Raw genomic sequence first — 115,343 nt, forward strand, 5'->3', positions numbered from 1 at the left:
GCGTTTCTTCTCAGCTCCTTCTGAGTCTTTCATAAATAAGTCGAATTTGTGTCAACTTATTTCAGGACGGGACATAAATAGAAAATTAAAAGTCCGTCGTTAGGCGGACTTTTTCTATTTTTAGCTTGTTAAATTGCTATCGATGACCAAAAGAATTAAAATAAAAAAGCCGAAAATCCCTAAGATTCCTAAAATCAAACTGGCGCATAAGAAAATACAGAATGACGTACCGGGAACACTTACCTATACTGGGAGCAAAGAGCAAAAGCACGTTACAGTTGATCTTATTGATTATTCACCATCCATTCATAAGAATGTAACGGTTGACGATGTCTCACAGGCATTTAATAAAAAACATCCTGAAGAAATATCCTGGATCAATATCAATGGATTAAGTGATATTGATCAAATTGAGCGCTTAGGAGAGCATTATAAATTGCACCCGTTGATTTTAGAAGATATCGTTGATACCAGTCAACGTCCTAAAATTGATGAATATCCAGATTATCTTTTTGTCGTTTTCAAAATGCTCTATTACAATGATGAAGGTGTGTTTATGAACGAACATATAAGTCTTGTTTTGGGTGAAAATTACCTGATCACTTTTCAGGAAGCCGATGGTGATGTTTTTGATTCGTTGCGTCAACGTATTGCCAATGCAAAAGGCCGCGTGCGCAATGCAGGAGCAGACTATTTAATGTTTGCGATAATGGATGCTGTGGTTGACCACTATTTTACGCTTATTGAAACTATGAGCGACCGTATAGAAGCACTTGAAGATATTTTATTTTCAAATACAGCAGAGCAGGATATTACACAAGATATTCAAGAATTGAAACGGGAAGTGCTAAGATTGCGTAAAGCTGTTTTTCCATTTAGGGAAGTGGTGAACCGCCTGGAGAAAATCGATAGTCAATTGATTGACGAACGTACCATAACCTACATTCGAGATTTATATGATCACGTTACCCAAGTGACCGACAGTATCGATATTTATCGAGAAATGACGTGGGGACTTATGGACATGTACATGACCACCATAAGTAATAAAATGAACGAAGTTATGAAGGTGCTTACGATTATGGCGAGTATATTTATTCCGCTAACGTTTATGGCCGGTATTTACGGGATGAATTTTGACCATATACCGGAGCTACATTTAAGGTATGGTTATTACTATTTATGGGCAGCAATGATCGCTGTGTTCTTAGGACTGCTCTATTATTTTAAGCGAAAAAAGTGGTTGTAATTTATGTTGCCTTTAGTTAAAATAAGCCAATGATATTAGGAAAAAGTATTAGAATATATTTAAAAGAAGGAAGTGTAACTGGAATTAAGTTCGCAGAACTTGTTAATCATACAATTCAATCACTTTCTTGTCCTAGAACTAAAATATCGGATTTAAACAAACATTTTTCGGTTGCAATTAATACGCAAGGTGTTTATTTCTTAATTGGTTACGAACAGGACACTATGAAACCAATGGTATATATTGGAGAAGCTGAAAATGTCTGGGATAGATTGAAAAATCATGATTTGAAAAAAGATTTTTGGAATGAAGTTATAGTTTTTACAAGTAAAGACGATAACTTAACTAAATCTCATATAAAATATCTTGAAAGTCGAATTGTAGAAATTGCTAAACAGACAGAAAGGTATAAACTTAAAAATGGAAACAGTCCTAACTTAAACCGACTACCTTTGCCAGACAGAGATGCAATGGAAGAATTTTTGGCCAATATCAAATTGTTAACAGGTACTTTAGGCCATAAATTTTTAGAAAATCCGATTTCTATTAAGAATATTCCGGAAACAACTGAAATAGTTAATGATACAGAAGAAAAAATATCCAATAAAAAAGACGAAATAGAATTAAGTTTAAATGTAAGCGGAATTATAGCTCACGCTATTCAAACAAATGAAGGTCTGGTTGTTTTGGAAAATTCAGAAGTCGCTGATAATCCTACAAAAAATTATGGATATGGTGCTTTAAGAGAATCCTTGATTGATGAGGGTTTTATTGCTAGAACCTCAAAGGGAAAATTATTTTTTTCTAAAAAGCATCTATTTTCAAGCCCTTCTGCAGCTGCAGCTGTAATACTTGGATATTCTGTTAATGGTCGTAACGTTTGGAAAAATGAAAACGGAAAATCTATTAAAGAAATTGAACAAAGTGAAGTAAAATAACTAAAGATAGATTTGTTTATATGCAATTTTGACTTTAAGTCAAATGAATATAAACTCTTGAGCATAGGAGTTTAATATTTTAACTGTAATAGTTTGAAGTAGCTTTTGACTAAATTTATTTCAAAATCCTTTGCTTAGAACATCGCTTGCTGAAAAAGTAGAGGTAAAATGCTATAAATATAACGATCAAAGGCATTATTAGACCTTGTACAGTGCCGTAGACTTCTAGCGCATTGGTCGCAAAAAAGGAATATCCCATCTGAATAAGCACACCAACTAATGAGATCAAGAATAAGGATACGGCGAGGCTTTTCCGAAGCAAAAGAAACACACTCCCTAGAAGTCCGGTTAATGTTGCAATAGCAAAAATACCCGTGAGCCATTGAGGGGTGCTTTCAATAAGCGCAACTTGCTCTGGTGGCAATTCTGAAAGCGCATCGCCACTTACGAAGGTTTGTCCTAAGAATGCAAAAACGCCCATTAAATTCCATAAAAGGCCTAGCGTTGTAATAATCCAATACGTGCGGTTCGGTTTAACTGTGGTCATAATTGGTTATTTTTAAAGAAGAATATCGAATTGCAAAAATTCTAGATTCTAATAAAAATAATCAAATTTTTTAAGTTTTATAAAGATTAATATCAGGCCGTTGACTCATTGGCCTAAATTAAATTTCTCATGTCTGTAACCTTGCCTAAGGCCTATTTTCAGTTTTTAAAAGAACTCAAAGCAAACAACCATAAAGATTGGATGGATGCTCATAAAGCCGAGTATAAACGTTTAGAAAAAGAGTTTAAACACTTTTGTGAAGACACCAAAAATCAATTAAACGGTTTTGATGATATTGAGCGTGTTAAAGTGTTTAGAATCAATAGAGACATACGTTTTAGTAAAAATAAAATGCCGTATAAAACAAATCGTGGAGCTATTTTTTCACGATCAGGAGTGCATCGGCGAGGGAGTTTTTACTTCCAGATGGCACCCGGCGCCAGTTTTGCAGGAGGCGGATTTTTCAAACCCGAACCGGCAGATCTGTTGCGCATTAGAAAAGAAATTGAACTGGATGCCGATCCCATTCGTAACATTTTAAAACAACCCGATTTCAAAAGGGTTTATGGGGGCTTCAATACCGAAAGTCAGGTGAAGACCGCTCCTAAAGGTTTTAGCAAAGAAGATCCCAATATAGACCTTATTCGGAATAAGAATTTCTATGTAACGCATCAGTATACCGATGCTGAAGTACTGGCTGAAGATTTTCAGGAGCAACTATTAGCACACTTCAAGCTTTTAATGCCTTTTTTTGATCATATGAGCGAAATTTTAACCACAGATTTGAACGGTGAGTCTATAATCTAATTTTCAGTAGTTTAGCGCGATTCTAAAGATTCTTCAAAACTTTGTTAATTAAATTGAGTTTTTCGGCTTTAAAAAACCTCTGCGAAATACTATATTAGCAGACATCCCTTTCTTTTATGGCAGAACAAACAAAATACACCGAGGACAATATTAGATCCCTTGACTGGAAGGAGCATATACGTATGCGTCCTGGAATGTACATTGGTAAACTGGGAGACGGCTCGAGTGCAGACGATGGTATTTATATTCTTTTAAAAGAGGTGCTTGACAACTCCATCGATGAGTTTGTGATGGGCGCCGGTAAAACCATTGAAGTCAGCATTCAGGGAACCCGAGTGATCGTACGTGATTACGGTCGTGGTATACCATTGGGTAAAGTGGTTGATGTGGTTTCTAAAATGAATACCGGTGGTAAGTATGATTCCCGAGCGTTTAAAAAATCAGTTGGACTCAACGGTGTAGGTACCAAAGCGGTAAATGCGCTTTCAGAATACTTTAGAGTTGAATCTACGCGAGATAACAAATCGGCTTCGGCTGAGTTTGAACGCGGGACTCTAAAAGATGAAGAGTTTCTCGACGAAACTTCGCGACGCAAGGGTACCAAAATTACGTTTGTTCCTGATGATACCATTTTCAAAAACTACAAGTTCAGAAATGAGTATGTCTCGCGAATGCTTAAAAACTACGTCTATCTCAATCCGGGATTGACCATTGTTTTTAATGGTGAAAAATTCTATTCTGAAAACGGACTGAAAGATTTGCTGGGTGATCGTATTGCCGAAAATGACATTCTGTATCCTATAATTCATTTGCGGGGAGATGATATTGAAGTTGCGCTTACCCACAGTCGCACGCAGTATTCTGAAGAGTATCATTCATTTGTTAATGGTCAGAACACGACGCAAGGAGGGACGCATCAGGCCGCTTTTAGAGAAGCCGTTGTGCGTACGATCAGAGAGTTTTACAATAAAAATTATGATGCTTCAGATATACGTAAATCTATCGTTTCTGCAATAAGCATCAAGGTAATGGAGCCGGTTTTTGAGTCGCAGACCAAAACAAAACTCGGTTCTACAGATATGGGCGGGGAATTACCTACGGTGCGAACCTATGTAAATGATTTCCTCAAAACAAAGCTTGATAATTATTTACATAAGAATCCTGAGACTGCAGAAAAGCTTCAGCGTAAAATTTTGCAGGCAGAGCGGGAGCGTACCGAGTTAAGCGGAATTAGAAAACTGGCTAAGGAGCGCGCAAAAAAAGCGAGTTTACATAATAAAAAGCTCAGAGATTGTCGAGTGCATCTTACTGACAGTAAGAAGGAACGTAATCTAGAGAGCACCCTTTTTATAACCGAGGGGGATTCTGCTTCGGGCTCGATCACAAAATCGCGGGATGTAAATACACAAGCTGTTTTTAGTTTACGTGGTAAACCGCTTAATTCTTACAATATGAGTAAGAAGATCGTATATGAGAATGAAGAATTCAACCTCTTGCAATCTGCTTTGAATATTGAAGAGTCGATGGAAGATTTGCGATATAACAATATTGTGATCGCAACAGATGCCGATGTCGACGGGATGCACATTCGCTTATTACTTATAACGTTCTTTCTTCAATTTTTCCCGGAGCTTATCAAGGAGGGGCATTTGTTCATTCTCGAGACGCCACTTTTTAGAGTGCGTAATAAAAAGAAAACTATTTATTGTTACAGCGAGCAGGAGCGAAGAGATGCGATTGAAGAATTGAGTGGTAAACCTGAAATTACTCGATTTAAAGGTCTTGGTGAAATTTCTCCGGATGAGTTTAAACACTTTATTGGAGAAAATATTCGTTTGGCGCCAATTATGTTAGATGAAGCGATGTCTATTGAAGAAATTTTACAATTCTATATGGGTAAAAACACTCCAGACCGTCAAAAGTTTATCATCAACAACCTTAAAGTTGAATTAGATCCTGTTTTAGAAAATTAAAATTAGAAAACTCCCTATTTATCTTTTGAGATAAAGCACTATGAGCGAAAACTACGAAGATCCAAATTTAGACCAACCAGAAGACGAGAATTCCGGCGAAACCATCACCCGTGTAACGGGGATGTTTAAAGATTGGTTTCTTGATTATGCATCCTATGTTATTTTAGAGCGTGCGGTACCTGCAATCGAAGATGGTTTCAAACCTGTACAACGCCGAATCATGCACTCGATGAAAGATCTTGATGATGGGCGTTATAATAAAGTAGCCAATATCGTGGGACATACGATGCAGTACCATCCGCACGGTGATGCAAGTATTGCAGATGCGATGGTACAAATGGGCCAAAAAGACCTTTTGATCGATACACAAGGAAACTGGGGAAATACGCTTACCGGTGATAGTGCTGCTGCTTCGCGATATATCGAAGCGAGACTTTCAAAATTTGCATTGGAAGTTTTGTTTAGTCCGAAAATTACAGATTGGCAAGCTTCTTACGACGGTCGTAGAAAAGAACCTATAAATCTTCCGGTGAAATTTCCGCTGTTGCTGGCTCAAGGTGCTGAAGGTATCGCGGTAGGTTTGAGCACAAAAGTGCTTCCGCATAATTTTGTTGAATTGATCGATGCTTCAGTTAAACATTTAGAAGGAAAGAAATTTAAAATTTTACCTGATTTTCCTTCCGCAGGAGAGGCCGATTTTAGTGATTATAAAGATGGTAAACGTGGTGGTCGTATACGTGTTAGAGCTAAAATAAGTCAGCTCGACAAGAACACTTTGGTAATTACCGAAATACCTTTTACCACCACAACTACATCGCTGATTGATAATATATTAAAAGCAAATGATAAAGGAAAGCTTAAAATAAAACGTATTGAGGATAACACCTCTTCTCAGGTGGAAATCTTGGTGCATTTACCGGCTGGTCTTTCTCCCGACAAAACCATTGGAGCGCTTTATGCTTTTACCAATTGCGAGGTTTCGATTTCACCACTAGGATGTGTTATTGAGGACAACAAACCTCTGTTTGTTGGGGTTAGTGAAATGCTTAGGATCTCTACAGATCGTACTAAAGATTTATTGCGTCAGGAATTAGAAATTCAACTTGAAGAGCTTGAAAATCAATGGCATTATGCATCGCTCGAGCGCATCTTTATCGAGAACAGGATCTATCGTGATATCGAAGAAGAAACGACCTGGGATGGCGTGCTTCACGCCATAAATGAAGGGCTTAAGCCACACATCGGTCATTTAAAACGTCCCGTTGTTGAAGAAGATTTGGTTCGCCTTACTGAAATTAGGATTAAACGTATTTCAAAGTTTGATATCGATAAGGCACAACAACGCATTGAAGCTTTAGAAGATCAAATCGCAGAGGTAAAGCATCATCTGGAGCACCTCACCGATTATGCAATCGCCTATTTCAAAAGACTTAAAAAGGAATTTGGTGCCGGCCGCGAACGTAAAACCGAAATAAAACTTTTTGATGATATCGAAGCTTCTAAGGTGGTGATTCGTAACACGAAGCTGTATGTAAATCGCAAAGAAGGTTTTGTAGGTACGTCTCTTAAAAAAGATGAGTACGTGACAGACTGTGCTGATATTGATGATATTATCGTATTTACCAAAGAAGGTGTTATGATGGTGACTAAAGTAGACACCAAGACCTTTGTAGGTAAAGACATTATACACGTAGCCGTATTTAAAAAGAAAGACAAGCGTACAATTTATAATATGCTGTATCGGGACGGTAAAGGCGGTGCCACTTATGTTAAACGCTTTAATGTAACGAGTGTAACGCGTGACCGTGAATACGATATGACCAAAGGTAAAAAAGGCTCTCAAGTATTGTATTTCTCAGCAAATCCTAACGGCGAGGCCGAAGTTGTATCGGTTTATTTAAGAGCTGTGGGGAATATCAAAAAACTCAAATTTGATCTTGATTTTTCTGACATTCTAATTAAAGGAAGAAATGCTAACGGAAATCTTGCTACGAAGCATTCGGTACGCACGATAGAATTAAAAGAAAAGGGAGTTTCAACACTAAAGCCGCGCAAAATATGGTTCGATGATACCGTTCAGCGCCTTAATGTTGACGGAAGAGGAGAGTTGTTGGGAGAATTTAAAGGAGAAGATCGTTTATTGATCATTACTCAAGACGGTGTTGTAAAAACCATAACACCAGAACTCACCACAAGGTTTGATACCAAGATGATCGTGCTTGAAAAATGGATCCCCAACAAACCCATCTCTGCAATTTATTGGGACGGAAACCGGGAGCGCTATTATGTAAAACGCTTTTTGATCGAGAACCCTGAAAAGGAAGAGGTTTTTGTTTCAGATCATGCAGATACTCAATTAGAGATCGTGTCTACAGACTATAGGCCGGTAGTCGAAATGGTATTTTACAAAGAGCGAAACAAAGATCAAAAACCTAATGAAAGTGTTGATATAGAGGAATTTATAGCAATTAAAGGAATCAATGCTTTAGGTAATCAATTTTATACTGAAAAATTAAAACAAATCAATCTTCTTGATCCTTTGCCTTATGAAGAGGAACCAGAAGAAGAGCCAGAACAAGAAGTGATCGAGTCAGATAGCGAATCAGAAGATACGCCTGAAGAGGAAGATGATGCAAAAGGGGATGGCACTCAAGGATCACTTTTTTAAGGTATGGGTTTAATTCAAGAATTTAAAAACTTTGCCGTCAAGGGCAATATGGTAGACATCGCTATAGGTGTTATTATTGGGGCTGCTTTTCAAAATGTCATTGATGTTATCGTGAAAAAAGTCATGATGCCGCCATTATCACTTTTGACTGACGGTGTGCAGATGGCAAATAAAAAAATCATTCTAAAAAATGCGTATACAGCACAAGATGGTACCGAAGTAGCGGAAATAGCTATTGGGTATGGTGAATTAATAGAAGTTCTTATTGACTTTTTTATTATCGCTATTGTTGTTTTTATAGTGGTCAAACTCATGAACAGTTTGAAGAAGCAGAGTGAAGATGAAAAAAATCCTGCTGTTGAAACCCCAAAGAATATAGCGCTATTGGCTAAAATGAATGAATTACTTGAAGAACAAAACAACTTGTTAAAATCTAATAACCTTAATAAAAAGTAAGTTTTTACTTACTTTAATTCTTTTTAATATTTTTTTAAGCTTTTTATCGATTAAATCGCGATATTGAATACTTTGCGTAATTTAAATTCACTATTTTTAATACTCTTTATTGTAGTGACGACGAAGTAAATGGCTAAAAAAGTACCTTCTAAAGATTATTTGATTTCCCTATTGTGGTTTTTGATACCAGCTTTGGTGTGTATTTATGTGTATCATAATTTTAAATCAACACTTCCGCAGCGCCTTTCAGATCAAGTTCAGCTTACCGGGAGTCTTGCTACTCAGGATTTTAAACGCACCGTGCGAAGCAATGTTCAAGGTATTCAAAATCTTGCCGAACGTATTGAAGAAACCAATGGAGAGTATTATGAATTTTGGATTCAAGATGCTAAACGTTTACTTAAGCAAAATGAGTCTCTCGACTTTGTAGAACTTATAAATCCTAAAGGGATTGTTGAAGATATTTTCCCGAGAAGACCTAATGTACCAGCTATTGGTCTCGATATTTCAAAATTAGCGTATCGTTATGAAGACTGGCAAAGCAAATCTAGTCAAGGTGTTACCAATATCACACAATGGGTACAATTGTCTCAAGGTGGAAATTCTTTTTTGGTAGATGTTCCCGTATATATTGATGACGAATTTAAAGGCACGGTAACCGGTGGAATGAACTTCAACGATGAATTTGATCGATTAAGTTACTACTTGAAAGATTTTGCAATTCAAATAAAGGACGAGGAAGGAACTCGTTTTTACAATTACAACAATTACGATCAAGCGCAAACAGACCCTTTTTACGTCTTTGAAACCGCTATGATTATGGATTCTGATATGAATGAATCCTGGAATTTTCAGCTAACCTTTGCTAATCCAGATTTTTTGGCAGAAAATATGCGTCTTGCCGATTATGCGCTTGGAGTAGGTTTGATTCTTTCACTAGCGATCGGTTTACTTTCATTTTTTAACAGAAATGCTCAAAATGCAGCCAGTCGTACGTTGCGTATGAATAAAAAACTGAAGGAACTCAACCTGAGTTTAGAAGAACAAACGCTTAAAGCCAATCAAGCATCTATCGCAAAAACCGAATTCCTATCAAATATGAGTCATGAGATCAGGACTCCGCTTAATGCGATTGTGGGAATCAGCGATTTAATAGGCTCCGGAAATAATAAATTTGAAGAAGAGCATTACCTATCTTTGTTGAAACAATCTTCAAAAACCTTATTGAATCTTATCAATGACATTTTACGTTTAGATAAGATGGAATCCGGCTTTTCTGAAGTAGCACATATTGAATTTTGCCCCCTGAATATTATTGAAAACCTACGCCAATTTAATTTGCAACCAGTCAAGAGCAAAGATCTTGATTTAGAAGTTGTGGTTGACACCAAAACAAAGAGTTATGTGTTAGGCGACCGGGCCAAATTTGAACAAATACTCAATAATATTGTAAGCAACGCGATCAAGTTTACCCAAAAAGGAAAGATCGCGATACATTATTCAGAACGTCAAGAGAACAATAAAGTCGCTGTAGAAATTCGTGTAACTGATACCGGTATCGGTATTCCAGAGGATAAAATAAATGACATTTTTGATCGTTTTATTCAGCTGGATACCGGAATGCGTAAAAAGCATAGTGGTGGAGGAATAGGCTTGTCGATCGTAAAACATTTGGTAGAATTATTAGGGGGAACGATTTCGGTAAAAAGTAAAGTAGGTGAAGGGTCTGAGTTTAAAATAAACTTGGATTTTGATCTGCTTAGCAAAAAGAAAATTGATCAAGATCAATTAACAGCAGTTGATATTCCTGAGTTAAATATTCTCGCTGTTGATGATAACAAACTTAATGTTATTGTGTTATCGCAATTGCTCAAGAAAATTGGCCTAGAGACTGATATAGCTTACAACGGGGAAGAGGCTGTGGACAAGGCTCATCAGAAAAAGTATGATCTTATCTTTATGGATGTTCATATGCCGGATATTGATGGTTATGAAGCGACGCGACGAATTAAACAGTTGTACAAGGATACTATTATATTAGGCCTTTCTGCAGACTCTACAATTAGCGCTGTAGATTCCGGTTTAAAGTGTGGGATGAGTGATTATCTGACCAAACCAATAGATAAGAACAAGCTCACTACGGTTCTCAATGATCATTTTGGTTCTAAGACCAAAGATGTTATTTAATGGGTAAATCGATCAAAACTTGAGTTCCGGCAGGATACTCTTGCTCATCATACAAATCGATAAAGCGAAGCGCATAGGTGTTTCTTAAATTTTTAGAGAAATTTTGTAACCGCCTTAATGTTAGGTTTATTCCTATTGATTTCTTTTGCGTATTTACCTTTTCACTGGCGACTTCCATAGTTTTCTTTCTGCCAATACCATTATCTGTAATAGTGATGGTAACAAATTCATCATTTTTCAAAGCAACGTCTAAGGTCAAGAGTTTTTCACCCTCTTTGGGTTGTAAGCCGTGCCATAGCGCATTTTCTATAAAAGGCTGTAAAATCAAAGAGGGTATTTTTATCGCTTTCAAATCAACACGTTCGTCTATATGTACAGCATACTGGATCTCGTTGCAAAATCGAATATTCTCAATATTTACATAAAGCTGCATCGTGTCTAGCTCTTCCTGAAGCGTAATTTCCTTTTCTAACGAACTCGTAAGGATAGAGCGTATCAGTTTTGCAAACTGATTTAAATAGCGCATAGCGTCTTCTACATTGCTATTTTGAAGATAGATCCGTATAGACAAGAGCGCATTAAATATAAAATGAGGATTCATCTGTGAGCGCATCAGCTTCTGCTCGGCATTGAGGCGTTGCTTTGCGTTTTTTAAGCGCATCTGACGGTATAAGATAAAAAGAATGATAAGTAAGAGAAGCGATAGTAATAGAATGAAAATATTATTCTTTTTGCTCTGAGAAAGCTCTATCTGAGCGATTTGATTGTTTCGCTTCAGTAATTCTATGGTATTCTTCTTTTGCTCCGAATCGTATTTATAAATCAGGTTGGTTACATATTTCTGGTTGGCCTGATTTAAGTATTCTTCCTGAACTTCTTGAGAAGAGCGCTGGTAAGCCAATGCTTCCTGGTAGTTGCCTTGTTGTTCTTTAAGTTGCGACAGGTGCATATAAGCCATACTTAAAAATTGCTTATGATCATTTTCGTCAGCTATATCTTTGCCTTTCATCAGGTATTCTTCCCCAAGTTGATGATTTCCTAATTCGCTATAAGCCCATCCTAGATTTATGTAGGTAAGCGCGATATAAAATTTATCACCTATCTTTTCAGCTTTGGGAAGCACTTCATTTATGAGTGACAAAGCCTTAGAAGATTTCCCCTGTTTTAAATAAACCTGACCTATACTATTGTTGCAAATAACCCTACCTAAATCATTGTTAATCTTATTGTTGTACTCTAATGACTTTTTGTAATTCTCCAGTGCTTTGTCATATTGTTTTCGCTCTTCGTAAGTGATTCCTAAATTCCCATAATTTATCGCCAGCCCTAGATCGCTGGTTAAATTGGCTTCACTATTGATCGCCATTTTAAAGAATTTTTCAGCGTCATCATAATCTCGAAGTAACAAATAAATGTTGCCTATACTGTTTTGAGAAATTGCTATTCCTTTTAAAAGCGCTCTTGATTTTTTAGACTGACTTTCAGCCAGAGCAAGTGCAGCATTGTGTTTGTCTAAAGCCGAACTTACCGCATCAATGCGACGGTAAACGACTCCGGTCATATTTAAAACCGAAACTTTAAGTTCTACATCATTGAGTTCGTTTGCTAGTTTTAGCGCTTTATCGTGATGCTCTAGAGCTTCCTCATAATACGAATGATCTCTTAGATAAATTCCTAATAAATTTTCGCCAAAGGCATTTCCGTAGGTATAACCGGCATTCTTTGACTTTTCAATAAAAGAGGCTATTGCCAATGAATCCCGTTTAAAAGCAGACGTATATTTTTGAAGGGAATCAAAGGAAGCATGTCGCTGTTCTATACTTGTGTTTATAGCATTTTCAATACTGTCCTGTCCTGAAACGGAGGCGCTGTAAACGATAAATAAGCATAAAAAAACGCGGAGCTGTAAAGACACTTTAAATAATTTGTTTGAGAGGATGTGGTAAATTAAAATACAACATAGACAAGGATTCTAAGTCATTTTACAAAATCTATAAATTATCTAAATATAATTATTTTACTGCAGTTGCGAAGAAACAACATCAGGGGAAAATCACCTAAAATTCATCTGGAGAACGTGGGGCGTCTGCAATTTTTGTCACCGTCCCTTTTTGTTTTTTAGAGTCACCCACCAAAGCGTACTCAAACGTATAAGTGTTGTCTTGTGTGGTGAGTATTTTAAAATGAATCGCTTTACGATCCATCATACTTTGTGGATTAATTTTATTTGCGATGTATTCACAATCATTGATCCAGCGTATCGCAGAAGAGTCAGCTTTACCTTGATAATAATCGATTTCAAGGGTGTCATTACGCGTAAAGGTTGTCTTAACCATCTCACCCTCAAGATAGGTTTCAAACTCAAAAGTTCCATTTTTAAAATCGGTACACTTACGTTCCGGATTATAACATGAGTTTAAAAATAGCAGGAGGAGAAGTGCGATTAGCGAATACCGCATGGGAGTTCATATTTTGATTATATAACTCCAAATTTATAGAAGAAATATCAATCAGAATCTATTAGGGATTAAAACTTTTAAAAGTGCCGTCATTATAAAAAATGACAATACGTTCTATTTCTTTTTTATCTGAATTTATTGCAAGAGGCTCTTGCATGCTCTCTCTAGAAGAATCCAAATTTTCTTGTGCCGGTGTTGAAGACGTATCAAAATCTGCCGCCAACTGACTCGATGCAGGTTTATAATTAGGGGTAGGCCTGGCTTTTTTAGGAAAGCTTCCTTTGCCATTAAGTAACCAATACAATTCCACCTCAGGAAAAGCTTCGATAATTTTCATTACAAATTCAAGACTTGGTTTATTTCTGCCAGAGATAATATGAGAGATCGAAGAACGTCCTACATCTATAGCGTCAGCAAAAGAAGTAGCATTTAAGTCATACTCATCCATAACTTTCTGCAGCCTTTTGGCAAATAATTCGCTGTTTACCATTGTAACATTACATTTGAAATTCAACCTTTACAAATGTAACATAATTCTTCAAATAACTTGTTTTACATTTGTAAACAGTGTGCATGAGGCTTAATGTTCCTATACAAGTAACCACACATAATAATCTGTAAATAAAATAATTAAACCTTAATAGCTGTTTGATTGGAAACTTTCCAGAACCACCTGTTTAACCTGCTAACACATGTTTACATAAGTAATTATTGAACCTTATTTAGCTTGTATACAATTGTAAATTACGGAATGTTTACATTTGTAACTTAATATTATTTGATGAATTATACTTCGTTACTCGAATGGCATACTGCGCATAAAGAACAAGCGCTTTATGGACGATACCTTACTATAAATAAACTAGAACCTATATTAGATTGTTTACCGGATCTTTTTGTTAAAGAAAGACTTGGTTATTCGGTACAAAACAGACCTATTTATAAAGTTACTTTTGGCACCGGTGCGATTAAAATATTAGGCTGGTCACAAATGCACGGGAATGAGAGCACTACTACTAAAGCCTTATTCGATCTTTTTAAATGGTTTGAAGCCATTAAAGACACTGAAACAGGTGAAGAATTATTGAGTACGTACAGTTTTACGTTTATTCCAATGTTAAACCCTGATGGAGCTGAAGCCTATACACGCGTTAATGCCAATCAAGTTGATTTAAATAGGGATGCACAAGAACTTACGCAGCCAGAGAGCCTGATTTTGAAACAGGTTTATACCTCTCTCGATCCTGATTATTGTCTTAATCTACATGGACAGCGTACCATCTTTGGTGTAGGCGAACCTGCTCAAAGTGCTGTTGCTTCTTTCTTATCACCATCTCAGGATGCTTTGCGCACAGTTACACAGTCTAGAAAAGAGGGAATGGCTATTATTGCTGAGCTCAATGAGATGTTGCAGGAATTTATTCCGGGACAAGTAGGACGTTATGACGATGGATTTAATATAAATTGTGTAGGCGACACGCTCCAGCAGCTCAATATTCCCACAATTCTTTTTGAAGCGGGACATTTTCCAAATGATTATGCCCGTGAAAAGACTCGAGGCTTTATGTTTTTATCATTAATACGCGTTTTTGAGTCTATTTTATTGCTTAAATCTGAAGAAAATGTGTCTTCAAATCCATATTTCGCTATTCCGGAGAACAAAAAATGCTTTTTTGACTGTATAATTCGTAATATTAATTTACCGGAATACGGAGTAACTGATATGGCGATTCAGTATCAGGAAACTTTAAGAGACGGAATTTTATATTTTGTACCTAAGATAGCGCAAATCGCTGATTTAGATAGCTTTGTTGGACATAGCGAAATTGATTTTGCTCAAGAAAAAATAGAATTCCCTGAAAATTTCACATTAGATGTTGGTCAAAATCTTGAGAATCTTCAAGTAAATAGTAATTTACCTACAACGTTTTCGGTAAAAAGCAACAATTTATTATGAATTATTCAGTGATTTTGTATTATTTTTGATTTATATATAATTTAATCACTTAATAATGGCAAAATTCAAATTAGACGAGGTTGATCATCAAATCCTAGATATGCTGATTGAAAATACCCGAACTCCTTTTACCGATATAGCAAAGAAATTGCTTATTTCTGCAGGTACGGTTCACGTACGTGTTAAGAAAATGGAAGAAGCTGGTATTATTGTGGGGTCGTCATTAACTTTGGACTACGCAAAACTTGGCTATTCTTTTATAGCTTATGTAGGTATATATATAAATAAGACAAGTCAAACCACATTTGTCTTGGAGCGTATTAACCAAATTCCTTATGTTACGGTTGCACATGTTACTACCGGAAAATTCAATATTTTCTGCAAAGTGCGTGCTAAGAATACAGAACACGCTAAAAATATTATTTTTATGTTAGATGATATTGAAGGGGTGTACCGTACTGAAACAATGATTTCTCTTGATGAGAGCATTAACGATAAGAAACGTTTAATGCATAGCATTTTTCAAGACCTGTAAAGTAAACCAAAGAATATTTCTATAAATATACCCTTTGGCTTTGTTGACAAAGGGTTTTTTTTATTCAAAAACCAGACTATTTATGTCCAGACAACCAAAATTAGAACGCTTTAATAACCTGGTAAAATCAAAATATCAGGTATATAATAGCTTGTTTATGACTTTACCTTTTCAAGGTATTACAGATACTGGGGTTTTGCTGCCCTTGTTTGATCGTATTTGTACGCGAGGTTATGACAAGCATTATAACCCAGAAAAAATCGTCAATTATTTCTTTGATAAGTATCAAAGAGACGTTTCTGAAGAAGAACGTTATGACTTACTATTTCGATTTATTCAATATATAGAACGTCAGGTAGTGCTTTTTGATGCTATTGAAGATGCAGCCTATCGTACCGTTAATAATATGGACGGTCGTGGAACGCTGAGAAACATCAAAGAAGAAGCAGAAGCACAATCTAAAACCGGCGAATTAAAAGAATATCTACAAGATTTTAAGATCAGACCGGTTTTAACCGCACACCCAACGCAGTTTTATCCCGGTGCTGTATTAGGTATCATTAATGATCTAAGCGCTGCGATAAATGAAAACAACGTTGAGATGATTAAGAAATTATTATCTCAATTAGGTAAGACACCATTCTTTAAGAAAGAGAAGCCAACACCTTATGATGAGGCGGTGAGCTTAATATGGTACTTAGAAAATGTATTTTATAAAGCCTCTAGCCACATTTATAATTATTTACGTCAAAACGTATTCAAAGGAGAATTCTTTGATAATGAAGTTATTGATTTAGGATTCTGGCCGGGAGGTGACCGTGACGGTAACCCGTTTGTTACTACTGAAATTACGCTGAAGGTTGCTTCTCGTTTGCGTAATACTATTATTAAAAATTACTACCGTGACATTCGCAGTTTAAGACGTCGCATCACCTTCGTAGGTACTGAAGAAGCTCTTGCAGATCTTGAAAAACGACTTTATGATAGCATCTTTTTACCGGGAGATGAAGTTACCGTATCTCTTGAAGAGTTAGAAACTACTTTATTGCGCATACGTAAAATAGTGGTGGAGCGTCATGAAAGTTTATTCTTAGAAGAGATCGATGATATCTTAAATAAGGTAAAAATGTTTGGATACCACTTTGCAGTATTAGACATCCGTCAGGATAGTCGTGTGCATATGCACGTGATGGACGAAATCGTAAAGCAGTGTGCTAAAGATAATTTAGGGATATTCCCTGAAAACTACCTAGAGCTTTCTGAAGAGGAGCAAATCAAGATCCTTCAGGATGTGCGTGGAAAAGTTGATCCTGCAACCCTTGAGGATGATATTGCACGCAAAACGCTAGAGAGTATTTATGCAATGCAAGAAATTCAAAAGCAAAACGGAGAGCGTAGCTGTAATCGTTACATCATAAGTAACAACCAGACCGGACTCAATGTAATGCAAGCATTCTCTATGATTCACCTGACTGGTTGGGAAGATCCAACGGTTGATATTGTTCCTTTATTTGAAACAGTTCCGGATTTGAAGATCGCTAAAGAAGTGATGCGTGGGCTATACACAAATCCAGCTTATGCAGCGCATTTGAAAAAGCGTAATATGAAGCAAACCATTATGCTAGGCTTTAGTGATGGTACTAAAGATGGTGGTTATTTAATGGCTAACTGGAGTATTTTTAAAGCGAAAGAAGAGCTTACTCAGGTTTCTAGAGAATTCGGAATTAAAGTGATTTTCTTTGATGGTAGAGGTGGACCACCGGCACGTGGTGGTGGTAAAACGCATCAATTCTACGCTTCTTTAGGAGAGACTATTGAGGATGAAGAAATTCAGGTAACCGTTCAAGGACAAACCATTAGTTCTAATTTTGGTACGCCAGATTCTTGTCAATACAACTTAGAGCAATTGTTGAGTTCTGGTATTTTCAACGGAGTCTTCTCTCAAAAAACAAAAGCTTTCCCTGATGAAGATCGTAAAACCATGGAAGAGCTTGCTGAAATAAGCTATCAGGCGTATTCAGACTTTAAAGCACATCCTAAATTCTTAGGTTATTTAGAGCGCATGAGTACGTTGAAGTTTTATGCTAAAACCAATATTGGTAGTCGCCCAAGTAAACGTGGCGGAAGCGATAAACTTAACTTTTCAGACTTACGAGCTATTCCATTTGTAGGTTCTTGGTCGCAATTGAAGCAAAATGTTCCCGGATTTTTCGGCGTTGGTACAGCGATAGAAAAATTAGAAGAGCGTGGCGAGTTTGATCGTGTTCAATCTTTATACAACAACAGCATGTTCTTTAGAACTTTGCTTGAAAATAGTATGATGAGTTTGACCAAATCTTTCTTTGCCCTTACAGCGTATATGAAAGATGATCCTGAATTTGGTGCATTTTGGGAGCTTATTTATGAAGAATATGAGCGTAGTAAACGCGTATTACTTAAGGTTACCGGTTACAGCGAACTTATGGAAGATGAGCAAGCAGGTAAAGCTTCAATTCAAGAACGAGAGCGTATTGTATTGCCATTGTTAACTATTCAGCAGTTTGCGCTTAAGAAAATTCAGGAAATGCAGCGCGAAGAAAATCCTGATGAGAAAAAGTTAGAAATGTTTGAAAAAATGGTAACACGTTCGTTATTCGGAAATATCAACGCTAGCCGTAACTCAGCATAATGGCGACGGTAAAAGATCTTGATCACAGCGAGTTTAACGCGTTCTACAGAAATTATGTAGAACTCGTTAAACCTGATCAGGAGTTGCTTGAAGCTTTAAAAGACGGAAAGGAGAAAAGTCTCACTTTTTATTCTGAAATTCCTGAGGATAAATGGCGCTTTGCGTATCAATCAGGAAAATGGACCATACTTGAAGTTTTGCAACATGTGATCGACACAGAGCGTATATTTTGCTATCGAGCACTTCGTATTGGGAGAGGTGATAAGACACCGCTTCCGGGATTTGAGCAGGATGATTATATAACGCCTTCTCGTGCAAATGAGAAAAATATGCATACGATGCTGGAAGAATATAGTTTAGTACGCGATTGTACCATCAATCTTTTTCAATCTTTTAATGAAGAAGCGCTTTTGAATAAAGGTACGTCTAGTGATGCTAGCTTAACAGCAAGAGCTTCGGGTTTTATTATTTGTGGTCATGAGATTCACCATGCGAATATCATCCAATCCAACTATTTGATTTAATTGAATAGGCATTTTTAAAATTCAAAAAAAAGGCTGCAACCTACTTGGTGCAGCCTTTTTTATTAACTTAACCCTGATTATGAATTTTAAAAGCAGAAAAGATCCGTTGTTTTTGAGTGCTTTGCTCGTGCTGATTTTCCTTTTTATCCTGATAGGTGTTTTTTCAGATTCAGGGAAGGAAACAGGCTGGTATTGGTATGTCTTAGGCATAACACCTACATCGATACTTTTTTTGTGGTTCTTTTTTGGTACTTCATATTCTTTAACTTCTTCATTTCTTAACTATAAGTCAGGTCCGCTGAAAGGATCCATTCCGTTAGAAAACATTCGTGAAATCATCAAAAATAAAACCCTTTGGGTGGGGTTAAAACCTGCTACTGCTCGCAAAGGTTTGATCATTAAATACAACGCTTATGACGAGATTTATATCAGTCCGCAGGATAATGAGGAATTCATCAAATCAATTTTATCTTATAAAGCAGATATAAAAATCATTTAATTCATGTGTTCAAAATTTTTCACTCTCATTGCTGCATTACTTTTTGTAATTACAGCTTGTAAAAACACGCCAAAATCCACTACACCAGATCAAACTGAAGAATCCTCTGAAAGCCCGACTGCTATGGAAGCGTATTTGTTGACGTATTTCAAAGATGATACGCATAGTTTGCATATGGCGTTAAGTACAGACGGTTATTCATTTACAGATATTAATGAGGGGAAACCCATTGTTGCAGGGGATAGTATTGCCAGTCAAAAAGGTATTCGCGATCCGCATATTTCTCGAGGACCCGATGGTGCATTTTATGTGGTAATGACTGATTTGCATTTGTTTGCCAAAAATTTAGGGTATCGCGAAACAACCTGGGAGCGCCCCATTGAAGAATACGACTGGGGAAATAATAAAGGTTTTGTGATGATGAAATCCTATGATTTGATTCATTGGGAACACACGAACTTCTTATTTGATGAGCATTTTGAAGGTTTTGATGAAATTGGTTGTGCCTGGGCACCGCAGAGTATCTATGATCCTGAAGAAGGAAAAATGATGGTGTATTATACCATGCGTATGGGACACGGACTTACCAAATTATACTATTCGTACGCCAATGAAAATTTTACTACGTTGACAGAACCGCAGCCACTTTTTGAGTATCCTGACGATTCGATTCAGATTCTGGATGCAGATATAACCAAACTGCCTGATGGAAAATACTGTATGATGTATGTTGCTCAGGAGAATCCTATTGGTGTAAAAATGGCTTTTTCAGATTCGATCAATTCAGGTTATGTTTATAATCCGGAATGGGTTGATATGGAACCTGGCTCCTGTGAAGCACCTAATGTGTGGCAGCGTATCGATTCTGATGATTATGTGTTGATGTATGATATTTACAGTATCAATCCGCATAATTTTGGTTTTGTAGAAACATCAGACTTTGAAAATTTTAAAGACCTGGGGCATTTTAATGAAGGAAAAATGAAAACCACCAATTTTACTTCGCCCAAACATGGAGCGGTTATTCAGCTAACAAGAGCTGAATCGCAAAAGCTTGCACAGCATTGGGAGTATACCTTAAACTTTGAGTAATGACCAACGTAATAAAAGGTCTTTGTATTTTGCTTTTCGCCTTGCAATCCTGTAAACAACATTCTGAAGAAAATCTTCTCACTTCCTATGCGGCAAAGACCACAGAAGGTTCAATTAATGCGGTAATCGAAATTCCTTCCGGAACGCGACAAAAATGGGAAATCAATAAAAAGACCGGGGTGTTAGAATGGGAGCAGGTGGCGGGTAAAGGCAGAATTGTTGATTACTTAGGATATCCTGGTAATTACGGCTTTATTCCTAAAACCTTATTGTCTAAAGATCAAGGAGGTGATGGAGATCCTCTTGATGTTTTAGTGCTAGGAGATCCGGTATCCCGAGGAAGTGTTGTTCCTTGCAAGTTGATCGGGGTTCTACATTTGCAAGATAGGGGAGAACAGGATGATAAATTGATCGCCGTCGCAAAAAATACGAGCTTTTACGCGATTAATACTATTGAAGATTTGAATGAGAACTACCCAGGCGTTACTACTATTATTGAAACCTGGTTTACCAATTATAAAGGTAAGGGACTGATGAAATCTTCAGGATATGGAGATACAGCGGCTGCTACTCAGATATTGAATGAAGCTATTCTAGGATTTGAAAATCAGTAATAAACCAATATTAAACCCTTAACGGCGCCAATAAAAAAGCCGCTTTATGATTTTATAAAGCGGCTTTTTGTTTAAGTCTATTTATTTTGAACCGGGCCGGCATTAAAATAATTCATCCAATTATCCTGCACTTTAAGCACTTGCTCAATGACATCACGTACGCAGCCTTTTCCACCTTTCTTATGGGAAACATATTTGGCCACTTCCTTGATTTCTTTAACCGCATCCTGTGGACAGCAAGGAAGACCAACTTCCTTCATCACGGGATAATCAGGGATGTCGTCCCCCATATAAAGCACATTTTCAGCTTTGATGTTATTCTCAGAGATGTATTTGTTGAATTGTTCCATTTTAGCGTGAGCGCCAAGGTGAATATCTGTAACGCCCAATGCTTTAAGTCGGTTGCGTACGCCTTCATTGGTGCCGCCGCTTATAATGCAAATGTTGTAACCATTGTCTAAAGCGCACTTGATGGCATAACCGTCTTTTACGTTCATAGTCCTGAACATTTCGCCGTCGGTGGTTATCATTAAAGAACCGTCGGTCATCACGCCGTCTACATCAAAAATGAAGGTGGTTATATCTCTTAGGTATTCTTTATAGCTTTTATCGCTCATAATGCTTTTGTATTGCTTTGGTTAAAGTAGTATATAAATCTTTTTGCTCGGTTGTTTGTAGCGCTGCCAATTGTTTTTCAATAGTTTTAGAGTCGTTTCGCTTTGCAGGACCGGTTTGGCTATTTTCTGGTCCTTTTTCAAAGGCTTTCTCAATCGTTTCTTCAAGCAGAGGCTTCAAGAGTTGGAATGAAATCCGGTGCTGCTCACAGAGCGTTTCGGATTCTGTCAGGATGTGATTTGTAAAATTATTACTGAAGACTGCAGCAAGATGGTATGCAGCGCGCTCTTTAGAATTCATTCTGAAATGTTCTGCCTGAAGCGCATGAGTCAGTTTAGAAAGCAGCTGTAAATCCTCCTCAATTTTAACTTCAATTAAAAAGGGTATCTTTTTGTAATTCAGCTCTTTGTTTTTAGAGAATGTCTGTAAAGGATAAAACACGCCAATGCGCTCACGGGGTTCTAAAACTTCTAAGCTGGTACTTCCGGAAGTGTGTACAATAAGTGCATTCGTCTCCGGAATTTCAGCTGCAACTTGAGCGATGCTGTCATCACTTACTGCAATGAGTATGATGTCACTTTGCCCTAACGCGCTGAGTTGCATAGTAGTGTTTGCAAAAGACTGAAAGGCTACAAGCTTTTCTCGTGATCTCCCTGCAACAAACTGCATATGAATCATTTGTGCCTTGCTAAAAGCTTTAGCGAGATGAAAAGCGACATTTCCTGTACCTATTATCGAAACTGTGATCACGCTTCAAAAGTAAACAAAATAGATAAAAAGCCTTGCGATTAGGAGGCGTTAAAGCTTTATTAATGCTCATTTGTTTCGTACCTTCGCGCCATCAAAAAATTGCAACTTTATCATGCAAAAACGTATTGCAGATTTTCTGTTTTCTACCCGATTAATGGCCGTTTTATTTATTGTTTATGCTGTAGCGATGGCAACTGGGACCATCCTTGACGCCGGCCAAGAAACTTCACCCACCCCGTATACTCGTGAACTTGTTTATGAAGTCTGGTGGTTTGAGCTTATTCATATTTTGTTCATTATTAACTTTATTGGTAACATCTGGACGTTTAGACTATGGCGTAAAGAAAAATGGTCTACACTCGTTTTTCACGCAGCTTTTATCCTGATCATTTTCGGTGCTGCCTGGACGCGCTATGTAGGTTTTGAAGGGGTGATGCCTATACGAGAAGGCGAGACTCAAAACACTTTTCTTACCGAGAAAACCTATTTAAATGTTTTTATTGATGGCGAGCGCGATGGTGCACCTATGCGTCGTAAACTAGAACCCAAACGTCTTAACCTGTCTACGCGATTAGATAATAGCTTTACTTGGGAAACCGATTTTGACGGAAAGCCAGTAAGCATTTCCTTTTCAAAATTTATTGACGGGGCAGAAGAAGGACTGATCGAGAGCACAGATGGTAAAGCTCAATTAAAGATCGTAGAAGCCGGTGATGGGCAACGTCACGAGCATTATCTTGAAGATGGTACTGTAGCAAGTATTCACAATATGCTTTTTGCGCTTAACAAACCTACCGAAGGCGCAATCAACATAGGTTATGACGGAGAGAACTACACCATCAACACACCTTTTGAAGGAAGTACGCGCGTGATGGCAACACAAACCGATTATGAAGTTGCAAAAGACAGTGTTCAAGAGCTTAAACTGCGTGCTTTGTATCAGTTAGGCGGAATGCAATTCGTTATTCCTGATCCGGTGATCAAAGGTAAAAATGGAATCGTTGAAGCTTTCCCTAAGCAAAAGGGACAGCAAGATGCGCTTTTTGTGACCATAACCACCGCTGAAGGTCAGGAAACGGTAGGACTTTTAGGAGGAAAAGGGTTTAATAACGAAATGGTTTCTACAGATGTTGGTGACCTTAAATTCCATATGGCTTATGGTAGTCTGGCCGAAGAATTACCTTTTTCAATTAAACTGAAAGACTTTATTGCAGAGCGCTATCCGGGTACTACAAACGCTTATTCTTCTTACGAAAGTAAAGTGACGGTGATAGATGGCCCGCAGCAGTCGTTTGAATATGATATTTATATGAATCACGTTTTGGATCATCAAGGCTATCGCTTTTTTCAGGCGAGTTTTGATCCTGATGAATTGGGAACCGTACTTTCAGTAAATCACGATATGGTAGGAACGTGGATTACCTATATTGGTTATTTCTTGCTGTATCTAGGCTTGATGATCATTCTTTTTGACAAAGGAAGTCGTTTTGGAGACTTAAAAGTACGTCTGGATAAAGTGAAAGCCAGAAAAGCTAAGCTTTCCGCAGTGATTGCTTTAATAGCTTTTAGCGGAATGCAACTTCAAGCGCAGGAGCAGGAAGTTATTGTTGAAAATGGAAATACTGAAATTGTAGAAGAGCAACCTGAGGATTTTATTCCGGGGTCTGCTACGGTAGTCGAAGAGCAACAGCATACGTTGCCAACTGCACAGCAAATAGACTCTATGCTTACTGCAAATAAAGTTCCTGCGGAAGAAGCTGCGAAATTTGGAAAACTGGTCATTCAGGATGATGGTGGGCGTATGATGCCGGTGAATACATTTTCAAGTAAACTTCTTAGAAAACTTAGCCGTAGCGATACGTACGAAGGGCTTACTGCAGATCAGGTTTTTCTTTCGATGGTTGAAACCCCGTTTTTCTGGTACAATGTAGACCTGATCTATGTAAAACCGGCAAATGATAGTTTGCGTGGAATTATTGGCGTCCCAAAGGAACAAAAGTATCTCAGTGCGCTCGACTTTATTGACGATATGGGACGTAATAAACTTGATCCCTATATTACCGCAGCGTATCAGGCGGAAGTAAAAAATAGTTTTGATAAAGATTTTATAGATATTGCTGAACGTCTTGGGCTTTTGAATCGTGCCGTAAGTGGCGAAATTCTCAAAATATTCCCACTCATCAATGATGAAAACAACAAATGGGTTTCTTATCCTGAACTTAATGAGTCTGGATATAAGGGCATGGATTCTTTGTATACGAAACAGATCTTACCACTTTACTTTTCCGCTTTGCGTGAAGGAAAAGAGACTGGGGATTTTTCTAAAGCCGATACCTTTCTTAACAGTATAAAAAGTTTTCAGGAAAAATACGGAAGCGAGGTAATGCCTTCTCAAAATAAGATTGATGCTGAAGTTTTCTACAACAAGCACGATATTTTTACCAAGCTCTATTGGATGTATTTACTGGCAAGTATCGTAATGTTTGTTTTTGTGATCATTCGCATTTTTAAAGACAACCGCTTTATTAAAACAATGGTGCGTCTGAGTGGTTTGGCTGTAGGGATCTTGTTTGCCTTACACACTGCCGGACTTATCTGGCGTTGGTATATTTCGGGTCACGCACCTTGGAGTGACGCCTACGAGTCTATATTATATGTAGGTTGGGCAACGATGTTCTTTGGATTGGCTTTTGGTAGAAAGAGTTCGCTTACTATTGCGAGTACCGCCTTTGTTGCCGGTTTTATTTTATGGGGAGCAAGTATGAACTGGTTGAATCCGGCGATTTCAAATTTACAGCCGGTTCTTGATAGTTATTGGTTGATGATTCACGTAGCGGTGATCGTGGCGAGTTACGGTCCTTTTACGCTCGGAATGATCTTAGGAATTGTGTCATTGCTGTTGATGCTTCTGACCAATTCTAAGAATAAAAAACGAATGGACCTTAACATCAAAGAACTTACGATCATCAATGAAATGGCGCTTACCGTTGGGTTAGTAATGCTTACCATAGGTAACTTCTTGGGCGGACAGTGGGCCAATGAAAGCTGGGGACGTTATTGGGGTTGGGACCCTAAAGAAACCTGGGCGCTCATCAGCATTATGGTATATGCTTTTGTAATTCATATGCGTCTGGTTCCGGGATTACGCGGCCGATGGTTTTTCAACCTGATGTCCATATTAGCTTACGGAAGTATTTTGATGACCTATTTTGGTGTGAACTTCTGGCTTTCAGGATTACACAGTTATGCGAGTGGAGATAACATTCTCAACTTGAACAAGGCGATAGGGATTTTTGCCGGTGTGATCATTTTTGCACTTATCGCATATCCTAAGTACAAAAAATTCTATAAGAAATAAAATCCAGTTCGATTAAACAAAAAAAGGAGAAGCAAATGCTTCTCCTTTTTTTATTGGCACCGCCAAAGGATTTAATATACTATGCTATGGCTTGCTTCGAAATTAAAAATTCGTTTCCTTCCAATTCTTCATGAGCTTGCCCTGAGGCAGTTTACTTGCTGCGCAAAGGTAGTTTGCTTTTGAAATTGAGGTGTTTACATTTCGCCTACCATATCTTCAGGTTTTACCCACTCGTCAAATTCTTCGGGAGTGACGTAACCAAGATTTACCGCTTCCTCGCGTAGCGTGGTTCCATTTTGATGGGCAGTATTTGCGATTTCTGCAGCTTTATAATATCCTATTTTAGTATTTAAAGCGGTAACCAGCATCAACGAATTTTCAAGCATGGTTTTAATACGCGGATGGTTGGGTTCAATACCCGCAGCACAATGCTCTTCAAACGAAGCGCAAGCGTCACCTATAAGTTGAGCACTATGTAAAAAGTTGGCTGCCATCACCGGTTTAAAAACGTTGAGTTCGTACTGTCCTTGCATTCCGCCTACAGCGATTGCCATATCGTTACCTACAACCTGAGCGCAAACCATTGTAAGGGCTTCACATTGCGTAGGATTTACTTTACCCGGCATAATAGAAGACCCCGGTTCGTTAGCCGGAATTGTGATCTCGCCAATTCCTGAACGCGGTCCGCTGGCAAGCAAACGAATATCATTAGCAATTTTATTGAGAGAAACTGCCAATTGTTTCAATGCACCGTGAGATTCTACGATCGCATCGTGTGCTGCCAAAGCTTCAAATTTATTTTCTGCAGTTTTAAAAGGTTGCTCGGTGAACTTAGCGATATAATCGGCTACTAATTTTGCATAGCCTTTTGGTGTGTTTAAACCCGTTCCTACAGCAGTTCCGCCAAGAGCGAGTTCAGACAAGTGGTCTAAAGTATGTTCTAAGGCTTTGATGCCGTGATCTAATTGAGATACGTAGCCAGAAAATTCCTGACCTAAGGTTAGGGGAGTGGCATCCATTAAATGCGTACGACCAATTTTTACCACTTCACGGAAATCATCAGATTTCTTCTTCAGCGTATTGCGAAGTTTAATCACTCCCGGAAGCGTTACTTCCATAACCTTCTTGTAGGCGGCGATGTGCATTCCGGTAGGGAAGGTGTCGTTTGAAGATTGAGATTTATTCACATCATCATTAGGCTGAAGGGTTTTTTCTCCTTCTCCCAGTTTTTTTCCGGCAAGAATGTGCGCACGGTTTGCGATCACTTCGTTTACGTTCATGTTACTTTGCGTACCAGAACCAGTTTGCCAAATCACCAATGGAAACTGATCATCGTGTTTTCCTTCTAAAATCTCATCACAAACCTGAGCGATCAAATCTCTTTTTTCTTCTGAAAGCACCCCTAACTCATTGTTGGTATACGCTGCTGCTTTCTTTAAGTAGGCAAAACCGTAAACGATCTCTAACGGCATAGAAGCCGGATTGCCAATTTTGAAATTATTGCGAGAACGCTCCGTCTGAGCGCCCCAAATTTTATCTGCCGGAACTTTCACTTCGCCCAGCGTATCTTTCTCAATTCTATATTCCATTTCGGTTATTTTAGTAGTCTTACAAAAATAATGGATTGCGTGTAATTACTATCGATTGCAGCTGTTATAAATATGTTTATAACTTAAAAAAACTCTTGTGTTTTTTAATTAAGAATACTTAAATTTGCAATCAGACAAAAACCATATTATGTTTGAATTTGATCAATACTTAGGCTTTTTAGCATTTTTAACCATCGCAACCATGGGATTTTGGTTAATGATTTTTTTAGTATCTATTCTACCTTATTGGATTGGTGGAGCATTTGTAGAGCGAATGAAAGAAATTCGTGAAAAGAAAAAATTAGAGCGCGGAAATTAATAAGTATTACTCTATATAATTTTAAGTTCAAAAACCTGCTTTTTTTTAAGCAGGTTTTTTTATTGGTATTGACTAGATGCAGTACCTTGAATCTTTTCTCCAGGATTTCTAGCTTTAACTTATTATATAAAACAAAAGCCATTTCTTATCGAAATGGCTTTGCGTCATTATAAAGGAATGAAAGGGTGTTTAAAACTATCCTTGGAAATCTCCACCGTCATCATCATCATTCATAGAAGGCTGTCTGTTATTCTGTCTATCGTTTTTACGCTGGTTGAAGCGATACACAAATGATAGGTTGACTTGTCTTTGTCTCCACTGAAACTGGCTGTCTCTGGTAAACAAGTCGTTTGTTGTTACCTGACTGCGTTTTCTACCGTTAAATAAATCGCTCACGTTCATCGAGATCGTAGCTTTATCATCAAATAAGTCTTTACTTAAAGCCAGATCTACAGATAGAATTCCTTCTGTGTCAGACTGTGCATTTTGGGCAGCACCGCGGTAAAAAGCATTGGTTTGCCAGTCGATACTCCAAGGTAATGAAACTTTAGAGCTGAAACGCGCAAAATAACTGGTGTTCTTAGCGCTGTAGTCTACGTTATTAAAGAACCCTTCAGTATTGAACTGGAAGAAGTTAAAACTACCATTAAGGCGTAACCATTTTGCTGGGTTGTATAATAACCCTATTTCTGCACCTAAACGCTCATTTGAAGAAAGGTTTACAGGGATACTACGAATAACGGTATTTCCGTTTGTATTTGATCCTTGTCCTTGTAGTTCAATGATCTCTTGAACCACTTCAAAAGATTCGGTTTCTCTTTGAAAATAAACAGAAGAGGTAAGGGTTAATTTATCCCAACGCTTTAAATACCCCAAATCATATGCATTTGCAAATGCAGGTTGTAGGTTAGGATTTCCTTGAAATACGTTGTTACGGCTGCTTCTATCCGGGAACGGATTTAAGAACCAACCTCTAGGTCTGTTAATACGGCGGTTATATCCTAAAGTAACATTTTCTCTTTCGTTCAACTCAAAAGTCAAGTTAAGCGTAGGGAAAAGTCCTAAGTAGTTATTATCAAAATCGGTATTGATTTCAAACCCGTAAATATCTTGTAATTCAGCTTCTGTTAAAGCAGAACCTATTTGTCCTTTTAATTGGGTATTCTCCAGACGTAAACCGGCAAGTACAGAGAATTTACCAAATTTACTTCCTAACTGTGTATATACCGCGTTTACATTTTCTGTGTAATCAAATACGTTTGTCAATGTATCATTTTGAACAAAATTATTTGAATTAGCAATTTGCTCTTGATTTACACGATAATCAGTTACTTCATTTTCAAAAGTACCACGATATCCTGCTTCAAATTGTGAACCTTCACCAAAAGGAAGTACATAATCTGCCTGAACCAAATACTCATCTTGCTTTTCGATGCTCAATAAACGCTCTGCGATTATAGGATCTGTATTTTCTGTATTTAGGGTTATATCTTCATTGATGAACGTATTTTGAGTTTCATCACTTGTAGTGTATTGCAAATCTGCAGTCAACTGATGCCCTTCATCATTGAAGCGGTTGATGTAGTTTAAGGCGAACTGATAACGATCGTCTTTTTCTTTTTGACGCTCAATACGCGAAGTTTCTAAAACAGGAGCTGAATTATTAAAACTTTGGGTAAGGTTTGTAGTCTCATCTACATCATTACCATTTCTATAGAATACAGAACCTGTAATTGAAGATCTATCGGTTAAATAATATTCTAAACCAAGGTTAGTATTGAATCCGCGATTTAAACGCTGGATATCGCGATCTTCAATGATACGCTCGTACGTAGGCGTGATATCATCTGTTGTGTTGTAGCGGGTGTCGAAGTATCCGTTACCCGGTGAACTTGAATATCTATAAGAAGTCGTGTTGAAAACATTGAATTTATCGGTACGCAGGTTTAAGTTAGCAGAAATGCTAGCTAGATCAGGATTTCCTAAACTTCCGTTGATCGAACCGTTGAATCCTAATGTTTTCTCTTTACGTAGGATAATGTTTAAAATACCGGCAGTACCTTCAGCATCATAACGCGCAGAAGGAGAGGTGATCACTTCTACACGCTCAATCGCATCTGCAGGAAGTTGTCTCAATACATCGGTAGAACCAAAACCGGCAAGTGCCGAAGGTTTTCCGTTAATTAAAATACGTACGTTCTCGTTTCCACGAAGGCTAATTCCGCCTTCAACATCAACAGATACTGACGGCACATTGTTAAGTGCGTCACTTACTGTACCACCGGCAGTCGTTAAATCTTTACCAATGTTGTAGATCTTTTTATCAAGACGAATGTCTACGGTAGTCGTTTCTGCCACTACGGTAACTTCGTCAAGATCTGAAGCAGCAAACTCTAATTGAATAGTTCCTAAATTAAGGTCTGCATTAAGCGTTCGCTTTAACGTAATAGGCTGAAAAGAGATGTATTCTATTTTGATGTTGTATTCCCCTTGAGGAACTTCAACGCGGAAATTACCTTCCATATCGGTAATTCCTCCTTCAACATCTTGGGCATTGTTAACATCGGTAACGGTAACGGTTGCATATTCCAGAGGAATACCTGCATCCTTATCGGTTACCTTACCGGTAATTGCATAGTTAGAAGATTGTGAAAAAGCTAGTGTCGTAAAAAGACAAAATAAGCTTAGTAGAAATTTATTTTTCATAGTCGTTTTAAGGTTTCAATTGTTAGACTAGAAAAACAAAGTTGGTTTAATCTGCTTCGGTTAAAATTGTGTTAAAGTAAATCGATTTATCTTAACAGCCTCTTAATGTTTTCGGGAGGCCTGCCTATAACCGCTTCATTGTCAAGAATTACAATAGGACGCTCGATTAATTTAGGATTCTCAACCATTGCTTGAACGATTTCTTCATCGGTGAGTTCTTTTCCTTTATACTCTTCTTTCCAGATTTTTTCGGTCGTTCTTACCAGGTCAATAGCATGAATTTTGAGTTTGCCAATGATCGCCGCCAATTCAATATAAGAAGGTGGGTTGTCTAGATATTTCACAACATCATATTCTTTTCCTGATTCTTCTAAAATAGCAAGTCCTTCGCGACTTTTTCTACAACGTGGATTGTGATATATTTTAAGCATACTCTATAATTCGTTACTGGTTTCTTTTTGGCCGGTCATCATCAAATAGGCTTTTAAGAAATTATCTAGGTCTCCGTCGAGAACGGCATCGGTATTACCGGTTTCTTCGCCGGTGCGCACATCTTTGATGAGTTTATAGGGATGCAATACATAATTGCGTATTTGTGAGCCCCATTCTATACTTTTCTTTTCCGCTTCAATTTCGTCTCGTGCCGCTTGTCGCTTCTTAAGTTCAATCTCATAAAGTTGCGATTTCAACATTTGCATAGCTTTCTCGCGGTTTTCGAGCTGAGAGCGCGTCTCACTGTTGTGAATTACAATTCCGGTAGGGTGGTGGGTAAGAATTGCTTTGGTTTCTACCTTATTTACATTTTGACCCCCTGCTCCTGAAGATCTGGCAAAATCCCAACTGATATCTGCCGGATTGATATCGATCTCGATACTGTCATCTGCCAATGGGTACACATAAACCGAAGCAAACGAGGTATGGCGTTTTGCATTACTGTCAAAAGGAGAGATACGCACCAAACGATGCACGCCATTCTCACTTTTTAGCCATCCAAAAGCATAGGCACCTTCGATCTCTAAGGTAACGGTTTTTATACCGGCTACATCGCCTTCCTGATAGTTAAGTTCTTTTACTTTAAAGCCGTTTTTCTCGCTCCACATCAAGTACATACGCATTAACATAGAAGCCCAATCACAACTTTCGGTACCGCCGGCTCCTGCAGTGATCTGCAATACTGCACTCAGATCATCACCTTCATCAGAAAGCATGTTCTTAAATTCCATAGCTTCAACAAGTCGGGTGACTTTATCATATTGCTTATCAACTTCCTCTTCAGAGGCATCACCTTCTTTATGAAATTCCAGAAGCACTTCTAGGTCTTCGGTAAGGGTAACCGCTTGCTCATAGTCTTTTACCCAGTTCTTCTTTTCGCGAAGCATACGCATAAATTGCTCTGCCTCTTTAGGATCATTCCAGAAGTTGGGATCAAAGGTTTTTTCTTCTTCGTTTTGTATTTCTACTCGTTTCTGATCTATTCCCAAGTGCATTTTAAGCGCATCAAGGCGCTGCACAAGATCTTTGATCTGATCGCTCGTTATCATGCTTAACCGTTTGGCCGAAAGTTACTATTTTCTGCGTAAAGCGACGGATTAATTCTGAGAAGTGTCTGTAGTGTTTTGCTGCTGCCTAAGTTGCTGTTGCTGCTGGTATTGCTGCTGTTGCCATTGTGCTTGAAAAGCCAATTGTTGTTTAAACGGCATAGGTGCGTAGGTCTCTGAAGTGAGAATCACATCAGGATCACTCGCTTCCCGCGCTTCAACTTCTACGGTGTAGGTAGTTTCATTCTTCTTAGAGTTGCCGTAAATCACTCCCTTAATAGGAGCACAATCGGTATAATCTTTTCCATGAGCCACTTTTATGTGGTTCTCTAAAGCAATCAAATTGTTTACAGGGTCAAAGCCTATCCAGCCTTTTTCAGGGATATAACATTCTGCCCAGGCGTGCATTTGTGAGTCTCCCTGATAACCATTGCCTTGGTGCAAGTAGCCCGAGGTATAGCGTGCAGGAATATGATTTAAACGTGCAATTGCCAGAAACAAGTGGGTAAAATCTTGACAAACACCAGCTCCTTTTTCTATAAATTCCACGGGAGTGGTGTTCACATCGGTTACCTTGGTTTTAAAACTAAAATTATGATATAACCAACTGTTTAAATCATTGAGGTTATCAAATAGCGAACGCGACTGATCAAAAGAAAATGGAGCTTGGTCCGCTAAAAGTTGTGTCAATTGGGTAGCGCTAAGGAAACGCTCGTGCTCTATTTTAAAATCGATACTTCTTATCTGGTCTTGATGCACGCTATTTACCACACTATCTAAAGCAGAAAAGGGATTTTCAATTTGTTTACTGATGATATAGCTGGCCTCAAAACTTATCTTATCTAAAGGTTTTTTAAGATGCACACGGCAAATAGGAAAACCAAAGGTGTTTGTAGAGGTGTCAACGATGGCATTTGCTGAATTTGTGAATCGCGCCATACGTACGTTTTGGGTCGTGTTTTCTTCCGGTCTCAATAAAAATTGCCAGAAGGCTTCGTCGATCAAAGCGTCATAGGTATTGACCGCTTTGTATTTAATAGTGTATTCCAATGTATAGGGGGTTTAACTTGACAAAAATAAGACTAAAAACCGATACTTTTAATAGTCTAATAATTGAAGTACTCTTTTTCGATCTTCTTGGCAATCTCAATTAGCGTGTCCTGAATCTTTTCGATAAAATCCTCGACGTTGCCTTCTATAGTATCTACGGTCTTAAACCTGTATTCTGCGTGCGTTTTACCTATGAGAAAGGCGGCTGTATCTTTCCCCGGAAATTTATCCTCATTTAACACCGAAATGTGATTGTTTACTTGTACTAAGCTATTCATCACCGAGCGTGGACACTCCGGATTCAAGATTAAAAACTCCAAGGTACTCAGGCTGGTAGGTGTTTTTTTATAATGGCGGCGCATCATATCATAGGCTTCGATACACTTCAATAAAGTGGTCCATTCATAACTTTTACTGAATTTCTTATCATAACCACCCTGCGCATTCAGCGCATCATAATATTTAGCCTGAATAATGCGTACGACTTGTGTGGCTCGTTCGATATTGACGCCCAACATAATTATCGCATAGACTTCGTCATGTAATAAAGTTCCACGTATTTTCCCTCTGATGATCGAAGTAGATTCTGCAACTTGAGTGGTAAAATCAAAAAGCCCTTTGGTTATAAAAAAGTCCTTATCATAATTGAGCACAAAGTGATAAAACTTGTTGATCGATTCATAAAGTTCGGTTGAGATCAAATCTCGCGCGCCATTGGCATTTTCACGTGCGTACTTAATCGAATTCAGAATAGAGAATTGCTTTTCAGAATTAAGACCAATATCAAAAAAGACATTTTTCTCTGTGAGTTCGTAATCATCATCCACCGGCCCATTGGCCATAAACAGCAAGGAATGCAGCACATGGTCTCGGGACTGAGACTTTTCATTGGGAGCATCCAAAGAAGAAAAGTAGTTTACATTTAAATACCGGGCGATATGTTCTGCACGCTCTATATAGCGGCCCATCCAGAATAAGTTATTTGCTACTCTTGCAAGCATAAAAGTTGTTTTTCTTAACTATTGATTTGTTGGCTTCCCAATTATTTTTTCAGTACCCAAGTATCTTTAGAACCACCTCCCTGAGAAGAATTTACAATGAGGTTTCCTTTTTTAAGTGCAACGCGGGTCAAACCGCCTTTGAGCACAAACTCTTTATCTGCACCCAACAAACAAAAGGTTCTAAGATCAACGTGTCGCGACTCAAAAGACTCGCTGTCTTCAATGTAGGTCGCGTGCACCGAAAGGCTCATAATAGGCTGTGCGATGTATTTGCGTGGACTTGCTTTTATCGTCTGCTTTACTTTTTCGATCTCTTCTTTTGTCAAGCGGTTTCCAATAGAAATTCCATAGCCACCAGCCTCATCAACCGGTTTTATAACCAGTTTATCTATGTTTTCAAGAACATATTTCAATTCATCAGGACGGCTGCAATGATAGGTGTGTACGTTATTAAGAATGGGTTCTTCACCAAGATAATACTTGATGATTTCGGGCATATAGGTATACACGGCTTTATCGTCAGCAAAACCGGTACCCGGTGCATTTACGAGGCAAACATTTCCCTTTTTATAGGCTGAAAACAATCCCGGAACTCCCAGAGCAGAATCCGGCCTGAACTCTAAAGGATCGAGAAAGGCATCGTCTATTCTGCGGTAAATCACGTCTACTTTTTCAGGACCTTTAATGGTTTGCATATAAACAAAATCATTCTCCACAAAAAGATCGCGTCCTTCAACCAACTCGACACCCATGGCTTTAGCTAAATAGGAATGCTCATAGTAGGCAGAATTATACACTCCCGGCGTGATCACCACACAATTAGGTTCATCAACACCGCGTGGTTTTACCGATTCCATTATTTCTAAAAGATTCTGTGCATAATCGGTAACCGTGTGTGCATTGTAATGGTTGAATACGCCAAATAGCGCCCGTTTTAAAGCCGTACGATTACAAATCACATAACTTACCCCAGAAGGGCAACGAATGTTATCTTCAAGCACATAGTATTTGCCATCAGAATGTTTGATCAAGTCTGTTCCAGAAATATGATTGTAAATTCCACCTGGCGGGTCAATACCAATCATCTGATCAAGATAGTTGGCAGAAGTGCTGATCAAGTCTAAGGGGATAATGCCTTGTTTGATGATCTTTTTATCGTGATAGATGTCCCAAATAAAATGGTTAAGCGCTTTACTACGCTGCAGTACACCCTTTTCTATAGTCTCCCATTCTTCGGGATCTATAATGCGCGGAAAAAGATCAAAGGGAAAAATTTTCTCTTTGGCTTCTTGGTCATTGTATACCTGAAAGGTAATTCCCTGATTAAAAAAAGAAGCTTTTGCTTTTTCATTTAGTTTAGCAAAATCCTGACTAGAATGCCCGCTATACAAATCAAAAAGCGTTTGATAAACCTGTTTTACATTACCTTTTTCATCAAAAATCTCATCATAAAATTTAGGATCTTTTTCATAAGATGAAAAGATAGATTGTTGGGTAGTTGACATGGACGATTAGTTTTAGGTAAATTAAGAATTTACTTACTAAAAGTCTATAATTAATTCTTAATTATAAGACGATAAAGTGCGTTATCGTCAGTTTTATTGGCTATTTTTAATTTTATTTGAATTTTAGATTCCGGCTTTTCAAATTCATCTTATTTTAAGTAACTAGCTTCTCCTAAAACGCTAATTCCATGACAAAGAACATTACCCTCCTTTTTTTACTGTGCTGCTCGCTAGCCTCTGCGCAATTTCTTGAGAAAAAGAAAGACCTTAAAGCTTATAATGGCTTTTTCAATTTTCATTATAATGAATCTGAAGATGAACTTTACCTTGAAGTTGACAAGCTAGATCAAGAGTTTATCTATGTGCACGCATTAAAAAGTGGTTTAGGCTCTAATGATATTGGCTTAGACCGCGGCCAGTTAGGCGGTACCGCGATCGTAAAGTTTGTAAAAGCCGGGAATAAGCTTTTATTAGTACAACCCAATCAAGACTATCGCGCGATCACCGATAATGCTGCCGAAAGAGAATCGGTGGAGGAGGCCTTTGCGAAGTCGGTACTCTACGGTTTTGAGATCAAAGAAACTCAGGGGGATACTTATGTGATCAATTTTACTCCTTTTTTGATGGAAGATGCCCATGGTGTTGCCCGAAGACTGAAAGCAAATAAAGAAGGTAATTACAAAGTAGATAAATCTCGAAGTGCTCTAGCGCTTAAAAACACCAAAGCTTTTCCTAAAAACACCGAGTTTGAAGCCTTATTGACGTTTACTGGAGATCCTCAAGGACGTAATCTAAGATCTGTGGCTCCAGATGCTTCATCGGTTAGTGTGGTGCAGCATCATTCCTTTGTCGCATTGCCAGAGGATGGGTATGAAGTGCGTGCTTTTGATCCCAGATCGGGAGCGATTCACCGCAGCTATAAAGATTATTCAACTCCGGTACAAGATCCAATAGATAAACGCATCATCGTTAGACATCGTTTAAAAAAGAAAAATCCGGAATTGGCGGTTAGTGAACCGGTAGAACCTATCATCTATTATTTAGATCCCGGGACACCAGAACCTGTGCGTTCAGCGCTTTTAGAAGGTGCCCGCTGGTGGAATCAAGCTTATGAAAGTATTGGTTACAAAGATGCGTTTCAGGTAAAAATGCTTCCGGAAGATGCAGACCCGCTAGACTTACGCTACAATTTGATTCAATGGGTACATCGCAGCACACGAGGATGGAGCTACGGCGCGAGTGTTGTTGATCCACGTACCGGCGAAATTTTAAAAGGCCATGTAAGCTTAGGTAGTTTGCGTATTCGTCAGGATTTTATGATCGCTCAGGCTTTAATGAATGCGCCTTTTGCTGATTCTGATGACAATTATGAACCTATGCTTGAGATGGCCTTGGCGCGTATAAGACAATTATCGGCGCATGAAGTTGGTCATACCTTAGGCTTTGCACATAATTTTGCTGCCAGTGTAGCAGATCGTGCTTCGGTGATGGATTATCCACATCCAACCATTCGATTAAAAAATGGAAAAATAGACTTTAGCGATGCCTATGCGGTGGGAATTGGAGATTGGGATAAAGTAACTGTGGCTTACAGCTATGGAACTGTTCCGAAAGGAATGACTGAATCCTGGTATCTTAATGATGTTTTAGAAACTGCCGAAAAAGAGGGCTTGCGTTTTATAACAGATAGCGATGCACGGGCAGCTACAGGCGCACATCCTGACGCGCATCTTTGGGACAATGGCGCAAATGCCGCTGAAGAACTGGAAGATGTTTTAGCATTGCGTAAAAAAGCGATCAGTAATTTTTCTGAAGATAATATTAAAACGGGAGAGGCTTTCAGTACTTTAGAAGATGTATTTGTTCCGCTATATTTCTATCACCGTTATCAAACCGAAGCAGCAATCAAAAGTATAGGTGGCCAGCGGTACAATTATGCTGTAAAAGGAGATCAGCAGCAGGAGATCGTAACGCCACTTTCAGCAAAAGAACAAGAACAGGCCCTATCTGCCGTGTTGATGACTTTAGACGCGTCTTATTTAGCGATTCCTAAAGATAAGTTAGCATTATTTCCTCCGCGAGCTTTTGGTTATCGTCGCACACGTGAAAGTTTTAAAGGGAACACCGGCATCACCTTTGATCCATTGGCAGCTCCGGAAACTGCAGCCGATATGACGCTAGACTTTTTGTTAAATCCTGAACGTGCAAATCGTATCGTAGCTCAACACGCTTGGGATGATGCGCTTCCTTCATTTGATGTCATTTTAGAAGCACTTCTTGAAGAAACGGTATACAAGAAAACTGCAGACAGCTATCTTTCTGAAGTACAGCAAACTATCAATTACAGAGTGTTGGAGCATTTAAAAAAACTTTCAGTTTCTAAAAAAGCAATTCCGCAAGTTAAGGCGGTGACGTTCTCAAAATTCTTAGATTTGAGTATGAAATTGGCATTATCACAAGAAGCTAATGACCGATATATCGCTCAGGAATTGGGCCGATTTATGAAAGATCCTGAAGAATATGAGGAAGTTGCAGCTCCTAAAATTCCAGACGGTTCGCCTATCGGAAGCTTTCAGTGCCTTAATAACTAAAACGTGACCAAAGCAGAAATCGTAAACAAACTCCCGTATTCTGATCCTTTTTTATTTGTAGATCAGATCAGCGAGGTGTCTCAGAAGCATATTGTAGGGCATTATACCTTTGATGAAAGCCATGACTTTTATAAAGGTCATTTTGTGAATTTCCCCGTAACTCCGGGGGTGATCCTCTTAGAGTGTATGATGCAAATAGGTTTGGTGAGTCTGGGCATATACTTACTTCGCGATAAGAATTTTGATCTCAAAAGTAATTCTACCGTAGCGATGGTTGACAATGAAGCCCGTTTTTATAAACCGGTTTTCCCTAATGAAAAGGTTACCGTTGTTTCTGATTTAGAATACTTTAGATTTCATAAGTTAAAGTCTAAGGTTAAGATGCTTAATGAAGCTGAAGAAGTCGTGTGTAGCGGTATTTTCTCCGGAATCTTAAAACCGGGCGATGAGTAAAACTAGGGTAGTGGTTACGGGATTGGGTGTATGCGCACCCAATGGTGTGGGTATTGACGCATTTACCGAAGCTTTAATGCAAGGAAAGAGCGGGATTAGATTTTTTAGCGAACTCGAGAAACTCAAATTTTCCTGCCAGATCGGGGGGATGCCTTTGATTTCAGAGACCGTCAAATCAAAATATTTTACGCCCTTACAACTGCGTAATTTTAATTCTGCCGGAATTTTATATGGCGTCGTAGCCGGCGTTGAAGCCTGGCAAGATGCGGGGCTTCCCATTGACGAGGAAACTTGCGATTTTGATAGTGGAACCATTTTTGGCGTAGGCTCATTGGGAGTTGATAAATACCGCGAAAGCATTTATAAAATCGACGAAGGAAACACCCGAAGGTTAGGCAGTACCAGCGTACAACAAACGATGAGTAGCGGCGTAAGCGCGTACTTAGGCGGAATGCTGGGACTGGGCAATTTGGTAACTTCTAATTCTGCAGCTTGCACCACAGGAACCGAAGCGATCTTGATGGCTTATGAACGTATTAAATACGGTAAGGCCAAACGTATGTTGGCTGGCAGCTCAAGCGACGGTGGCCCTTATGTTTGGGGTGGCTTTGATGCTTTACGCATATTACCTTCAAAATATAATGACCAACCCGCTAAGGCATCGAGACCTATGGCTGCAGATGCAGCAGGTTTTGTCCCCGGCTGTGGAGCCGGAGCACTTATGCTTGAAAGTCTTGAAAGTGCTCAAGAACGCGGCGCAACTATCTATGCTGAAATTTTAGGTGGCTCGAGCAATAGCGGTGGTCAACGTAATGAAGGCTCTATGACTGCGCCGAATCCCATAGCAGTAAGACGTTGTATTGAAGACGCTGTAAGCGATTCAGGAATTGAAGCTTCAGCGATCGAAGTGATCAACGGGCATCTTACCGCGACTACCAAAGACGGACTAGAAATCGAGAATTGGAGTAAAGCTTTAGGACGCTCTGGTGTTGATTTTCCGTATATCAATTCGTTGAAAGGGATGACCGGGCATTGTCTGGCGGCTTCCGGAAGTATTGAGAGTGTGGCTTCGGTATTAGAGCTTAAGCAACAATTTTTATTTCCGAATGTGAACCTGAATGAAGTACATCCGGAAATCTTAGAGCATATTTCTGAAAGTCGTATTCCAAAGAAAAAGACGCCTTTAGCTTTTAATTATTTGGCAAAAGCCAGTTTTGGTTTTGGAGATGTAAACTGTTGTCTTATTTTTAAATCTTTTTAAAAATATAATTCAGTAAAATTTATATATGAGTCAGGATATTTATCCCCAATTAAAAGAGATCATTCAACCGTATTTACCTGAAGATGTTAACCCTGACGCGATCTCCCCAGAAAGCCATCTTGTAACTGATCTCAACATCAATTCTACACATCTTGTTGATATTGTTCTTGATGTAGAAGATGCTTTTGATATTACCATAGAAGACGACGAGCTTGATAAAATGGAAACCGTTTCGGCTTCTATTAGTCTCATCGAGCAAAAGTTAGCAGCGCGTTAAAAATAGATCTTGCGCACGTTAATACTCGTTAAAGCCGGGTAAAAAACTTCGGTAAAGTTTTATTTTCAATCAAAAATTGCTTGCATACTGTAAGCCTTGAAAATTACTTTATGGAAAAAATTACCAAAATTACACCTACCGAGTTTGACATTATGGACGAAATCAAATCACGCTGGAGTCCACGTGCATTTGATGACGTGCCTTTAAGTGAATCTGAAGTCAAGCAATTGCTTGAAGCAGGGCGCTGGGCGTCTAGTTCGTACAATCAGCAACCTTGGCGTATTATTTACGGACTCAAAGGAGATGCCGTCTATGACCGCATTTTAAGCTGCTTGATTCCTTTTAATCAGGATTGGGCAAAGAACGCTCAAGCTTTATTCATTACTGCATTTAAGAAGACCAATAAAGATGATGAACCTTACTATCACGCAATGCACGATTTGGGTTTGTTTATGGGCAATGTGGTGATACAAGCCAACCATAATGGGATTGCGGCGCATCATATGGGCGGTTTAGATCAGGAAAAGGCACATCAGGAATTTGAGTTTTCTGAAGATTTTGAAGTTGCTACGGCTGTCGCCTTTGGTCGCTATGGTGGCGCAGTTGAGAGCCTTCCAGAAGGGTTGCAAGAACAGGAATTAGAGCAAGAGCGCAGCCGAATGAGCATTAGCGATTTTGCCTTTAACGGAAATTTTGAATCAAAATAAGCACCGATGAAAAAACTAATCCTAATACTCTCTTTTGCATTCTTGGGCTTGACCGCTCAGGCTCAGATTCAATATATTGAAGAAAAACCTCAGTATATTGAAAAACAAGCCGATTCTTTAACCAAGATCTACACCAAGAAGTTGGGACTTACGCCTAAGCAGGATTTGCTTTTTAAATCGAATGTTGCAGATTACTTAATCAAGCGTGAAGAGATCAAAAAGAATTATAAAGGCAAAAAGATGCTTGATCAGCTGTATATCGTGAGCAAGGAAGAAAGCGGCTCTATGAGCGAGGTACTTACAGAATATCAATTTGAGCTCTACGAGAAAATAAAACCAAGCATACAACCCTTGGCTAAAGTAGATCAGGATTAACAACTTTTCATCAATAAACTACCTCAAGGTATTATACCATTTAGCAGGTTCAATCAACAAAAAAATCCCCGAAATGTTATTTCGGGGATTTTTTATGGTCAAGACCTTATTGCTTAATTGTGTTCGCCGTTTTCAGGCTTCTCAATAAAGTGTTCCTTTTTGGTGGTACTGCTTATCGTAGGCTCATCATACATCATCTTTTTGTCAAGACCGGCACTGTCAACTCCTAAGAATTCTTGTGCTTGTGTAGGATTGGTTACTTGCTTCACTTCATCCTGATGAATGATAATAGGATGTGCCAGCAGCTCCGGACGGTTTTTAATGATATTGATGTAATCATTCTCGTCATAATCTGCCGTCTTTAACTCATCATCGTCGCTAATGTCTTCAAAACTCAACAAACTCTTGAGGGGTTTATTTAATTCTTCAGCGAGCTCTGCCCATTGCGTTCCGGTTAAGGGCGTTTTGGCAATATCTATAGTTTGTAATTCCTTATCCTTTACTGCAGAAATATGCCCGTAGGTGCGTTCACCGGTGCGGGTGGTACTGCTGTAAATTAAGGTTACCTGATTGTCATCTCTTGCTATTGATTTCATAGTTTTTAATCTTAGTGGTGAGACTTCATTTTATCCTTGCGCTTCTTCAATTGAATATTCAATTCACGCGTAGCTTCTTTTACAGACTCGTGAAAGCTCTTTGAACTGTGGTCTGCAAAAAGTCTTGGTCCGGGAGCACTTAGGCGAATTCCCGCGATTTTACCGGTTTCATCGCTAGACGTGTTTTCAGTCTTAAAGAAGACATCTGCACGTACGATAAAATCATATTTATTAACCAGTTTGTCTAACTGCTCTTTGGTAAAGTCCTCTAATGCTGCGCTAGCGGCAACATCATGATATTCAAAATTATAGTTCATATATAGCTGTATTTTAAGTATTACCTTAAAGTTAAGTAAAGCCTCAATGTCTTCAATACATTTTAGGCTTTCTTTGACACCTATACGTTAATGTAACTTAAAACTTACGGAAGTTCTTCTGCTTTTGCGGTTTCAGCTTCGGGTTCCTGACCACCTTTTATATAGAGCGAAGCCAGAATTCCGCCTACCAGCGATACTACGATAACACCCAGCGATAACCACTCGGGCACTTCGATTATATGAGAGAAGATCATTTTAAGACCTACAAAGGCTAATATCACTACGAGACTGTAATGAATGTATTTGAATTTTTGAAGCATACGCGAAATCAAGAAATACATCGAACGCAATCCTAAGATCGCCAGAATGTTTGAGGTAAATACGAGAAACGGATCGGCTGTAATCGCCAGGATCGCAGGAATACTGTCTAGCGCAAACAAGATATCGGTAAGTTCGATAACTATTAAAGCCAGGAAAAGGGGAGTGGCTGCCCGTTTTCCCTGATCTATAATAAAAAAATCATGACCTTCCATCTTTGTAGTCACGGGGAACATCTTTTTTACCGTTTTATAAACCGTAGAATCTTGTGGATCATAATCTTCCTCGCCATTAGACTTGAGCATACGATAGGCGGTAACTAATAAGAACCCACCAAACACATAAATGATCCATTCAAATTTATTGATGAGCGCCACTCCAAAGACGATCATTAAAGCTCTGAAGATTATAGCTCCTAAAATTCCCCAGAACAGCACACGGTGTTGGTATTTTGGCGGAATTTTAAAAGAAGAAAAGATCACTGCGATCACAAAAACATTATCGATGCTTAGCGAAAGTTCGATCAAGTAACCTGTAATGTATTTGAGCACTGCGGTATTTGCAGAAATACCGGTAGGATTTTCTACCAGTTCTGCACTAAATAACCAATAGATCACACCGCTAAAGGCCATGGCAATCGTGAACCAAACGGCGGTCCAAATACCAGCTTCTTTACTTTTGATGACGTGGTCGTGTTTATTAAAAACGCCCAGATCAAGAGCTAAACAAACTAAGATAAACGCGATAAAAATTCCCCAGACGAGCATAAACTATTATTGATTACTATAAGAAACAAGTTCTGCATTTTGCAAGAACTTGTGCTAAGATAGCATTTCTAATTGAAGTGTAAAGTTAGCATAGTTAGTAAGGCTTTAGGACGCTTAGTTTCTAAATTGCTGTTAAATAATTGTGGTGTTTTTTGATTCTGTCTAACTTTTAAAAAACCAAAAAAACTGCAATGAAAGCTTTAAACGTTACTCAAAAATTAATCAATGACCATCTCATCGAAGGGAAACTCCAACCCGGAGAAGAAATCGGTTTAAAGATCGATCAGGCCTTGCTTCAAGATGCAACCGGAACGCTGGTACAATTAGAATTGGAAGCGATGAATCTGGATCAGGCCAAAACCGAAGTCGCGGTACAATACGTTGACCACAACCTGTTGCAAACCGATTTTAAAAACGCAGACGATCACGCCTTTTTACACAGTGCCGCTCAGAAGTTTGGGCTCTGGTTTTCTCGCCCGGGAAATGGGGTTAGTCACCCTGTACATATGGAACGCTTCGGGAAACCGGGAAAAACTTTGGTGGGTAGTGACAGCCACAGCTGTGCTGCCGGTTCTTTAGGAATGCTGGCCATAGGTACTGGTGGTTTAGACGTTGCGGCAGCCATAGCCGGCCAGCCGTATTTTGTAAAAATGCCTCAGGTGATGGGTGTTAAACTTACCGGTAAATTACCCGATTGGGTGAGTGCCAAAGATGTGATCCTTGAGATGCTGCGCCGTCACGATGTAAAAGGAGGTGTGGGAAAAATCATTGAATATTATGGAGAAGGCTTACAACAATTAAGCGCGATGGATCGGCACGTGATCGCCAATATGGGAGCTGAATTAGGTGCTACCACGACCGTATTCCCAAGTGATCAGGAAACCAAACGTTTTTTAAAATCTCAAGGACGCGAGGAAGATTGGACCGAACTTCTGGCTGATGACGGTTGTGAATATGACTTGCACGAACATATCGAGTTGGATAAGCTTGTTCCTTTGATCGCGCTGCCTACGAGTCCGGGAAATGTAGTACCTGTAAGCGAAGTAGCCGGTAAATCGATTTCTCAAGTGGTGATCGGGTCTTCTGCAAACCCCGGATTGCGTGATTTCTGGATCGCTGGTGCCATTGTAAAAGGAAAATCGGTGAATCCTGATGTTTCTTTCGATATCAATCCTACCAGTAGACAGATCATTCAGAATATGATCGATACCAAAGCCTTTGCCAATTTGATCACGGCCGGCGCCCGTTTTCACCAAAGTGGTTGTATGGGTTGTATTGGGATGGGACAAGCGCCCGCCAGTGGTACGATAAGTTTACGTACGATGCCGCGTAATTTCCCTGACCGCTCAGGAACCAAAGATGATCAGGTGCATTTGTGTAGTCCGGAAACTGCAGCAGCTTCGGCATTGACCGGGAAAATCACAGATCCCCGGGATATCGCCTCGCTTTATGCTATGGAATATCCACAATTTGAAGATCCTGAATTGCACATTATTAATGAAGATATGTTGGTAGCGCCGGCTGAAGATGGCAGTCAGGTGGAACTCAAAAAAGGACCTAATATCAAGTCGCTTCCGGAAATTGAAGCCTTGAAAAGTAACTATGAAGTACCTGTTTTATTGAAAATGCAGGACAATATTTCAACAGACGAAATTCTAAAAGCAGGAGCAGAAGTACTTCCGTTTCGCTCTAACCTTCCGGAGATCAGTAAATACAGCTATACGGTGATCGATGAAACTTTTTATGATCGCGCGATGGAAACCAAAGAAAAAGCCGGAGGTCATATCGTGGTTGCCGGTGATAATTATGCCCAGGGGAGTAGTAGGGAACACGCCGCTTTAGCTCCTAAATATCTGGGTCAGGTGGCGGTGATCGCCAAAAGCTATGCACGTATCGCATGGCAAAATCTGGTGAACTTCGGGATTCTGCCGTTAGAGTTTGAAAATCCTGATGATCTGGAAAAAATAGAGCAAGGAGATACCGTGAAATTTAAAAATTTACGTCAGTTGGTAGAAAACAGAGCAACTATTGAAGTGCTTATTAAAAAAGAGACCGGCGAAGTTTCAATACCCACGAAGCACTCGTTAAGCGATCGCCAAATACGCGTATTGCTTAAAGGCGGAATCATCAATGACTTTAAAGAAAAACTTTCCGCATAAACCACTGAAAAATACATTTTATAACAAAATTTAGGGACGAATGCTCGGGTACGCATAGTATTTTTGGTGTTCGTCCTTTTTCAATTATGGAACTACAACAACACGAAGAGTTTTTAAGACGTGCGATCGACTGGGCGAGACGCGGGAAAGCTGCTGCCGGTGGAGGAGCATTTGGAGCCGTGATCGTCAAAGACGGAAGCATTATCGCCGAAGGACATAATCGAGTAGGGGAACACACCGATTGTACCCAACATGCAGAACTGGCCATGATACAGGAAGCCTGTAAAACGCTGGGGTCTAAAAGTTTAAAAGGTTGCATCTTATATACCAGTTGCGAGCCGTGTTTAATGTGTTTAGGAGCAAGCCGCTGGGCAGCCCTTGATGCGGTTTATTATGGCGCTTCAGCCGCAGATGCTAAAGAAGCTGGCTATGTATATAGTCAACTTTTTTACAATTCGCATACAGGAAAACGACACCAAGAGTTTAATTTAATACAATTGCTACGTGCAGAAGCCGTAGCTGTTTGGAACAACTAATGAGCGAAGAAGAGAAAAAACAACAGAACATTGACCAGGAACTGGAAAAGTCTGAAACTTCAGAAGAGTCTCAGGCAAAAAGTCATGGGGAAATTCTTAAAGAGCAAATCTGTGAAGGAAAAAAGATCTATACGCTTAGTACTAGCAGCGTGCTAATAAGTTCGTTAACTGCCGGACTGGAGCTGGGCTTCAGTTATATGATGTTGTGTAGCGTATTTTTTCATTTTTCAGATTCTTTTAGCGAAGACACTTTGTTTAAGTTGATCGCCTTGGTGTATCCTTTAGGATTTATTCTTGTGGTGCTTGGGCAGTCTATTTTATTTACAGAACAGACCTCTTTACTTACGCTGCCGGTACTCAATCGTAAACACAGCTTGATGAGCTTGTTGCGCATTTGGGGATTGGTGATTCTGGGTAATCTTATAGGAGGGTGGCTCATCGGTTTGGTGTTGTTTTGGATCGGTCCAGAATTGGGCATTTTTGAAGCTGAAACCGTCGTGACTATTGGAGAACACGTGGCTCATTTTAGTTTGCCGGTTATCTTAGTCAGTGCCATTCTAGCAGGGTGGATGATGGGATTACTATCCTGGTTGGTGACCTCGTCAAAAGATACCGTAAGCCGCATTATCATTATCTTTTTGATCACGGCGACCATGGCATTTGTAGGATTACATCACAGTATTATAGGGAATATTGAAGTCTTTGGTGCGTATTTGTTGGGAACCGATGTAAGCTTAGGGCGGTATTTATGGGTGCAAAGTACGGCCTTGCTAGGTAACGCGATAGGCGGCGCATTTTTTGTAGCTTTATTGAAGTATCGTGCCTTTGTAAACAATGTGAACTGATACTGGTAAGATTATTGCACTCATTATGTAAAATAGAAGTTATGAAATATCTGGGATTTTTAATACTGGCTTTGATGATAACCGGATGTTCCGGAAGCCGACAAGCAGCGGACAGCAACGAAGCCTTGAACCAATGGATCACTGAAGGAAGCTACGAAATTGAATCGCAATGGGCATCACCCATGGCAACACAAGCATTTATGGCAGTCGCCAATACGAATATTCTAGGCCCCGGAAATACGGGAAACCGAATCAGTTTGATAGGAAACCCAAATCATTTAAGAATTTACAACGACAGTATTGATGTAGATTTGCCGTTCTATGGCGAACGCTTTATGGGCGCAGGATACAATCAAAATAATGCCGGGATCCAGTTTAAGGCACCAGTGAAGAATTATGAGGTAACTACCAAAAACGGTTTTTATCAAATCAAGTTTGTAGCTAGTGATAAAACCGAATCCTATAATGTGATCCTTAATCTATTTCCGAACGAAACGGCAAGCATTGCTGTGAATAGCAGTCAGCGTGCGGCCATACGGTATCAAGGTAATGTACTGGCCTTTGATCCTGATGCTAACGAAGAAGAATAGTATTGTCCTTAGCGTTTTTTCAACACAAAAGGAACTAACAATGCAGCCATGGTGCCAACAACAATACCACCAATGGCGCCAAGTTGTAAAGCGTTCAATACATTATGAGTATCCAAAAAGTAAAATCCGAATACAAACAGGCTTACTGCTATAAAAGTGATCAGGAAAATCTTAATACGTTGTGTCATCGTTTTTTCTTTAAGATAAAACACAATCCTCATTCAGCAAACCATTCTATTTGTAAAAGCGCTAATTATAAGAGGATTATAACACAAGGAGCGTGTGACGTTAAATTCTATAACAATGGGTTGGACAATCTATTAAAGCTATTGAATTATTCTATTTTACATAATGTAAATTATAATTCAAATAATATTATTGACGAATATGCGAATTGCTGCTAAAATGCCATTTTTTCCAATAGCTTATAAATCGTTTATTCTGTACAATGGCCCAGAAATTTTCAAATACGCGATTCTCAGCGATCGACCAATTCAGTATTAAAACTGAAAATTTAAGATGAGTTGCTGTATAAAAACCATACTGATGGCGTTTTTATTTAGACGGAACTTTTTCTGAAGCTTTGAATCTAAAGTTTAGCTTAGGATTTCAGATGTTTCAAATACCAATGATCTGTGAAAATGTATTCTTGTTTGGAAAGGTTTACCGTGTGAAAATATCTGTTTTATAGCCCAACAAGGTTCAGTATGCTCATTTGCATAAAATTGCGTTGTCCGATCGTGCCCAGTAGAAAACTATTATAAACAAGGTTTAATATAATACATAGCCTATTTTCAACACACCCTATAAACTAAAAATATAGTTTATAGGGTGTGTCATGGACTTTACAACGTATTCTGCCTGGCTTTGTATGCGCTTTACCTGGGCTTTGATACGTGTGAACTACGGATCAAGCTTGAGTGAACCTCGGGTAAACTACGGGTGAACCTCTATGGATTTCAGGGTTTTCTTGAGAGTAACTGATAGCACAGCCGCTTTATGAAGCACTTAGTAGATCGCAAGGCACTGCATTGCGTTATGTGCCGGAAAAACTTCTAGGATGTCATTGCTTTCCTGACCAAAACGAATGCCCAACCATACGGTATGTGCTGTTTTTTTGGCCACTGTTTTCATCGAAAACATAGGATTTGGATCCTCCAGGTATGCCCAGGTATATTGATCGCTGCTGTAAAACGGCAGGTTAAATTCTAAAGGTTGCGGAATGTCGTCAATGGCTATCGGCGGTGTGAGCATACGCACAAGTTCGAGCGCTTCAGCATCTAATTCTGAAGTGTATTGCTGCCGCTTTTGATCATAAGTGAACGGCATAAGATTGTAACGAATCAACAACAAATCAAAATGTGTAGCGTGCTCGGGTGCAACTAGATGCTCTTTTTTTAGGCCGGCAAAATCGACTAATACGCTGATGGCATCCGCATCTAGTTTGGGTTGAAAACGCAGTCTATCGCTTAACTTGTTTTGTTCGTTCAATTCTAAACCCACCAGTGTTTCCGGAGCATTACATGCATTGAGGCTGCGCTCGCCCTTAACTCCCCTACCCGCTTTTACCAATTCCAAACAGCGGCTTGTGAGTCGGCTATTGAAGCTATAGTCTTTAAATTCGTGTACATACGGTAACAGCCCCATACGAATGGCCTTGGCGTAGGAAGAAGCTCCACCAAATTCTTTATTGTTTTTACGAACCTCCTCGTAGCGCGGGTCGGTATTGATGCGTTCTTTACTGGGCGGCGCCGCTTTTCTACATACCCATTTTCCATTAAGGGTGTAATAGGTAATCCCGTCAATGGTACCTTTAAATGCCCCGAGGTTTGATGTTGGTTTTGCCATGACCTTTAGTTTTAAAACACTAAGGTATAATCAAATCCGGCTAAATTCAAGTTTAATCCATTGAATTTTAATCACTTATGTGTGTTTTTAGGAATTTAACAAAGGGGATGCCAGGACTTTTGAGAACTTGTGATTTAGAAAGGAGGTAAATTATTGATAATGTATTGGTTACATCATGATATTCGTACACGCGATACAATCGCGCGGTAACGAAAAATATGATAAACTAATTCAATATTAATGACTAGAAAAGTCACAGCATAATCACAACCGATTACACCTCAAAATACCAAGCAACAAATGACAATGTCAAGAACAATATTGGCACTGAACTGATCAGTGTCCAAACTAAGCTTTTTTTCCAGTTTGCCCCCTCTCCAGAAATTAAAAGGGAATTGATCAAAGAAGCCAAAAAAGTACCGTAGAACAAAACTATCGATATAAGCTGACCGTATTGATAAATCCATCTTAATCTTGAATTGAATCGAAAACCTTCAGTAAATAGGTTTAGAGCGATGCTCAACAGAAAAAGAAAACATATAAGCGCAGCAAATCTTTGCGTCCAGCTTAGTTGCTTTATGATTCTTAAGGTTCTCTTTATTGAAATCATTCCTTATTGGATGCAAAAATTCATTTATAACTAAAATACCGAACTTATAAAATAAATTAGCACACTTCCATAAGTGTATAGGCAGCTGAAGGCAGTGCCTAAAATCAAAAAAAGCTCTCTAAAGCGTTGAAGATGTAATCTATTATTCAAATAATACCAGTCAAAAAGCTCTAATAAAGTACCCAAAGAATAAAATAGATTAGCTCCAATCCCCCAAATGATAATCACTAAAGTATCGCAATACGACCAGTCATAAGTCGTGGCAGTCAACATCTTGTGTAAACCCAAGCCTCCCGAGAGGCCCACAAGAATATTATAAACCCATCTTTTGGATTCCCACCACTTTATATTTGATTTTAATTGTTCTAAAGTCATTTATGGATACCGCCAAAAGATTTATTGTCCTTAGACTTATTTAAGAATTAATAATTTGGCCTGGCCAGGATTACGCTAAGAGGTTTTATTCAAACCTATCAGGTATCTTCTAAATTTTAAAGATAGGTAACTGTCACGTATATTTTCACGGCATTGAGGATTAAAGGTGTTTATAACTCCTGATCTATTTCTTTTAAGATGGTATCAATTTCTTTTCTTACTCCTCCTAAAAAAAAGTCAGTATTTGCTGCCCTTATGGTTAGATAATAGCCTAACATGTAATTTTCAAATTCAGAAGACTCAAATAGCGTTCTATTATCTTTAGTCGCGGATATAGATTGGTAATTCAGACTAACTTTTCCAGTATCTGTTATCACCTGTTTTATGGAACCATTTTTTTGTAGAAAGTCTAGTGTCTTCTGCATGTCTGAAAATGCAAAATTCTTTTGAATATCAAAAAAGGCTAACGAACTTTTAAAAGCTGCTAAGTGCTGCCTTAATTGATTATTCAATATCAGGTTTAACTTTCCCGAGGCTATTATATCATCTAGTACGCCTGTGGCTGGCTGATAAGCGATACCATAGCCAAATACATTATACATTTTTTCTGATAACTCCTGATCTCCGGTTGCCGCTAAAATTTCAGGGTCAAATAATTGTAATAATTCTTCAACGGCTCTGAAATTCCTTGTGTTATTTTCAATAGACTTCTCGATCTTTTCAAAATTGGTTTGAAATTCTGATCGAAGCGACAACAGATATTCCCGCTCTAGATCTCTTTCACTGTTGTAGTTATTAAGATTATTTATTTGAAGGGCAATCAAGATTCCAATAATCACAAGGATTATTTCTCCGATAGCATACTTTAAATATTTTCTGGTTTTTCGTTGGGCAAGTAGGTCTTGGCGAATTTTCCTGAAGATTTTCATTGGTGATTGGTGTTAATAGGATTAAAGATAACCGCTACCCCACACAAATACAACTGAATATCAACACTATAAATAAATTCTTACTATGTGAGTGGTCGCAATCTCGGAAGCCCATTGTTCAAAAGGAATACTTCGGTTGGTATAGCGTAATTTCAATTCTTCGTAGATAAAAGCATTTTCAATCAATCTGCCAATTCTATTTTTTGAGTAATCCGTAGACAATATTGATTGGAAATAATATCTGGCCAATCAACATGACCAAAGCGCTTAAAGTTATGGCTGCAGTTAAGTTGTTATTGAATGCATATGCTAAAGGATCTAGGCTATAAAAATAGGGTAAAATCCAAAGCATTAAAATTCCACCAAAAGTCAGTATCAAGTGTATCACACTTAGCCATGTCGCTGGTTTTTTGTTTGCTTTTGTCATCGCCCAATAGCTTATTCCGATGATCGCAAAGAGTATGGAAATCAATAGCGCCAGATGCCAATAATTTATAATCACGTAGGTGTCGTGTATATTGATATCTAACACCGCTCCTCTGCTTAGAAACCCCAAAAGCATCACTGGCAAAATAGCCAGTAAAAACGGTTTGTACGGTTTTTTAATAAGCCTATTCATGCTGTTTTTTATCGGCATTCTTTAAGGTATACCACGTTGTCAACGTCATAAAACCTCCAAAAACCAAGAAATTAAATATAAATTTCCAAAGGCTGAATTCCTGATCTTCAACATAGTCAGATGCGGCCATCACGGCAGCATAAAAGCATCCTGCGAGGATACCGATACTAACAATGGAATAATAGCGTTTTTTCATCTTCTAATATTCGGTTTTATCTTCTTTTGTTGCCCATTCCTGAAACGGTGTGATCGCAACTTCGGGAGCCAATTGTTCAAAGGGAATGCTTCTGTCGGCGTAAGGTAATTTCAATTCTTCGTAAATAAAATCATCGTCAAAGCCTATGTGGGCTGCATCGGTTTTGGTGCTTCCGTAATAAACCTTTTCCGGCCGTGCCCAGTAGATCGCACCTAAACACATAGGGCAAGGCTCGCAGGAGGTATATATCGTACAGCCTTCTAATTGAAACGAACCTAAGTTTTTACACGCATCGCGTATGGCCGTGACTTCGGCGTGCGCCGTAGGATCATTGGTCGACGTAACTTTGTTGTTTCCTTTGCCTATGATCTTTCCGTCTTTTACGATCACACAGCCAAAAGGTCCGCCCTCATTGTTTTGCATTCCTTTAAGCGCCGCGGTTACGGCTTCTTGCATATAGTGTTTATGATCCATTATTAGTGTTGTTTTGGGTAAAGATAGCTTTTAGATAGTAGATTAAAGATAAGAGAACATAGAGAAAAGCAGGGATTGAGATACGGAGGGATTAGTTTGCAGTCGCCAGTCACAGTTACCAGTAGCAGTTGGCAGTGCGCGTTGCTTGTTTTATTTCAGATCAAAAGATAGGCAGGTACTGATTTTGAATAAACTAGAACTTCTATTTGTACTCCTTTTCTTTTTTGCATCGCCCAAAAAAGAAACAAAAAAGTCTAGGCTTACAGAAGCTTCTCTAAATTTTATGTTCACTTCGCTGCATGCGCTTAACTCGGCCGCAGGCCTCAAACAGAACCGCCTGCTACGCTACGCTCACTGCAAATTTAACAAGAATCTTCTGATAGGCCGCTGCTGACGTTCTAAGAGACTTTAGATTCCAGAATTGAGATGTTAGATAAGAGAATAAATAGAAATGACAGGGATTGAGATACAAAATAGGAAATACGAAGTGATTAGTTTGTAGTTGGCTTTAGCAGTAGCAGTTGGCAGTCACAGTTGGCAGTGCGCGTTGCTTGTTTTACTACAGTTCTAAAAGGTAGGCCATTGCTAAAGTTTAATTAAACTTGAACTTCTATTTGTATTCTGTTCTTTTGACTTGATGCCAAAGAACCAACCTGCCTGCCGGCAGGCAGGAAAATCAAGGCTTATTTTTACATCTTTGAAAACTATGCAAATCCTTTATCCTGCGGATAGCAAACGGCTGCGCTAGGCTATCCTCCGCACCCACCGCTGCAGGTTTTACTTGTTTTGCTACAGATGTAAAAAGTAGGCCGGTTTTAATTCAGTAAGCAGTAACAGTTGGCAATAGCAGTCTTTAGTTTTCAGTTTACGGTTTTCTGTATTAAATATTCATACCCGAAGAGTTTCCTGTTCTTTTTCTTCAGTATAGTGAGAAGGCTTCGTTAAAAATTTTTGAAGCCTTGGAGAAAATTTAGGAGTCTTCTTGCGGTTTTCGCCCTAAGGCGAAAAATACCTAAGAAATGTGCTTTAATTTAATGATTATTTTAATTCTGCTTACTATGAGCATATTCAATCTGACCTCTTCAAACAATAAGAAATACAGATTAAAAAGGGTCTTTTCTTTTCTGCATCCGACGACCGCAGGGAGAGGAATGCATCTGTTGTGCTATGTAATGATTTTAGTAGAATTATTTCAAGCAAAGAAAATGAATGAACATCATAAGGAGTAACTATTACTCAATCATCTATTATTAATGATGCTGTATAAGCCTTTTGAAAAGCTTGGTTGCGATGCTGAAACGAGTTCAGCATGACAAAAACAGGCCGATGCTTTTCTACTAATAATACATTCTAAAGTCTAAGTATTTACAGGCTTTATAGTGTTTTTCGTGCAGAAGCTCTACGACATTCACGAGGTCGTCGTCTTCGTTAAACAAGTTGAAGTAGACTTTGTCGAGGTTGGCACTGCTTAATCCGTTAAAAGCGTGGCCATAACCCGAAACTGCTTTTGCATTGGTAATATCTAAGAAATATTGGGCTTTTTCCTCGTCTAGATCCAAGACTTTGGCATTAGAAAAGTGAACGATTTTACCTCTCAATTTTCCTTCAAAAAGTTCTGCGATCTCCTGAAGATCGTAGTTATATCCGTTTAGAGAAATACTGTTGGCCTCGCCGGTCATAACGAGATAAATTATTTCATATTCCTTAAAATAATGATCGTCCATAATCAGCGTGTTTAAGCTCTCCTCCAGACCTTCAATCGTATCGCAGGTTTGATAAATACTGGCCACACCAAACTGAAGCGCCAACTCTTCCAGACTTTTTTGAACTTCGGTAAATTGGTCGATCTCGACATCTGCAACCCCTTCTAAACAATAGATGAACTTTTCAGGATCCTGATCATAGTTTTGGGGTACTTGCGTTCTTTTTTCCAGCATTTTTAGCGTCTTATAGGAATTTGTGCAAAGTTAGTATTTACGATGTGGCTTGCTCCATAACCTGATCAATAGATTGTGGGTGTCGTGAGCTTTTTGAAACCTCAATTTTCTTGGATCAAAAACTACAACATGCGATAAAACCTGTAACCTTCTCGGGATTAGTGCGGTATGCGTAAGCCATTCAGATTGTGAATATCTATCTGGATTTTAGAAGGGTCTGACCTTGCTAAACAATTATTTTTGGCGTCCAAAAATTTGATTTATGAGTGTAATCTGGTACGAATGCAAAGTGAAATATCCTAAACTCGATGAAGTTTCAGGAACTAAAAAATTAAAAACAGAACCGTTTCTGGTAGATGCGGTTTCTTATACCGAAGCAGAAAAGCGCATTACCGAAGAAATGCAATTATACCTGAGTGATGGCGAAGGCATCTTGATCACCAACATTAAAGTGGCCAATTATGCAGAGATCCATCCTTTTGAAAATGCAGACCGTTGGTTTAAAGCTAAAATTTCTTTGATCGCTTTTGATGAAGAAAGTGGAAAAGAGCGCAAAACCAATGAATATCTACTTGTTCAGGCCAATGATGTCAAAGAGGCTTATGAGAATACGATGCATGCGATGAAGGACACGATGGGCGATTTTAATATCCCGTCTATTGCCGAGTCTCCTATCGTTGATGTGTTCCCGTATTTTACCGGGGAGGAAGAAAACTCAGAACGTCTGGAGGAATTTATGCGTTTAAAAGAATCGGTTCCTGCCGATAATGCAGAAGATGAAGCTTTAGCGCTGGAAGATTCTTTGACTGAAGCAGAGTAACTTCACATCACAAAATAGAAAAAGCGCAAGAGAGTCTCCTGCGCTTTTTTATAATTCATTCTAACGTAATCTAGAAAACGATCACATTCTTGCCGATGCTTTTTCCGCTTTCCTGAAGCTTGTGTGCTTCTTTAAGGTTCTCAACGCTAAAGCCTTCAAAGGTGGTAGTCAGCGTGGTCTGTAAAGTTCCATCTTCTAAGAGCTGCGCAAGATGATTTAAAATATCGTGTTGTCGTTGCATATCTTCAGTTTGATGCATCGATCGGGTGTACATCAATTCCCAAGAGAAGGTAACGCTCTTATTCTTGAGCAGATTCAAATTTAGGGGTTCGCTGCTTCCTGTAATGCTTACGATATGCCCTTGGGGTTTGATCAGTTCGGCAGCAGTTTCCCAGTAGCTTTTAAGATCTACACAGTCAAAAATAAAATCTACCTGCTCAAACCCTTCTGCTGCGAGTTGGTCTTTGAGTTCGTAATGATCAACCACATAATCGGCACCCATTTGTTTACACCAGTCTTGTGTTTCTTCACGTGATGCTGTCGCGATCACGGTAAGGTCGGTTAGTTTTTTTGCTAATTGAATTGCTATAGAACCTACACCTCCGGCACCGGCCAAAATGAGTAAACTTTTACCTTTGTCTGTAGCCGGATTGTATTTAAAGCGGTCAAATAGGGTTTCATAGGCCGTCAATCCCGTCAAAGGAATCGCTGCGGCTTCTGCGATGCTCAGATTCTTAGGCTTTCTTCCCACGATACGTTCGTCAACCAATTGATATTCGGCGTTGCTTCCGCTTCGCGTTAAATCACCTGCATAGAATACCGCATCTCCCACGTTGAAAAGAGCGACCTCCGCTCCTACTGCTTCTACGATGCCTACCGCATCCCAACCAATGATCTTAGGCGTATCTAAAACCTGATCTTTTACAGCATTCTGACGTATTTTATAATCCACAGGATTCACCGAATTGGCCTGAACTTTTACGAGCAGATCACGCCCTTCAGGCTTTGGAACCTCTGTTTCAAAGGCTATAAAGCTGTCTTCTTTTGTAATAGGTAATGATTGTTTAAATCCAATCGCTTTCATCAAATTGTATTTTTTTTGGTTATTGGCGTGCCAAAGCCTTTAGTAGGCTAAGGCTTGCCCAGTGGCAATTTATATAGGTAAAATTACTCCATAGCTTCTTGAATGATGCGTTCTTCGGTAATCCCCATTTTTTTTAAATCATTGATCACAGATTCCATCATAGGTGGCGGACCGCAAACGTAGAATTTCTTAAGCGTTGTGGTGTTGATGTGTTTATTTAAAAAAGCTTTATCTATGTACCCTGTAGCATAGTTCGTGTCTTTTTCATCAGAAAGAATATTGATAAAATTCTCTTCTAAAAGTGCTTCGAGTTCAGGTGCATAGATGATATCTTCTTCCTTTTTATTGGCAAACAACAATTTATTCCCGTTTACTTTCCCCTCTTGCTCTAAGTGTTTGAAGATTGCAAGAAAGGGTGTGATCCCGGCTCCCCCGGCAATAAAAACTCCGGTTCCTTTATAAGAAATCGCGCCCCAGGAATCTCCAATGATCAACTCGTCACCATTTTGGAGCGTTCCCAATTTTTCAGTCACCCCGTTATGCTCGGGATAGGTTTTAATGGTGAATTGCAAAACTTCTTCTTCAGGAAGGTTGGTAAACGTAAAAGGCCGCTTCTCCTCTTTCCATTTACCTTTATTGATCGCTACTTCTGTAGCCTGACCCGGTTTAAAGCTATAGCCTTCGGGTTTTTGGGTCTCGATGTACAAAACATCGTGGTTGATAAAGTGAATTTCATTGATCTTTACGGTGTAACTCATAGTTAACTTTAGTTGGTTTTCATTAAAGTTAACAAGAACTAAGGTTTTGTACTACCAAGGTTTTCTTAAGGTTGTCGTTAATGTTTTGTTAGGAAGCATAGGTTTGAACACAAAAAAAAGGTTGAACATTTTAATAGCATTCAACCTTCCAATCGGCATTCTTGAGTTTTTACCAACTAATACCTTTCCACCAATTGATTGTCTTTAAACAAGGCTCCAACAAAATTATTCTGTTTCATATTTACGAGAATGTATTGCCCGTTTGCTTTTGGACCTACCGAAATATAAGCCGCTTCGTTTGCGCCATTGTCGGTCATTGTGATACTGAATTTGAAATATGGCGTTTGTTGTTCGGTCTCTACCGGTGGCATAAAAAAGTCTGAAGTTTTGGTATCGATGTGCATCATTTCACCATAGGTAAATCTTCCGCCTTCGAACTTACCTGAAATAATGGTGTTATTCTGAAAATAGATCCCGTAATCGTCTATGCAATCTCCAGAAATACACGTAGCATCTGCAATATCCTGTGGTGTAAAGGTTTTACGACTAAACACCTGCCCCTTATCGTAGCTGATCAATTCTCTTGAAAATCCTTGTGGGGAGCGCACCTCTCTGATGTGATCTCCTATTTTAATTCCTTTATCAAACAGGCCTGAGGTTCGTCCTTCTCCCTCATCATACACCGTAAATCCGTCCGGTTTACCTTCTTTAAAGTTGGAATAATAATAATCACTGGCTTTATTCTGGCTGTAGCCCACACCGTTATACAACCCATTTTGATAGAAACCGTGATACACATCGCCGGTTGCTTTGTTGTAATAAAAGCCATAACCATTTTGACAATCGCCTTTGGTACAAGGAGCTTCTTGTGCAAAGCTTACTGTACATAGAAAAAATAAACTGCTTAGAATAAATGTTTTCATAATTGAGGTTTTTTACTCGGTAAACGAGGTTGAGATTCTTTAGTTTTTACGTTTTAAAACTAGAAACTCTGTCCTCACTGTTCAATACGGCAATTGCCTTATTGGCGCCGCTAAAGGGTTTTATACTCCGAGGCTTGCCTCGAAATTGAAAATTCGTTTTCAATCAATGCCTCATGGGCCTTCCTTGAGGTAGTTTACTTACCCGTGTAGATGAAGGGTGCCCAATATTGCGGACTCGACAGATCTGCATATTTATTATAGACTCCGTTAATGAATTCGCGTTTAACTTCGGTGCTGGCGGTGAGGTAGTCTTTATTTTCTTGAAAGATCTTGTAATACAGACTTTTTGTGTAAATACTGGTACCATAATCATTTACAGACCAAAGTGTGGTTAAGGTTGAATTTGCTCCGGCCATTAACATAGCCTGATTGAGTCCTTGAACTCCATCTCCCGGAACTAACTTTCCTAAACCGGTTTGACAAGCACTAAGAAACATAAAATCGGTTTTGATATCTAGTTGAGCCATTTCTTTTACCGTGAGCATTCCATCCTCACCATCTTTTGGATAAGAATACACCGAAAATGCGATCCCACTCAAGTTAAAAACAAACGGATGTGTCACTGCGTGACTTGATAAATGAATGCTTCGGTAGTGGTGTAATGCTCCTTCCCTACTCATTTTTTTAAATTCGTTTTCGGTCATTTGAGTATCCAGACGCAAATCGGTTTTTGGCACCAATTCATTTATGGCAAGCACTTCGGCTTTTGCTCCTTCCAGATAATTCATCGCTTCGCTAGAAAAGGTTGCAAACGCATAATCTAAAGGTTCGTTTTTCTGTAAAGATGCTTCTACATCGAGTTCCAGACGTTTTATGTCTGCCGCTGATTTTAGTTGACGCCCGGAATTTGCACGCTTTTGATATTTGGCATCGCCAAAGGCTAGCACATTCTTCTCATAATTGGTTTTAGGCCGCTTGCGCAATGCGACAAGCGTACTCCCGGCAGGAATATAGCCAATTTCATAATCTTCAACGAGATAGCGCCCTTCAGCGTTTTTAAAACTTTCAAAAGGCAGAAAATGAAGTACTGCGTCTGCCGCAATATAAATACGCTTCTTGTCTTTAAACCAAGGTTCTATTCGGCTGAACAAATCGGTATAAAAGGAATTGGCAATGTAATCTCGATAGGCCGCATCAGTATATTCTTCACGTACTTCTCCGCCTTCGTTAGGATTTAAGAAATTGCGATAGAGTTCTGCCAGAAGAACAAACTCCCCCTTCTTGTATTGATTGAACCCTGCTTCATCCTGATTTCGGTATACGGTATATTCCGGTTGACGAAGTTCGCGTCGTGCCATAACCTCCTCGATAGCTCCAATTTCTGCATTACGCTCTACATAAACCCGCATTAATGCTCCATTGGTACTGATGTACCTATACTTAATGTCGTTCTTCGTAATCACCGCAGCCATATAAACGCCTTCATTGATATTACCGCGCATCACATCTACATAATAGATCAAGGCTTCGTCAGCCTCTAAAACGCTCTGTATTTCGCTAAGACTTAATGGAGGCATTTGATTTTGTGTAGCGAGGAGTCCGTTTGCTTTTAACTCCTCCATAACAGCAAAGATTTTTTCCTTCTGATTACTTTCAAAAAGGCAAGCGATCAAGTTTCCGCCTATTTTAGTAAAAAGATCAAGCTGTGCTGTACGTTGTGTTCCCTTTGCTGAGACCACCTTTGGCTTTTGAAGTTTAAAAGCTTTTTCATAAAAAGGAACTGCTTCAGCATATTCTTTCTTCATTCCCAACTGCAAACCATAATTATATAGCTCAATAATGTCTGTTGAATTTATATTGGTTTCAATTGCTGATGATTTATCCATATAAAATTTCAATGTCTGAAGATTGCTAGGCAGTGTTTTACCAAACTGAGGATGTTCTGTATAGCCGTTTTGTTTCATATAATTGACACCAGCTTCAGCATATTGAAGTCCTTTCTCTCTGTCTCCACCATAGGCTAATGCGCGAGATACATTGTAGTAGGCATTCATTTTTACATCAGGATTTGTCACCTTGTCTATAAAATTTTGGCCACTTTTTGCCAGCGTAAACGCCTCTTTATAACGCTCTAATTGGACTAAAGAAAACAGCTGATTGTTTAATGCAAGCATTAAGGTCGAATTGGAATAGGTAAATTGGGGCAACTCATTGCGCATGATGACCGCAAGTGTAATATTCTCCTCATAATTTCTGTTAACCTCATTGATCTTTGAAAGGATATCATAGAGTTTAAATTTCATCATCGGAGCAGTTTGTGGATTCAAAAATTGTTGTTTAAGCTCCGGAATTAAAACATGAGCTTGTTGCCAATTATTCCAAAATGTAAGAATGGCAAGGGTTTCTAAGGCTACATTGTAATAGCTTACGGGAAAGTTACCGGCATTCATTTCCTGTTTTACCGGTTCTAATACCTTCAAATAATGTTCTGGCCCTTTTTGTATAATATCTTTTGAAGAAGCGCTGTATATAGGATTAAACTTTTCCCAAAAAACCAACATATTCTGAGAAGCCTCAGTTTTATAAACATCGAACATAGTTTGAGCCTGCTGCGCTTGGGAAGCAGTGAACGATTTTTTATAATAGTCAAGTGCACCTTCCAAATAGGTCACAGATCTTTTGAAATCTTCCGGTGGATGTGGGAAATAACTGTATTCCCAAAACAACTGTTTTGCACGAAGTAGATCTTTTGCAAAAAATGCATACGCAATAGCCGACTGTGCCAGACGATCATAAATCGGTTCCATATCATAGGCCGTCTGAATGAGTTCTACTCCAATAAGCGATTCTTGAGGCAAAGCTGCTCTACTAATTCCCACATCAAAATAGAGGTCGGTATTCGTGTAATACCTATCGATCAACTTAAAACCAACATTAAAAGCTTCCTTATGATTGCCTGCTTTTTTTAAGGCTGTAAATTGGGTATAACTTTGATTCCTGGTGATGTCATAAGGTCCCTGTGCCCATAGCGAGGAGCTAAAGACGAGTACTAGTATAAGTATTCTCATAGATCGTAGTTTTTACGATCTCAAGGTAAGATTAGACATTGTGTACTATCAATACGGCAACTGCCCTATTTAAGATGCTTACCATATTGCTGCATCAGCAGTTGTAGTTTTGGAACAATATAGGTTTTACAAAAGGGCTTCTCCGGATCGCTTTTGTAATAATCGTGCAGACTTTCCCTCGAAGCTTGAAAATGTTTAAAAGCTAAAACCTGAGTAATTAGAGGTTGCTCAAAGTGTTCTTGCAACTGTGCTCGTATGCGTTGGGCATCCCGTTTTTGTGCTTCGGAATAAAAGTAGATTGCAGAACGATATTTGGATCGAAAACTATGATTTGAAGTGCTTTTATGCGTGTGCAAATGAATCTCGATCAGCATCTCTAACGGAATTATTTCAGGTTCAAAATGAACGATGACTGCTTCTGAAAACGCATCATAAGGTACTGCTGAAGCCACATAGCCTTGCTCTACTTTTTCAACTCCGTTCAAGGCTTGAAAGACTGCTTCGGTGCACCAATGGCAACCGCCGCCAAGGGCTATTTTATGAAAGCGTTTATTCATCATTTATAATGCTGACATTTTGGAGAAAATCAAGTACTTTTTCCTCTGGCATTTCACAGGGTTTTAGCAAGATTTCGGTATTGGTAACGTATACATTGAGACTCACAAAATCGGTACCCGCGAGTTCTTCCGCATAGATCTTTGTACTTTTTCCGTTGTTGAAATCGCTGCGCGTAATACCGTATTTTTTGCCGTGATAGATTCCATAGGAATATCCAGGAAGGATTTTATTTAAAAGTTGAATCATAAGATCACGAACTACAAGAAAGCATAGAGCAACCTACTTTATCCCGTGCCCATTCCGGGCGCTTGGCAAACCATTTTTCGTACTCCGGTTGGTTATCGTATGGTTTTTTTAATACTTGATATAATTCGTCGATCAAGCTAAAATCTCCCTTTTCAGCGGCATCGATCGCCAGCTGCGCCATATAGTTACGCAACACATATTTAGGGTTGGTCGCGTTCATTCTCTTGTTACGTGCCTCATCATTTTGTTGATCTTGCTGCAAACGCGCTGCATAAGCCTCAAACCATTGTTTCCATTGGGTTTTAACAGCTTCCGAAGTATTTTCTAGATCATATAAAGCATCTTCAATCAAGTTCCATCCATCAACGGAAGCATCCTTTTTAAATGCTGCCAATTTCCTAAAGAAAATCGTCATATCGGTTTCTGTTGCCAAGAGGCAGTCTTCTAAGTCTGCAATGAGCTTTAAATCGGTTTCCTGTGGTGCTTCTAGCCCGAGTTTGTCAGCCATCATTTGAAAAGATTTCTGAGCATAATCTTCTTTGTACCGATCTAAAATTTCTTCAAAACCTTCGGCATCCTCTACCAGAGGGAAAAGCGCATTGGCCAATTGATACAAATTCCATAAGCCAATATTGGGTTGATTTCCATAGCGATATCGCTTGTGTTGCCTGTCGGTAGTATTGGGTGTCCAGCCCCAATCAAAACCTTCTAACCAACCATAAGGTCCGTAATCGATCGTTAGGCCAAGAATCGACATATTATCGGTATTCATCACACCGTGCACAAAGCCCACGCGCTGCCAGTGTATGATCATCTCGAGCGTGCGCGCTGAAACTTCAGCAAAGAACTTCAAATAGGTTTCTTTAGAAGGAGCGCCTAACTCTGGAAAGTAATTTTTAATTGTAAAATCAACGAGCTTTTGTAACCCTGCGACGTCATTGCGTGCGGTAAAAATCTGATAATTTCCAAACCGAAGAAACGACGGCGCCACACGACACACCACTGCTCCTTTTTCATATGCGGGATTCCCGTCATACATCACATCCCGTAAAACCGAATCTCCTGTCAAAGCCAGAGACAATGCACGTGTAGTCGGGATACCCAAATGATGCATCGCTTCACTCATCAAATATTCCCGAATGCTCGAGCGCAAAACGGCCAGACCATCAGCAGATCGGGAATACGGGGTCTCCCCTGCTCCTTTCAGTTGCACCGCCCAATGCTTGTCGTTATGATCGATCTCAAAGAGATTGATCGCACGCCCATCTCCCAACTGACCGGCCCAATGCCCAAACTGATGTCCGCCATACAGCATCGCATAAGGATGCGTCTCAGGCCAAACGGCATTTCCGGTAAACACGTTGAGAAATTCTTCAGTATGTGCTTCCTCTTTTGAAATTCCTAAGGCTTCAAGCATTTCATCAGAAATATGTATTAATTCTGGTTTTGCTGTTTCTTTAGGAGTAACAAAGGAATAATAACCCTGCATCACCTGCCTTCTCGAGTTTTCGAAATTAGGATCTGCCGGAAGTTGATCGGTAAAAAGGTTATTCAGGTTGAAATGCATACGTCTGGATTTTACGTGTAGGTATTCAGTCGGTTTTAAAGATGAAACTTATCAAAATGAATGCTAAATGCAAAAGCCCGGCAACAATAGATGCTGCCGAGCTTTCAACTCAATGTATTATGGCTAATACTTAATTTCCTCTCAAAACAGAATATTCAAATTCTGATTCCTCATCTAATCGACCCCGGTCGTCAAATTTCTTATACACACTGGAGATGTTTTCAAAGTTTAAAGTCCATACTTCCTTAGGTTTTTGAGCAGCTTCAGAAGCTTCCATTTTATACGAAGTGATGCGTACATTATTCAGGTTATAAATGAGATATTCATTGATACCGTCTGAAGCGCTTGACGCAAAGGTCAATTCAACGTTTCCAAGCTTCTTATTTTTAGCAATACAATCCAGCATCGCATTGGTTGCAAGGTCGGTTTCTTTGCTTATTGTAATTCCAGAGAAGGAAGTGCGTGCGCGCATTCTCCCTGAAAGTGCAGCATCTGGGATACTAACTTCCCAAGAAACACCGCTTACAATGATCTCATCTTCGTGATCTTGTTGTTGCGATTCCCCGTCAATATCAGGAAGTTTAAGATACATTGTTGTTTGCGCACTTAAAGTCGCAAAGGCTAAAATAAATACGAATATCAAGGTGACTATTACACGTTTCATAGTAGATGTTTTAATGCTGCCAAGGTAGAGAGAATAAAAGCTCGTGGAGTCAGGGTTTTTCCCCTAATCGCAGGGTTAAATTCATGAAATTTAGATGGAGGGATTCCCTTTCACTTAATCTTAATACTTAGTATTAAACTTATATTAAAGTATTTAGGTTAATTGACAGTGGAACAGGCTTTGCGTACCTTAGAGGTATAAACTAAAAAAGAAAGAATTATGACAACTAGAAATCAAAATGCAGGAATCGCAGCAGCACTCTTAGGATTAGCAGGAGGACTTTTTGCATGGTGGAGATATAATAATGCAACCCCAGAAGAAAAAGAGCGCCTAAAAAACAAAGTCAATGAATTGGGTACTAAATTAAAAGATACCTATACTGAAGTAGAAGATACCGTATCTGACAATGTTGCAACCTTAAAAAATAAACTTGCTAAGGAACAAGCAAAAGTGGAAGAGGAAATAGAGCAAATAGCTAGCTAAAATCTCCATTTATAGTATTGAAAAGCGACCTTATGGGTCGCTTTTTTTATGGGTCTTGCTATAGGTTTTAATTCTTCCAGACATACCAGAGATAATTTACTTATTTATATGCGTTTAAAGAAAACCCTTATTTTGGATCTACTGCAGCATATTTTGCTAAGAATACCACTGAATTTTTTGCGTATGTACGCTATACTGTGGCTAAACATCTCTTTTTAAAAGCCAAAGCCGGCTATGCTATAACAAGAAGCTACAAGGTTTTTGAATAAAGTGATAAAGTAGCTTTAGGGCTAAGTTTATTCTTTTTGGGAGATGATCGCAATCAATTGAATATCCCACTTCAAAAAGGGGCTTTATTTAAACTGGAGCTTGTGTATCGCTTTCCACTTTAAATGGAAAAAGCAGCTCTATTTTAGAACTGCTTTCCACAATAAACAATTAGGTCTTAGGGGACACCTAATTATTTTTATCAATATTAAACTCAAAGGGGTGAAAGAGTTTCAACAAACACTCAATTATCTTAACTCATAATTGTGATACAAATATCAAGTGTTTGATACAGAATATGTTTGACATTTATCAAATAATCATTCTAAGTCCATTTTTAAGAAAAATTTACAGTTTTGCACGTATTCGACTTAGGGTTTCTTGCGTAATTCCTAAAAAGGATGCGATATGGGCGAGCGGTACTTTTTGAATGATCTTTGGTTTAGTTTCAAGCAAATGCCTGTAGCGATCTTTGGCACTTTCAAATAAAATGGTTTCCATTCGCTGTTGAGAATATACCAGTGAAGTAGAAAGCATATTTAAAGCCAATTGGCTTATTTGGCTATGTTCTTTACTCAATTCCATTAAAGCGTCTTTATGCAACCCGATGACCACCGAATCTTCTAGCGCTTGAATCGTTAATTTGCTTGGTGTATGGTGAAAATAACTCTCTATCGAAAAACAAAACTCCTTCTCTGCCGCAAACCATTCGGTGATCTCCTTTCCATTTTTGTAATAGAATTGTCGGGCAAAACCCTGATCTAAAAAATAGATATAATTGCAAACCGCGCCTTGTTCAAGGATAAAATCGTTCTTCGCAACTTTGGTTACCACGATATACTCCTCCAACTGTTTCTTAGCGTTGGCATCTAACGGACTGAATTCTTCAAGGGCTCTAAAGTAAGCGTCTAGCATAATGAAATTTAAATACGGCAGCAAGATACAATTCCTACTGCAAAATGTACGATAATCTTAAGCAACCGGTTTTTGAAAAAATTATATAAACTTTTGTTATTCAATACTTAAAGGGGATTTCATGCCATCACAAAAATCTAAACACCCAAAATCAAGGTTTGAATAGTTCAAATTTAAGCCGAAGTTCGTTTGTCTTTATGCTAATTTTTAGGCTTTAATTATTATTTAACGAGAGAATTAGATTGACTTCGTTAACTTTAACATTTTCGCCTATTTGCGAAACTCCATTAACCACATACAAACCAAAATAAACGACATTTCATGGCAATCACTCCCTTTATCGATGATGAGAAAAATTGGTATAAAGACGCGATCATTTATGAACTTCACATTAAAGCCTTTTTTGACAGCAATAGCGATGGTATAGGTGATTTTGAAGGTCTGTTGCAAAAATTAGATTACCTCGAAGATTTAGGAGTTACCGCAATTTGGTTATTGCCCTTTTACCCGTCTCCTCTACGCGATGATGGTTATGACATCGCAGATTACTACAGCATCAATCCGTCATACGGGGAGGTTGAAGATTTTAAGCGCTTTATTGAAGAGGCCCATAAACGCGGTCTAAAAGTCATTACCGAATTGGTCATCAACCATACTTCAGATCAACATGAATGGTTTCAACGTGCACGTAAAGCACCTGCGGATTCAAAATACAGAGATTATTATGTATGGACCGATAATGTGGAAAAATATAAAGATGCACGTATCATTTTTACCGATACCGAACCCTCCAACTGGACTTGGGACGCAGAGGCCGAAGCCTATTACTGGCACCGTTTCTTCTCACATCAGCCCGATCTGAATTTTGACAATCCCGATGTACAGCAAGAAGTATTCAATATTATGGATTATTGGTGTGATCTGGGAGTTGATGGCTTTAGACTGGATGCTGTCCCGTATCTTTTTGAGCGCGATGGCACTAATTGTGAAAACCTTCCGGAAACGCATGTGTTTCTCAAAAAGTTAAGAGCACATATTGATGCAAACCACGATAATAAACTTTTGTTAGCAGAGGCCAATATGTGGCCTGAAGATTCTGCAGCGTATTTTGGTGATGGCGATGAATGTCATATGAATTATCACTTCCCCATTATGCCGCGTATGTTTATGGCAGTAAAAATGGAAGACCGCTATCCTATTATGGATATCATTGACCAAACGCCAGACATTCCGGAATCTTGCCAGTGGGCGATTTTCCTAAGAAATCATGACGAACTCACTCTAGAAATGGTGACCGATGAGGAACGGGATTATATGTATAAGGTTTATTCTAAAGATCCTAAGGCAAAGATCAATGTGGGGATCAGACGTCGTCTGGCTCCCCTACTCGACAACAACCGTAACAAGATCGAGCTGATGAATGTCTTGCTGTTCTCGCTACCGGGAACTCCGGTATTGTATTATGGTGATGAGATCGGGATGGGTGATAATTTTTATCTGGGAGACCGAGATGGCGTGCGTACGCCGATGCAGTGGACAGCAGACCGAAACGCCGGTTTCTCGATGGCCAATCCGCAAAAGCTATATTTACCTACGATCATTGATCCGCAGTACCGATCAGAATCGGTAAATGTTGAAGCACAGCAAATGAACCCGTCCTCTTTATTGTGGTGGATGAAACGGGTGATGCATATGCGTAAAAGCTTTAAAGCTTTTGGTCGCGGCGACATTCAGTTTTTATCGCCTTCTAATGCAAAAATTCTGGCTTTTACACGTAGCTATGAAGACGAGACCATTTTGGTACTTGCCAATTTATCGCGTTTCTCTCAAGCTGTAGAACTGGAATTGGATGACTATATCGACTATATTCCTGTCGAAGTTTTCAGTCACAATAAATTTCCTAGAATAACTAACAGACCGTACCTGTTTACACTTGCTCCACACGGTTATTACTGGTTCTCCCTGACGCAACGCGAGAGTGAATCGCAAGACGGACCACTTCCTCAAGTGAAAACTATTGACTGGGAACGGCTTTTTGATGCCAAAAACATCAAGTTGCTGGAACGCAAAATTTTGCCGGCCTATTTTAAAAGTAAATACTGGTTTGGTGACACCAGCCGCATCATTCAGTCGATGGAAATCACCAATATGTTGGATCTTTCCAAAGACGATCTTTTAGTCAAAAACCTGATCGTTGAAGTACATTTTAACGAGGGACTTCCTGAAATGTATCAGCTGCCGGTGAGTTATATCGCAAATTCATACGAAAGCCTTACGGAAGCGGTACCTCAAAAAGGTATTTTAGCCGAAGTACATTTTAAAGAAAGCTCAGGTATTCTGGTAGACTCGGTGTATGTCGAACCCTTCCGTGCGCAATTATTTTACAGTTTACAAGCCGGGGCTACGCTAAAATTTGGTAAAGAAAAACTGGCGTTTGAACGTGGAAACATCACGCCCGATTCGGATATTGAAGAAGTGAGTTCGCGTATTATAGAATCCAAACAAAGCAATACCTCCATCATTTATGACCATCGTTATTTCTTAAAGCTGTATCGTCGCTTGGATAGCACAGTAAACCCTGATGCTGAGCTTTCACAATACCTGACAGAGACAGTCAAATTTGCCAACACACCGGATTATATGGGGAAATTGGTGTACTACACCCAAAAACGCAACGAGGCCGTTCTAGGTATGATGCAGGACCTTGTGACCAATGTTGGCACAGGTTGGGTAAATGCTAAAGATGCGGCCCATCGCTATATGGAACGTATTGAAACGCAAGCTCAGGAATTAGAGCCTGATTATGACAAAGGCTTACGCACTAGACCCTTATTATTTGAAGACCTAAAAGAGCCCGAAAGTGATTTGGTAGAAAGCTTATTCCCAGAGCGCATAAGTCTGTTAGGGCGACGTAGCGCACAAATGCATCAAGCGCTGGCAAGCCATGAAGAATTGAAAGGCTTTGAGCACGAAGCATTCTCTCTACATTACCAGCGTTCTTTATATTCTTCCTTGCAAAGCGTTACTCGAGAAGCTTTTGAGAATTTGAGACGTTCTATACCCAGCTTGCCTGTAACCATTCAGGCTGAAGCTGAAGCCGTACTCAAGCGTAAAAATGAAGTTTTAGACTGCTTTAAGCGGGTGTTTAAACACAAGATCAATACGGTAAAAATACGTACACATGGTGATTTCCAACTGGGGCAATTGCTCTGGACGGGTAAAGACTTTGTGATCATTAATTTTGAAGGAGAACCTTCACGTCCCTTTAGTGAACGCCGCATTTTACGCTCGGGATTGCGTGATGTAGCGGCGATGATCCGTTCCTTTCATTATGCAGCGTATAGTCCTTTAATGCAACAGAATTATGCCGAGGATTACCGCGAAACCCATTTAGAAGCTTGGGCCGAAGCCTGGTATTATTATGTTTCGCGTTTTTATCTCGACGGCTATATTTCGACCTTAAAAGGTTCTGATCTTATCCCGGATACGGAACGAGATTACCAAGTACTTTTAGAAACTTTCTTACTGGAGAAAGCCGTAGGCGAACTGAATACTGAATTAAATCACAGACCTCTTTTTGCTTTAGTGGCGCTTCGCGGAATTCAGGCAGTACTTGACGGCGCTCATAAAGACTGATCAACTTGTGAGTGCTTGAATAAAATTTATAATAAACCCGAATTGTATTCTTGTAAATTGACTACATTTCCTGCCTTATTTAAGCGTCATTGACATGATTTTAATGCAACGTCTATTTTTTGTTTTTATATTAATGCTTTCGGTAGTTGTTTACGCGCAAACCGACAGTACAACTATAGTTACTGACTCCGTAGCTTCAACTACAGGAACGGATCTGGCTCGGAAATTAGCGGAATTGGAAAAACAGCGCTTTGCAGATTCTATACGACGTGCAGATCTTGAGGCCCGTTTAAACGCAGTGAGTACCACAAATAACCGGGAACGTAGCGAACTGGAAGCACAACTCAAGCAGTTTGAAGAAAATGAGAATGCGCTTTTAGCACAGAAAAAAGAACAGATCGCCAACCTTAAGCGTACTACAAGAGGATTTCCGGTGACCGGTTTTGAAGAAGATACGCTGTTTTTGATCTACAATCGCTTAGGGAGTTTTTCTCCTCAAGAACGTGCCAATGCGATTACTGCCAGAATTCAACGGCTTCCTGATAATATCGAGTTCTATGCCGATTCTTTAAAAGTTGCGGTAAGCGAGGCTACTGTAGATGTTGTTTATGGCAACCAGAATATCGTGAGCGTTACCGATATTGATGCCTTGTGGTTTGAAACCACACCCCTTGAACTCGCCACAGGTTATAAAACACTTATAAGCGATGCAGTGGTTGCTTACAAAGAAGAGCACAGTTTGACCAATCTTTTTAAAAGTATTGGTCTGGCGGTTTTGGTATTGATCGTCATCGGACTTATTGTAAAATATGTTCTCCGCTTATTCCGATGGACAGCATTAAAAATTCAGCGGCAAAAGAACAAGCGATTAAAAACCTTAACCGTTAAAAACTACACGGTTCTGGACACCGAACGCCAAGTACACGTTTTATTACTGCTTAACAGAATTGTAAAATGGACCACCGTGCTTGTGGCCATTTATGTCGCATTGCCTGTAATCTTCGGCTTTTTTCCGCAGACGGAAGCTTTTGCTCACGAACTTTTTGGATACATCATCAATCCGATTAAAGGGATCTTTTTAGCTGTTTGGAACTATTTGCCCAACATTTTTGCCATTGTGGTCATCATTGTTGTGTTTAGGTTATTACTGAAGTTTCTCCATTTCCTAAAAGTGGAAATCGCTGAAGGCCGACTCAGTTTCAACGGTTTTTATCCAGATTGGGCTAATCCTACGTATCAATTGGTGCGCGTATTGGTAATTGCTTTTGCCTTTGTGGTGATCTTCCCCTACTTACCTGGAAGTAATTCGCCGGTATTTCAAGGGATTTCGGTGTTTTTAGGATTCTTGTTCACCTTTGGTTCGGCCGGTTCGCTGTCTAACGTCATTGCCGGTTTGGTGCTTACCTATATGCGTTTATTCAAAATAGGTGACCGCGTAAAAATTGGTGATATCGTGGGCGATGTGATCGAAAAATCTTCTTTGGTAACCCGTGTACGCACACCCAAGAACGAGATCATTTCCATTCCCAATTCTACAGTAATGAGCAGTCATACAATAAACTACAGTAGTGACGCTCCCGAAAAAGGATTGATCATTCATACGACCGTAACCATTGGTTATGACGTACCGTGGAAGGATATGCACCAAACCTTAATTGATGCAGCCTTGCGCACCGAGTTGGTTTTAAAGGATCCTCAGCCTTTTGTATTGCAAACCAGTCTCGAGGATTTTTATGTGGCTTATCAGATCAATGCTTATGTACGCGAAGCCAATAAGCAAGCTACGATCTATTCAAACTTACATCAAAATATTCAGGATGTTTGTAATGAGAACGGCATCGAGATTCTTTCTCCACACTACCGCGCTGCCCGTGATGGTAACCAGAGCACGATTCCTGCAGATTACTTACCCAAAGATTATGAGGTTCCCAGTTTTAATGTGAAATCTAAAAAGTAACCGATTTTAAGTTATCTTTATAAGACTGAAACAAAAGTGTACTTTATGAAATTTTATACGCGTTTACCACAGTCTTTAAAACCTTATTACAATAAGGAATTACAAAACTATGCTGAAGCTTACGCTATCGGGCATTTACAAATCGCGTGGCAACATCTGGAACGCGCCCATATCATTGGTCAGCGGTATCCTTTTGCGCATAGTTATGTGCATTGGAAAATGCTTCAATTTGGGTTTAGAATAAAAAGTGCAAAAGAAGTTTTTGGGCAGATTCCGAGATTGGTTTTTGGAGGAGTAAAGTCTTTTGTAGGTAAGGTTCCGGTGGGAAATCCCGGTGGTGCAAATGTTCCGCCTTTAAAGCCTTTTCCTATTGCTGAAGATCTTCAGCAACTCTTTAAAAACGCCGGTATCGCTTCCTAAAATCAGTATTTTATAAAATAGAAAAATCCGTTAGAATTCGCTAACGGATTTTTTTTTAATAAAGTAACATCAAGAGTTTACTTAGTTTCGTAAGGATTCCATATCAATTACAAATCGGTATTTTACATCTCCGTTCACGACGCGATCATAGGCATCATTGATGGTGTTGATATCGATCATCTCAATATCGCTTACAATATTGTGCTCTCCACAAAAATCAAGCATTTCCTGAGTTTCTTTAATACCACCAATTAACGAACCGGCAACATTTTTACGTCCCATAATAAGACTGCCACCGTGAACAGGTTCCAGAGGTTCTACTGCGCCTACCATACACATTGTAGCGTCTATTTTCAACAAGCTTAAATACGGATTGATATCGTGACCTACCGGAACAGTATTCAGCAAGAAGTCGAACGAATTGGCGTGCTTTTTCATCGCCTCTTCATCTTTAGAGATCAAAACTTCGTCTGCTCCCAGACGCTTAGCATCCTCGGCTTTGCCTGGGCTTGTGGTGATCATTACCACGTGTGCTCCCATCGCGTGAGCAAATTTTATTCCCATATGGCCAAGACCACCTAAACCAATGACACCCACTTTATCTCCTTTACCTACCTTCCAGTGGTTTAAAGGAGAGAATGTTGTAATTCCCGCACATAAAAGTGGCGCCACGGCATTCTCATCCAAATTTTCAGGAACGCTTAACACATAATATTTATCTACAATGATCTCTTCAGAATATCCTCCGTAGGTATGTCCGCCTAAATGTTTGTCTTTTCCATTGTAGGTGCCTACCATTCCCTGCTCACAAAATTGCTCCAGGTCATGTTTACATGGTTCGCATTCTCTACATGAATCTACCATACAACCTACGCCAACGGTATCTCCAACTTTAAAATCAGAAACTTCGCTGCCCACTTCAAGTACTTTCCCAATGATCTCATGTCCCGGAACTACTGGGTATTTAGAACCGCCCCAGTCGTTGCGTACGGTGTGAATATCACTGTGACACACGCCGCAATAGGTAATTTTAATTTTTACATCACGTGGAGTTACCTCACGACGCTCGATGTTGATTTGTTTCAGGTCTGCTTTAGGGTCAGCAGCACCATATGCTTTAACTTCGCTCATAGTTTTTGTTTTAACACAAAATAAGCGATGAACGCCCTTTTGTCAAGGGATTGAAACAGGATTGGCTAAAGTTTAACGCAATCTTGGCAAGACCGAGCACAGTGAACTTTTAGAAGCTAAGATGTTTTTCTATTCAATCGGGAAATAAAGAAGCTGCTTATCAAAATCAAGGCGCCGCCGATGTAGGTATTCCAGCTCAATTGTTCCTTCAGTATAAAAAAGCTTAGGATTACAGCACTTAATACCTCTAAATACATCAAGGAAGCAGCTGTGGTCGCATTTAAATGTTTTAAGCCGAAGAAAAACAGGCCAAATTGCACGATCCCGATAAGTAAACCGTAAAATATTCCGATTCCCATATGCGTGAGCACAACGTCTTTCAAACCGAATAAAAAAGGAATGAATAAAACAGCTCCTGCCAGGTTTTGGTAAAAAAGCAATTGATTGCGGTTACAGTCTTGGGTTTGCCGCTTGAAGATCGAAACAAAAAACGCATATCCAACGGCAGCAAGAATTGCGGCCAGCATTCCTATAAAATCCCGAGACTCAAAACTGAATTCTTTATCGGCGTAAGTAAATGCAATTCCTGCAAAGGCTAAAAGCATATAAAGAATTTGCTTTTTGCTAATGGGCGCTTTATAAACGGTAGTTTCAATAATAGTGATGAAGAGTGGATATACATAAAATAATACTATGGCATTTCCAACCGAAGTATATACAAAAGCCATCAAGAAGAAATACGTACGTACCGCGTTGATCACCGAGGCAAATAGAAGCATTTTAGTATTCCCTTTTACGCGTAGTTGGTTTGTGCGCAACAATACCGGAAGTAAAAACAAAACAGGAACTCCCGCTCTAAACCAACCGATGGCTCCAGTGGTCAAACTGGGCATCGCCTTGATCAAAATCCCATTACTTCCTGCTATAAGCGCTGCAAGGACTACCGCATAGATCGCTTTTTTCTCCATATTAAGACTCAACTTTCCACCAGGATTGCTTCTGAGGCTCTTGATTTAAATGCATCAACTGCCCCAATCGCGGAAGCGTAACTTCAAGGTTTTGTTTTTTGGCTTCGGCAGTAAAAAGATCAGCAGGCTCTGTCCAGTCGTGAAAAGCGAGCTTAAAACCGCCCCAATGATACGGTGTGGCTCTTTTTACTCCGGAGTCAAGTGCAGCTTTAACCGCCTCATCGGGCAACATATGAATCGCCTGCCAGCGTACGTTATACTGCCCGCATTCTACAAAACCGAGATCAAACGGGCCAAGACGCTCCCCTATTTCTTTAAAGTGCGCCCCATAACCACCATCACCGGTATGAAAAATAGAAGTTTCAGAAGATTTTATAACCCATCCACCCCAAAGTGATTTAGCTCTGTCGCGTAATCCTCTACCGGAAAAATGCCTGCTCGGTGTAAATGTGATTTCGAGTCCGTCAAAAGTATGTGTATCCCACCAATCAAACTCGGTGATGCTTTGTTTTGCAGCGCCCCAAGCTTCGAGATGCCGACCACAACCCAAAGCCACATAATAGTTTTTGACTTTTGGAAGTAGTTTTTTGATACTCGCGTAATCCAGATGATCATAATGATCGTGGGTTAACAACATCAAATCAATCTGCGGAAAGTCATCGATCAAATTCAACGTGTTTTCTGAGAAACGTTTGGATTTTGTGGGCGCAATAGGTGCTGCATCGGGACCCAGCATAGGGTCGATCAAAATCGTTTTGCCCGCGATACGTAGTAAATAAACGCCGTGCCCGTACCAGATGTATTTAACAGCATCATCAGGTTCCAAGAAAGCCGATTTATCAAAACTCTCGATGGGTAAATTTTGATCAGGAATAGAATTTCCTTTACCAAAAAACATTTTCCAAAGCATCCCCGGCATTTCAGCAAGGCCAACGTCCATCGTGGTTTCTTCCAGATTCTGGAAACATCCATCCTTCCAATTGGGAGATTGCTCGTAGCGTTTTTTTAATTCGGGCGTGATTTTACCACCAAATTGTTTCAGCATTTTTAGGGTTTATGAAATTAATTGCGGCCTTTACGCATCTGTTTTGGGCCGTACCACAGCCAGAATCCGGTGATGGTGAACAGCAACAAGGCGATGCTCATCACTACCGTATAAACCAATTTGATATAGCCGCCGGTTCCCAAATAATTATCGAGAATCGAACCGTCATGAATGTTCTCGATCACATCAGAACGCCGTTTACCAATGTGTAAAACTTCGCCAGTTGCCCCATCTAATTGAATGCCGTAATAATGCGCATCAAAGATAAATTTGACGATTCCTTTTTCATTCCTTACATCAATACGGTCTAATTTGGTCTCTAAATCGGGGGAAACCGAATCGTGCAATACGTTGATGGCTTTTTCTTTGAGCTCTTCAAGCGGAAGCCACTGCGTCAAGTCGGTCGTAGTGCCTTTCTGTGTTTTGGGTAATAATAAATCTCCGCTGTTTTTCTTGACTCCGAGTAAAAGTCCCGAAACCGAGATCACAAAAAAGAACACAAATAATACTGCGCCCATCGCCCTGTGAACGCTTCTGAATTGTCTAAGAATTTTGGCTTGTTGCTTGCGTTTTTGTTTTCCTGTCATAAAAGCAAAAAAGAATCTGTATTGCGTTGAAGTATCCAAAAATAAGCTATTGCGGGCTAAACTGCTTGTATTGAATGCTAAAGCTTTGGGCCTAATTTGCTCGTGTTTGCTTAGGTTTGCAATGCGAAAAAAACTGCAGCTTGGCAACACATCAACACTATCTACTCTTTAAACCTTACGGCTATTTAAGTCAGTTGAGCAGCAATGATTTACACCAAAAACGAAAGAAAAAATTTCTAGCAGAATTGTATTCCTGGCCTGACGGAATTATGCCTATTGGTCGCTTAGATGAAAAGTCTGAAGGTTTGTTGCTGATGACCACCGATGGTAAATTGAGCGATCACATTAACCGAAGCGGGATCGAAAAAGAATATTATGCCTTAGTTGACGGGATACCTACAGAAGGCCAATTGGAAGAACTATGCCAAGGTGTTGAAATCGGGATCAATGGCAAAAAGTACCTTACTAAACCTTGTGGTGTCAAAATTTTAGAAACATCACCGGCACTACCCGACCGCGGAAAAAAAATACGCGATGCCCGCCACGGACCAACCACCTGGTTGAGCATCACCATCACCGAAGGCAAGTTTAGACAAGTACGCAAGATGACTTCAGCGATCGATTGTCCCACCTTGCGATTAGTGCGCATCCGTATTGGGAGTTTAAAATTAAAAGCTATACAACCCGGAGAGGTTTTAGTTTGGGATGGGGAGGTTTAAAATTTCAACAATGCATTTTTAATATCCATTTCTTCAATTAAAAATAAAATACTTACAACACTCCAGCTTTCATCTGTTTATCAGCATAATCCACTGCTCGTGCGGTAAGCGCCATATAGGTGATGCTTGGGTTTTGGGTACCGCTGCTGGTCATACAGGAACCATCGGTTACAAAAACGTTAGGAACGGCGTGAATTTGGTTCCATTTGTTAAGCACACTGGTTTCAGGATCATTGCCCATTCTTGCAGTTCCCATCTCGTGAATACAGGCTCCGGGAGCGGTGAGGTCATTATACGTCCATATGTTTTTACAACCGGCAGCTTCAAGCATTTCGACAGCACATTGCACACCATCTTCACGTAATTTCATTTCGTTATCACGCAATTTGGCATCAAAGGTTATGATGGGCATTCCGTGTTGATCGCGTTTTTCAAAATTGAGAAACATACGATTCTCGTGATACGGCAACATTTCACCAAAGCACGCCACAGAAACGGTGTACGGGCCCGGTTTAAAAATGTCTTCTTTGGGGTCTACTCCTATTTTTTCGTCAGGAATGCTTCGGCCTCGGGAGATATTTCCTTGATAGCCAAAACCGCGCAAATAATCTTCACGCTTGGTTTCTTCATCAATATTTCTAAATCTTGGGATATAAAAACCGTTAGCTTTTCGGCCTTGATAATAAGTGTCTTCAAACCCGGGAAATTCCGCTCCTGCGCCCATTCCGTAGTGATGATCCATCAGGTTGTGGCCTAGTTCGCCACTGTCGTTCCCCAAACCATTAGGAAAACGTCGTGATCTGCTATTTAATAGCAAAGCCGTGGTTCCTACGGTGCTGGCATTACAAAAGATAATTTTCGCTTTAAAAATATGCTCCTCGCCGCTATTGGCGTCAATTACTCGAATGCCGGTAGCGCGCTGTGTAGCGTCGTCATAAAGTACTTCTGCGGCAATACTAAACGGTCTTACGGTAAGGTTGCCCGTTTCTCGAGCCACCGGTAAGGTCGCAGACTGACTACTAAAATACGCCCCAAACGGACACCCACGCCAGCAACGGTTACGAGTTTGACATTGCCCACGGGTACCCAGATGCACTTCAGGATCGTATTCAGATAAATTGGCGATGCGCCCTGGAGTGACCACACGCTCAGGATATTGGGCATTCACTTTTTCTCTAAAATCCTGCTCGGCACAATTGAGTTCAAAAGGTTTTAAAAACTTTCCGTCAGGCACTTGCTTTAACCCTTCAGCCTGACCGCTCACGCCTACAAAAGTCTCTACTTGATCGTACCAAGGTTCAATATCTGCATAGCGTATGGGCCAGTCAATAGCCACGCCTTCCTTTTTATTGGCTTCAAAATCGATATCGCTCCAACGATAACAATGTCTTCCCCACATGATAGATCGACCACCTAAATGATGCCCACGTATCCAATCAAAGCGTTCGATCTCATCATAGGGATATTCATCATCTTTATTGACAAAAGCTTTGTTATCCTGATTCACCCACCAATTGAGCCGATCTTGTTTAAAGTAATGCTTTTTGATTTCTTCCTTAGGCACCCTACCGTTGTAGGGTAAATCCCAAGTATCGTCGTTTGCCGTATCATAATCTTCGATGTGTTTTACATCGCGACCGCGTTCTAAAATAAGGGTTTTGTATCCTTTTTTACACAGCTCCATCGCGGCATAGCCGCCGCTTATTCCAGAGCCTACGACAATGGCATCAAAGGTATCTGGTAATTTATCTTGAGTGCTCATATCGCCCAGGCTTTTCCGTTAAGTTCGTCTAGTGGTATGCAGGGTAAAAACGGCCCCGGAACCGGTAAATAATTCAAATGATTTTTAGCTACTTTTTCTGTATTTAAATAATAAGCAATAGACTGGTTTTTAATATCTAGAAGGGAGTTACGTGCAGTTTTAGTTGAATCTTCTCTAGAATCGATCAGCTCGTGTAGTACCGTAGTTTTTTCTTCCGGTTTTAGGTTAATGAAAGACTGTCCTTTGACAGTATTGAGGTATTCTTTTAAAGCTGAAAAATTTGCTTTAAAAGCCGCTTTTTGTTCCGGCCAATATAGACCGGAAATCATATGATCTAAAGTTTGCGGTACTCCCACAGCAACTGCCGAAGGACTTTCGGTTTCCGGAATCAACGTATCGATCACTGCATTGAGCAACGGAAGCTCTTCAGCATCAAAAAATTCAGGTTCAAAACTAGGGTAGTCCGGTTCGCTTTTACAGCTTGATAAGAGTCCGCTCACCAAAGGCGTGACAAAAACTGCTCCTGTTCCCAGAGTGAGCAGTTTAATCGTATTTCTGCGTTTCATACGTGAGAATTAAACTAAAAATGCATTTAAAGTTTAAAAAGTACGAAATTTTATAAGAAACTATTTATCAAATACGCAATTAAGTGTAAGTAACACACACAAAATCTTATTTGCGTTTGTTGCAGCGGTTGTAGTTTTTATCGCCTCGGGTTTTCGGTTTTTTATACTTTTTGGCCAATTCACGTCTGTATTTTCCTCCCAAATTAACCTTTTTATTTTTCTCTTTTTTCTCGTGAAAACTGGCACCACGCGTTTCATCGCGTTTGGTTGGATTATTTATTTCAACATAATTGGGTTCTTCTTCAGGAATCAATCGTTTGGAGACTTCAAGTCCTTCAGGTAGATCAGCCTGTGGAAGTTGCATATCCATCAGCTTTTCGATGGCTTCTTTACGTTCCTGTTCATCGGGAGTTCCCAGCAAATAACTTTTACCTGTAGTTCCTGCCCTCCCCGTACGACCTATACGGTGCATATAGTTTTCAGCAAAACGCGGTACATCTACGTTAAAAACGTGTGTCACTTCATCAAGATCGAGTCCGCGTGCCATCACATCTGTAGTAACCAGAATACGGTAGGTACCGGCATCAAATTGCTCGATGGCATTAATTCGGTAATTCTGGGTTTTATTGGCGTGAATCACACCTACTTCGTTACCAAAAACTTCTTCCAACTCTTTAAAGAGACGATCGGCTAGCTTTTTATTAGAAACGAAAATAAGCGTCTTTTTAAACTCATTTTTATCCTTCAGCAGGATATTTAACAAGTTTGCTTTGGTATAAAAATTAGGAACTTCATAATAGTGCTGCTCAATCGCATCTAAAGGAGTTCCGCTAAGCGCCACCTGTATACGCTCTGGCGTTGTGAAGAAGGTGTCCATGAGTTCGTCAACTTCATCGGTCATAGTCGCCGAGAACATAATGTTTTGTCTTCGCTGCGGAAGCAAGTCAAAAATATTAACCAGCTGAAAACGAAAACCAAGATCAAGCATAACATCCACCTCGTCGATGATGAGTTGCTTAACCGACTTTAACTGAAGCGCTCTGCTCACGGCCAGATCGTATAATCTTCCGGGAGTACCTACAAGTATATCACAACCTTGCATCACCGCTTCTTTCTGGGTGTTGATGTTGGTTCCTCCATACACCCCGACCACACGAATGGAACTGTATTTCCCGTAAGCTTCGATCTGTTCTACAACTTGTAGCACGAGTTCGCGCGTGGGAACCAGAATAAGCACGCGTGGATTGATCTGTTTTGAAAACTTTAAATTCTCCAGAACCGGAAGCATATATGCAAAGGTCTTTCCGGTACCGGTCTGTGCAATTCCTACCACATCACGACCCGATTTTACCACGCCAAATGCTTGCTCCTGAATAGGTGTAGGAGTTGTAAAACCTAAATCTTCAATTGCGTAGCGCAGTTGTTTATTTATTTTAAAATCTTCAAAAGATGCCATAAGTCTAATATTAGCAGCAAAAAGGTGTTGCTATAACCGCTGCAAATGTACGGTTTTAAATGGCGTAACTTCTGAAAGCTTTTAAGAAGGAATTTGCTGACTCAAACAGTGTAATGTTCCTAGACCCCAAACCAAGTCAAGCGCACAAATACCAATGACTTTACGATTGGGAAAAAGTTCAGAAAGTGTTTTTAACGCCACACTATCATTAAGATCATTAAAGGTTGGAACCAAAACCGTTTTATTCAGAATAAGAAAGTTAGCATAACTCGCAGGAAGGCGCAGGTCTTCATAATCGATACGTTTCGGCATAGGCAGAGTCACTACTCTGGGAGTGCTTCCGTCTTCTAGTTTTGCCAATTCTAAACGGGCCAGATTGTCTTGTAATACTGTATAGTTAGGATCACTGGTATCGGTTTCTACGACGGTTACTATCGTTTTTGCATCGACAAAGCGGCATAGATCGTCAATATGACCGTGTGTATCATCACCGGCGATGCCCTTTCCTAACCAGATGGTATTGGTTATGCCAAAGTATTTTTCAAAGATCTTTTCATAATCTTCTTTAGTAAAACCGGGATTTCTCACTTGAATTTTTGGATCAAGCAAACATTCTTCTGAAGTAAGCAAAGTTCCTTTACCGTTAACATCTATAGCGCCGCCTTCAAGAATAACAGGCTCTTCATTGTAGATTACCTGCTGTAAAGGAATACCCAAAAAATCTGCCATACGTTTAGGAACCTGTTTGTCTAAACGGTAATTCCCATACTTTGCCCAACCGTTAAAATTGAAGTTTAAAGCTTCTCGAGCACCATTGTGCTTAACAATGATTGGTCCCGAATCACGCATCCAGCTGCGATTGGTCTTTTGCAGAATAAAAATAATCTTACCTAAGTTGGCGTGCGCCGCTTCAAGCAAAGTGATCACCTTGTTCTTTATACTTTCACGCCCCACGAGTAGAAAGACCGTTTCAGTTTCTGCGATTTTTTTTATGAAGTCAATAAAAACAAATTGAATTGCCTGGTATTTACCGGGCCAGTCGTTTCCATTACTGGGAAAACATAATAAAATTCCCTGTTGCTTTTCCCATTCTGCAGGTAAACGTCTGTTGCTTTTCATTGGTTAGTCTAATGCGCGTTTGGTTATTTCTCCATAGAAATCAATACGGCGATCTCTGAAAAATGGCCAGTTTTGGCGTACATTTTCCTGTAGATCCAAATCGATCTCTGCGAGGAGTATTTCTTCTTGATCTGCTGAAGCTTGAGCCAGAATCTCCCCTTGCGGACCACAAATAAATGATTGCCCCCAAAATTCAATTCCGTTGGTGTCGGGTACATATTTTTCTAGTCCGATACGGTTAGCAGCCGCTACATAAACTCCATTGGCGACCGCGTGGCCTTTCATCACGTTCATCCAGGCACCGTGCTGATTTACACCAAACTGCTCTTTTTCCTGAGGATGCCAGCCGATGGCAGTTGGATAAAATAAGACTTCGGCACCTTGTAAAGCGGTGAGTCGAGCTGCTTCCGGATACCATTGATCCCAACAAATCAATGTTCCTAAGTTGGCTTTTTGCGTTTTGATCGTTTTAAAACCTAAATCACCCGGGGTGAAATAGAATTTTTCGTAAAAGTGAGGATCATCAGGGATATGCATTTTACGGTAAAGCCCCGCTTCGGCCCCATCGGTATCAATAATGTAAGCACTGTTGTGGTAAATTCCGCTCATTCGTTTTTCAAAAAACGGAACAATGATCACAACCCCTAATTCTTTAGCCAAGGCACTAAACTCATTAAATGAAACGTCATATAGCGGTTCGGCATATTTAAAATTGTCTACGTCCTCATCCTGACAGAAATAATGACTGCTGTAGAGTTCTGGAAGGCAAATGATCTCAGCTCCTTTTTCAGCTGCGTCCTTGACCCATTTTTTACACTTCGCGAGATTATTTTCCGGAGTGTTATTTAAGGCGAGTTGAAGTACCGCAATGGTATATTTTCGTGCTTTCATGTAGAACAATTTTAGTAATAAATTTAAAGCCAACGCCCGTCTGCATTAGCTTTTATAGAGATGAAATGTAAGAATTATGCAATTGCCAATTTTAAAATATTAAATTGAATTTTGTGTAAAAACAGCATAGGCTTTTTAAGGTTTTTACAACGCTGTAGCTAGAAGTTATAATTCCTCTCGATTCGAATTTCGAAAGCGAGGAGTTTCAGTTAAAAATTCCGTTTTTTGCAGTAAAGGAAATTCTATGCGCACTTCAATCGATAAAAACACCTTGCTTACCACGCTCAAGACTTATTTTGGGTATGACAGTTTCAGAAATGAGCAAAGTGCCATTATTGAGACTGTGCTCAACGGTGAAGATGCTATTGTAATTATGCCTACCGGTGGTGGGAAATCAATATGCTATCAACTTCCGGCAGTTTTATTTGAAGGATTGACGCTCGTGATTTCCCCCTTGATCGCATTGATGAAAGATCAGGTAGACGGACTCAAAGCTAACGGGATTGCGGCTGATTTTTACAACAGCAGTCAAAGTGCCGAAGACCAGCAGGCGATCATCGATCAAGTTGCCAATCGCGACTTAAAGCTGTTGTATGTAGCTCCTGAAAGTCTTGCGGGCTTGAATCCTATTTTAAATAAGACATACATCAGTTGTATCGCCATTGATGAAGCGCATTGTATCTCTTCCTGGGGACACGATTTTAGACCCTCGTATCAGCAATTGGGTTTTCTGAAAAAATCCTTGCCCCAAATTCCTATGATCGCGCTTACAGCGACAGCAGACAAGGCCACACGGGAGGACATTGCCAACCAACTGAACATCTCCCATGCAAAACAATTTATCAGTTCGTTTGATCGTAAGAACATCACCTTAGAAGTACGTGCTGCAGATAAACGTCTGGATCAAATCAAACGCTTTTTAGAAAAGCGACCAGATACGAGCGGAATCATTTATTGCCTGAGCCGAAAAACCACCGAAAGTGTTTCAACTTCTTTAGCGGCAGAAGGTATCAAAGCAACCTGTTATCACGCAGGTTTAAGTTTTGATGAGCGCAATAAGGTACAGGAAGATTTTATCTACGACAAAACACAAGTAGTTTGTGCCACGGTTGCCTTTGGAATGGGAATCGATAAATCTAATGTACGCTGGGTAATTCATTACAACATGCCAAAAAACCTGGAAGGTTATTATCAGGAAATCGGGCGTGCCGGGCGCGACGGACTGAAATCCCACGCCTTGCTTTTTCACAGTTATGCTGACGTGTTGCAACTGCGGCGTTTTACCCAGGGAGCAGGCAATGAAGAAGTGCAAAACGCCAAGTTAGACCGTATGAAGCAATACGCTGAAGCGACTACGTGCAGGCGTAAAATCTTACTGAGTTATTTTGGCGAATTCCTGGCAGAAGACTGCGGTAATTGTGATGTATGTAAAAATCCACCCCAGTTTTTTGACGGAACCATTCTTGCTCAAAAAGCACTCTCCACCATTGCTCGTGTTAAAGGCAAAGAGCCTATTGGAGCAATTATCGATATTTTACGAGGAGCTAAAAATGCGCACATCCTAGATCATCAATTAGATCAGGTAAGCACTTACGGAATCGGGAAAGACGTCTCTTGGAAGGATTGGCAGCATTATGTTTTACAGCTCATCAATCAAGGCTATTGCGAGATCGCCTTTCATTTGAGAAACAATTTACATCTGACCGAATCCAGTAAAGAGGTTCTTTTTAATGGAAAAAAGGTACGCCTTACTGCACCTACCGAAGTTTTAAAACAAGAACCGGTAGAAGCCAGAAAGCCTAAGATCAAAAAAGGCAACGAACTCTTTGAAAAACTACGCGCCTTACGTGCTGAAATTGCTAAAGAGGAAGAAATTCCTGCTTATTTGGTATTTAGTGATAAAACGCTCAAGGAACTCGAACGTGCCCGCCCCACAACAGAAATGGAGTTTCTTGAAATTAGCGGAGTGGGTCAACGTAAGCTTGAAGTTTACGGAGATGCCTTCATTGAAGCTATTCTTGATTTTCAAAAGTCTAAAATCAAAAAGAAAGGCAGTAAAAGCGCTACACATCAGGTTACTTTCCAAATGCTCAAAGATGGGCTAAGTATTGAAGAAATAGCCTCTAAAAGAGACTTGAAGGAAACGACAGTATATTCCCATTTGGCCAAACTCGCCCAAGATGGTGCCGATCTAGATTTGTACACCTATGTAAGTAGAGAGGAAGTTTCCCGGATTAAAGCGGCACAAAAAGAATTAGAACATCCTGAGGGTTTAAAACCTTATTTTGAGCATTTTGAAGAAAAGATTCCGTATTATAAAATACGACTTGCCTTAACCTTGATCGAAATGGAAGGTTAGTTAACGCACTTGCTCGATGGTCATAAACGTACTGTTACCATTTGTAGTACCAGCCAGTGTAAGTGATAGTGCAGTTATACTTCTAAAGGTTATTTCTTCACCAGCGGTTAACTGTACAAGCGTAGAAACCGATCTTACTGGAGGTGAAACTTTTATAAGAGTTACTTCTACGTTGAGATAGCGTTCTTCTGCTATTTTTGTGTAGGTTGTTCTACCTGAGTCATTTTTGTAAATCGCAATGCCAAAATCTCCCGCAGAAAGTAAAGAGCTACTTGATCTTAGTTGTGCTGTAATTCTGTAAATACCGCTAGCCGCTGCGGTAAAGATTCCGGTAGAATTGTCATATTCACCTTTTACATCAAAACTTTCATTATCAAATTTCACTCTTTTTTCTCCGCTAACGCCTATGTCTACTAGAGCTCCAGAACTGGTTGAAACTCCGGCGCGTACTAATGACTTATCCATATTAGCAAGCAAAGTGCTTTTAGCAATGCGATGTACTACTCCTCTACCGTCTAGAACTACCAAAGAATCTTTTGCGGCATCATCACTTCCTTCATTGTGACTGCGTATTCGTAATCCGCCATTAACATCCAACATGACATCAGGATGAGGATCTGTCGTGCCGACACCAACTTGTGCTTGTAATGAAAAAGTTGTAAGAAATAATATTGAAAAGAGTATTTGTTTCAGCATATTGACATCTGCTTGATTGATACTCTAATTTCCTGATAAACAGGATTAAGTGCAAGGTTTTTCGGCTAAGTGAAAGCTATAGAAACTTAAATTTATCTGCTAAATCCATTAATCAGAAAGAAGTACTTGTATTAAAACTATAGACTAATTTTAAAATTAAGAATGATTATAAATAGCAGATGTTGATTTATGTATATTTATACTTGTTAATACGTAAGTTTATTCGTTTTAGTTTGAATAAAAACGATATCCTTCAGTCTATTAATTTTTTTAAACTAGTAAAAAATCACTAATTATGTATTTTTTAAGAAAAAAACTACAAATAACTCTCAAATAAGCCTTAATAGATTTTGGCTAAGCAGAGTTGTTAGCGCTAAAACGGCAAATTATATCTTTTAAATGATTTTTATAACCCAAAAAGCGACTTACTCTGTAAGAATAAGTCGCTTTTGTGTGGTGCTATTTATTTTGTGAAAAAGCTATTTTTTACGCTTCAACAACACTTGTTCGATGTCATTTAAACCATACCCTTTCGCCTTCAACAAGATCAAATAATGAAAGAGCAAGTCTGCACTTTCATTTAAAAACAGTCCTTCATCGTCGTCTTTGGCTTCAATCACTACTTCTACAGCCTCCTCTCCTACTTTCTGAGCGATTTTATTGATTCCTTTTCTAAAAAGGCTTGCCACATAACTGTCGTCGTTATCTTGATTACGCTTTCGGTCTTCAATTGTTTGTTCCAATTCTGATAAAAAACCAAAGGATTGCTCATTGGTATCTCCCCAGCAATTGTCTGTTCCTTTATGACACGTAGGCCCTACGGGATCCACAGTTACTAAAAGTGTATCGTTATCACAATCGTTTTTGATGGCTACCAAATTCAAAAAATTACCACTCTCTTCCCCTTTGGTCCATAAACGCTTCTTACTTCTACTATAAAACGTAACCTTTTTAGTCTCATTGGTTTTTAAGTAAGCTTCCTCATTCATATAGCCCAGCATCAAAACGGTTTTGGTCTTAGCATCTTGAATTATCGCCGGTACGAGTCCGTTTGCGTCGTATTTAATTTTCATTATAATGTGTTTAATTTCCTGGTTAGGTATTTAAATTCTAACCGGAATATTATTCTTTTTTAAAACTTGTTTCAATTCCGGAATGTCGATCTCGTGAAAATGAAAAACACTAGCAGCAAGTGCTGCGTCGGATTTTCCATTCTTGAACGTATCTGTAAAATGTTGCATCGTTCCCGCACCACCTGAAGCGATAATCGGAATATTCAACATAGTACTCAATTTGGCTAACGCTTCGTCTGCAAAGCCATTTTTGGTACCGTCGTGATCCATAGATGTAAACAAGATCTCACCAGCCCCGCGTTGCTCTACTTCTTTTGCCCATTCAAATAGATCAAGTTCGGTAGGCACTTTACCACCTACAAGATGCACGGTCCATTTTCCTTCAATTTGCTTGGCGTCAATGGCTACAACCACACATTGGGAACCAAATTTTGCCGCCAAATCATTAATAAGCTGCGGATTTTTAACTGCGGAAGAATTGATCGAAACTTTATCTGCACCATTCTGAAGCAACACGTCTACATCTTCAACCGAAGAAATACCGCCACCCACAGTAAACGGAATATTTATCTTTTCCGCTACGCGTAAAACCAGGTCAGCTAAGGTTTTTCGACGTTCTTCTGTAGCCGAAATATCAAGAAAAACGAGTTCGTCTGCACCGGTTTCTGCATATTTCGCTGCAAGCTCCACAGGATCTCCGGCGTCGCGTAGATCCACGAAATTTACTCCCTTTACGGTTCTTCCGTTTTTGATGTCGAGACAGGGTATTATACGTTTAGTTAGCACGTTTTTTATTTTTTTTACTTTTCCGTGAAGACGGAAAACTTATTATAAGTTCTATTGTTATTTCAATTCTTCAGTAAACTGAATACTAGTTTATTAATTAAAATTTCAAAAGCTCCATTTCTATAAAAATGAAATAGGAAAAAATCAAACTTATGATTAAACCTATAGCATTCTTCAGAATTAGATTATCAATAAGCATTAATAGGGATTCAATTAGCAAAAGCGGCAAACCTAAAACTAATAATCCCAAAATTCCAAAGATTCCAAACCCCCAGGGATCATCACTAAAGAAACTAAACCATAGGGAAAAGAGAATTATAACTAAATAATATATTGAAACATAAATACCTAATATGCTAATTCGTTTTTTCAATTATTTAATATAAATCCCTCCAACTGCTTCATTGAAATCCTACCTTCATAAATCGCTTTACCTATGATCGTCCCTTCACAACCTAATTCAGCTAATTTGGGCAGTTCGTCAAACGTTGAAATTCCTCCAGAAGCGATGAGTTTTAGATTGCCAACTTCCCCTTCGACAAGCTCAGGGTGACAATCTTCAAGAATTTTTCTATATAAATCAAAAGAAGGGCCTTCTAACATCCCGTCTTTACTGATGTCGGTACAAATCACATAAGAAACTCCTTCCTTTTGATAGCTTTGAATAAATGGGATCAATTCTTCTTTAGACTCTTCAAGCCAGCCGCTCACCGCGACTTTTTCATCTTTAGCATCTGCGCCCAAAATGATTTTATTAGCGCCAAATTTTGTCAACCAACTTTTAAAAGTTTCAGGATCTTTAACTGCGATGCTTCCGCCTGTAATTTGATTGGCACCACTTTCAAAAGCAATACGCAAATCATCGTCAGTTTTAAGTCCGCCTCCAAAATCAATTTTTAGACTGGTCTGGGAAGCGATTTGCTCCAAGACTTTATGATTGACAATATGTTTGCTTTTAGCCCCATCCAGATCAACCAAATGTAAATATTGAATTCCGTGGGCTTCAAACTCCTTCGCAACCTCCAACGGATTCTCATTATATATCTTTTTAGTGTTGTAATCACCTTTGGAAAGGCGCACACACTTACCTTCTATTATGTCTATTGCCGGGATTATTCTTAACCCTGAACTTGTTTCAGGGTCTTTCGATCCATTGTATCTCATATTGTTAGCATCTATTTCCAATTTTATAGTTTCAATTTTAATTTCTTTCAGGTCTGGATTTTTATCTTTAATCAAATTCCACTTCCATTCCTTATGCCACCTCTTTAATTGCTGCTCCCTTTGCCAGGCTTCACTGCCAGTTTTAAACGTTTCAAAATATAAAAGCTCGTAACAATTATATTTTTTTGTAAAAACCGCTCCAACACCTTTCTTATGTTGTTGTAATCGTGTGCGCAAGTCTCTGGTTTTCCCAACATAAAGCACCGTACGGTTTTTATTAGATAATATGTAACAAAAGAACTCCATAGTGGCAGTTTCTGAAACTAGTTCAGAAAAGTGCTAAAGTTGACAGAAATTTTTTAAAATTTCCTGTCCAACTTTACCACTTTTCTCTGGGTGAAATTGTACACCGTAAAAGTTATCCTTTTGTAAAGCTGATGCATAATCTACTTCATAATTTGTAGAAGCGATCATTGCATCACATTTTGGAGCGTAGAAACTGTGCACTAAATACATAAAACTATGCTCTGGAATGTCTTTAAACAAGGGAGTTTTTAAACTTTCGATTTCGTTCCAACCGATTTGTGGAACTTTGACTTTATTTGAAAATTTAACTACATCAACATCAAAAATTCCTAAACCGGTGGTGTCTCCTTCAGTTGAGTGATTACACATCAATTGCATTCCCAAACAGATCCCTAAAACGGGTTGCTTCAATGTTGGAATGACTTTATCCAACCCGGTGGCTTTCAGCTTTGCCATTGCACTACTCGCCTCTCCAACACCCGGAAAAATCACTTTATCTGCTGCTTTGATTACATCTGCATCATCAGACAATATCGCGTGAACTCCTAAACGTTCAAAAGCAAATTTGATACTTTGAATATTTCCTGCTCCGTAGTTGATTATTACTAATTTCATAAGCTTACAACATTCCTTTTGTACTCGGCAAAACCATTTTATCAGGATCGCGTTTTACAGCCACTTTAATCGCTTTTGCAAAAGCTTTGAAAATAGCTTCGATCTTATGATGCTCGTTTGTTCCTTCTGCCTTTATATTGAGATTTGCACGAGCACCATCTGTAAAAGATTTGAAGAAATGATAAAACATTTCAGTAGGCATCTCTCCTATTTTCTCGCGTTTAAAGTCGGCTTCCCAAACCAACCAGTTACGTCCTCCAAAGTCAATAGCTACTTGTGCCAAGCAATCATCCATTGGTAAACAAAAACCATAACGTTCTATACCTAATTTGTTACTCAACGCTTTAGAAAACACCTCTCCAAGAGCAATCGCTGTATCTTCAATCGTGTGATGCTCATCAACTTCCAGATCACCATCAACGTGAATTTTAAGGTCCATCGCACCGTGACGCGCCAATTGGTCTAACATATGATCAAAAAAGGCTAAACCGGTCTTAATATCGCTCTTCCCGGTACCATCCAGATTCAATTCGATCTCAATATCGGTTTCGTTGGTTTTTCTAGAGATGGAAGCCGTGCGTTCTTTCAGCTTTAAGAATTCGTAGATCTTTTGCCAATCTGTAGTTTCAAGCGCAATGAACTTTTCAAGTTCCTCGCGTTCTGTAGTAATTTCATCAGCTCCCAGATCGGTATGATCGCTGATAAAAATACCTTTTGCTCCAAGATTTTTAGCAAGTTCAATATCTGTAATGCGGTCTCCTAAAACAAAACTGTTTTCGAGATCATAGCTTTCAGAAAAAAACTCGGTTAACATTCCTGTGCCCGGTTTGCGCGTATCTGCGTTATCTTCAGGGAAGGTTTTATCTATAAAGACATCGTCAAAAACAACGCCTTCATTTTCAAATGATTTTAAAATGAAATTGTGCACCGGCCAGAAGGTGTCTTCAGGAAAAATATCTGTTCCCAAACCATCTTGGTTGGTGATCATTACTAATTTATAATCAAGTTCCTGAGCAATTTTACTCAAGTAAGTAAATGCTTTTGGGTAAAAAGTCACCTTTTCAAAAGCATCAACCTGATACCCAGGTGGCTCTTGAATTATCGTTCCATCACGATCGATGAACAACACTTTTTGTTTTTTGGTGGTAGTTTCGGTAGTCATGTATTTTGGTTAAACCAGTTCTTTAAGAGCTGAGATTAGTTTTTGATTTTCTTCAGAAGTGCCCACTGTAAACCGCAGGGTGTTTTCACACAGGGCTTGGGTACTTCTATTACGAACAACAATTCCTCTTTTGATCAATTGCTCGTAACGCTTGTTTGCATCATCTACTTTTGCCAAGATAAAATTAGCTTCTGAAGGATACACTTTTTCTACAAAATTCACTTCAAGTAATACTTTAGATAAAGCATCTCTCTCTCTTAAAATAGCGGTGATTTCGTTCTGAACTGAAGCATCATCAAGCACACGTTCTAAAGCGCGTTTTTGTGTGAGTTCATTTACGTTATACGGCGGTTTGATCTTGTTTAAGATCGCTATAATTTCTGCAGAAGCATAACAAATTCCTAAACGTATTCCTGCCAAACCATAGGCTTTAGACAAGGTTTGGGTCACCACAAGATTGGGATACTCCTGAAGTTTTGATGCCCAACTTTCTTCTGCTGAAAAGTCAATATAAGCTTCATCAACAATGACCAAACCTCTAAAATTTTCAAGCAATTGAACAATTTTATCTACGTCAAAACTGTTTGCTGTAGGATTGTTAGGCGAGCATAAAAAGAGCATCTTTGTCTGATGATCAACCTGTTCTAAAATTTGATGTACTTGCGGCTGAAAATCATTAGAAAGCAAGACTTCACGGTTGGCGATCGCGTTTGTATCTGCCAGTACGCCGTACATTCCGTAAGTTGGTGGCAGCGTAATGATATTGTCGGTTTTTGGTTCGCAAAAGGCTCTGAACAACAAATCAAGAACTTCATCACTCCCGTTACCTAAAAGAATCTGATCAACAGGCACACGTTTTAACGAAGACAAATGTTGCTTCAGCGTCACTTGCTGCGGATCTGGATAGCGGTTAACGCCGTTATTGTACGGATTTTCATTAGCATCAAGAAACACCATATCCTCGTGAAAATCTTTAAACTCATCCCGAGCCGAAGAATAAGGTTTTAGACGTGCTACATTGTCACGCACTAATTTTTCTAAGTGAAAGTTTAGGGTACTCATGGCTTAATTATCTAATGATTGTAGGCGTAAACTCACTGCATTTTTGTGTGCATGTAAACCTTCGGCTTCTGCCATAAGTTCGATGGCTTTACCAATATGCTGCATCCCTTGCTCAGAAATTTCCTGAAAGGTCATACTCTTCATAAAACTATCTAAGTTTACCCCGCTGTATTGTTTAGCATATCCGTTTGTGGGTAAGGTATGATTGGTTCCAGAAGCATAATCGCCGGCACTTTCTGGGGTAAAATTACCTATAAATACAGATCCTGCATTTGAAATGTTGTTAACGTAATACGCGTTGTCTGCTGTAGATACGATAAAGTGTTCTGGACCGTAAGCGTCAATAAGATCAAGCGCTTCTTCCTTTGTTTCAAGGTAAATAAGTTTGCTGTTGGCAATTGCCTTTTCTGCGATCGCTTTACGCGGAAGGCGCTCGAGCTGCTCTTGAAGTTCTTGTTCTGTAGCAGCGATAAGCTTTTTGGAGGTCGAAACCAAAATCACCTGACTGTCAACACCGTGCTCTGCCTGACTCAATAAATCTGAAGCAACAAAAGCCGGATTTGCTGTATCGTCTGCAACCACGAGCAATTCTGAAGGTCCGGCAGGCATATCTATGCTCACGTTAAACTTGGTTGCCATTTGTTTTGCAACCGTAACAAATTGATTGCCCGGACCAAAAATCTTGTATACTTTAGAAATACTTTGCGTACCAAAAGTCATCGCGCCAATGGCCTGAATCCCTCCAACTTTATATATTTTATCAATTCCGCATAGGTTTGCGGTAAACAAAATTGCCGGATTGATCTTTCCTTCTTTGTCAGGAGGCGTACATAAAACCACTTCTTTACAACCTGCAATTTTCGCAGGAATCGCCAACATTAAAATAGTAGAAAACAAAGGAGCTGTACCCCCTGGAATGTATAAACCAACTTTTTGAATGGGTCTTTTTTCTTGCCAGCAACGTACACCCGGTGCGGTAATCACTTCAACACGAGCTGTTTTTTGAGCCTCGTGAAAAGCTTCAATATTCTTTTTAGCGAGTGCAATAGCTTCTTTTAATTCTGAATTTAATACTGCGCCAGCCTCTTCAAGCTCTTGTGGTGAAACCTGAAGTTCGTCTTGTGCGCTACCGTCAAACTTCTCAGTATAGCGTTTAACCGCAATATCTCCTTCCGCTTTAATTGCATCAAAAATTTCTAGAACGGTGCCCTCGATTTGCTCATAGGTTTGTGTAGGACGTTTTAATAAACCTTCCCAAGTGGAGCGATCAGGATTTTCAACTTTATTCATAAAAACTAAGTTTTATCAAAATGAAATTACAACACCATTTTTTCAATATCACTTACTAAAATGCCCTGTGCTCCAGAGTCTTTTAGTTTATCGATAACCTCCCAAAATTCATGTTTATCAATCACAGAATGCACACTGCTCCAGCCTTCTTCAGCCAAAGGGAGCACCGTTGGACTTTTCATTCCCGGTAGTAAACCTATAATTTCTTCCAAGCGATCATTAGGTGCGTTAAGCAACACATATTTGTAATCCCTTCCTTTTAAAACGGCCCGTATTCTAAATAAAAGTTTGTCTAAAATTACTTGACGTTCAGTATCAATTTTAGGTGAAACAGCAAGTACTGCTTCAGATTTTAGCATCACTTCAACCTCTTTCAGGTTGTTTTTAAACAACGTACTTCCGCTAGAAACAATATCGCAAATACCATCTGCAAGACCAATGTTAGGTGCAATTTCAACAGAACCATTAATGATATGTAAATCGGCTTTGATACCAAATTGGTTTAAATAGTTCATAACCGTATTGGGATAAGAAGTAGCGATTTTTTTTCCTTCAAAATCTTTGACCGAATCATATTTTGTGCTTTTAGGCACGGCAAGAGAAACGCGGCATTTTGAGAACCCAAGTTTTTGTGCAATTGCAATATCGTCGCCTTTTTCAATAAGTACGTTCTCGCCTATGATAGCAATATCTACAACACCGTCTCTCAAATATTGAGGAATATCACCATTACGCAGATAGAATACTTCCAGAGGAAAATTGGCAGCATTAGCCTTAAGCTGATCACGACCATTGTCTATTGACACGCCGCAATCTTTTAGGATTTGTAGTGAATCTTCATTGAGTCTTCCTGACTTCTGAATGGCGATTCTAATTTTTTTAGTCATTGTGATTGGTTTGTTTGGCTTAAGCCATTCTAAACAGAAAACCCGTTTGAACGGCTCAAACGGGTTATTGTTATTTTATATATAAATTACATATACAACATCTTTACCTCGCTTGAGTGCGTGAATAAAAATGATGATGATGTAATACTGTTCTTCTCATAATGCGGCACGAATTTATAAAAAAAATACTTTTTGCGTGCATTATATCGAATAGATTTAACAACATGATGATCATTTTGTTACAATACCTTATTTTTGAGCAAATTGATTAGCGATGAAGAATTTTCTTATAGCGTTTTCTGTATTTACCTGCTGGTGTGTAGTAGGTCTATATTTTTTAAACACTACCGGAGCTTCCAATCGTAAAAGCTTATTTAAAGCAGCTTCTGTTTCTGTAGAATCCAATATAAATGCTACCAAAAGGATAAACACTTTTGAATTAACCGATACCCTGTTTAAAGAATCTGAAGATGCATCTAAAAAAAGAGGGATTTACCAAGATAGTAGTTTTGCTGAAACAGGAAATTATGATGCTTTAATAAACAATATTCAAGAACGCTTAGAACGTAACCAGCGGGCCATTGAAGAAGATGAAGAGCGTTTACGCCTGGCTAAACTCAATAAAAAATCTAAAGCATCTAAAACACCTCGACCTGAAGCAGACCTCACCTTTAGACCTTCTTTTAAACTGGCACGTCTGGTACACGATCAAAAAGCAGCGGAATTCTTAGCTCAAGTGGAGCGACAGCTAAAAATAAACCCACTGACACAAATTGAAATTATAGGCCATACAGATCATATAGGCGATGATCGCGATAATTATAAAATAGCATTAGAACAGGCTCAAAAAATTAGGCAGTTTATAATTAAAAGCTTTAATTTACCTGAAAATCAAGTTATTGCAACTTCTAAAGGAGAAGCAGACCCCTTATATCCTCGAGAAATGGAGGATAAAATAGAGCTCAATAATCGCTATGAATTGATATTTAAGTAATGATGCTACTAGCTATAATTCAAGCAAATAACGACAACCTTTCGGTGCCTCTTATTTATATAGAGGTTGCTGTATTGATGTTTGGTGCTTTTATGATCGGCTACTTCTTTGCTTATTATTATCAAAAAAGCCGCTATGTTAAAAAAGTAAACTTACTGCGTCAAAAATATTCTGATAAACCCGAAAATGAGGCCATTGAACTGGAAGATGATTTCCTAGAAGATGAATATGAGGTCGCAGCCGAAAGGAAAACTGAAATCACCAAGCCTGAGGAAGACGAAGCGCTACGAACAGACCTGGATTTTTCAAGAATAGGAGCCGCTAGCGCTGATGATGCAGATAATCTTCAGAAAATTATTGGTATCGGACCTTATACTGAAGAGAAATTGAATACCATTGGCATTTACACCTATGACCAAATAAGCAAATTCAATGCTCGGGATATTGAAATTGTAACGGATCTGATTCATTTCTTCCCCGATCGTATCGTTAACGACAACTGGGTTGCTAAAGCGAAACTACTGCTTCAATCAAAGCAACGTGCGCAATTAAGACGGGACCGAGAAGTACGCATGAAAAAAGCATAAAAAAAGGCGAATCTGATTAGGATTCGCCTTTTTAGTTCTTTAAAATTATCCCTAGTTGTTTCCTAAAATAATTGGCAGTCCGCCGTCTCCAGAACCGATAACAATTACTTTTGAATTGTTTGACTCCGAAAGTTTAAGTGTAGCTTCAATCCCTTTATCTTTTAGGATTTGATCATTAAGCGACTGACTCAAGATCTTATTTGCATCTGCTTTACCTTGCGCTTCAATAACCTGACGCTCTGCCTCCTTTTGCGCAGAAATCAATCTAAATTCATATTCTAAAGATTCCTGTTCCTGACGCAGTTTACGCTCGATTGCTTGCTTTATTGTTGCCGGTAGCGTAACATCTCGAACCAAGACTTCGTCCAACACGATGTATTGATTCTTTACAATTTTTTTAGTCTCATCATAAATTTCAGCTTGTATGGCATCTCTTTTAGAAGAATAAAGCTGCTCTGGAGTATAACGACCAACCACAGATCGTGCAGCCGATCTAATGGTAGGTAATAAAATTCGGTTAAGATAATCTTCTCCTATTTCCTGATGCAATTTCCCAAGGTTGGCTGCATCTGGTTTGTACCATACCGAAGCTTCTAATTTGATATCAAGACCGTTAGAAGAAAGCACATTCATAATTTCTTTTAATTCCTGGCGTCTAACTTCGTAGATAAAAACTTTGTTCCACGGTGCAACAATGTGAAAACCTTCACCAAGCGGTGGTTGCTCGGTAACTACTCCTCCGCCAAAAGGTTTATAAAGTACTCCTGCTTCTCCAGATTCTATGGTGACCGCAGATTTTGCGATTATGACCACCAGAATAATAACTCCGATGATTATGGGTATTCCAATTTTAGGTAATCGTTCCATTATATGATTTTTTATTTATTAGATAAGTCCGTTGTATTTTCTTATAAACCATTCGGTTGTTAAACTTACTACGATGAGTATCAGCAACCAAGTAAAGTCTATCAAAGGTACATTTTTTTCAATGGCTCGTTCTACAATGCTATATTTTGAACTTTCCAGAATGCTATCTATAACTTCATTCGCTTTATCAATAGTTTGAATTTGACCTCCTGTTTCTTCAGAGACAATTTGCATAGTTGCATAGTCGGCGTTCAAATTTTGCTCTTCAATAGCATACGGAATACTCGTAAAGCTTCCTTCAACAGTCAAATTATCTGCTGATGCACGCACCTCAAATGTATAATCGCCGGGTTCAAGACTAGTGAGTTGAGCTTCGTAAGTACTTCCATTAAAAACCATTGGTGATTCATACACCAGCCCTTCCTGATCAAACACTTGAATCTGCAGCTGAGCTCCCGGATCAAAAACATAGTTCTTATCAAAGTACTGTGCAGTGATCACTGTTGAAATTCCGCCGTAATAAAAGCGCTCATAATCTACATCAAGTCGGGTGCGTTTTTGATCGCTGGCTGAATACTGAATTAATTTATCAATAAAGGTGTCAAATGCTTCAAAATCACCTTGATCTAAATAGGTCTGACTGCGCCATTGAAATATTCCTGTCCCAAATAAAAACACTTCACGGGGGCCGGAAATCTCTGTCACTCCGAGTAAGGGATTTCCTGTTTCAACACCATTTATGCGCTGGTAAAGAAGCACATCGCTTGCGCCTGAAAGTGTGATCTCGCCAAAAATAGATTCAAGCGGTGGATAATTCCTAAACGCTATTCCATTCAATTGAAATGCAGAAAACGAAGTATTCAGTAGCGGTTGAACAGCTTCAGACTGCCTGCTTCGAGGAAGAATGAACGTATTTTGAACATTGTTTAAAAAAGATAAATTACTATCTAAGCCAACAATCGTAAACCTATTTTTGTTGCTTGCGTTGAGTTGTTCATAAATATTGCTGAAAGAAGTATCAGGCTGAAAAAGAATTACTAAATCAGAAGTATTAAGCATTTCATCAGTAACCTTCTCAATAGACTGAAGCTTTACTTCTCTTAGTTCATTACTTTCTATACTCTTTTTTAAAACGCCAAGATCTGGATGCAATACGCCATAAACCACCAAAATTTCAGAACGCTGATCGATTACTTCAGTAGCAAAACTTTTACTATTATTCGTGGTGTTTTGCTCTTCGGGAAGCTCGTTTATAACTACCGAATAGGTTTGTACACCTCGCGTTTCAGCATTTAAATAAAAACTGAATTGATGCGTATTTTCCGTTTCAGAAAAAGTGGTGCGCGCACTGTGAACGACACGACCCTTGGTATAAACATTAACCTTAGCATCAACCGTGTTGGTCCCTAAATACGAGGCGTTTACTTCCACCGGAAATTGGTTATTTATAAATGCATATCGATTAACATTTACCTGATCTATACGCAAATCTTCATAGGCTGCAGTATCTCCCACCACAATAAAATTACGAGCGACATCGGCAGATTGTTTTGCTACATAGCGGTAATTGGCTCCTAAGTTGGTGTTACCGTCAGTGATAAAAACCGTGGTGTATTCCTGATTTTTATACACCTTATCGAATGTTGTAATGCTCTTGGCAATATTGGTTTGTTCTTTGTCAAACGTCAGACTATCACGTGTTGCAACATCTGTAGAAAATGTATAAGTATCGATATCAAAACGTTCCTTAAGCGCTTTATTATTCTGGATATCACGTACTGCTTGTTTAAGCTGCAAAGTGTCGCCTAATAGACGCATCGATGCTGAATTATCTACAGCTAAAACAAGCTTGGGTTTAATTGTAAGGTAGCTGACTTGCTTAAAAGAAGGATTCAACAAAAGAAGCAAGGCCGAAAAAATACTTATAAAACGTAAGCCAATCAATAACAGTCTTAAGTTTTTTGACCGCTCAGGCTTGTAGAAGTATAAAAATAGAGCGGCACCCAGAGCTATTATCCCTAAGAGGATGATGTAAATACCTGTGGATGCCGTCATAAATTAGTTGTCTTTTTTAAAGGAAGAATTAGGTTAACATTCCACCATCAACCTGTAAAACCTGACCTGTAACATATGCGCTCATATCACTTCCTAAAAATACACAGGCATTTGCGATATCTTCAGGAGTGCCTCCTCTTTTTAACGGAATTGCATCACGCCATCCTGCAACCACTTTTTCATCAAGTTTTGCTGTCATTTCTGTCTCGATAAATCCAGGAGCGACAACGTTAGTACGAATGTTTCGCGATCCTAATTCGAGAGCCATAGATTTTGAAAATCCAATGATTCCTGCTTTTGAAGCTGCATAATTCGCCTGACCAGCATTTCCTTTGATTCCGACAACAGAACTCATATTGATAATGCTTCCGTAGCGTTGTTTTAGCATGGTGCGCTGTACAGCTTTGGTCATATTAAAAATAGACTTTAGATTCACTTCGAGTACTTTATCAAAATCCTCTTCGCCCATACGCATCAACAAGTTATCTTTTGTGATTCCGGCATTGTTAACCAAAACATCGATAGAATCAAAATCTTCACTTATTTGCTTGATCAACTCTTGACAAGCCTCAAAAGAAGATGCATCAGATTTGTAGGCTTTTGCCTTCACTCCCATAGCAGTTAATTCCTTTTCTAACTCTTCTGCGGGACCTGCTGAAGAACTATAGGTAAAGGCCACATTTGCACCGTTTTGAGCAAAAACTTTGGCTATACCATTTCCAATCCCGCGACTAGCGCCGGTGATGATTGTATTTTTTCCTTCTAAAAGTTTCATTCTAAATTGATATGTCTAATGTAAGTTCATTTGAATAGCCGTAAATATAGGAAACTTGCGGTGTATGCAAACGAAAAAACCAACACATTACGCGTTGGTTTTTTTCTAAAACTTTTAAATCATAGACTTACCACCACCCATGCACGTTGTACATTATCGTTTGTGGCTGATTTGAAAAATAGGCATTCATTAGTTCGCGTGTAGTTTCAAGCGAAGCCTTTTGCACTTCGGCATTTAACTCTTGTTGTTTTAAAATATAATCCCATTTTCTGTCTGTAAGTTCATACATCCTGTTACCAATTTCCTTTGATAGCTTGACCGCATCCTTATAGCAAGAAGCATTTGGATTAATTGAAGCGAGTATTTTACCCGCTACAGCTGCTCCTGCAGAAGAAGGATCTGTTGACCAGGCATTTCTAGCTTCATTAACTTTTTGCAGACACTCGTTATCGATTTTTTGATTATAAAGCTCAGGGATTAATGCGGAAGCTTGAGTATAACAGTCTTTACTCACCTCAGGTATTGTCGTTAGGTTAAGCAAAGCCAAATCAAACTTATTCTGAGCCGCTGCAACTTTAGCTTCGTTTAAAATAAAGTCACATCTTGTGTTGTAGTATTCAAGGATCTTAGGTTTTGCCTGTTCAATTACGCGTTTAAACTCCTTATTCTCAGGACGAATTTGTTTGAACGCATTGATGTAGGCTTTAGCCTCTGTTCTCCCTACACCTTTAGCGGTAATAGAACCTGAAGAAAATTTTGTTCCTGAAACACCATCTCCTACAAAAAGGCCAATGTCTAATACTACCGCTATACTTGCGGGTGCACTGGCTATGACATTCTTTGATAAAACCGAAACATTAGGCGTGATGATAAATCTTCCATTTGACGTGCTTCCGCCAAGGCCATATTGATTCACCGCTCTCGCCAATTTACTTTGTAAATTATTACGTGCTACTACGGGTAAATATTCGATTTGATCAGAAACATAGCTTGTTAATTCTAAACGTCCTAAGTCGTCATAACTAGAAAGTGTATTTTGCGAAAAAGCAACTCTTGTAACTGAAAGCATTGCTACTAAAGCAAAGCAGAATTTTATACTGTTTTTCATAATTTCTTTATTTACTTCCTAAAAATATGGTTGCCTCACCCAATCCTCGTGTGGTTAATTTATTGACGATATTGAACGGGCTGTCTTTTAAGTAATCACTTAAACCTTTAGCAAAACGACGCGTATCCATTGCTCGCTCACGACCGTTTCTCGTATAGTATAACGGAATTCTTACCTGTTCAAAAATCATCATGTTTTCAGTCGCATCTGTCGTAGAAAATCTATTTTTTACAGTATTGTCTGCAATCCAATCTTCTATAATAAAGCCCAGCTCCTCTTGCTCAGGACCAAATTCTGATTCTAAATCATCTCCCCAGTCATCCCAACGTTTGATTCTTATGGTGATCTCACGACCATTTTCAAACAAATCATCAAAATGATCTTGTAGACTATTTGCAAACTCGTCTATGTAAGAAAGTACTGATTCTTCTAAAAGCACAGGAAGTTCTGCTGAAAAAGACGGAGCGCCTGTTCCTGCGGCCGTTGCGATTTGCTTGTTAGAATAGGCGTCTATACCTTGAAGGTTAAATGTGATCGACTTTTTAGGTCCGGTTTGATTCACCGTCCACGTGAGTTGCATAATTATATCAGCCTTTGCTATAGATTTTAAGCGATCAACCGGACTTTCTGCAACTTCAGAACCTGCTTTAGAAGAACGAAGCGCATCTTCTGCTGCGTACGAATTGAGCGATTTAATTACAGATTCCATATTTTTTAAAGGGAATCCGCGGTCTGCCATAAGACCGTTTAATTTACTTACCACAAGTAGTAAATCTGAGCTTTGCTGAAAAGCCGCTTTATAATCAGGTATGGTCTCGATCATACCTTGATTTTCAAATTGCATCATATAGCCATTGGTAATACACCAGTTATCACTAGGCACAACCATTAATGTGGGTTTTTTGGCTTGAGCCTGAATATGCCCAATAAAAAATGCCAAAAAAAGTATTGTAATAATCTGTCTCATTTTACTCTATTATTTCATCTTTGATTAATAATCGTCTTAAGTCATCTACGCGTACCTTAAGCTCCAATCCATAGGCAACCTTGGCGTCGCTTCTGGGATTACCTTTAAACTTTCTATCCAAAAAGGGTTCTCTATGTAAGGAAACAAACGATTTATACTTTCCGTTTTCTGAAAAAAATCTGTTGAAATAAGTCTCGTAGTTTTCAAGCGCATTAGGCTTTACCACTAAAGGACGAATTTCACAAGAAGAATTTCCATTACGAATTCCTTTAAACATTATATCGCGCAGCGCATTTTTACGTGCCTGTGCCTCGGCTTGTTTACGATCTAAACCTGTACCCCAGCTTTTAACCAGTTGCGTTCCATCCCCTAGATTTCCCAAACATTGGGTCTCATAGGAATAGTACCCTGAAATAGTTTCGGGTGTTTTGCACGAACTCATCATTGAGAAAACGACTCCTGCGAGTACAAGTAGTATTTTTATATTCTTCATAATATTCCTGTTAAAATCCAGATGATAGGCCTCTTATTATACCAGCAGCTTCAAGCTCATCGCGTAAAAGCTTTTTATTCACAGAAACTATAACTCCAATTTTATATTCTTTTCTGCTTATTTTAATACGATCACCTGCAGCTATCGCTCCGTTTGTAGTAAGGCTCACAAATTTTTGAAACTTCCCTCCATTATTGAAAAAAGCGTTAAAATAATCGGCCTTTTCCTGTTCAATATTAGCGTTACGGGCTAAAGCAGGTTGAGCTACACAGCCGCGTTCTCCTTGAGGAACTCCTTTAAAAATAATACCATGTATAGCATTCTTTTTTGCCTGTTCTGCAGCTACTTGAGGTTTTTTGGAGTAAGACCAAACTTTGATTAAAGTCGTTCCTTGCTTTCCTGTGCCAACACACTCTATCTCATAACGCCAGTTGGCTGTATCTTCGTCTGCTCGATCTTCAAAGCGTTTTTGCGCATTAAGGGATGAGCAGGAAATCCCGATAAGAATTAAGATTAGGGATATTTTTATTTTATTCTTCATAATTGATTCTAATTGATTTGTCTGATTAACATACCTGAGTAGTATTTGTTTGAAGATCCTTTGAACAAGGTTTGTCCAGATAAATTGGCACTGGAATCTTCTTCGGCCAAATAGCTATTGTCCCAAATATCATTTTTATCTACTTTGATGGTCCCCACACGCTCATAGTAAGTTTTACCATCCTCACCTAAAACTTGTTCAAGCACTTCAAACTTATCTCCCTTTTCGATACCTTCTTTAGTGCCAATTTTTGCAGCGATTGGATCCCCGCTAAGCAAAGGAGTTTTCACTCGGAAATCCTCGAATTCGCGTTGTAACTGTGCGATAGATTTATCTGAAGCTCTCACCGTTGCAATACCAATTAAATCTTCATTGGTTTTGTTAGAAAAAATGGTGGATTGCAAATTCTTTCTTGCTACTTGCGTTCCTATAAATTTGAGTTTGAAAATATCGGTATTATCAAAAGCGGCTTTTCTATTGGGATCGTGGGAATTCTCGTCCATCCACATCTCATTATAGAATCTGCTAGCGACCTCCTCATTCCATTCTAATTGATAGAGATAAGCGGTAGTCTTCACAAAATAACCTTTACCTAATGCAGTTTGAGCCAAGTTCACCCCATCTACGACAGTTGAAACGTTTTCCATTCCCGGGACAAAAGACGCAGCTGCGCTCACGACCGATAGAAAACCTCCAGTCTTTTTTGCTTTTTCTTCCTTATTGGTGTATTTGAAATCGTAGACAATTACAAAGGTGTTTTTAATGAGTTCTTCACCTGCATCCTCTAAAAGCGCTTGACCTCTTTGACTGTCCTGTGCTACAAGTACATCAAGATCTGAAGCATTATATGAACCGCGATTCGCTATGACTTCCATATCAAAATTGCCGTCAACATCTCTATTAAACCACTTTGCAACCAATTCTTTTGCTGTTTGGTTTTGAATAAAAAATTGATTGATCGCTTCGGTTTGATCATCAATACCTCCTGCAGTATTGATTAAATATGGTCCTATATTGTGGTTATTAAATTTTTCTGAAAGCTCAATATTTCCAAAGGTGTTTCTAATGTGACCAAAATGCTCTCGAGAATCATCATTAATCATCAGCGTATACAAAGAACTTCTTCGATATTTTAACCCTGTAGTTTCATTCACTTCAGAATTTTTAACTCTATCTCTGGCTTCAACATTTCCCATCAATACGTTTGAGGTTGAAGTATTAACCGCTCTAAAACCTTTTTCTTCTTTAAGCTTTAGAATTTCTTTATAAGCCTGATCTCTAAGATTAAGCGAAGGTGCTTCTGCATCAATACCTGCAATGTTTTGTGCTATTGCAGCCATTTCTTCTGTAGATTTAGCAGCAGCTATATCATCAATATATTCATTTATTGAAGCGTCATTGACAGCTGTAGCAGCTGTGTTTGTAGGAAGATCGTTAATGCTCAATCCTGTTTTATGCAACGGATAATCTTCTTGAAAAGAAGTATTTCTTCTTCCTGCTGCAGGTTTTCCATTTATGACAACTTGACTCGGGAACTGTTCAGCTTCTTGAAGGGTTTCCTGAAATCGCTCTGTATACTTCTCCAAATCCTTTTGGTCTACTTCAACATAATCTATATTCTTACTCAATTTCTTTTGAAGATCGTCATAAACGTCTGTGTTTTGAGTGGCTAATTCCAGATATTCCATATGACTATTATTTGCTGAAAAATAATAGGTTTCGCCCGCTTTAAAAGTAACCGGTATCTGATAAGCAGCACTGATAATAGCTGTGTGAGAAATACCACTTATATTGTATTGTCCTGGTTTAACTTCAGTTTTAATAACATCTTTTCCTTTGATCGCGCCTTTGTAATCAGTGTCGATGAAAATGTGAAATTTGGTACCACTTCCCGCAAAACCATTATTTCTTATAAAATATACAGTTGCTGGAGTGTTTGATACTTCTTCTGGTTGAGCTGACTCCTGTGATTCTGTCTGACTTTCCTTGGCAACTTCTGCAAGCGATGTCAAAAGGTTTTGGTTTGAATCAGGAGTTGCGGCTTGTTGATCCTCCGGAGTAGTCTCAGCAGTGGCAATTACTTCAGGTGTTTCTTCCGAAGTTTCTTCTACAGCAATAACTGCAGTGCTTTCTTGTAATTTTTTATCCAAAACATTTGACTGAGGATCTGTTGTAACTAATGGAGTTGTTTCCTTAATATCTACTGTATTGGAAGTATCTGGAGCAGCATTTAATTCAGATTCAGCCACTTTAGTTTCTGTTTGAGGAGCCTCTGATTCTAATGTTTCAGCTTCAGTACTTGCCGCTTCGGCTTTATTTTCATTCAAAGCCTGTAGAGCAAGCATAGTATCGTCACGAAGTGCACGCTCCTTCGCTGCAGCCTCTTCCTGAGCTTGTTTTAATTTTTGGAATTTTTCAGCGTTGCTGATATCCAATGCGTCAATGGCTTGAAGATTATTTAAAAAATCATCTTCAAAAGCAACTTTAGGCGTTTTTAGCTTCAACGTTTTGTTTGCGTTAAGCAAGACAGACCATTTTGATCCATCGTCCAAACTACTCATGTTATCTATGGTAGTAACTAAATATTTCTGGGAATTTTTGTAATCTTTTATTTCCTTTTCTTCTGCAACGGATAGTCCTAGACTTGTTTGGCAAAGCGCCGCTGAAAAATTAAATAAGATTAAAAGTACAAGTAGTTTTATCTTCATAAGGGAACTGTTAAAATTTATAATTGTTAAAAATGCTATAAAATTTAACAGTCCTCAATACCCAATATCCGGTATATTTTGAAATTGAATATGTGATTTTCGGGAATAAAAAAAGCCTGACTATCTAAAGTCAGGCTTTTTTATATTCTTATGTAAGGTGCTCTTAGCTCAATAGCTCGGCAACTTTTTTACCGATCTCAGCAGGAGAATCAACAACGTGAACTCCGTTTTCTTTTAAGATTTTCTTTTTGTCTGCTGCAGATTCTCCTTCTCCTGAAACAATAGCCCCTGCGTGGCCCATTGTTCTACCAGCCGGTGCAGTCTCACCTGCGATAAAACCGATTACCGGTTTTGTAGTTCCGCTAGCTTTGATCCATTTTGCAGCATCAGCTTCTAATTGTCCTCCAATCTCACCGATCATAACCACAGCTTCAGTCTCTGGATCATTGATCAATAATTCAACAGCTTCTTTAGTAGTAGTCCCGATAATTGGGTCACCTCCGATACCTATAGCTGTAGTAATTCCTAAGCCTTGTTTTACAACTTGATCTGCAGCTTCATAAGTAAGAGTTCCTGATTTTGAAACAATACCAACTTTACCTTTTTTGAAAACGAAACCAGGCATAATCCCAACTTTCGCTTCACCCGGAGTGATTACACCAGGACAGTTAGGACCGATAAGACGACAATCTTTATCTTTAATATAGTCAGCAGCTTTAATCATATCTGCTACAGGAATACCTTCAGTAATCGCGATGATCACTTTAATTCCCGCATCAGCAGATTCCATAATCGCATCAGCAGCAAATGCCGGCGGTACAAAGATGATTGAAACATCAGCTCCGGTTTCTTTAACTGCATCTTCTACAGTATTAAAAACAGGCTTTTCTAAATGCGTCTGACCACCTTTTCCGGGTGTTACACCACCAACTACGTTAGTGCCGTATTCAATCATTTGACCAGCGTGAAAGGTACCTTCACTTCCGGTAAAACCTTGTACAATTATTTTGGAATCTTTATTTACTAAAACGCTCATGAGTTGTTTGAATTTTGTGGTAACAAAAATAATTTTTTAAAGCTGAATGCTAAAGGAATTTTAGGACTTTATACGAATGTGTGCATCATTATTTTGCGGGTCATCATCGCTAGGCTGACTAATTTGATAACCGCGATACAGCAATCCGTCTTTAAGTTCCCAAATTGCCATAAAATGAATGATACCTACTTCTTCGTCAGGATTTTCAACCGTTTTGATGTAATAGGTTAACCGTGCACTTACTTTGTCATCCTCAGAGATCAAATGACTTATTGAACAACGCAACGATATGAACGACTTACCCATTTCTGAAGACATATCGGCAAGATCATCGTAAGTCATCTTGGAAAATCCCGTTGAGGCATTCCAATACAATTCTGCATCTTGATGTAAAAACTTTTTAAGAACACTTGAATCATTAAAAAAATCAGATTCATATAAACCTCTAACGAGGTCCTTTGCAGATTGACTCATTTTATTTTTTTATTTGTTCTAAAATATAAGGAATTTGACGAATGGAAGCCAATTCTCTAAACTTCTTTTTACTGTCTTCAGCCGGAGTTCCTAAATAGGACTTCCCTCCTTCTAAAGTACGCCCTACTCCACTCTGTGCAAAAATTACTGCTTTCTCTTTGATGGTAATTCCACTAGCGATTCCTACTTGTCCCCAAATGACAACATCATCTTCTATCACTACACAACCCGCGATTCCTGACTGCGCTGCAATAAGTACGCGTTTTCCTATTTGTGTATCGTGACCTACGTGCACCTGATTGTCAAGTTTTGAACCTTCTCCAATAATTGTGTCACCAGAAACGCCCTTATCTATAGTAGATAAAGCACCAATATCAACATGATCTTTGATAATAACACGTCCACCGGAAAGTAATTTATCAAAGCCTATTTCCCGCTTTTTATAATAAAAAGCATCTGCACCCAAAACGGCTCCAGAATGAATGGTAACCCCATCGCCTATCACCGCATTATCATAAATACTGACATTTGCGTGTATCAAACAATTTTTACCTATACGCACATTGTTACCTATAAAACAATTAGGCTGAATAGAGGTTCCTTCACCAATTGTTGCTGAAGCAGCTATCGAAGAAGTCGCCTTTTCAAAAGGTTTAAAAAATTGTGTGAGCTTATTAAAGTCGGCAAACGGATCTTCAGAAATAAGTAAAGCTTTACCTTCTGGGCAATCTACTCTTTTGTTTATCAAAACAACAGTTGCTGCAGAAGCCAAAGCTTTATCGTAATATTTAGGATGATCAACAAAAACAATATCTCCGGGTTCTACGACATGAATTTCATTCATTCCCAAAACCGGAAAATCAGCATCGCCAACATAATCTACATTGAGAATGGTAGCAATTTGTTCTAAAGTATGATTTTGAGGAAACTTCAACTATTTATTCTTTGATACGCTCTTTGTAGGTTCCTTTTTCAGTCTCTACTTTAATTTTATCTCCTTCATTTATAAATAAAGGAACGTTTACTTCTGCACCCGTTTCTACAGTAGCAGGTTTTGTAGCATTGGTTGCTGTATTACCTTTTACACCAGGCTCGGTTGCAGTAACCTCCAGAATAACGTGCGCAGGCATATCTACAGATAGCGGCAGGCCGTCTTCAGTATTGATAGCAATAGAAACCACTTCACCTTCTTTTAAAAGTCCGGGTTGATCTAAAGCAGATTCTAAAAGACGTATTTGAGTGTAATCGTCTGTATTCATAAAGTGATACCACTCGCCATCGCTATATAAAAACTGATAACCTTTGGTCTCAACGCGAACTTCTTCGATCTTATGACCCGCAGAAAAGGTATTATCTAAAACTTTTCCGTTAGTTACACTTTTTAATTTTGTTCTTACGAAAGCAGGTCCTTTACCTGGCTTTACATGTAAAAATTCAACTATTTTATAAATATCATGGTTGTAGTGAATACACATCCCATTACGAATATCTGATGTAGTTGCCATATATATGTTTTAATCTATTTTTTACTGAAATTAATTAGCGGTAAAATACCCTTTCATAATACCACGTTGTGAATTACGTATAAACTGAAGAATCTCATCTCGTTCCGGAGTAGCTTCCATTTCAGCCTCTATAATATTTACAGCTTGAGTATTGTTGTAATTCTTTTGATAAAGAATACGATAAATGTCTTGAATTTCTCTGATTTTCTCCGTGGTAAACCCTCTACGTCTCAAACCAATAGAATTGATGCCGACGTAAGACAACGGTTCGCGTCCTGCTTTTACATAAGGAGGAACGTCTTTACGTACTAATGATCCACCGGTAACAAATGCGTGGCTACCTATGGTACAAAACTGTTGTACCGCAGCCATCCCCGCTAAAACAACGTGATCACCCACAACAATATGCCCAGCGAGCGTACTGTTGTTTGAAAAAATACAATGATCTCCCACAATACAATCGTGAGCAATATGGCTGTAGGCCATAATCCAGCAATTGTTTCCTATTTGGGTTTTCATACGGTCTGTAGTACCACGATTTATGGTCACACACTCTCTAATCGTTGTGTTGTCACCAATGATCGTTACCGTATCTTCATCGTCAAACTTTTTATCCTGCGGAATTGCAGATATTACGGCCCCGGGAAAAATATTTACATTTTTACCGATGCGCGCACCTTCCATAATCGTAACGTTTGATCCTATCCAGCTGCCTTCACCAATTACAACATTATTATTAATAGTTGTAAACGGCTCGATCACCACATTTTTGGCGATTTTAGCTCCAGGATGTACGTATGCTAAGGGTTGATTCATAAATCTAGTCTTTCTTTACTTTTACTATTTGAGCCATTAGCTCTGCCTCTGAAACTAATTTACCATTAACATAGGCGCTACCTTGCATATGGCAAATTCCTCTACGAATAGGCGATAGTAAATCTAGTTTAAATATAAGCGTATCTCCGGGAAGTACTTGTTGTTTAAAGCGTACATTATCAATCTTCATGAAATACGTAAGATAATTTTCGGGATCGGGAACAGTACTCAATACTAAAATCCCACCGGTTTGTGCCATGGCTTCTACCTGAAGTACACCCGGCATTACTGGCGAACCCGGAAAATGACCAACAAAAAATGGCTCATTCATCGTCACATTCTTAAGACCTATAACGCCTGTATCTGTGATTTCTAGAATTTTATCTACAAGCAAGAAAGGTGGTCTATGCGGCAACATTGCCATAATCTCATTGACATCTTTAACCGGAGGTTTTGATAAGTCAAAAGAAGGAACGTTATTACGTTTTTCTAATTTGATTATTTTCTTCAGTTTTTTTGCAAATTGTGTATTTACAAAATGCCCAGGTTTATTCGCAATCACTTTTCCTTTAATTGGCATACCAACCAAAGCTAAATCACCAATTACGTCAAGCAATTTATGTCTCGCTGCTTCATTAGGATGATGCAAGGTTAGGTTATCAAGAATACCGTTTGATTTAACTGAAATATTATCCTTATTAAAAGCTTGTCTCAGCTTATCCATTGTTTCAGGAGATAACTCTTTATCTACATAAACAATAGCATTATTAAGATCTCCTCCTTTGATCAAGCCATTTTCTAGCAACATTTCTATCTCGTGCAAAAAGCTGAATGTTCTTGAATCTGAAATTTCATCTTTAAACTCGGTGATGCTTTTGATACTTGCATTTTGTGTGCCTAGAATCTTTGTTCCAAAGTCTACCATTGTAGTCAGTTGATATTCTTCAGCAGGCATGAGCATGATTTCGCTTCCTGACTTTTCATCAACATAACTAATCACTTCGGTAACCACATATTCTTCTCTGCAAGCTTCTTGCTCCTTCAGCCCTACTTTTTCTAAAGCTTCAACAAAAAACTTAGAAGAACCATCCATAATAGGTGGTTCTGAAGCATCAAGTTCGATACAAATATTATCTATACCCATACCCACACAAGCAGCTAATACGTGCTCACTTGTTTGAATATGAACTCCAGATTTCTCAAGGTTTGTCCCACGCTGGGTATTCACCACATAATCTGCATTCGCCTCTATAATTGGCTGTCCTTCAAGATCTACGCGCTTAAAAAACATGCCGTTATTTTCATCTGCCGGCTTAAATGTAAGTGTAACATTTTTACCTGTATGTAAACCAACGCCGGTTAAGGAAACCTCACCGGCGATTGTTTTTTGCTTTCCTTCAGCTTTACTTATCATTGGATTTTTGTTTTTCCAAATTATTTAATTGTTCTGCCAGACTCGGCAAGTTTTTAAAGTGTACATATGACTTATTAAAGTCATTATATGATAATGCCGGAGAACCTTGAACGGCCTCGTCGTTTTTAAGATTTCTGGTAATACCAGACTGTGCTTGAATACGTACACGATCACCAATGGTAATATGCCCCACGATTCCTACCTGACCTCCAATCATACAGTTTTTACCAATTTTTGTAGAACCTGCAATTCCGGTTTGTGCGGCTATTGCTGTATGTTCTCCAATCTCCACATTATGTGCGATCTGAATCTGATTGTCAAGTTTAACACCTTTGCGAATAATCGTAGAACCCAGTGTTGCACGATCTATTGTAGTACCCGCTCCTATGTCTACGTTATCTTCAATAATCACATTACCGGTTTGCGGAATACGCGAGTATTCGCCATTTTCATCAGGAGCAAAGCCAAATCCATCAGCGCCTATAATAGCACCACTGTGTACATAAACTGTTTCTCCAAGAACACAATCTGAATAGATCTTAGCACCTTGAAAAAGCACGCAGTTGTCTCCTATTTTACAATTATCGCCAATGTAAACATTAGGATAGATCTTAACGTTTTCCCCAATCTTAACGTTGTTTCCAATGTAGGCAAAAGCACCTAAATATAGGTCTTCACCATACTCAGCTGTTTCTGAAATGAATGAGGGTTCTTCTATCCCAGATTTATTCAGCTTTACTTGGTTATAATATTCAAGTAGCTTAGAAAATGACTTATAGGCATCTTCAACACGAATTAAAGTAACTTCAATATCGTGTTCTGGTTGAAAATCTTTATCAACTATAGCGATTGAAGCTTTAGTTTTATATATATATGGTGTGTACTTTGGATTCGCCAAAAAAGTAAGCGATCCCTGTGTACCTTCTTCTATTTTTGAAAGTTTAGAAACTTCTGCATTGGGGTTTCCGTCGACAGAGCCTTCTAAAATTCCAGCAATTTGTTCAGCTGTAAATTTCATCATCGCAAAAATAGAAAAAAAGGGTTTAATTTAAGTGCTTCGGATAGCAGATATAGTTTTTTGTGATCACCTTTGATAAGGCCTTTAAACTCAGCTGATCACTAGCCGAAATAACATCGATGACCTTTCCTTTTTTTGTCAATATATTAATGGCTTCCTTTTTTAAGGTATAAGCTTGATTGGTAAGTGTACCGGTAAACACAAAATAATCTACCTCTTCATCAGTAATGTCATAATGCGCTTTTACACGTTCACGCTCTTCTTGAATAAATTCTTTCTTGAAAGGTTTTTTCTTGATTTTTATGCGAGGTAATTTTCGGTCAATGATGATTTTACAAAGGGTACTCAAAACAAAGTCATCGGCATCGCACCAAGATTTCATAGCCGATATAATGTCATAATCATCAAGGTTTGAAAAAACTTCTAGCGCCTCTTGATCAAAAACACCTTCAGCATTTTTTTTCTTCAAAAAATAACTTAACGCCTTACTTGCCGGCAAAACCTGACCACTTTCGGTTAGATATTTTGCACGCTTTAAAACTTTTACCAATACTTGCTCGGCAACAAGACTGGTTTTATGTAAATACACCTGCCAATACATCAGACGGCGGGCTACAAGAAACTTCTCTATAGTATAGATCCCCTTTTCTTCTACCATCAGTTCGTCATCTTTGACATTAAGCATTGCCAGAATACGATCGGTATTAATATTCCCTTCAGCCATCCCGGTATAAAAACTATCGCGCTTGAGGTAATCGGTACGATCCATATCCAACTGACCTGAAACCAACTGATGTAAAAAAGGACGGTGGTACGTTCCCTTAAAAATTTTAAGAGCCAGGGTTAAACTTCCGTTAAACTCATAGTTGAGCTGCTCCATAAATTGAAGTGATATTTGCTCGTGATGCACCCCTTCTGCGATACTATTTTCCATCGCATGGGAAAATGGACCGTGACCAATATCATGCAATAAAATCGCAGCCATTGTAGCTTCTTTCTCTTCCGCAGAAACGCTAACACCTTTCTGCTCAAGCTTTTCAAGTGCCTTTTGCATTATATGAACACAACCTATCGCATGATGAAAACGGGTATGATGCGCCCCGGGATATACTAAATAAGACAAACCCATTTGCGAAATCCTGCGTAAACGCTGAAAGTATTTATGTTCAATAAGGTTAAATATGAGTCCGTTGGGGATGGTAATAAACCCATATATAGGGTCGTTAATTATCGTAAGTTTGTTAGCGGTCTTCAACGCGAAAGGCTTTTAAAATTTGATAACGCAAAATGCGTAAGCATATGGTTTTTATAAAACCAAGCATCACAAATATACTATTATGAGTACGATAAAAATATTATGGGTAGATGATGAAATCGATTTACTCAAACCACATATCCTTTTTTTAGAAAAGAAAAACTATGAAGTAACTACTTGTCAAAGTGGTACCGAGGCGATTGACCTTGTAGAAGAACAAAACTTTGATGTTGTTTTTCTTGATGAAAATATGCCTGGTCTCACCGGATTAGAAACCCTGAGTGAGATCAAGGCAAAACGCGACACACTTCCTGTAATTATGATCACAAAAAGTGAGGAAGAATATATTATGGAAGAAGCTATTGGTTCTAAAATAGCAGACTACTTAATCAAACCGGTTAATCCCAACCAGATTTTGCTAAGTCTCAAAAAGAACCTTGACACCAGCCGTTTGGTTTCTGAAAAGACAACGCTCAACTATCAGCAGGAATTTAGAAAAATAGCCATGGATATGGCTCAGGTAAATACATATGAAGAGTGGGCAGAATTGTATCAAAAGCTTATTTATTGGGAGCTCGAATTAGAGAATATCGAAGATCAAAGCATGCACGAGATTTTAGAATCTCAGAAAACGGAAGCTAACAGTCAGTTCTTTAAATTCATCGAGCGTAATTATGAAGATTGGTTTAGTGATGAAGACAGACCAACCATGTCTCATACCTTATTTAAAGACAAAATCTTGCCGCAAATTAAGAAAGAAGATGCGCCTGTTTTACTCATTGTGATCGACAACCTGAGATACGATCAATGGAAATCTTTTGAACCCATTATAAGCAACTATTATAAAAAAGAAAGTGAAAGTGCCTATTATAGCATTCTTCCCACAGCAACACAATATGCACGTAACGCGATCTTTTCTGGGCTGATGCCAAGTGAGATGGAAAAACAACATCCAGACCTCTGGCTCAATGATACCGATGATGGAGGTAAAAACCTTAATGAAGATAAATTCCTTGCCGCACAACTCAAGCGCTTAGGCTTGACAGATTTGGTTTGGGAATATCACAAGATCACCAATTTAAAAAGCGGGAAAAAACTCGTTGAAAATTTCAATTCTCTTAAAAAGAATGATCTTACGGTTTTAGTCTATAATTTTGTTGACATGCTTAGTCATTCTAAAACAGAAATGGAAGTCATTAAAGAATTAGCATCTAACGATAAATCCTATCGCTCCTTAACTGAAAGCTGGTTTAAAAATTCGCCTTTGTTAGAAATGATTCAAAAGTCGCAACAACTCGGTTTCAAAATTGTACTTACTACAGATCACGGTACTATAAATGTCAAAAACCCGTCTAAAGTAATAGGAGACAAAAACACCAGTCTCAATTTGCGCTACAAAACCGGACGTAGTCTTACTTACGAACAAAAAGATGTACTTGAAGCTAAAGATCCAAAAAGCATACACCTGCCTACTATTAATATGAGTAGCTCATTTATCTTTGCCAAAGGTGATTTGTTTTTTGCTTATCCTAACAATTACAATCATTATGTAAGTTATTTTAGAAACACCTATCAGCATGGTGGTGTTTCTTTAGAAGAAGTCATCATTCCATTTATCGTTTTAAACCCAAGATAATTTTTGCCATTGTTTATGGAATATATCTATGAATTGAATCAAATTGATGAAGTTGCACAACACATAATCGTGCAATTGAAATACCCTACCATTTTATTCTATGGTGATCTGGGTGCTGGTAAAACGACACTTATAAAAGCCTTAGTTAAAGCTTTAGGATCTGACGACAGTGTTTCTAGCCCTACATTTTCATTAATAAATGAGTACAAAACTCGAGATGGAGATACTATTTATCATCTGGATTTATACCGTCTAAAAGAAGAAAATGAAGCGTATGATATCGGGATTGAAGAAATTCTTGACAGCGGGAGCCTAAAATTTATTGAATGGCCTCAAAAAATTAACAATTTGATTGATAATAACGTCCATTCGGCGAAAATTTCTTCGATAAACGAATCAAAAAGAAAATTGGAATTTATTTAAAATGTTAATATATTGTTAAAGAAAATTTTTGAATTTGAGGTATTTTCTTACAAGTCTAAAATTACGAAAAAGTTATAGTGATTTTTTTTCCGAGTAAGGGAATTATTGGTAAATTCAACACTTAATATTAATCGACAAAATGTGTTAAAGGCTATTGACGTAAAGCAAATATAGAAAGAATATAAAATGTGATATCGTGTGAAAAGTTGCTCATCTTTGAACCAACAAATCATTAATACTCAAACACATTTTATTATGAAAATCAAAGCATTACTCCTAGGCCTTTTAATTGCAGGTGCAACAGCAGTTACTTACACTGTACAAGATACTAACGCAGACTATGCAGCAAAGAAAATCGAGAAAAGTAGAATCAAAATCCCTACTAACGGGTAGTTTGATCGCGGCTTTTATTGTCGCATCACCATACTTTTTTTACTTATATGAAGGTTTCCCACAATCTAAGGTTTGGGAAACCTCTTTTTTTGGATTTAATATTAGATACGAAAGTATCAATTTTGACAGCGTAGATGTTGTAGCTTGGGTTGTGTTCAGTAAACTTATTCCGTTCTTTTTATTTTTAATTTGGTTTTTTACGTGCAAACATTGGTGGTATCACGCGATTTTAGTCCCTCTATGTATGTATTTCTTTCAAATTGTTAGTGCATTTAATGATGATTTGGCGTTCACGGATAGCGTGGATATTTATTATATGGCTCCCATTATTTTTATTGCATTGATCTTTATTTATACTATACGTATGAAAATTTTTGATCGTATACATAATATTGACCTTTCAGAATTACAAAGAGTAAGTATAAAAGGAGAAATTCAAGATGAAGATTTAGAGCATCAATATGCTTCAAAGTCTGAAGATGAAGACGACGATGAACCTCTTTTTATGGGATAAATTAAGAATTGAATCTTCTTTACCTCTGAGCTACTACACGCATTTAGAATTCTTAGTCAAAACCTTTTTTTTCCTTTAAATATTATGTTTAATTTGAAGCTTACTTTACACTAAAGCCTCAGATGATTCAAAACAGTCCATTTACAAGAGAACAGCTTATTCCTCAAGAAGAAAAGCTTGAAATAGAACAACGTAAAGGATCATTATTTATAGGAATCCCCAAAGAAAATCACTTTCAGGAAAAGCGAGTTTGCCTTACTCCTGATGCAGTGGGCGCTCTCGTGGCGCACGGTCACCGTGTTCTAATTGAATCTAAAGCTGGGGAAGATGCGCGCTTTACAGATCACGACTACTCTGAAGCTGGTGCAGA

General features: G+C 38.9%; 107 protein-coding genes and 1 pseudogene (1 of these 108 running past the window's edge). 40 read left to right on the plus strand and 68 right to left on the minus strand.

Annotation, left to right across the window (positions count from 1 at the left end):
- The first annotated feature begins 142 nt into the window (after positions 1-142).
- Both corA and WA338_RS13605 read left to right on the plus strand, forming a co-directional pair.
- Positions 143-1,249 carry a magnesium/cobalt transporter CorA gene (corA, locus tag WA338_RS13600; protein WP_009780254.1) on the plus strand — a complete coding sequence of 369 codons (1,107 nt, stop codon included), beginning with the start codon at positions 143-145 and terminating at the stop codon, positions 1,247-1,249.
- A gap of 29 nt (positions 1,250-1,278) precedes the next feature.
- Positions 1,279-2,187: a GIY-YIG nuclease family protein gene (locus tag WA338_RS13605; RefSeq protein WP_009780253.1), complete on the plus strand. Its 909-nt coding sequence runs from the start codon at positions 1,279-1,281 to the stop codon at positions 2,185-2,187.
- Positions 2,188-2,302: 115 nt separating this feature from the next.
- Here WA338_RS13605 and WA338_RS13610 read toward each other — a convergent pair whose 3' ends face one another.
- Positions 2,303-2,734, minus strand: a complete 432-nt coding sequence (locus tag WA338_RS13610; RefSeq protein WP_009780252.1) for a hypothetical protein — start codon at positions 2,732-2,734, stop codon at positions 2,303-2,305.
- A gap of 129 nt (positions 2,735-2,863) precedes the next feature.
- Between WA338_RS13610 and WA338_RS13615 the strand changes: the two genes are divergently transcribed.
- The 5 genes from WA338_RS13615 (at position 2,864) to WA338_RS13635 (ending at position 10,825) form a co-directional block, all read left to right on the plus strand.
- Positions 2,864-3,541 carry a DUF2461 domain-containing protein gene (locus WA338_RS13615; RefSeq protein WP_272986447.1) on the plus strand — a complete coding sequence of 226 codons (678 nt, stop codon included), beginning with the start codon at positions 2,864-2,866 and terminating at the stop codon, positions 3,539-3,541.
- Positions 3,542-3,657: 116 nt separating this feature from the next.
- Entirely contained in the window at positions 3,658-5,514 is a 1,857-nt protein-coding gene (locus WA338_RS13620) for a DNA topoisomerase IV subunit B (RefSeq protein WP_009780250.1), read from the plus strand.
- 40 nt (positions 5,515-5,554) lie between these two features.
- Positions 5,555-8,182 carry a DNA gyrase/topoisomerase IV subunit A gene (locus WA338_RS13625; protein ID WP_272986450.1) on the plus strand — a complete coding sequence of 876 codons (2,628 nt, stop codon included), beginning with the start codon at positions 5,555-5,557 and terminating at the stop codon, positions 8,180-8,182.
- 3 nt (positions 8,183-8,185) lie between these two features.
- Entirely contained in the window at positions 8,186-8,638 is a 453-nt protein-coding gene (mscL, locus tag WA338_RS13630; RefSeq protein WP_273017166.1) for a large conductance mechanosensitive channel protein MscL, read from the plus strand.
- Positions 8,639-8,767: 129 nt separating this feature from the next.
- Complete coding sequence (locus tag WA338_RS13635; protein WP_273017167.1) at positions 8,768-10,825, plus strand: response regulator; 2,058 nt, start codon at positions 8,768-8,770, stop codon at positions 10,823-10,825.
- Here WA338_RS13635 and WA338_RS13640 read toward each other — a convergent pair.
- The 3 genes from WA338_RS13640 to WA338_RS13650 form a co-directional block, all read right to left on the minus strand.
- On the minus strand, positions 10,818-12,740 hold the full coding sequence (locus WA338_RS13640; RefSeq protein WP_009780246.1) for a tetratricopeptide repeat protein: 1,923 nt from the start codon (positions 12,738-12,740) through the stop codon (positions 10,818-10,820). The two genes, WA338_RS13635 and WA338_RS13640, sit on opposite strands and share 8 nt — an antisense overlap.
- 142 nt (positions 12,741-12,882) lie before the next feature.
- Complete coding sequence (locus tag WA338_RS13645) at positions 12,883-13,284, minus strand: DNA topoisomerase IV (protein ID WP_272986455.1); 402 nt, start codon at positions 13,282-13,284, stop codon at positions 12,883-12,885.
- Positions 13,285-13,345: 61 nt separating this feature from the next.
- Positions 13,346-13,774: a helix-turn-helix domain-containing protein gene (locus WA338_RS13650; RefSeq protein WP_272986456.1), complete on the minus strand. Its 429-nt coding sequence runs from the start codon at positions 13,772-13,774 to the stop codon at positions 13,346-13,348.
- A gap of 291 nt (positions 13,775-14,065) precedes the next feature.
- On the opposite strand from WA338_RS13650, the gene WA338_RS13655 reads away from it, so the two are divergent.
- From WA338_RS13655 to WA338_RS13685, 7 genes are all read left to right on the plus strand, one after another.
- A complete protein-coding gene (locus tag WA338_RS13655; RefSeq protein WP_272986458.1) occupies positions 14,066-15,241 on the plus strand; it encodes a M14 family zinc carboxypeptidase in 1,176 nt (391 codons plus the stop codon).
- Between the two features lie 55 nt (positions 15,242-15,296).
- Entirely contained in the window at positions 15,297-15,776 is a 480-nt protein-coding gene (locus WA338_RS13660; RefSeq protein ID WP_009780242.1) for an Lrp/AsnC family transcriptional regulator, read from the plus strand.
- 82 nt (positions 15,777-15,858) lie between these two features.
- Complete coding sequence (locus tag WA338_RS13665) at positions 15,859-18,444, plus strand: phosphoenolpyruvate carboxylase (RefSeq protein ID WP_273017168.1); 2,586 nt, start codon at positions 15,859-15,861, stop codon at positions 18,442-18,444.
- Entirely contained in the window at positions 18,444-18,968 is a 525-nt protein-coding gene (locus WA338_RS13670) for a DinB family protein (RefSeq protein WP_009780240.1), read from the plus strand. Before WA338_RS13665 ends, WA338_RS13670 begins: the two co-directional genes overlap by 1 nt.
- Positions 18,969-19,047: 79 nt before the next feature.
- Positions 19,048-19,467: a PH domain-containing protein gene (locus WA338_RS13675; RefSeq protein WP_009780239.1), complete on the plus strand. Its 420-nt coding sequence runs from the start codon at positions 19,048-19,050 to the stop codon at positions 19,465-19,467.
- A 3-nt stretch (positions 19,468-19,470) separates the two neighbouring features.
- Positions 19,471-20,559 carry a glycoside hydrolase family 43 protein gene (locus WA338_RS13680; RefSeq protein ID WP_273017169.1) on the plus strand — a complete coding sequence of 363 codons (1,089 nt, stop codon included), beginning with the start codon at positions 19,471-19,473 and terminating at the stop codon, positions 20,557-20,559.
- Positions 20,559-21,173 carry an inorganic diphosphatase gene (locus WA338_RS13685; protein ID WP_273017170.1) on the plus strand — a complete coding sequence of 205 codons (615 nt, stop codon included), beginning with the start codon at positions 20,559-20,561 and terminating at the stop codon, positions 21,171-21,173. Before WA338_RS13680 ends, WA338_RS13685 begins: the two co-directional genes overlap by 1 nt.
- A 77-nt stretch (positions 21,174-21,250) precedes the next feature.
- Here the strand turns inward: WA338_RS13685 and WA338_RS13690 are convergent, their stop codons facing one another.
- Positions 21,251-21,790, minus strand: coding sequence for a KdsC family phosphatase (locus tag WA338_RS13690; RefSeq protein ID WP_009780236.1), 540 nt, complete (start codon positions 21,788-21,790; stop codon positions 21,251-21,253).
- Positions 21,780-22,538 (minus strand): Rossmann-like and DUF2520 domain-containing protein, encoded by a 759-nt coding sequence (locus tag WA338_RS13695; RefSeq protein WP_040532697.1) that lies wholly within the window; start codon positions 22,536-22,538, stop codon positions 21,780-21,782. The genes WA338_RS13690 and WA338_RS13695 overlap by 11 nt, the downstream gene beginning before the upstream one ends.
- A 112-nt stretch (positions 22,539-22,650) precedes the next feature.
- Here WA338_RS13695 and ccsA point away from each other — a divergent pair, with 112 nt between their 5' ends.
- Positions 22,651-25,896 (plus strand): cytochrome c biogenesis protein CcsA, encoded by a 3,246-nt coding sequence (gene ccsA, locus WA338_RS13700; protein WP_336093784.1) that lies wholly within the window; start codon positions 22,651-22,653, stop codon positions 25,894-25,896.
- A 194-nt stretch (positions 25,897-26,090) separates the two neighbouring features.
- Here ccsA and fumC read toward each other — a convergent pair whose 3' ends face one another.
- On the minus strand, positions 26,091-27,485 hold the full coding sequence (gene fumC / locus WA338_RS13705; RefSeq protein ID WP_272986478.1) for a class II fumarate hydratase: 1,395 nt from the start codon (positions 27,483-27,485) through the stop codon (positions 26,091-26,093).
- A 148-nt stretch (positions 27,486-27,633) separates the two neighbouring features.
- On the opposite strand from fumC, the gene WA338_RS13710 reads away from it, so the two are divergent.
- Positions 27,634-27,804, plus strand: a complete 171-nt coding sequence (locus WA338_RS13710; protein ID WP_009780232.1) for a hypothetical protein — start codon at positions 27,634-27,636, stop codon at positions 27,802-27,804.
- A gap of 195 nt (positions 27,805-27,999) precedes the next feature.
- Here the strand turns inward: WA338_RS13710 and WA338_RS13715 are convergent, their stop codons facing one another.
- The 6 genes from WA338_RS13715 to WA338_RS13740 form a co-directional block, all read right to left on the minus strand.
- On the minus strand, positions 28,000-30,510 hold the full coding sequence (locus WA338_RS13715) for a TonB-dependent receptor domain-containing protein (protein WP_272986480.1): 2,511 nt from the start codon (positions 30,508-30,510) through the stop codon (positions 28,000-28,002).
- Between the two features lie 86 nt (positions 30,511-30,596).
- Complete coding sequence (gene arsC / locus WA338_RS13720) at positions 30,597-30,941, minus strand: arsenate reductase (glutaredoxin) (protein WP_009780229.1); 345 nt, start codon at positions 30,939-30,941, stop codon at positions 30,597-30,599.
- Positions 30,942-30,944: 3 nt separating this feature from the next.
- Positions 30,945-32,051, minus strand: a complete 1,107-nt coding sequence (gene prfB / locus WA338_RS13725; RefSeq protein WP_009780228.1) for a peptide chain release factor 2 — start codon at positions 32,049-32,051, stop codon at positions 30,945-30,947.
- 48 nt (positions 32,052-32,099) lie between these two features.
- Positions 32,100-33,098, minus strand: coding sequence for a transglutaminase-like domain-containing protein (locus tag WA338_RS13730; protein ID WP_009780227.1), 999 nt, complete (start codon positions 33,096-33,098; stop codon positions 32,100-32,102).
- A 56-nt stretch (positions 33,099-33,154) separates the two neighbouring features.
- Entirely contained in the window at positions 33,155-34,099 is a 945-nt protein-coding gene (locus WA338_RS13735; RefSeq protein WP_009780226.1) for an alpha-E domain-containing protein, read from the minus strand.
- Positions 34,100-34,140: 41 nt separating this feature from the next.
- Positions 34,141-35,604, minus strand: coding sequence for a circularly permuted type 2 ATP-grasp protein (locus WA338_RS13740; protein ID WP_009780225.1), 1,464 nt, complete (start codon positions 35,602-35,604; stop codon positions 34,141-34,143).
- 188 nt (positions 35,605-35,792) lie between these two features.
- Between WA338_RS13740 and WA338_RS13745 the strand changes: the two genes are divergently transcribed.
- From WA338_RS13745 to WA338_RS13770, 6 genes are all read left to right on the plus strand, one after another.
- Positions 35,793-38,195: a zinc-dependent metalloprotease gene (locus WA338_RS13745; protein ID WP_009780224.1), complete on the plus strand. Its 2,403-nt coding sequence runs from the start codon at positions 35,793-35,795 to the stop codon at positions 38,193-38,195.
- 3 nt (positions 38,196-38,198) lie between these two features.
- The gene (locus WA338_RS13750) at positions 38,199-38,648 is read left to right on the plus strand and encodes a 3-hydroxyacyl-ACP dehydratase FabZ family protein (protein ID WP_272986484.1); all 450 of its coding nucleotides are present in this window, start codon (positions 38,199-38,201) and stop codon (positions 38,646-38,648) included.
- Entirely contained in the window at positions 38,641-39,909 is a 1,269-nt protein-coding gene (locus WA338_RS13755; protein ID WP_272986485.1) for a beta-ketoacyl-[acyl-carrier-protein] synthase family protein, read from the plus strand. Before WA338_RS13750 ends, WA338_RS13755 begins: the two co-directional genes overlap by 8 nt.
- A gap of 25 nt (positions 39,910-39,934) precedes the next feature.
- Positions 39,935-40,186, plus strand: coding sequence for an acyl carrier protein (locus WA338_RS13760; RefSeq protein ID WP_009780221.1), 252 nt, complete (start codon positions 39,935-39,937; stop codon positions 40,184-40,186).
- 110 nt (positions 40,187-40,296) lie between these two features.
- Entirely contained in the window at positions 40,297-40,893 is a 597-nt protein-coding gene (locus tag WA338_RS13765; RefSeq protein WP_272986488.1) for a nitroreductase family protein, read from the plus strand.
- A gap of 6 nt (positions 40,894-40,899) precedes the next feature.
- The gene (locus WA338_RS13770) at positions 40,900-41,268 is read left to right on the plus strand and encodes a hypothetical protein (RefSeq protein WP_272986490.1); all 369 of its coding nucleotides are present in this window, start codon (positions 40,900-40,902) and stop codon (positions 41,266-41,268) included.
- Between the two features lie 113 nt (positions 41,269-41,381).
- Here the strand turns inward: WA338_RS13770 and WA338_RS13775 are convergent, their stop codons facing one another.
- The 3 genes from WA338_RS13775 to WA338_RS13785 all read right to left on the minus strand — a co-directional run bounded on the left by WA338_RS13775 (position 41,382) and on the right by WA338_RS13785 (position 43,266).
- On the minus strand, positions 41,382-41,864 hold the full coding sequence (locus WA338_RS13775; RefSeq protein WP_009780218.1) for an arsenate reductase family protein: 483 nt from the start codon (positions 41,862-41,864) through the stop codon (positions 41,382-41,384).
- Between the two features lie 11 nt (positions 41,865-41,875).
- The gene (gene hpf / locus WA338_RS13780) at positions 41,876-42,181 is read right to left on the minus strand and encodes a ribosome hibernation-promoting factor, HPF/YfiA family (RefSeq protein WP_040532695.1); all 306 of its coding nucleotides are present in this window, start codon (positions 42,179-42,181) and stop codon (positions 41,876-41,878) included.
- Positions 42,182-42,285: 104 nt separating this feature from the next.
- Positions 42,286-43,266, minus strand: a complete 981-nt coding sequence (locus WA338_RS13785; protein ID WP_272986491.1) for a TerC family protein — start codon at positions 43,264-43,266, stop codon at positions 42,286-42,288.
- Between the two features lie 191 nt (positions 43,267-43,457).
- Between WA338_RS13785 and WA338_RS13790 the strand changes: the two genes are divergently transcribed.
- The 4 genes from WA338_RS13790 to WA338_RS13805 all read left to right on the plus strand — a co-directional run bounded on the left by WA338_RS13790 (position 43,458) and on the right by WA338_RS13805 (position 47,396).
- Entirely contained in the window at positions 43,458-45,425 is a 1,968-nt protein-coding gene (locus WA338_RS13790; RefSeq protein WP_272986493.1) for an aconitate hydratase, read from the plus strand.
- Positions 45,426-45,511: 86 nt separating this feature from the next.
- A complete protein-coding gene (locus tag WA338_RS13795; RefSeq protein ID WP_272986494.1) occupies positions 45,512-45,961 on the plus strand; it encodes a nucleoside deaminase in 450 nt (149 codons plus the stop codon).
- Positions 45,949-46,806, plus strand: a complete 858-nt coding sequence (locus WA338_RS13800) for a formate/nitrite transporter family protein (protein ID WP_336093795.1) — start codon at positions 45,949-45,951, stop codon at positions 46,804-46,806. Before WA338_RS13795 ends, WA338_RS13800 begins: the two co-directional genes overlap by 13 nt.
- Before the next feature lie 41 nt (positions 46,807-46,847).
- Positions 46,848-47,396 (plus strand): DUF4251 domain-containing protein, encoded by a 549-nt coding sequence (locus WA338_RS13805; RefSeq protein ID WP_272986495.1) that lies wholly within the window; start codon positions 46,848-46,850, stop codon positions 47,394-47,396.
- 8 nt (positions 47,397-47,404) lie between these two features.
- Here the strand turns inward: WA338_RS13805 and WA338_RS13810 are convergent, their stop codons facing one another.
- From WA338_RS13810 to WA338_RS13845, 8 genes are all read right to left on the minus strand, one after another.
- Positions 47,405-47,584: a hypothetical protein gene (locus WA338_RS13810; RefSeq protein WP_272986497.1), complete on the minus strand. Its 180-nt coding sequence runs from the start codon at positions 47,582-47,584 to the stop codon at positions 47,405-47,407.
- Between the two features lie 820 nt (positions 47,585-48,404).
- Complete coding sequence (locus tag WA338_RS13815) at positions 48,405-49,244, minus strand: hypothetical protein (RefSeq protein WP_336093797.1); 840 nt, start codon at positions 49,242-49,244, stop codon at positions 48,405-48,407.
- Between the two features lie 640 nt (positions 49,245-49,884).
- The gene (locus WA338_RS13820; RefSeq protein WP_336093798.1) at positions 49,885-50,229 is read right to left on the minus strand and encodes a hypothetical protein; all 345 of its coding nucleotides are present in this window, start codon (positions 50,227-50,229) and stop codon (positions 49,885-49,887) included.
- Between the two features lie 170 nt (positions 50,230-50,399).
- A complete protein-coding gene (locus WA338_RS13825; protein WP_336093799.1) occupies positions 50,400-51,158 on the minus strand; it encodes a DUF6090 family protein in 759 nt (252 codons plus the stop codon).
- Between the two features lie 196 nt (positions 51,159-51,354).
- Positions 51,355-51,777 carry a hypothetical protein gene (locus WA338_RS13830; protein WP_336093800.1) on the minus strand — a complete coding sequence of 141 codons (423 nt, stop codon included), beginning with the start codon at positions 51,775-51,777 and terminating at the stop codon, positions 51,355-51,357.
- Positions 51,770-51,973: a hypothetical protein gene (locus tag WA338_RS13835; RefSeq protein WP_336093801.1), complete on the minus strand. Its 204-nt coding sequence runs from the start codon at positions 51,971-51,973 to the stop codon at positions 51,770-51,772. The genes WA338_RS13830 and WA338_RS13835 overlap by 8 nt, the downstream gene beginning before the upstream one ends.
- Before the next feature lie 3 nt (positions 51,974-51,976).
- The gene (locus WA338_RS13840; RefSeq protein WP_336093802.1) at positions 51,977-52,447 is read right to left on the minus strand and encodes a nucleoside deaminase; all 471 of its coding nucleotides are present in this window, start codon (positions 52,445-52,447) and stop codon (positions 51,977-51,979) included.
- Between the two features lie 1,337 nt (positions 52,448-53,784).
- Positions 53,785-54,384, minus strand: a complete 600-nt coding sequence (locus WA338_RS13845) for a DUF6642 family protein (RefSeq protein ID WP_009780206.1) — start codon at positions 54,382-54,384, stop codon at positions 53,785-53,787.
- A 262-nt stretch (positions 54,385-54,646) separates the two neighbouring features.
- Between WA338_RS13845 and WA338_RS13850 the strand changes: the two genes are divergently transcribed.
- Positions 54,647-55,204 carry a DUF4494 domain-containing protein gene (locus tag WA338_RS13850; protein WP_009780205.1) on the plus strand — a complete coding sequence of 186 codons (558 nt, stop codon included), beginning with the start codon at positions 54,647-54,649 and terminating at the stop codon, positions 55,202-55,204.
- Between the two features lie 70 nt (positions 55,205-55,274).
- Here the strand turns inward: WA338_RS13850 and WA338_RS13855 are convergent, their stop codons facing one another.
- The 8 genes from WA338_RS13855 to WA338_RS13890 form a co-directional block, all read right to left on the minus strand.
- Positions 55,275-56,288, minus strand: a complete 1,014-nt coding sequence (locus WA338_RS13855) for a zinc-binding alcohol dehydrogenase family protein (RefSeq protein WP_009780204.1) — start codon at positions 56,286-56,288, stop codon at positions 55,275-55,277.
- 83 nt (positions 56,289-56,371) lie between these two features.
- Complete coding sequence (locus tag WA338_RS13860; RefSeq protein WP_009780203.1) at positions 56,372-57,046, minus strand: flavodoxin reductase; 675 nt, start codon at positions 57,044-57,046, stop codon at positions 56,372-56,374.
- Positions 57,047-57,222: 176 nt separating this feature from the next.
- Positions 57,223-57,969 carry a hypothetical protein gene (locus WA338_RS13865; protein ID WP_336093803.1) on the minus strand — a complete coding sequence of 249 codons (747 nt, stop codon included), beginning with the start codon at positions 57,967-57,969 and terminating at the stop codon, positions 57,223-57,225.
- A 194-nt stretch (positions 57,970-58,163) separates the two neighbouring features.
- On the minus strand, positions 58,164-61,037 hold the full coding sequence (locus tag WA338_RS13870) for a CHAT domain-containing protein (protein ID WP_009780201.1): 2,874 nt from the start codon (positions 61,035-61,037) through the stop codon (positions 58,164-58,166).
- A 65-nt stretch (positions 61,038-61,102) separates the two neighbouring features.
- Entirely contained in the window at positions 61,103-61,594 is a 492-nt protein-coding gene (locus tag WA338_RS13875; protein ID WP_009780200.1) for a peptide-methionine (S)-S-oxide reductase, read from the minus strand.
- Positions 61,587-61,841 (minus strand): hypothetical protein, encoded by a 255-nt coding sequence (locus WA338_RS13880; RefSeq protein ID WP_009780199.1) that lies wholly within the window; start codon positions 61,839-61,841, stop codon positions 61,587-61,589. Before WA338_RS13880 ends, WA338_RS13875 begins: the two co-directional genes overlap by 8 nt.
- Positions 61,842-61,845: 4 nt before the next feature.
- Positions 61,846-63,408: a protein adenylyltransferase SelO gene (locus WA338_RS13885; protein WP_009780198.1), complete on the minus strand. Its 1,563-nt coding sequence runs from the start codon at positions 63,406-63,408 to the stop codon at positions 61,846-61,848.
- 130 nt (positions 63,409-63,538) lie between these two features.
- Positions 63,539-64,072 carry an Hcp family type VI secretion system effector gene (locus WA338_RS13890; RefSeq protein WP_009780197.1) on the minus strand — a complete coding sequence of 178 codons (534 nt, stop codon included), beginning with the start codon at positions 64,070-64,072 and terminating at the stop codon, positions 63,539-63,541.
- Positions 64,073-64,291: 219 nt separating this feature from the next.
- Here WA338_RS13890 and WA338_RS13895 point away from each other — a divergent pair, with 219 nt between their 5' ends.
- Positions 64,292-64,555 carry a hypothetical protein gene (locus WA338_RS13895; protein WP_009780196.1) on the plus strand — a complete coding sequence of 88 codons (264 nt, stop codon included), beginning with the start codon at positions 64,292-64,294 and terminating at the stop codon, positions 64,553-64,555.
- Between the two features lie 615 nt (positions 64,556-65,170).
- On the opposite strand, the gene WA338_RS13900 is transcribed toward WA338_RS13895, so the two are convergent.
- Positions 65,171-65,737: a Crp/Fnr family transcriptional regulator gene (locus tag WA338_RS13900; RefSeq protein WP_040532693.1), complete on the minus strand. Its 567-nt coding sequence runs from the start codon at positions 65,735-65,737 to the stop codon at positions 65,171-65,173.
- Between the two features lie 321 nt (positions 65,738-66,058).
- On the opposite strand from WA338_RS13900, the gene treS reads away from it, so the two are divergent.
- The 3 genes from treS to WA338_RS13915 all read left to right on the plus strand — a co-directional run bounded on the left by treS (position 66,059) and on the right by WA338_RS13915 (position 71,750).
- Entirely contained in the window at positions 66,059-69,373 is a 3,315-nt protein-coding gene (treS, locus tag WA338_RS13905; RefSeq protein WP_009780194.1) for a maltose alpha-D-glucosyltransferase, read from the plus strand.
- Between the two features lie 103 nt (positions 69,374-69,476).
- Entirely contained in the window at positions 69,477-71,330 is a 1,854-nt protein-coding gene (locus tag WA338_RS13910; RefSeq protein WP_336093804.1) for a mechanosensitive ion channel domain-containing protein, read from the plus strand.
- 45 nt (positions 71,331-71,375) lie between these two features.
- Positions 71,376-71,750 (plus strand): DUF3703 domain-containing protein, encoded by a 375-nt coding sequence (locus WA338_RS13915; RefSeq protein WP_336093805.1) that lies wholly within the window; start codon positions 71,376-71,378, stop codon positions 71,748-71,750.
- An 81-nt stretch (positions 71,751-71,831) separates the two neighbouring features.
- Here WA338_RS13915 and WA338_RS13920 read toward each other — a convergent pair whose 3' ends face one another.
- The 4 genes from WA338_RS13920 to WA338_RS13935 all read right to left on the minus strand — a co-directional run bounded on the left by WA338_RS13920 (position 71,832) and on the right by WA338_RS13935 (position 75,481).
- Entirely contained in the window at positions 71,832-72,881 is a 1,050-nt protein-coding gene (locus tag WA338_RS13920; protein WP_009780191.1) for an NAD(P)-dependent alcohol dehydrogenase, read from the minus strand.
- A gap of 116 nt (positions 72,882-72,997) precedes the next feature.
- Positions 72,998-73,849 (minus strand): DMT family transporter, encoded by an 852-nt coding sequence (locus tag WA338_RS13925; protein WP_336093806.1) that lies wholly within the window; start codon positions 73,847-73,849, stop codon positions 72,998-73,000.
- A gap of 1 nt (position 73,850) precedes the next feature.
- Entirely contained in the window at positions 73,851-74,894 is a 1,044-nt protein-coding gene (locus WA338_RS13930) for an MBL fold metallo-hydrolase (RefSeq protein WP_009780189.1), read from the minus strand.
- Positions 74,895-74,911: 17 nt separating this feature from the next.
- Entirely contained in the window at positions 74,912-75,481 is a 570-nt protein-coding gene (locus WA338_RS13935) for a PepSY-associated TM helix domain-containing protein (protein WP_272986515.1), read from the minus strand.
- Between the two features lie 140 nt (positions 75,482-75,621).
- Here WA338_RS13935 and WA338_RS13940 point away from each other — a divergent pair, with 140 nt between their 5' ends.
- Complete coding sequence (locus WA338_RS13940; protein WP_336093808.1) at positions 75,622-76,200, plus strand: pseudouridine synthase; 579 nt, start codon at positions 75,622-75,624, stop codon at positions 76,198-76,200.
- A 52-nt stretch (positions 76,201-76,252) separates the two neighbouring features.
- Here WA338_RS13940 and WA338_RS13945 read toward each other — a convergent pair whose 3' ends face one another.
- From WA338_RS13945 to WA338_RS13965, 5 genes are all read right to left on the minus strand, one after another.
- Positions 76,253-77,962: a GMC family oxidoreductase gene (locus WA338_RS13945; RefSeq protein ID WP_336093809.1), complete on the minus strand. Its 1,710-nt coding sequence runs from the start codon at positions 77,960-77,962 to the stop codon at positions 76,253-76,255.
- Complete coding sequence (locus WA338_RS13950) at positions 77,959-78,528, minus strand: gluconate 2-dehydrogenase subunit 3 family protein (RefSeq protein WP_272986520.1); 570 nt, start codon at positions 78,526-78,528, stop codon at positions 77,959-77,961. The genes WA338_RS13945 and WA338_RS13950 overlap by 4 nt, the downstream gene beginning before the upstream one ends.
- A gap of 106 nt (positions 78,529-78,634) precedes the next feature.
- The gene (locus tag WA338_RS13955) at positions 78,635-79,984 is read right to left on the minus strand and encodes a DEAD/DEAH box helicase (RefSeq protein ID WP_336093810.1); all 1,350 of its coding nucleotides are present in this window, start codon (positions 79,982-79,984) and stop codon (positions 78,635-78,637) included.
- 81 nt (positions 79,985-80,065) lie between these two features.
- Positions 80,066-81,103 carry an agmatine deiminase family protein gene (locus tag WA338_RS13960; protein ID WP_272986524.1) on the minus strand — a complete coding sequence of 346 codons (1,038 nt, stop codon included), beginning with the start codon at positions 81,101-81,103 and terminating at the stop codon, positions 80,066-80,068.
- 3 nt (positions 81,104-81,106) lie between these two features.
- Complete coding sequence (locus tag WA338_RS13965) at positions 81,107-81,994, minus strand: carbon-nitrogen hydrolase (RefSeq protein WP_009780182.1); 888 nt, start codon at positions 81,992-81,994, stop codon at positions 81,107-81,109.
- A gap of 244 nt (positions 81,995-82,238) precedes the next feature.
- Here WA338_RS13965 and recQ point away from each other — a divergent pair, with 244 nt between their 5' ends.
- Positions 82,239-84,353 (plus strand): DNA helicase RecQ, encoded by a 2,115-nt coding sequence (gene recQ / locus WA338_RS13970; protein ID WP_009780181.1) that lies wholly within the window; start codon positions 82,239-82,241, stop codon positions 84,351-84,353.
- On the opposite strand, the gene WA338_RS13975 is transcribed toward recQ, so the two are convergent.
- From WA338_RS13975 to hisG, 10 genes and pseudogenes are all read right to left on the minus strand, one after another.
- A complete protein-coding gene (locus WA338_RS13975; protein WP_009780180.1) occupies positions 84,354-85,049 on the minus strand; it encodes a C1q-like domain-containing protein in 696 nt (231 codons plus the stop codon).
- 479 nt (positions 85,050-85,528) lie between these two features.
- The gene (gene hisIE, locus WA338_RS13980) at positions 85,529-86,137 is read right to left on the minus strand and encodes a bifunctional phosphoribosyl-AMP cyclohydrolase/phosphoribosyl-ATP diphosphatase HisIE (RefSeq protein WP_262494759.1); all 609 of its coding nucleotides are present in this window, start codon (positions 86,135-86,137) and stop codon (positions 85,529-85,531) included.
- 15 nt (positions 86,138-86,152) lie between these two features.
- Positions 86,153-86,908, minus strand: a complete 756-nt coding sequence (gene hisF / locus WA338_RS13985; RefSeq protein WP_040532690.1) for an imidazole glycerol phosphate synthase subunit HisF — start codon at positions 86,906-86,908, stop codon at positions 86,153-86,155.
- A 369-nt stretch (positions 86,909-87,277) separates the two neighbouring features.
- Positions 87,278-88,072 (minus strand): 1-(5-phosphoribosyl)-5-[(5-phosphoribosylamino)methylideneamino]imidazole-4-carboxamide isomerase, encoded by a 795-nt coding sequence (gene hisA, locus WA338_RS13990; RefSeq protein ID WP_050759354.1) that lies wholly within the window; start codon positions 88,070-88,072, stop codon positions 87,278-87,280.
- Positions 88,073-88,162: 90 nt separating this feature from the next.
- Positions 88,163-88,378, minus strand: a pseudogene (locus WA338_RS13995) (GIY-YIG nuclease family protein); the annotation flags it as partial.
- 33 nt (positions 88,379-88,411) lie between these two features.
- Positions 88,412-88,993 (minus strand): imidazole glycerol phosphate synthase subunit HisH, encoded by a 582-nt coding sequence (gene hisH / locus WA338_RS14000; RefSeq protein ID WP_009780175.1) that lies wholly within the window; start codon positions 88,991-88,993, stop codon positions 88,412-88,414.
- A gap of 4 nt (positions 88,994-88,997) precedes the next feature.
- Entirely contained in the window at positions 88,998-90,155 is a 1,158-nt protein-coding gene (hisB, locus tag WA338_RS14005; RefSeq protein WP_272986529.1) for a bifunctional histidinol-phosphatase/imidazoleglycerol-phosphate dehydratase HisB, read from the minus strand.
- A gap of 9 nt (positions 90,156-90,164) precedes the next feature.
- Positions 90,165-91,217 (minus strand): histidinol-phosphate transaminase, encoded by a 1,053-nt coding sequence (gene hisC, locus WA338_RS14010; RefSeq protein ID WP_272986531.1) that lies wholly within the window; start codon positions 91,215-91,217, stop codon positions 90,165-90,167.
- 3 nt (positions 91,218-91,220) lie between these two features.
- Positions 91,221-92,507: a histidinol dehydrogenase gene (gene hisD / locus WA338_RS14015; RefSeq protein WP_009780172.1), complete on the minus strand. Its 1,287-nt coding sequence runs from the start codon at positions 92,505-92,507 to the stop codon at positions 91,221-91,223.
- Positions 92,508-92,533: 26 nt separating this feature from the next.
- Entirely contained in the window at positions 92,534-93,394 is an 861-nt protein-coding gene (gene hisG / locus WA338_RS14020; protein WP_009780171.1) for an ATP phosphoribosyltransferase, read from the minus strand.
- A gap of 274 nt (positions 93,395-93,668) precedes the next feature.
- Here hisG and WA338_RS14025 point away from each other — a divergent pair, with 274 nt between their 5' ends.
- Both WA338_RS14025 and WA338_RS14030 read left to right on the plus strand, forming a co-directional pair.
- A complete protein-coding gene (locus WA338_RS14025) occupies positions 93,669-94,388 on the plus strand; it encodes an OmpA family protein (protein WP_272986534.1) in 720 nt (239 codons plus the stop codon).
- Positions 94,388-94,975, plus strand: coding sequence for an NADH dehydrogenase-like protein (locus WA338_RS14030; protein ID WP_009780169.1), 588 nt, complete (start codon positions 94,388-94,390; stop codon positions 94,973-94,975). Before WA338_RS14025 ends, WA338_RS14030 begins: the two co-directional genes overlap by 1 nt.
- Positions 94,976-95,026: 51 nt before the next feature.
- On the opposite strand, the gene WA338_RS14035 is transcribed toward WA338_RS14030, so the two are convergent.
- The 16 genes from WA338_RS14035 to WA338_RS14110 all read right to left on the minus strand — a co-directional run bounded on the left by WA338_RS14035 (position 95,027) and on the right by WA338_RS14110 (position 112,007).
- Positions 95,027-95,842, minus strand: coding sequence for a prohibitin family protein (locus WA338_RS14035; protein WP_009780168.1), 816 nt, complete (start codon positions 95,840-95,842; stop codon positions 95,027-95,029).
- Positions 95,843-95,860: 18 nt separating this feature from the next.
- Positions 95,861-97,897 carry a VWA domain-containing protein gene (locus tag WA338_RS14040; RefSeq protein ID WP_272986537.1) on the minus strand — a complete coding sequence of 679 codons (2,037 nt, stop codon included), beginning with the start codon at positions 97,895-97,897 and terminating at the stop codon, positions 95,861-95,863.
- Positions 97,898-97,925: 28 nt separating this feature from the next.
- A complete protein-coding gene (gene fabG, locus WA338_RS14045; protein WP_272986539.1) occupies positions 97,926-98,672 on the minus strand; it encodes a 3-oxoacyl-[acyl-carrier-protein] reductase in 747 nt (248 codons plus the stop codon).
- Positions 98,673-98,799: 127 nt separating this feature from the next.
- Complete coding sequence (locus WA338_RS14050; RefSeq protein WP_272986541.1) at positions 98,800-99,780, minus strand: hypothetical protein; 981 nt, start codon at positions 99,778-99,780, stop codon at positions 98,800-98,802.
- A 7-nt stretch (positions 99,781-99,787) separates the two neighbouring features.
- Complete coding sequence (locus WA338_RS14055; RefSeq protein ID WP_273005578.1) at positions 99,788-100,747, minus strand: DUF6175 family protein; 960 nt, start codon at positions 100,745-100,747, stop codon at positions 99,788-99,790.
- A 1-nt stretch (position 100,748) separates the two neighbouring features.
- The gene (locus WA338_RS14060; RefSeq protein ID WP_272986543.1) at positions 100,749-101,240 is read right to left on the minus strand and encodes a hypothetical protein; all 492 of its coding nucleotides are present in this window, start codon (positions 101,238-101,240) and stop codon (positions 100,749-100,751) included.
- A 10-nt stretch (positions 101,241-101,250) separates the two neighbouring features.
- Entirely contained in the window at positions 101,251-101,781 is a 531-nt protein-coding gene (locus WA338_RS14065) for a hypothetical protein (RefSeq protein ID WP_272986544.1), read from the minus strand.
- 8 nt (positions 101,782-101,789) lie between these two features.
- On the minus strand, positions 101,790-104,489 hold the full coding sequence (locus WA338_RS14070) for a hypothetical protein (RefSeq protein ID WP_272986545.1): 2,700 nt from the start codon (positions 104,487-104,489) through the stop codon (positions 101,790-101,792).
- Positions 104,490-104,652: 163 nt separating this feature from the next.
- On the minus strand, positions 104,653-105,525 hold the full coding sequence (gene sucD, locus WA338_RS14075) for a succinate--CoA ligase subunit alpha (protein WP_009780160.1): 873 nt from the start codon (positions 105,523-105,525) through the stop codon (positions 104,653-104,655).
- Positions 105,526-105,585: 60 nt separating this feature from the next.
- Entirely contained in the window at positions 105,586-105,999 is a 414-nt protein-coding gene (locus WA338_RS14080; RefSeq protein ID WP_009780159.1) for a nuclear transport factor 2 family protein, read from the minus strand.
- A 1-nt stretch (position 106,000) separates the two neighbouring features.
- Positions 106,001-106,933: a UDP-3-O-(3-hydroxymyristoyl)glucosamine N-acyltransferase gene (locus tag WA338_RS14085; protein ID WP_272986547.1), complete on the minus strand. Its 933-nt coding sequence runs from the start codon at positions 106,931-106,933 to the stop codon at positions 106,001-106,003.
- 4 nt (positions 106,934-106,937) lie between these two features.
- On the minus strand, positions 106,938-107,504 hold the full coding sequence (efp, locus tag WA338_RS14090) for an elongation factor P (protein WP_009780157.1): 567 nt from the start codon (positions 107,502-107,504) through the stop codon (positions 106,938-106,940).
- A gap of 30 nt (positions 107,505-107,534) precedes the next feature.
- Positions 107,535-108,320: an acyl-ACP--UDP-N-acetylglucosamine O-acyltransferase gene (gene lpxA / locus WA338_RS14095; protein ID WP_009780156.1), complete on the minus strand. Its 786-nt coding sequence runs from the start codon at positions 108,318-108,320 to the stop codon at positions 107,535-107,537.
- A gap of 4 nt (positions 108,321-108,324) precedes the next feature.
- The gene (locus tag WA338_RS14100) at positions 108,325-109,734 is read right to left on the minus strand and encodes a bifunctional UDP-3-O-[3-hydroxymyristoyl] N-acetylglucosamine deacetylase/3-hydroxyacyl-ACP dehydratase (RefSeq protein WP_272986550.1); all 1,410 of its coding nucleotides are present in this window, start codon (positions 109,732-109,734) and stop codon (positions 108,325-108,327) included.
- Complete coding sequence (gene lpxD, locus WA338_RS14105; RefSeq protein ID WP_336093831.1) at positions 109,724-110,752, minus strand: UDP-3-O-(3-hydroxymyristoyl)glucosamine N-acyltransferase; 1,029 nt, start codon at positions 110,750-110,752, stop codon at positions 109,724-109,726. Before lpxD ends, WA338_RS14100 begins: the two co-directional genes overlap by 11 nt.
- Positions 110,753-110,777: 25 nt before the next feature.
- Positions 110,778-112,007: an HD domain-containing protein gene (locus tag WA338_RS14110; protein WP_336093817.1), complete on the minus strand. Its 1,230-nt coding sequence runs from the start codon at positions 112,005-112,007 to the stop codon at positions 110,778-110,780.
- 82 nt (positions 112,008-112,089) lie between these two features.
- Between WA338_RS14110 and porX the strand changes: the two genes are divergently transcribed.
- From porX to WA338_RS14135, 5 genes are all read left to right on the plus strand, one after another.
- Positions 112,090-113,643, plus strand: coding sequence for a T9SS response regulator signal transducer PorX (gene porX / locus WA338_RS14115; RefSeq protein ID WP_272986556.1), 1,554 nt, complete (start codon positions 112,090-112,092; stop codon positions 113,641-113,643).
- Positions 113,644-113,658: 15 nt separating this feature from the next.
- Positions 113,659-114,066, plus strand: a complete 408-nt coding sequence (tsaE, locus tag WA338_RS14120) for a tRNA (adenosine(37)-N6)-threonylcarbamoyltransferase complex ATPase subunit type 1 TsaE (RefSeq protein WP_272986558.1) — start codon at positions 113,659-113,661, stop codon at positions 114,064-114,066.
- A 255-nt stretch (positions 114,067-114,321) separates the two neighbouring features.
- On the plus strand, positions 114,322-114,459 hold the full coding sequence (locus WA338_RS14125) for a hypothetical protein (protein WP_273005585.1): 138 nt from the start codon (positions 114,322-114,324) through the stop codon (positions 114,457-114,459).
- Positions 114,407-114,973, plus strand: a complete 567-nt coding sequence (locus tag WA338_RS14130) for a hypothetical protein (protein ID WP_272986559.1) — start codon at positions 114,407-114,409, stop codon at positions 114,971-114,973. The genes WA338_RS14125 and WA338_RS14130 overlap by 53 nt, the downstream gene beginning before the upstream one ends.
- Positions 114,974-115,095: 122 nt before the next feature.
- Positions 115,096-115,343, plus strand: partial view of an alanine dehydrogenase gene (locus WA338_RS14135; protein WP_272986560.1) — the 5' portion only. It continues 949 nt past the right edge of the window; 248 of the gene's 1,197 nt are visible here — the first part of the coding sequence; it begins with the start codon at positions 115,096-115,098; its stop codon lies beyond the right edge, outside the window.

The sequence above is a fragment of the Leeuwenhoekiella sp. CH_XMU1409-2 genome (genome assembly GCF_037029365.1).
In the GTDB taxonomy this organism is placed as follows: Bacteria; Bacteroidota; Bacteroidia; order Flavobacteriales; family Flavobacteriaceae; genus Leeuwenhoekiella; species Leeuwenhoekiella blandensis.

Excerpts from the sequence above, each read along its gene's own strand:
- corA (WP_009780254.1), top strand. The coding sequence starts at position 143 with ATGACCAAAAGAATTAAAATAAAAAAGCCGAAAATCCCTAAGATTCCT.
- WA338_RS13605 (WP_009780253.1), top strand. The coding sequence starts at position 1,279 with ATGATATTAGGAAAAAGTATTAGAATATATTTAAAAGAAGGAAGTGTA.
- WA338_RS13610 (WP_009780252.1), bottom strand. The coding sequence starts at position 2,734 with ATGACCACAGTTAAACCGAACCGCACGTATTGGATTATTACAACGCTA.
- WA338_RS13615 (WP_272986447.1), top strand. The coding sequence starts at position 2,864 with ATGTCTGTAACCTTGCCTAAGGCCTATTTTCAGTTTTTAAAAGAACTC.
- WA338_RS13620 (WP_009780250.1), top strand. The coding sequence starts at position 3,658 with ATGGCAGAACAAACAAAATACACCGAGGACAATATTAGATCCCTTGAC.
- WA338_RS13625 (WP_272986450.1), top strand. The coding sequence starts at position 5,555 with ATGAGCGAAAACTACGAAGATCCAAATTTAGACCAACCAGAAGACGAG.
- mscL (WP_273017166.1), top strand. The coding sequence starts at position 8,186 with ATGGGTTTAATTCAAGAATTTAAAAACTTTGCCGTCAAGGGCAATATG.
- WA338_RS13635 (WP_273017167.1), top strand. The coding sequence starts at position 8,768 with ATGGCTAAAAAAGTACCTTCTAAAGATTATTTGATTTCCCTATTGTGG.
- WA338_RS13645 (WP_272986455.1), bottom strand. The coding sequence starts at position 13,284 with ATGCGGTATTCGCTAATCGCACTTCTCCTCCTGCTATTTTTAAACTCA.
- WA338_RS13650 (WP_272986456.1), bottom strand. The coding sequence starts at position 13,774 with ATGGTAAACAGCGAATTATTTGCCAAAAGGCTGCAGAAAGTTATGGAT.
- WA338_RS13655 (WP_272986458.1), top strand. The coding sequence starts at position 14,066 with ATGAATTATACTTCGTTACTCGAATGGCATACTGCGCATAAAGAACAA.
- WA338_RS13660 (WP_009780242.1), top strand. The coding sequence starts at position 15,297 with ATGGCAAAATTCAAATTAGACGAGGTTGATCATCAAATCCTAGATATG.
- WA338_RS13665 (WP_273017168.1), top strand. The coding sequence starts at position 15,859 with ATGTCCAGACAACCAAAATTAGAACGCTTTAATAACCTGGTAAAATCA.
- WA338_RS13670 (WP_009780240.1), top strand. The coding sequence starts at position 18,444 with ATGGCGACGGTAAAAGATCTTGATCACAGCGAGTTTAACGCGTTCTAC.
- WA338_RS13675 (WP_009780239.1), top strand. The coding sequence starts at position 19,048 with ATGAATTTTAAAAGCAGAAAAGATCCGTTGTTTTTGAGTGCTTTGCTC.
- WA338_RS13680 (WP_273017169.1), top strand. The coding sequence starts at position 19,471 with ATGTGTTCAAAATTTTTCACTCTCATTGCTGCATTACTTTTTGTAATT.
- WA338_RS13685 (WP_273017170.1), top strand. The coding sequence starts at position 20,559 with ATGACCAACGTAATAAAAGGTCTTTGTATTTTGCTTTTCGCCTTGCAA.
- WA338_RS13690 (WP_009780236.1), bottom strand. The coding sequence starts at position 21,790 with ATGAGCGATAAAAGCTATAAAGAATACCTAAGAGATATAACCACCTTC.
- ccsA (WP_336093784.1), top strand. The coding sequence starts at position 22,651 with ATGCAAAAACGTATTGCAGATTTTCTGTTTTCTACCCGATTAATGGCC.
- fumC (WP_272986478.1), bottom strand. The coding sequence starts at position 27,485 with ATGGAATATAGAATTGAGAAAGATACGCTGGGCGAAGTGAAAGTTCCG.
- WA338_RS13710 (WP_009780232.1), top strand. The coding sequence starts at position 27,634 with ATGTTTGAATTTGATCAATACTTAGGCTTTTTAGCATTTTTAACCATC.
- WA338_RS13715 (WP_272986480.1), bottom strand. The coding sequence starts at position 30,510 with ATGAAAAATAAATTTCTACTAAGCTTATTTTGTCTTTTTACGACACTA.
- arsC (WP_009780229.1), bottom strand. The coding sequence starts at position 30,941 with ATGCTTAAAATATATCACAATCCACGTTGTAGAAAAAGTCGCGAAGGA.
- prfB (WP_009780228.1), bottom strand. The coding sequence starts at position 32,051 with ATGATAACGAGCGATCAGATCAAAGATCTTGTGCAGCGCCTTGATGCG.
- WA338_RS13735 (WP_009780226.1), bottom strand. The coding sequence starts at position 34,099 with ATGCTTGCAAGAGTAGCAAATAACTTATTCTGGATGGGCCGCTATATA.
- WA338_RS13740 (WP_009780225.1), bottom strand. The coding sequence starts at position 35,604 with ATGTCAACTACCCAACAATCTATCTTTTCATCTTATGAAAAAGATCCT.
- WA338_RS13745 (WP_009780224.1), top strand. The coding sequence starts at position 35,793 with ATGACAAAGAACATTACCCTCCTTTTTTTACTGTGCTGCTCGCTAGCC.
- WA338_RS13755 (WP_272986485.1), top strand. The coding sequence starts at position 38,641 with ATGAGTAAAACTAGGGTAGTGGTTACGGGATTGGGTGTATGCGCACCC.
- WA338_RS13760 (WP_009780221.1), top strand. The coding sequence starts at position 39,935 with ATGAGTCAGGATATTTATCCCCAATTAAAAGAGATCATTCAACCGTAT.
- WA338_RS13765 (WP_272986488.1), top strand. The coding sequence starts at position 40,297 with ATGGAAAAAATTACCAAAATTACACCTACCGAGTTTGACATTATGGAC.
- WA338_RS13770 (WP_272986490.1), top strand. The coding sequence starts at position 40,900 with ATGAAAAAACTAATCCTAATACTCTCTTTTGCATTCTTGGGCTTGACC.
- WA338_RS13775 (WP_009780218.1), bottom strand. The coding sequence starts at position 41,864 with ATGAAATCAATAGCAAGAGATGACAATCAGGTAACCTTAATTTACAGC.
- hpf (WP_040532695.1), bottom strand. The coding sequence starts at position 42,181 with ATGAACTATAATTTTGAATATCATGATGTTGCCGCTAGCGCAGCATTA.
- WA338_RS13785 (WP_272986491.1), bottom strand. The coding sequence starts at position 43,266 with ATGCTCGTCTGGGGAATTTTTATCGCGTTTATCTTAGTTTGTTTAGCT.
- WA338_RS13790 (WP_272986493.1), top strand. The coding sequence starts at position 43,458 with ATGAAAGCTTTAAACGTTACTCAAAAATTAATCAATGACCATCTCATC.
- WA338_RS13795 (WP_272986494.1), top strand. The coding sequence starts at position 45,512 with ATGGAACTACAACAACACGAAGAGTTTTTAAGACGTGCGATCGACTGG.
- WA338_RS13805 (WP_272986495.1), top strand. The coding sequence starts at position 46,848 with ATGAAATATCTGGGATTTTTAATACTGGCTTTGATGATAACCGGATGT.
- WA338_RS13810 (WP_272986497.1), bottom strand. The coding sequence starts at position 47,584 with ATGACACAACGTATTAAGATTTTCCTGATCACTTTTATAGCAGTAAGC.
- WA338_RS13815 (WP_336093797.1), bottom strand. The coding sequence starts at position 49,244 with ATGGCAAAACCAACATCAAACCTCGGGGCATTTAAAGGTACCATTGAC.
- WA338_RS13820 (WP_336093798.1), bottom strand. The coding sequence starts at position 50,229 with ATGACTTTAGAACAATTAAAATCAAATATAAAGTGGTGGGAATCCAAA.
- WA338_RS13825 (WP_336093799.1), bottom strand. The coding sequence starts at position 51,158 with ATGAAAATCTTCAGGAAAATTCGCCAAGACCTACTTGCCCAACGAAAA.
- WA338_RS13830 (WP_336093800.1), bottom strand. The coding sequence starts at position 51,777 with ATGAATAGGCTTATTAAAAAACCGTACAAACCGTTTTTACTGGCTATT.
- WA338_RS13835 (WP_336093801.1), bottom strand. The coding sequence starts at position 51,973 with ATGAAAAAACGCTATTATTCCATTGTTAGTATCGGTATCCTCGCAGGA.
- WA338_RS13840 (WP_336093802.1), bottom strand. The coding sequence starts at position 52,447 with ATGGATCATAAACACTATATGCAAGAAGCCGTAACCGCGGCGCTTAAA.
- WA338_RS13845 (WP_009780206.1), bottom strand. The coding sequence starts at position 54,384 with ATGCTGGAAAAAAGAACGCAAGTACCCCAAAACTATGATCAGGATCCT.
- WA338_RS13850 (WP_009780205.1), top strand. The coding sequence starts at position 54,647 with ATGAGTGTAATCTGGTACGAATGCAAAGTGAAATATCCTAAACTCGAT.
- WA338_RS13855 (WP_009780204.1), bottom strand. The coding sequence starts at position 56,288 with ATGAAAGCGATTGGATTTAAACAATCATTACCTATTACAAAAGAAGAC.
- WA338_RS13860 (WP_009780203.1), bottom strand. The coding sequence starts at position 57,046 with ATGAGTTACACCGTAAAGATCAATGAAATTCACTTTATCAACCACGAT.
- WA338_RS13865 (WP_336093803.1), bottom strand. The coding sequence starts at position 57,969 with ATGAAAACATTTATTCTAAGCAGTTTATTTTTTCTATGTACAGTAAGC.
- WA338_RS13870 (WP_009780201.1), bottom strand. The coding sequence starts at position 61,037 with ATGAGAATACTTATACTAGTACTCGTCTTTAGCTCCTCGCTATGGGCA.
- WA338_RS13875 (WP_009780200.1), bottom strand. The coding sequence starts at position 61,594 with ATGAATAAACGCTTTCATAAAATAGCCCTTGGCGGCGGTTGCCATTGG.
- WA338_RS13880 (WP_009780199.1), bottom strand. The coding sequence starts at position 61,841 with ATGATTCAACTTTTAAATAAAATCCTTCCTGGATATTCCTATGGAATC.
- WA338_RS13885 (WP_009780198.1), bottom strand. The coding sequence starts at position 63,408 with ATGCATTTCAACCTGAATAACCTTTTTACCGATCAACTTCCGGCAGAT.
- WA338_RS13890 (WP_009780197.1), bottom strand. The coding sequence starts at position 64,072 with ATGAAACGTGTAATAGTCACCTTGATATTCGTATTTATTTTAGCCTTT.
- WA338_RS13895 (WP_009780196.1), top strand. The coding sequence starts at position 64,292 with ATGACAACTAGAAATCAAAATGCAGGAATCGCAGCAGCACTCTTAGGA.
- WA338_RS13900 (WP_040532693.1), bottom strand. The coding sequence starts at position 65,737 with ATGCTAGACGCTTACTTTAGAGCCCTTGAAGAATTCAGTCCGTTAGAT.
- treS (WP_009780194.1), top strand. The coding sequence starts at position 66,059 with ATGGCAATCACTCCCTTTATCGATGATGAGAAAAATTGGTATAAAGAC.
- WA338_RS13910 (WP_336093804.1), top strand. The coding sequence starts at position 69,477 with ATGCAACGTCTATTTTTTGTTTTTATATTAATGCTTTCGGTAGTTGTT.
- WA338_RS13915 (WP_336093805.1), top strand. The coding sequence starts at position 71,376 with ATGAAATTTTATACGCGTTTACCACAGTCTTTAAAACCTTATTACAAT.
- WA338_RS13920 (WP_009780191.1), bottom strand. The coding sequence starts at position 72,881 with ATGAGCGAAGTTAAAGCATATGGTGCTGCTGACCCTAAAGCAGACCTG.
- WA338_RS13925 (WP_336093806.1), bottom strand. The coding sequence starts at position 73,849 with ATGGAGAAAAAAGCGATCTATGCGGTAGTCCTTGCAGCGCTTATAGCA.
- WA338_RS13930 (WP_009780189.1), bottom strand. The coding sequence starts at position 74,894 with ATGCTGAAACAATTTGGTGGTAAAATCACGCCCGAATTAAAAAAACGC.
- WA338_RS13935 (WP_272986515.1), bottom strand. The coding sequence starts at position 75,481 with ATGACAGGAAAACAAAAACGCAAGCAACAAGCCAAAATTCTTAGACAA.
- WA338_RS13945 (WP_336093809.1), bottom strand. The coding sequence starts at position 77,962 with ATGAGCACTCAAGATAAATTACCAGATACCTTTGATGCCATTGTCGTA.
- WA338_RS13950 (WP_272986520.1), bottom strand. The coding sequence starts at position 78,528 with ATGAAACGCAGAAATACGATTAAACTGCTCACTCTGGGAACAGGAGCA.
- WA338_RS13955 (WP_336093810.1), bottom strand. The coding sequence starts at position 79,984 with ATGGCATCTTTTGAAGATTTTAAAATAAATAAACAACTGCGCTACGCA.
- WA338_RS13960 (WP_272986524.1), bottom strand. The coding sequence starts at position 81,103 with ATGAAAAGCAACAGACGTTTACCTGCAGAATGGGAAAAGCAACAGGGA.
- WA338_RS13965 (WP_009780182.1), bottom strand. The coding sequence starts at position 81,994 with ATGAAAGCACGAAAATATACCATTGCGGTACTTCAACTCGCCTTAAAT.
- recQ (WP_009780181.1), top strand. The coding sequence starts at position 82,239 with ATGCGCACTTCAATCGATAAAAACACCTTGCTTACCACGCTCAAGACT.
- WA338_RS13975 (WP_009780180.1), bottom strand. The coding sequence starts at position 85,049 with ATGCTGAAACAAATACTCTTTTCAATATTATTTCTTACAACTTTTTCA.
- hisA (WP_050759354.1), bottom strand. The coding sequence starts at position 88,072 with ATGAGATACAATGGATCGAAAGACCCTGAAACAAGTTCAGGGTTAAGA.
- hisH (WP_009780175.1), bottom strand. The coding sequence starts at position 88,993 with ATGAAATTAGTAATAATCAACTACGGAGCAGGAAATATTCAAAGTATC.
- hisB (WP_272986529.1), bottom strand. The coding sequence starts at position 90,155 with ATGACTACCGAAACTACCACCAAAAAACAAAAAGTGTTGTTCATCGAT.
- hisC (WP_272986531.1), bottom strand. The coding sequence starts at position 91,217 with ATGAGTACCCTAAACTTTCACTTAGAAAAATTAGTGCGTGACAATGTA.
- hisD (WP_009780172.1), bottom strand. The coding sequence starts at position 92,507 with ATGAATAAAGTTGAAAATCCTGATCGCTCCACTTGGGAAGGTTTATTA.
- hisG (WP_009780171.1), bottom strand. The coding sequence starts at position 93,394 with ATGACTAAAAAAATTAGAATCGCCATTCAGAAGTCAGGAAGACTCAAT.
- WA338_RS14025 (WP_272986534.1), top strand. The coding sequence starts at position 93,669 with ATGAAGAATTTTCTTATAGCGTTTTCTGTATTTACCTGCTGGTGTGTA.
- WA338_RS14030 (WP_009780169.1), top strand. The coding sequence starts at position 94,388 with ATGATGCTACTAGCTATAATTCAAGCAAATAACGACAACCTTTCGGTG.
- WA338_RS14035 (WP_009780168.1), bottom strand. The coding sequence starts at position 95,842 with ATGGAACGATTACCTAAAATTGGAATACCCATAATCATCGGAGTTATT.
- WA338_RS14040 (WP_272986537.1), bottom strand. The coding sequence starts at position 97,897 with ATGACGGCATCCACAGGTATTTACATCATCCTCTTAGGGATAATAGCT.
- fabG (WP_272986539.1), bottom strand. The coding sequence starts at position 98,672 with ATGAAACTTTTAGAAGGAAAAAATACAATCATCACCGGCGCTAGTCGC.
- WA338_RS14050 (WP_272986541.1), bottom strand. The coding sequence starts at position 99,780 with ATGAAAAACAGTATAAAATTCTGCTTTGCTTTAGTAGCAATGCTTTCA.
- WA338_RS14055 (WP_273005578.1), bottom strand. The coding sequence starts at position 100,747 with ATGAGACAGATTATTACAATACTTTTTTTGGCATTTTTTATTGGGCAT.
- WA338_RS14060 (WP_272986543.1), bottom strand. The coding sequence starts at position 101,240 with ATGAAGAATATAAAAATACTACTTGTACTCGCAGGAGTCGTTTTCTCA.
- WA338_RS14065 (WP_272986544.1), bottom strand. The coding sequence starts at position 101,781 with ATGAAGAATAAAATAAAAATATCCCTAATCTTAATTCTTATCGGGATT.
- WA338_RS14070 (WP_272986545.1), bottom strand. The coding sequence starts at position 104,489 with ATGAAGATAAAACTACTTGTACTTTTAATCTTATTTAATTTTTCAGCG.
- sucD (WP_009780160.1), bottom strand. The coding sequence starts at position 105,525 with ATGAGCGTTTTAGTAAATAAAGATTCCAAAATAATTGTACAAGGTTTT.
- WA338_RS14080 (WP_009780159.1), bottom strand. The coding sequence starts at position 105,999 with ATGAGTCAATCTGCAAAGGACCTCGTTAGAGGTTTATATGAATCTGAT.
- efp (WP_009780157.1), bottom strand. The coding sequence starts at position 107,504 with ATGGCAACTACATCAGATATTCGTAATGGGATGTGTATTCACTACAAC.
- lpxA (WP_009780156.1), bottom strand. The coding sequence starts at position 108,320 with ATGAATCAACCCTTAGCATACGTACATCCTGGAGCTAAAATCGCCAAA.
- WA338_RS14100 (WP_272986550.1), bottom strand. The coding sequence starts at position 109,734 with ATGATAAGTAAAGCTGAAGGAAAGCAAAAAACAATCGCCGGTGAGGTT.
- lpxD (WP_336093831.1), bottom strand. The coding sequence starts at position 110,752 with ATGAAATTTACAGCTGAACAAATTGCTGGAATTTTAGAAGGCTCTGTC.
- porX (WP_272986556.1), top strand. The coding sequence starts at position 112,090 with ATGAGTACGATAAAAATATTATGGGTAGATGATGAAATCGATTTACTC.
- tsaE (WP_272986558.1), top strand. The coding sequence starts at position 113,659 with ATGGAATATATCTATGAATTGAATCAAATTGATGAAGTTGCACAACAC.
- WA338_RS14125 (WP_273005585.1), top strand. The coding sequence starts at position 114,322 with ATGAAAATCAAAGCATTACTCCTAGGCCTTTTAATTGCAGGTGCAACA.
- WA338_RS14130 (WP_272986559.1), top strand. The coding sequence starts at position 114,407 with ATGCAGCAAAGAAAATCGAGAAAAGTAGAATCAAAATCCCTACTAACG.